The following is a 115,343-nucleotide window of genomic DNA, read 5'->3' as shown; positions in this document are numbered from 1 at the left end:
GGAGCGTAGTCCTCCCAGATCATGGACCGATCCACGGCGCGGTCATGGCAGAGAATCCCGTCGAGGTGGTCGGCTTCGTGCTGGAAGATGCGGGCGGGCCACCCGGACCACACCTCGTCGAGGTCACGGCGGGACCCGTCGGCCCCGATGACGGTTCCGCGCACCCGCACCTGCTGGTGGCGCGGAACGATGGAGCGCCAGCCGTCCACGCTCAGGCACCCCTCCCATGCGTACACCACGGTCTCGCCGACTCCCTCGTACCGGGGGTTGGCGATGCAGTGCAGGGGCAGATCACGGCGCTCGAGGGGGTCCTCGCCCTCCTCCTCGTCGAAGCCGACGGAATCCTCCATCACCACGAGCCGCAGCGGCAGGCCGATCTGGGGCGCCGCCACACCGACGCCGGGCGCCTCGTGCATGGTGATGACCATGGCCCGCAGCAGGGCGGAGAGCTCGTCGGCATCGAGCTGATCGGTGAAGGCGGCGCTGGATGCCCGCAGAGCAGGGTGCCCGGCCTGGACGATCCGCAGCGGGTCGGCGGAGTCGTCGCGGCGGGAGAGGATCTTGGCGGTGAGGTCGCGCAGCTTCATGCCCCTGTTCTACCAGGCGAACATCTCCGCAGCCCGGCTGTGGAATGTCCCACATCCGGCGGAGAACCTGCGATACGATCACTGGACCTGCGACAACGAGGTTCGCAGGCTTCGCTTCACAACGGATCGTCCGGCACGTACCTGCCGGTGAAGGAGAACAGCCCCATGGCAACCGTGACCTATGACAGTGCCACCCGCATCTACCCGGGCAACGACAAGCCCTCGGTGGACAGCCTCAACATCGACATCGAGGACGGCGAGTTCCTCGTCCTCGTCGGCCCGTCGGGCTCGGGCAAGTCGACCGCTCTGCGCATGCTCGCCGGCCTCGAAGAGGTCAATGCCGGCCGCATCCTCATCGGCGACCGCGACGTCACCGACGTCCCGCCGAAGGACCGCGACATCGCCATGGTGTTCCAGAACTACGCGCTGTACCCCCACATGTCCGTGGCGGACAATATGGGCTTCGCACTGAAGATCCAGGGCAAGCCGAAGGCCGAGATCCGTGAGCGCGTCCGCGAGGCCGCCGAGATCCTCGACCTCACCGAGTACCTGGACCGCAAGCCGAAGGCCCTCTCCGGCGGTCAGCGCCAGCGTGTGGCCATGGGCCGCGCCATCGTCCGCAGCCCCCAGGTGTTCCTCATGGACGAGCCGCTGTCGAACCTCGATGCGAAGCTGCGCGTCTCCACCCGTACTCAGATCGCGTCCCTGCAGCGCCGCCTCGGCGTCACCACCGTGTACGTGACGCACGACCAGACCGAGGCCATGACCATGGGTGACCGCGTGGCCGTCCTGGACCACGGCATCCTGCAGCAGGTCGACACCCCGCGCACCATGTACGACCGCCCGGCGAACGTGTTCGTGGCCGGCTTCATCGGCTCCCCCGCCATGAACCTCATCGAGCAGCCGCTCTCCGAGGGCGGTGTGCAGTTCGGCGGCGCCCTCGTGCCGGTGGACCGCTCCACGCTCTCCCAGTCCTCGGACAACTCCGTCACCGTCGGTGTCCGCCCCGAGGATCTGGAGATCTCCCCGGAGGGCGAGGGCCTGCCGGTCGAGATCGACGTAGTCGAGGAGCTCGGCGCCGACGCCTACGTGTACGGCCGCCTCGCTGGTGAGAAGAACCCAACCGCGAAGCCGATCATCGCGCGCGTGGACGGCCGCACTCCCCCGCAGAAGGGTGAGACGGTCCACTTCCGCCCGAAGCAGAACCACGTGCACCTGTTCGATCTCAGCAGCGGCCTGCGCCTGGGCGACTGACCCGGCCCGACCGAAGGGCGAGGGGCGTGCATCCATCCGGGTGCGCGCCCCTCGTCATCACCGGACCCCGTGATGGGAGACAATGGACCCATGGCCGCCCTGGAGATCTCCGCTGCACGTCCCGATCCCGCCCTGCTGGATCTGCCGTGGCACCTCCCCTTGGCGGACTGGCCGGACGACCTTCTCGCCTCCCTCCCCCGCGGCATCTCCCGCCACGTGGTGCGGTTCGCCCGTGTCTCCGGGCGTGTGCTCGCCCTCAAGGAGATCACCGAGGACCTCGCCCGCAGCGAGTTCCGACTGCTGCGGCTGCTGGCGAAGATGAACATTCCAGCGGTGGAGTCCTTCGCCGTGGTGTCCGGCAGGGAGACGGTCGATGGCAGGCCCTTGGACGCGATCCTCATCACCCGCCACCTCCAGTACTCCCTGCCGTACCGTGCGCTGTTCTCTCAGGTGAATCAGCCGCAGACCGCGAGCCGTCTGCTCGATGCCCTTGCCGTGCTGCTGGTGCGCCTCCACCTCGCCGGCTTCTACTGGGGCGATGTGTCCCTGTCCAACACGCTGTTCCGCCGCGATGCCGGCTCCTTCGCCGCCTACCTCGTCGACGTCGAGACCGGGCAGCTGCACGAGACCCTCTCGCGCGGTCAGCGCGAATACGACCTCGACCTCGCCCGTACCAACATCATCGGAGAGATGTTCGACCTGCAGGCCGGGGAGAAGCTCGCCGATGACGTCGATGCGATCGAGATCGGTGACCAGCTGGTGCAGCGCTACCAGGTACTGTGGGCGACCCTCACCGAACGGGAGACGTTCAGCTCCGATGAGCGCTGGCGGGTCTCCGCCCGCATCGAGAAGCTCAACGAGCTCGGCTTCGACGTGGACGAACTCGACATCACCACCGACCTCGACGGCACCTCGGTCAGCATCCAGCCGAAGGTGGTGGACGCCGGTCACCATGCACGGCGTCTGCTGCGCCTGACCGGCATCGACGCGCAGGAGAACCAGGCTCGGCGCCTGCTGAACGACCTCGACCAGTACGCGGCCGAAACGGACCAGCAGGGCGAGGACGAGGACTTCGTGGCTCACGAATGGCTGCAGGAGTGCTACGAGCCGGTGGTGAGGGCGATTCCCCGGGCGATGCGCCGCAAACTGCAGGCGCCGGAGTTCTACCACGAACTGCTGGAGCATCGGTGGCACCTGTCGCAGCGCCTCGGACACGACGCGACGATGGACCAGACCGTTCAGGACTACATCCTCACCGTCCTGATCCACCGTCAGGATGAGCGGGCGCTGATCACCTCGGAGACGTCAGCGATCCCGATCTTCGAGGGCTGACGCCCCGCCGCCCGAGCGGCTCAGCGCAGGCCGGCGCGGGCGCGGTGGCCCGCCACCTCGTACAGCACGATCGACGCCGCCACCGACGCGTTCAGCGACTCCGTGGTCGCCGCCATCGGAATGGATGTGATCGCATCGCACTTCTCCCGCGTGAGACGGGAGATGCCCTTGTCCTCCGCACCGATGACCAGCACCAGCGGGTCCGGGGCGAACGTCAGCTCGCGGGGGTTCTGGTCCCCGTCGGCGTCGAGGCCGACGGCGAACACACCGCGCTTCTTGAGGTCGTCGATCGCACGGTTCAGGTTCGTCACCTGCGCCACCCGCACGCGTCCGGCGGCACCGGCGGCCACTTTGTACACGCTGGCGGTCATCTGCGCGGAGCGGCGCTCCGGCACGATCACGCCATGCACACCGAACGCACCGGCGCTGCGGAGGATGGCGCCGAGGTTGCGCGGGTCGGTGATGCCGTCGAGCGCCACGAACAGCGGCGCCTCGAAGCGCTGAGCGGCGATGTCCATCAGTTCGTCGATGTCGGCGTACTCGTACGGCGGGATGGTCAGCACCACGCCCTGGTGGACGGCGCCGTCGGTCATGGTGTCCAGTTCGTTGCGGCTGGCTTCTCGCAGCGGAATGTTCTCCGCCTGCGCGATCCGCATGATCTCGCGCACGCGGTCGTCCACATCCATGCGGATCTGCAGGGTGAGGCCCAGGGACGGCACCTCGTCCCGCATCGCCTCGAGCACGGAGTTGCGGCCTGCGATGTGGGTGGGGCGGTTCGCGATGTCCTTCTGAGCCTTCGGCTTCGGTCGGCGCCTGCCCGTTTTCGCACCGGCGCGGCCGACGGTGTCCTGCGTGCGCTTGTACGCCTTGTGGTACGGGCGGTCCTCCGCCTTGGGGGTGGGGCCGCGGCCGCGCAGACCGCGTCGGCGCTGGCCTCCTGAGCCCTTGGGTGCTGAGCGTGCCATGATTCCTCCGAATCGGATTCGGCGCCGCATCGGCGCGCGCGTGGTGTCGGTGTCGTGTGGTCAGTGGTCGGTCAGCGACCAGCGGGCGCCGTCCGCACCGTCCTCGATGGTGATGCCGGCGGCACCGAGTCGCTCGCGGATGGCGTCGGCCGCCGCCCAGTCCTTCGCGGCGCGCGCCTGGGCCCGCTCCTCGAGCTGCGCGGTCACCAGCGCATCCAACGCATCCTCTGCGGCCGTTCCCGAGGTCCGGGTGCTCTGGGCGCGCCACTGCACTGGGTCCAGGCCCAGCACATCCAGCATGCCGCGCAGGGACGAGACCGTGCGGGCGATCGCCGTCAGGTCCTGCTGTTTCGCGCCGAGGAGGGTGTTGAGGTCCGCGTGGGTGCGGTGGATGACGGCGAGGGCATCGGCCACGGAGAGGTCGTCGTCCATCGCGGCGACGAACGCCTCCGGCAGATCCGCCTCCGCGGGGTCGATCAGCTCCGCCGATGCTGAGGATCCATCGACCGCCTCCACGGCGCGGAGCACGGACGCATCCAGTCGCGCGATGACCGTCTCGGCGTCGCCGAGGATGCGGCTGTTGAACTCCATGTCGGACCGGTAGTGACTGGAGACCATCGCCAGACGGATCGCCTGCGGGGAGGACTGCGTCAGCGCCTCTTCGGCGGTGATGAAGTTGCCGAGGCTCTTGCCCATCTTCATGCCGTCCACGGTGAGCATGCCGGCGTGCATCCAGCGCTGTGCGAACCCGTAGCCGGCGCCGAACGACTGCGCCTGCTCGTTCTCGTGGTGGGGGAAGCGGAGGTCGAGGCCGCCGCCGTGGATGTCGAACGACTCCCCCAGGTACTTCCGGCTCATGGCGGAGCATTCGAGGTGCCAGCCGGGCCGGCCGCGACCGAACGGGGTGTTCCACGCGGCGGACTCCGGCTCGTCGGCCTTCGCCTGCTTCCACAGCGCGAAGTCCCGACGGTCGCGCTTACCGCGCTCGGGGGCTTCGACGTCGTCGATCATGTCATCGAGGGACTGGTTCGTCAGGGAGCCGTACTCCGGCAGGGAGCGGACGTCGAAGTAGACGTTGCCCTCACCGTCGGCGTAGGCGTTGCCGCGGTCGATCAGCAGCTGCATGAAGTCGACCTGTTCGGGCACATGCCCGGTGGCGCGCGGTTCGTAGTCGGGGCGCACAGCACCGAAGCGGTCCATGATCTCGCCGAAGAGGCGCTCGTGCTGGATGGACCAAGCCCACCAGGGGCGGCCCTCCTGCTCGGCGCGGGCGAGGATCTTGTCATCGATGTCGGTGACGTTGCGGACATAGGTGACGTCGTATCCGCTGCGGCGCAGCCAGCGCACGAGGACGTCAAATGCGAGGAAGGTGCGGACGTGCCCGATGTGCGGCCCGTCCTGCACGGTGGGACCGCAGACGTACAGGCCCACCTTCCCCTCCGTCAGCGGAATGAAGTCCGAGAGCGTGCGGGTGGCGGAGTCATGCAGTCGAAGAGTCACCAGGCCAGCATATTCTGCGCGTCTGGGGAACGGAAAAGCGGACCGCCCGCAGGGCGATCCGCTTCTCGATGATGAGGGAGGCGACTCAGGCGCGGGCCTTCGTCTTCTCCACGGAGCGAGCAGCGACCTGCTTGCCGTAGAGCTCCTCGTAGGCGTCGTCGTAGTCAGCGGCGTTCACGGGGCGCTTGCCCTGCACTGCTCCGACGGCGCTGGTGGCGGTTTCGACGGTGGTGGTCGGGCCCTTGATCCTCTTCGCGACCAGGAACGCCGCGAGGCCCAGGATCAGGCCGAGCACGATGAGCGCAGCGGCGACGATGAGGAAGGACAGCCACGGGCTGAGACCCAGGGCCACCAGACCCCATGCGGCGGTGAACAGGAGCATCACCCAGGCGCTGAGCAGGAAGAACACCAGGACGGCGGCAAGGGCGGCGGTGATGCCGGCCTTGACCACGATGTCCGTGATCTCCTTCTTGGCGATGGCGATCTCTCGCTGCACAACGCCGGTGACCTCGGCTTTGATGGACGTGATGAGCTCGCTGATGGATCGCTGGCTCGTCCGCGACGCGCGGTCATTCGAAGAGTTGATCATGAAGAAACCCTATCAGGACTGTGATCTGGTCGTTATGTCAGTCGAGGGTGATCCGGCGGCGCCGCTGCTTCTCCGGGCGGGGGCCCGCCGAGGAGCTGCGGCGCACTTCCAGCCGCGGGGTCACCGCGACGTCGCGGGCCGGACCGTCGTACCCACCGGCGCGCTCCACGATGAACTGCGCCGCCATCGCACCCAGGCGCCGCGAATTCGGATCGATGCTGGTGAGCTGCGCCGTTCCGGAGGCGGCGAGCGAGGTGTTGCCGTAGCCGACGACCGACAGGTCCGCCGGAACGCTGTAGCCCGCCTCGACCGCTGCGGTGAGGACTCCCGTCGCAGTGACGTCGTTCGAGCAGGTGATCGCGGTCGGAACCGAGGAGCCGTTCAGCAGCATCGACCCGGCGGTGCGCCCCACCTGTTCGGAGAAGTCGGCGGGCTCCACACGTGCGCGGTCCTCCAGACCGTGGCGTGCCATGGCCGCGGTGAACGCCTCGGCGCGCTCCTGCGCCACCGTATACCCCACACCGCCCACGTGGGCGATGTCCTTGTGCCCCATCGCCACCAGGTGGTCCACGACGAGGCCGAGGCCGGCCTCGTCGTCGATGCGGACCGTGTCCATGGTGCCGATGTGCTGCTTGGATGCGCCGATCGCGACGATCGGGCGGGAGCCGATGGCGCGGCGCACCACGTCCATATCGGGGAGGTCGGAAGCCATGATGAAGCCGTCCACGCCGAGCGCGGTCAGCGAGGAGATGGTGGACTCGTCCACCGTCACCGGGTACTCCGGGACGCGCTGACGGGTCGGCACCACCACGACCGTGCGCCCGGTGGCCGACAGCTCAATGCGGATGGCCCGCACAAGGTCGGAGATCCACGTGTTGCGCATCGTGTTCACCAGGACGGCGATGACTCCGTTGCGCGCGTCCTCCTCCGAGATGTCCTCGAGGGGGAAGTTGAGGCGCTCAGCGGCTTCGCGGGTGCGCTGCGCGAGGTCCGGTTTGATGTCCGGGGCGCCGCGCAGGGCGCGCACTGCGATCGCACTGGTGATGCCGACGGATTCGGCGACGTCGTTGAGCGATGCCCGCGTCTTCGTCGGGTCGCTCTGGAACGGTTCGGTCTTCTTCTCAGCCATGGCCATCATTGTTCCATCACTTGCTCACTTGCCGGCGAGGCCGCGCTGGATGAGGTCCATCACGGAGGAATCGGCGAGGGTCTGGGTGTCCCCCACCTCGCGGTTCTCGGCGACATCGCGCAGCAGGCGGCGCATGATCTTGCCGGATCGGGTCTTGGGCAGCTCGGTGACGAGCAGGACCTTCTTCGGCTTGGCGATCGGGCCGATCTCCTGGCCTACATGCGCGCGCAGCACCTGCACCGCGTTCTCCTCGCCGCCCTCAGCCTCGACGTCGCCGAGCGCATCCGAGCGGAGGATGACGAATGCGACGACGGACTGTCCGGTGGTCTCGTCGGCTGCGCCGACGACGGCGGCTTCGGCGACCCATGGGTGGGAGACGAGGGCGGATTCGATCTCGGAGGTGGACAGGCGGTGGCCGGAGACGTTCATGACGTCGTCCACGCGACCGGTCACCCAGATGTCCCCGTCGGCGTCCTTCTTGGCGCCGTCACCGGCGAAGTACCGGTTCTCGAAGCGGGACCAGTAGGTGTCGATGAAGCGCTGGTCATCGCCCCAGATGCCGCGCAGCATGGCCGGCCACGGATCGGTGAGCACGAGGAAGCCTGGCTCGTCGGGCTGGACGGCCTCACCGTTGTCGTCGAGAACGTCGGCGCTGATCCCCGGCAGGGGCACCTGCGCACTGCCGGGCTTCAGGGGCGTGACGCCGGGCAGCGGGGAGATCATGATCGCACCGGTCTCGGTCTGCCACCAGGTGTCGACGATCGGGCAGCGGTCACCGCCGATGACGCGGCGGTACCAGCGCCATGCCTCCGGGTTGATGGACTCGCCGACCGTTCCGAGCAGGCGCAGGCTGGAGAGGTCGAACTTCGCGGGGATGTCCTCGCCCCACTTCATGGCGGTGCGGATCGCCGTGGGCGAGGAGTAGAAGGTGGTGACGCCGTACTTCTGGATGACCTCCCACCAGCGGCCCTGGTGCGGGGTGTCGGGGGTGCCCTCGTAGATGACCTGCGTGGTGCGGTTCACCATCGGTCCGTACACCACGTAGGTGTGGCCGGTGATCCAGCCGATGTCGGCGGTGCACCAGTAGACGTCGGAGGACGGCTTGAGGTCGAAGACGTTGCGGTGCGTGTAGGCGGCCTGGGTGAGGTACCCGCCGGTGGTGTGGACGATGCCCTTCGGCTTCCCGGTGGTGCCGGAGGTGTAGAGGATGAACAGCGGGTGCTCGGCGTCGACCGCGACGGGCTCGTGCTCGGTGGATGCGTCCTCGCGCAGTTCGTGCCACCAGTGGTCGCGGCCGTCGGTCCAGGCGACGTCGCCTCCGGTGCGCTTGACCACGAGCACGTTCTTCACGGTGCCCTGCGAGCCCTCGAGGGCGTCGTCCACAGCGGGCTTGAGGGGGAGCGCCTTGCCGCGGCGGAACTGGCCGTCGGCGGTGATGACGGCCACGGCGCCGGCGTCGTCGATGCGCGAGCGGAGGGCGTCGGCGGAGAAGCCGCCGAACACGACTGAGTGGGGTGCGCCGATGCGGGCGCAGGCGAGCATGGCGAACACCGCTTCGGGGATCATCGGCAGGTAGATGGCGACGCGGTCCCCCGTGGTGACGCCGAGGTCCTGCAGGGCGTTGGCCATGCGGGAGACCTCGTCCTTCACCTGGGCGTAGGTGTAGGAGGCGTCGGCGCCGTCCTCGTATTCGGCGAAGAGGGCGACCTGGTCGCCGTGGCCGGATTCGATGTGGCGGTCCACGGCGTTGTAGCAGGCGTTGAGGCGACCGTCGGCGAACCAGCGGGCGAACGGGGCGTTGGAGTAGTCGAGGACCTCGGTGAACGGCTTCGACCAGTTGAGCAGGCGGGCGCGCAGCTCCCAGAACTTCAGGCGATCAGCAGCGGCTTCCTCGTAGAGACTGGGACGCGCGACCGCGTTGGTGGAGAATTCGGAGCTCGGCGGGTAGACGTCCTGGGTCTGCTCAGCGGGTTCCGACGGGTTCTGGGTGGTCATCCTGGCTCTCCTCCACGGGTCCGGGTGCGGCGGTGCTGGTCAGAAGCGCAGGAGCCGACGGGCGTGGTTCCTTCCGCTGTCCGCCGGCTCCTGCGGCGTGACCCTCACAACGCTATCGCATGTGGGCTGAAGCACAGAATCGGGTCAGCACTCGGGCAGCGACACCGGCACCGTGATCGCGAGACCGCCCATTGCGGTCTCCTTGTAGCGCTCGTTCATGTCCTTGCCGGTGCGGCGCATCGTCTCGATGACGGTGTCCAGGGAGACCAGGTGCTCACCGTTGCCGCGCAGGGCGAACCGCACCGCCGTGATCGCCTTGATGGACCCCATCGCGTTGCGTTCGATGCAGGGGATCTGCACGAGGCCGCCCACGGGGTCGCACGTGAGGCCCAGGTTGTGCTCCATCGCGATCTCCGCGGCGTTCTCCACCTGCGGGGGCTTGGCGCCCATCACCTCGGCGAGGCCGGCCGCGGCCATGGATGACGCGGAGCCGACCTCACCCTGACAGCCGACCTCGGCGCCCGAGATCGAGGCGTTCTCCTTGTACAGGGAGCCGACGGCGGCCGCGGCGAGCAGGAAGCGCACCACCGCGTCGTCCTTCTCCTCCTGAGAGTCGAAGTCCAGGAAGTTGAGGGCGTAGAACAGGACGGCGGGGATGATGCCGGCTGCGCCGTTGGTGGGGGCGGTGACGACCCGGCCGCCCGCCGCGTTCTCCTCGTTGACGGCGAGAGCGGCGAGGCTGACCCAGTCGAACTGGCTGTCGCGGCTCTTGTCCGGATCCTCCGCCTGGAGGGACTCGTACCAGCCGGCAGCGCGGCGCTTGACGTTCAGCCCGCCCGGCAGAACACCGGGAGTGTGCATCCCGGCGGTGATGCAGGCGTCCATCGCGGCCCAGATCTCCAGTGCGCCGGCACGGACCTCCTCTTCGGTGCGCCACTGGCGCTCGCGCCACATCATGGCCTGCGAGATGGAGATGCCGTGCTCCTCGCACACGCGCAGCAGCTCAGCGCCGGTGGTGAAGATCGGGTTGACGTCCTCGGCTTCGTCGGCCGCGTCCGCACCTCGCGCGTTGATCTCCTCCTTGGTGAGCACGAAGCCGCCGCCGACTGAGAAGGACGTGCGTGTGGCGATGACTTCGCCGTCGGCGTCCAGGGCGTTGAAGGTCATGCCGTTGGAGTGCTCGGGCAGGAAGGTGAGGGGGTGCACCACGATCGTGGAGGGGCGCAGGGTGACGGGCACCTGCCCGCCGAGCAGCAGCCCGCCCTCCTTCTCGATCTCCTGGGCGCGCTCCCAGCCCTTGACGGGGTCGATCTCACGGGGGTCATTGCCCTCCAGGCCGAGGATGACGGCATCGAGGGTGCCGTGGCCGATGCCGGTGGCGGCGAGGGAGCCGTACAGGTGGACATCGAGGTCATCGAGTCGGGAACGGATGCCCTCATCGGCGAGGATCTCCTGCGCCCACTCGTTCGCGGCGCGCATGGGACCGACGGTGTGCGAGGACGACGGCCCGATGCCGATCTTGAACAGGTCGAACAAGCTGATTGCCATATCTGATCCTTACTGGTCCTTATTTCCCCCGACTGCGTGCACCGCCGGAGCGCTTCGGGCCACCCTGCCCTCGGCCGCGTCCGCCGCCTCGCCCGGCGCCGGAACGGCCGCCCCGCGGGCTCCTGCGCTCGGACGCGCCCTCGCCCTGGCCCCGCCAGGTGCTCGTGGTCGTCCGCCGCTGGTGCCGTCGGCGGGCGCCGCCCCGGCTCCCGGATGCGGCCCCTGCGGCGCCCTCGCCGTCCTGGTCGTAGACGGAGCGCCGCGCCTCGTTCTCGCGGCGCACCTCGGCGCGCCGCTGGTCGGCTCCCCTGCCGCCTCGGATGTCGAGGCGCCGCGGGGCACCCTTGTGCTTGATCATCGCGGGATCCTCCGCGGGTTCGCCCGACGGGGCCCTGCCGCCCACGAAGCGGAGCACCTCATCGTTCTCAGAGGTCACATCATGCCATTGGACGGGGGCTTCCGCTGCATCCAGGAGCCGCGACACGCCGTCCTTCTGGTGCGGGAGGACAAGGGTGACCACGATGCCGTGCGCGCCGGCGCGGGCGGTGCGACCCGACCGGTGCACGTAGTCCTTCGCCGTCTCCGGCGGGTCCACGTGCAGGACGAGGGAGACGTCGTCGATGTGGATGCCGCGCGCCGCAACGTCCGTGGCGACGAGGACGTCGTAGGCGCCGTTGCGGAAGCCGGCGAGGACGTTGGTGCGCATGCCCTGCTGCTTGGAGCCGTGCAGCGCGGCGGCGGGCACCCCGACCTCCACGAGCTCCTGGGCGACTCGCTCCGCGCCCAGCTGCGTGCGGGTGAAGATGAGGGTGCGGCCGTCGCGGGCCGCGATCTGGGCGGTGATCTCGCGCTTGCGCTTGGGGTTGATGGCGTATGCCTCGTGCCGCATCGTCTTCACAGCTGCCGCCACCGGCGTGGTCTCGTGGGTGACGGGGTCCACGAGGAAGTCGTCGACGATCCGCTCCACCTGGTCGTCGAGGGTCGCGGAGAACAGCATCTTCTGCGTGCCCATGGGGATGTTCGCGAGGATCTCCCCGATCTGCGGCAGGAAGCCGAGGTCGGCCATGTGGTCCGCCTCGTCGATCACGGTGGTCTCGATGCAGTCGAGCCCGAGGTCGCCGCGGATCGCGAGGTCCTTCACCCGGCCGGGGGTGGCGACGATGATCGCGACTCCGCGCCTCAGCGCCTCGGCCTGCTTCTCGATGTTCATCCCGCCGGCGACCAGCTGCGCGCGGATGCCGACTGCGCGGGCGAATGGGTGGATGGTGTCGACGACCTGCACCGCCAGCTCGCGCGTGGGCACCAGCACGATGCCGAGCGGGCGCCGCTTGTGCACCCGTCGGCCGCGGAAGCGCGCCGTCATCGCGAGGGTGAACGCGAGGGTCTTGCCGCTGCCGGTCTCAGCGCGGGCGAGGACGTCGCGGCCCGCGAGCGCGTCGGGGAGGATCGCCTCCTGGATCTCGAAGGCGCGGGTGAAGCCGTGGTAGTCGAGTTCGTTGATCAGCTCGGTGGGCAGGGCCATGTCCTCGAAGGGCGTCCCCTTGGAGCGGCGGTTCTTCGCTTTCGGCATCGGTTCCTCCTCTGCGGGCCGGCGCGGCGCGGGTCTGCTGTTCCTCATGCGGGCCGACGGGGCCCTGCCGGCAGGCGCCGGTGAACTCCCCCAGTATCGCAGGAACGGGGCCGGTGGGCCCTGAGCGTGACAGGCCCGTCGCCCCTGCGCGGATGCGGCGAACGCCTCACTGACCGCGGGCGCTTCCGGTGGGACAATGGGGGCATCATGATGCGAACACTGATGACCTCGAAGATCCACCGCGCCACCGTCACCCAGGCGGACCTGCACTATGTCGGCTCCGTGACGGTGGACGCCGACCTGCTGGACGCCGCCGGACTCATGGAGAACGAGAAGGTCGCGATCGTCGACATCACCAATGGTGCCCGTCTCGAGACCTATGTCATCCGCGGGGAGCACGGCACCGGCGAGATCAAGGTGAACGGCGCGGCCGCCCACCTGGTGCATCCCGGTGACCTCGTCATCCTCATCGCCTACGGGCTGATGGATGACGCGGAGGCCGCGGTGCATGAGCCGCGCGTGGTGCACGTGGACGAGAACAACCGCATCGTGGGCATCGGGACCGATCCCGCGCAGCCCGTCCCGGGGATGCCGGGCCAGATCGCGTCGCGGTGAGCCGGCGATCCTGAATGCTCGGAGTTCTCAGCGGCTTCTTCATCATTTCGGTCCTGATCGCGGTCGGCATCGCCGCTGGCCTGACCGGGATCCTCGGCCCGCAGGGGCGGTTCGTGCTGAACCGCATCACCTATTTCGTGGGGACGCCCGCGCTGGTGTTCACCTCACTGATGGATTCGGACCTCTCGATGGTGCTGTCCCCGCATTTCGCTATCGCAGCGATTGCGGCGTTCATGACCGTGGCGCTGACGGGGGCGGCTGCGCAGTTGCTGCTGCGTCGGCGCCCCGAGCACACCCTGGTGACGGCGGTCAGCGCCTCGATGGTGAACTCCGCGAACATGGGCTTCCCGCTGGCGGCGTACGTGCTGGGCGATGTGGCGTTCGCACTGCCGATCGTGCTGTTCCAGATGGCGCTCTTCACCCCGATGTTCCAGTTCGTCCTGCATGCGGTGAAGAGCGGGCAGCGGCCGTCGCTGAAGGCGTTCGCGGCGAACGTTGCGGCGAACCCGACGATCATCGCGGCGGCGATCGGCATCGCTCTGCTGGCGGCGGGGTGGAGCCTGCCCGCGTTCGCCATGGAGCCGATCGAGATCCTGGGCGGGCTGTCGATCCCCGGTCTGCTGATCAGCTTCGGCATGTCGCTGGTGGCCTCGAAGCCGCTCGCGAAGACCGATGGGGTGCGCGCTGATGTGTTTCTGGCGAGCGCGTTCAAGCTGATCGTGATGCCGCTGGTGGCGTTCGGTGCGGCGGCGGTGCTGTTCGGGCTGTCCGGTCATGCGCTGTTCGCGGCGGTCGTGATGGCGGCTCTGCCGACGGCGCAGAACGTGTACGTGACGGCGGCGCACTATGAGACGGCGGAGGAGGTCTCGCGCGATACGGCGCTGGTGACCTCGATCGGCACGATGCTGGTGCTGCTGGCGGTCAGCCCCTTCTTCACCTGAGGGCCGCGCCTCTCCCCGCTCTCCCGCGCGGGGCTCTCAGCGCAGCGCCTTGAACAGGTCGAGGGCGAGGACGGTGCGGTCACGGGCACCGGTTTTGCGCAGCAGAGCGGAGATGTGGTTGCGGACCGTCCCCTCGGCGAGGAACAGCTGCGCGGCGATCTCCTGGTTGGAGCACCCGTCGGCCACCTTTTCGGCAACGCGCCGCTCGGTCGGGGTGAGGACGGTCAGGATGCCCTCCTCCCCCTCTCCGGACGGTGGCGGGGAGTACGCGGCGCGGGCGACGCGCGGGTCGATCACCATGCCGCCGCCGACGGCTGCGCGCAGCGCGTCGGCGAGGGTGGTGGTCGAGGAGTCCTTCAGGAGGAAGCCGGCAGCTCCGGCGGCGATGGCGCCCTGCACGAGGTCGGGTTCGTCGAAGGTGGTGAGCACCAGCACCGGCAGGCCGGGGTGGCGGTCGGCAACGGCCCGGACGAGGTCGATTCCGTCCATGTGGGGCATCTTCGCGTCGGTGAGGACGGCGTCGACGTCGGTGGTGGCGAGAACGGCGAGGGCTTCGTGCCCGTCGGCGGCCTGGGCCGCCACGTCGATGCCGTCCTCGGTGCTGAGCAGGAGGGTGAGGCCGCGGCGCAGCAGCTGCTGGTCGTCGACCACGAGGACACGCAGGGGCGGACGGTCGGTGGAGGTCATGCTGGGGCTCCTTCGGTGGTGGCGAGGGCCTCGCCCGCGGGGACGGTGACGGTGAGGCGGAAGACCCGCCCGGCTCCCTCACCTGCCGGGCGGGCGTCGGCGGTGAGGGTGCCGCCGAGGATGCGGGCGGCGCGGGTGAGGCCGGTGAGTCCGATGCCGCGGTGCTCGGCGGGCAGGAGGCCGACGGGTGCGTCCGCAGCGGGGTTCTGGACAGTGACGGTGACGGTGCCCTCAGCGCGGTCGTGGTGGATGTCGATGGTGACATGGTCGGCGCGGGCATGCCGCAGGGCGTTGGTGAGGCCCTCCTGGACGGTGCGCAGCGACAGGCGCTCCATCGGTTCGGTGAGGGCTGCGCCGGCGAGGTCCTCGGTGAGGGTGACGGTCAGGCCGGTGCGTTCGAAGGAGGCGACGGCGTCCTCAACAGCGGCGATGCCGTGGGACCCGTCGCGGCGGATGGGGCTGAGGGCCCGCACCCAGGTGCGCATCTCCCCCATGGCATCGGAGGCGGTGGTCCGGGCGGTGGCGATCTCCTGCCAGGCCGCCTCGGGTGCGCGGTCGCGCATCCGCTGCGCGAATTCGAGGCTCATGCCGATGAGGGTGAGGCGGTGGCCGAGCCCGTCGTGGAGTTCGGCGGCGGCTCGTGCCCGTTCTTCGGCGAGCATGAGATCGCGTTCGGCGACGCTGCGGCGCGCCAGTTCCTGCAGGGCGCGGTCGCGCTGCGCGACGGCGCGGCGCTCCTCCTCCACGAGGGTCGCGTAGCGGGCGAGGATGACGCCGAGGATGGTGCCGAGGGCGTACACCATCGCCACGGGCAGCACGTTCAGAACAGCGTGGAGGACGGGCGTGCCGAACAGGAGCGGCCCGGCGGCGATGCTGACGGCGGCGTCGATGGCAACGGCAGCAAGGGAGATCCGCCAGGAGGCGTCGAGCACGAGGAGCAGAGTGGAGAGGATCAGCGCTGGTGCGTACAGGCCCAGGTGGCCGAGGAGGGCGCCGGCGGCGAGCAGCGCGAAGACGAGGATCGCCAGCGCGGACCGGATGCGCCTGCTGGTGAGGCTGCGCCGCAGGACCCACAGCAGACCGACGCTGGCTGTGATCGCCGCGATGCCGGTGGCGATCGGTGCGGAAGCGGCGGTGAAGACGGGGGCCGACGGGTCCTCGAGCGCATCGGGGTTCGCGAACTGCAGCACCCCCAGCAGGTAGCAGAACAGGGCTCCGGCCTGCAGGAGCGGCAGGGCGCGGGTGGGGTCGGCGGTGCTCTCTGGTCGGGTCACGGCATGAGCCTATGCGCGGCGGCCGTGCACTGACCCATGACACGGGTCATGGGTGTCGGTGACGAGCGGCACTGAAGCCCCAGGGGCACCGATTCCTAGCGTGGAGGACATGACATCTCAGCCTCCCTCCCCCACCGTTCAGCCCCGCCTTCCGATGTGGGTGCGCATCCTGCTGACCCTTGCCGTGTTCGCTGCGGCCCCTGCCGCGCCGATGCTGGTGCTCGCGCTCCTGCCCGATGCCCATGCCGACTTCGTCGGCGCCGACGACGCCGCGCATATGCGCATCGCACTTCTGGTGTGGCCGCTGGCGCTGGTGGTGTTCGTCGGCGGCTCCATGGCGCTGGTGCGCTGGGCTGACCGTCGCCCGGTCGGCGACCTGGGGCTGCGACCGGGGCCGCGTGCTCTCATCGCCCTGGTCGTCGGCACCGCCGTCTCCGTGGCGATCGCCGCTGCCGCCACCGCGGGCTGGCTGCTGGTGGAGCCGGTGCTGGCGTCCCCGGCGGGGCCCGCCACGGCGGAGGAGGCCGCGCTCGGCGCCCCCGCCGCTCTGGCGCAGATCCCCGCCTGGCTGCTGCTCGCCTACATCCTGGTTCGGTCCTTCGTTCTGCAGGGCATCGGCGAGGAGGTGCTGATGCGCGGCTATCTGCTTCAGTCGCTGCGGTCACGGCCCCGTCGGGCAGTGTTCATCGCCGCGGTGGTGTTCACCCTGCCGCACCTGGGGAGCTCGGGCGGCCAGCAGGGACTGATCGGGCACCTGTCGTATCTGACGATCCCGTTCGGGTTCTCCCTCACCGCCGCCGCCCTCGGGATCCTGCTGCGCAGCGTCTGGGCCGCGGCCGGCATCCACGGCGGCTTCCATCTCGGCATGGCGGTGCTCGGCGTGGGCGGGGCTCCGCTCACCTCCCCCTGGATGTTCCTCATCCTGGGAGCGGCGCACGTCCTGGTGGGCCTCGTCCTGCTCACCCGCGTCAGCCCGGCGCGCTGGGCTGAGGTCGCCGTGCACGGCCCGTACGCCCATCCGGTGCACGGCTCGATCTGAGAGCATGACGGTTCACCGTGACTGCTGTGTGGAGGAGATCGGATCGTGCACCTGTACTTCGTCTGTTGGGGGAACATCTGCCGCAGCCCGATGGCTGAGCGCATCGCGCAGGAGTGCGCCCGCGAGCATCTGACCGCCTCCGAGCTGGAGGAGCTGAGCATCGAATCCTTCGGCGTGTCCAGCGAGGAGCTCGGCAATCCCATCGACCACCGCGCCCGGGTGGAGCTGCGCCGCCACGGCATCGATGCGGACAACCACCGGGCCCGCCAGATCACCGAGCACGATGTGCGGGAGGCGGACCTCATCATCGCGGCGGAGGACTTCCACCTGGAGCGTCTGCGCGCCCTCGGCGCCCGCGAGGACCAGATCGCTCTGGTCACCGACTTCGTCCCCGGTGCGGATGCGGGCGACCCGCTGCCGGACCCGTGGTACGGCGGGGCGGAGAACTTCACCTCCACCATGAACGTGCTGAACGAGGCGATGCCGCGCATCTTCGCGGCCGTGAAGGAGCGCCTGCAGGCGTGAGGTGATCCGCGCTGGACCGATCCGATGTCCAGCGGGCGGCTTCGGTAGTCTGGGAGCACCGCCAACGCCGGCTGCTCCCCCACCCCACCGGGATGCTCACCCATCCAGCTGGGCCCCTGTGCGCGGGAGCATCCGTCGGCCGACCCGCTCAGACGCACAAGGATTGGGATGACTGACGCACCGCATCGCTACAACGCCGATCTCGCCGGCTCCATTGAGGAGCGCTGGCAGGCCTTCTGGAAGGACAACGGCAGCTTCCACGCCGTGGACCCCGAGGGCGAGTTCGCCGGCGACGGCTCCCCGCTCCCGGAGAAGTCCTTCATCATGGACATGTTCCCCTACCCCTCCGGCAAGGGTCTGCACGTGGGGCACCCCCTGGGCTACATCGCCACCGACGTGCTGGCCCGCTACGAGCGGATGAAGGGCAAGAACGTCCTGTACACGATGGGCTACGACGCGTTCGGCCTGCCCGCTGAGCAGTACGCCATCGAGACCGGCACCCACCCGCGCACCACCACTGACGAGAACGTGGCGAACATGTCCCGCCAGCTGTTCCGCCTCGGCCTCTCGCATGACCTGCGCCGCGCCCTGCGCACCACCGACGCCGACTTCGTGAAGTGGACGCAGTGGATCTTCCTGCAGCTGTTCGAGTCCTGGTACGACCCGACGGCCGAGAACGTCGACGGCGTCACCGGCCGCGCCCGCCCCATCAGCGAACTGAAGGGCGCGATCCAGAACCGCGAGGTGGATCCGTGGGCGATGGCGGAGAGGCTCGGCATCGAGCTGCCGCAGCACTGGATCGAGCGCAAGCCCTCCCCGAAGCACTGGATCGAGGGCGACTCCACCCCGTTCGACTTCCTGGTGCAGTACACCCCCGAGCAGATGCAGGAGCTGGTGGACTCCTTCCGCCTCGCCTACATCTCCGACACCCCGGTCAACTGGTGCCCGGGACTCGGCACCGTGCTGGCGAACGAGGAGGTCACCGCCGACGGGCGCTCCGAGCGCGGCAACTACCCGGTCTTCAAGCGCCGCCTGCGTCAGTGGAACATGCGCATCACCGCCTACGCGGACCGCCTCGTGGACGATCTGGACCGCGTGGACTGGCCGGAGTCGATCAAGCTGATGCAGCGCAACTGGATCGGCCGCAGCCACGGCGCCCAGGTGCGCTTCCGCTTCGCCGACGCCCCGTCCGCCCTCGCCGGCGGCGAGTTCGAGGTGTTCACCACCCGCGCCGACACCCTCTTCGGCGCCACCTTCTGTGCGCTCTCCCCCGAACACGCTCTGATGGCGGACCCGTCGGCCCTGCCCGACTCCTGGCCGGACGGCACGAAGGACGCCTGGACCGGCGGCGCCGCCACACCCGCCGAGGCGGTCCGCGCCTACCAGCAGCGCGCCGCCTCCCTCACCGACGACGACCGCACCGACGAGGACCGCCCCAAGACCGGCGTGTTCACCGGCCTGTTCGCCGTCAACCCGATGGACGGGCGGAAGATCCCCGTGTTCGTCGCCGACTACGTGCTCATCGGCTACGGCACCGGCGCCGTCATGGCGGTGCCGGCCGAGGACGAGCGCGACTACGCGTTCGCTTCGGCGTACGACCTCGACATCATCCGCACCGTCCAGGTCCCGGACGACTTCGAGGAGGGCCGGGCCTACACCGGTGACGGCGAGAAGATCAACTCCCGCAGCGACGAGCTGGACCTCAACGGCCTCGGCATCGACGACGCGAAGCAGAAGGCCCTCGAGTACGCGATCGAGAAGGGCTTCGGCCGCGCCCGCACCACGTATCGTCTGCGCGACTGGCTGTTCTCCCGCCAGCGCTACTGGGGTGAGCCGTTCCCCATCGTGTACGCCAAGGACGACCCCACCACCCCGATCCCGCTGCCGATGGAGCACCTGCCCGTGCCGCTGCCGGAGCTGGACGACTTCTCCCCCACCGCGCTGGATCCGAACGACACCGACACGGAGCCGCAGACCCCGCTGAGCCGCAACCAGGACTGGGTGAACGTGCGTCTGGACCTCGGCGACGGCGAGAAGGACTACATCCGCGAAACGAACACGATGCCGAACTGGGCCGGCTCCTCCTGGTACGAGCTGCGCTACACCGACCCCACGAACGAGGATGAGCTCACCTCCCGCGCGAACGAGGAGTACTGGATGGGGCCGCGCAGTGTGGGCTCCGTGGGCGGTGTGGACCTGTACGTGGGCGGTGTGGAGCACGCCGTGCTGCACCTGCTGTACGCCCGCTTCTGGCACAAGGTCCTGTTCGACCTCGGCCACCTGTCCAGCCAGGAGCCGTTCCATCGCCTGTTCAACCAGGGCTACGTGCAGGCCTACGCCTACACCGACGCCCGCGGCGTGTACGTCCCCGCTGAGGAGGTCGTAGAGGAGGCCGACGGCACCTTCACCTACAACGGCGAGAGGGTCTCCCAGGAGTACGGCAAGATGGGCAAGTCGCTGAAGAACTCGGTGACCCCGGACGACATGTACGCCCAGTTCGGCGCGGACACCTTCCGCGTGTACGAGATGTCGATGGGCCCTCTTGACCAGTCCCGTCCGTGGGAGACCCGCGCCGTGGTCGGCGCTCAGCGCTTCCTGCAGCGCCTGTGGCGCCTCGTCATCGACGAGGAGACCGGTGAGGTCATCGCCGGTGACGGCGAGGCCGACGCCGCCACCCTCAAGGCCCTGCACACCACGATCGATGCGGTCACCGTGGAGATGGACAACATGCGGTTCAACACCGCGATCTCCAAGATGATTGAACTGGTCAACCAGCTCACGAAGCTGATGACCGCCGGCACCGCGGTTCCGCGCAGCGTGGTGGAGCCGCTGATCCTGATGGCGGCGCCGCTGGCGCCGCACATCGCGGAGGAGATGTGGCACCGCCTGGGCCACGAGGAGTCCCTGGTGCGGGCGCCGTACCCGTCGGCCGATGAGGCCTACCTCGGCGCGGACGAGATCACCGCGGTGGTCCAGGTGAAGGGCAAGGTCCGCCACCGCCTGCAGGTGCCGGCGGACATCACCGCGGAGGACCTCGAGGCCCGCGTGATGGCCGAGGACCGTGTGAAGGAGCTGCTGGAGGGCCAGGAGCTGCGCAAGGTGATCGTGCGCGCCCCGAAGCTCGTCAACCTGGTGATCTGAGGCGGCGCCGGGGCCGTGCGACACCGACATCACCCCCTGCCTCAATAATTCAGCCCCAAATCTCCCGACAACCAGACTGACGAGAATATAGGCCGGGCCATCGCTCACGTGATGGCCCGGCCTACTCGTACAGAGGGGAGTCAGAGGCGTCGTCCGCTCCCAACACCCCGAATCACGGGAACAGTGAAGACCCCGGCCACGACTGCGGCGACACCCCAAATGACAATATTATTCGGTAGCAATGCACCGCCGGTCGCGAAGGAGAATATCGCTGCCAAGAGGAGCGTAGTCGTCGCGAACATTCCGATGCCGATCAGCCACGCTGTCGTGCGCATACTCCATCCTTTCCGCGAGCAACGTTCAAGATCCAGCACAGACGATTGCGCTACCTGCAAGGGCCGCTGCGATCGCCGCTGGACCACCGACAGCTCTCAAAACGCCCTTGAGCGCGGCGGGCCCCAATCCTCGGACGATGGTTTTCGCTGCGAGCCCCCAGCGATACATCTTTATAGCATCAGCGATGGCAGTCCATGTGCCCGCACTCAATGCGCCTGCTGGGATTCCGAGCGCGCTTAGGACGACGCACTGGGCGTACGACTTTGCACTGGATGCTGACGCCGTTCGATCGCCCGCGATGGCAACCCGACCGTCGGCCATTGCATTGAGCTCGCTTGCCATTTTCTCAAATTTCGGCAATGCGTCACCGTATCCATCGGCAATCACAGCAGAGTCGTGGACTACAAATTTTCCACTCTTGACCGGCATATACCTGGTAAAGAAGTCTTCGAGGCCCTTGGAAATAACCTCGGCGTCCTCTTGCTGATCTCGAGAAAGAGTCAGGCCCTTTTCAGCTGCGGCAGGATCGACACCTGCCCCTTCTGCCCGCGGGGTCACCCCAAGCGCAACACTCAAACCCCCCACTAAGGCGGATGTGGCAAATGCTCGGCGGTCAACTGTCATCCTTGAAGTAGTCACAAAAGATCCTCCTTCGGTGAGAGTGTCCGCCATGCAACGTCGCAGCATTCTCAACTCCGACCCCTCCAGCTAAACACGATCAGGCATTTGGGTCAAGAGATCACCAAGACTGAACAAACAAGGGGTACATCGGGGGTAAACGAGCTTCTGCCCTGCTCTCAGGGGTGACGGCTCCGAGGCGTGTCATGCGCCAGGTCCTTGCCCTTGGTCTCCGGCATGAACGCCATCACTGCGCAGGAGATGACCAGCAGCGCCACCACGTAGACGCCGAACTGGATCTGGTCGCCCACCCACGTGTTGAGGTACGGGGCGGTGCCGCCGAACAGGGCGATCGCGATCGCGTACGGGATGCCGAAGCCGCTGGCGCGGTTGCCGGTGGAGAACATCTCCGCATACATCGCGGGAGCGTGGGACAGCATGCCGGCCAGCAGCACGAGCTGCACGACGATCGCCACGACCAGCTGCCAGAACTCACCCTGGATCAGCAGAATCAGCGGAATGTACAGCACGGCGGTGCCCAGCAGGCCGCCGATGGCGCAGGGCCTGCGGCCGATGCGATCGGAGAGCGCGCCCCACACCGGCAGGGCGAGGATGAGCGCAATGTTGCCGATCATGGAGGCGAGGAACGCCTCCTGGTCGGTGTAGCCGAGGTTCTGCTTCGCCAGCGCAGCGATGGACACCGACCAGATGTAGTAGGCGACGGTCAGGCCCGCCGTCATGAAGATGACGCGCAGGGCGCGCGAACGGTCCTGCCAGAGGGCCACGAGGACGTTGACCTTCGCCTCCTCCTGCTGCTGGCGCTGCTGCTCCTCTTCGAACACGTCGGACTCCTCCATCGAGGAGCGGATCCACAGCGCCATGAGGCCGAGGACCGCGCCGATCGCGAACGGGATGCGCCAGCCCCAGGCGTTCATCTGCGACTCGGTCAGGATGCTGGAGAGGATGAGGCCGAGCAGCAGGCCGGCGAGCAGGCCGATGGTGCCGGTGACGTAGATGGAGGACGCCCACAGGCCGCGGTGCTCCCGCGGCGAATGCTCCGCGAGGTAGGTCTGGGCGCTGGGAAGCTCGCCGCCGTGGGCGAGGCCCTGCACAAGGCGCGCCACCAGGAGGATCACGGAGGACCACACGCCGACCTGGTCGTAGGTGGGCAGAGCGGCGATCAGCAGGGAGCCGAAGGAGGCGGCGAGGACTGCGACGGTCAGGGCGTGCTTGCGGCCGACGCGGTCACCGATCCAGCCGAAGACGAAGCCGCCGAAGGGGCGGGCCACGAACCCGACGGCGAAGATCGCCATGGTCTGCAGGAACGCCGAGGTCGGGTCGTCGTCGTTGAACGCCTGGGCGGAGAAGTAGACGGCGAAGCTGGCATAGATGTTCCAGTCGAACCATTCGAGGCCGTTGCCGACCCCGGTGCCGAGGATGGTCTTCATCGAGGACTGCTTGGCGGCCGGCTCGGCGGCGCCGACGGATGCTGCTGTATGGGAGCCGTTCGGGGGTGTGCTCTGTTCTCGCATACGCACACTGTAGGTGCCCGGCATCTCATCCGCGTGCTCATCCTTCAGCGTGGACACACGCCCGACACACGAAGCGGCGCCGCACAGATCAGGTCCGTGCGGCGCCGCTGTGTCAGTCGCGAGCGGGATCAGTCCGCTTCCTGCTCCCCGGTGACGGTCAGCGCCAGCGCGTCGTTCGCGGCGTCGACGGCCACGGTGATCGTGTCGCCGTCGCGCACCGCGCCCTGCAGGATCAGGCGGGCGAGCTGGTCGCCGATCTCCTTCTGCACCAGACGCTTCAGCGGACGAGCACCGTAGGCGGGGTCGTAGCCCTTCTCGGCGAGCCAGCGCTCCGCCTGCTCGTCGACGTCCAGGCTGATGCGGCGGTCCTCCAGTCGCTGCGCGACCGAGGCGATCTGCAGGCCCACGATGTGGGTGAGTTCGTCGCGGCCGAGCGGATCGAACATGACGATGTCGTCCAGGCGGTTGAGGAACTCCGGTTTGAAGGCGGCGCGCACGGTCGCCATCACGGCGTCCTCGCGGGCCGACGGCTCCATCTCCTGATTCTGCAGGAACTGCGAACCCAGGTTCGAGGTGAGGATCAGGATGGTGCTGCGGAAGTCCACCGTGCGCCCCTGGCCGTCGGTCAGACGGCCGTCGTCCAGGACCTGCAGCAGGATGTCGAAGATGTCCGCGTGGGCCTTCTCCACCTCGTCCAGCAGGACCACCGAGTAGGGGCGGCGGCGCACCGCCTCGGTCAGCTGACCGCCCTCGTCATAGCCCACATACCCCGGAGGGGCGCCGACGAGACGGGACACCGAGTGCTTCTCGGCGTACTCCGACATGTCGATGCGGATCATGGCGTGCTCGTCGTCGAAGAGGAACTCGGCGAGGGACTTCGCCAGCTCCGTCTTGCCCACACCCGTGGGACCGAGGAACAGGAAGGACCCCGTCGGCCGGTTCGGGTCGGCGATGCCGGCGCGGGAGCGCCTCACCGCATCCGCCACCTCGGCGACGGCGCGCTTCTGCCCGATGAGGCGCTGCCCGATGATGGACTCCATGTCCAGCAGCTTCTGCGTTTCGCTCTTCAGCAGGCGGCCGGCGGGGATGCCGGTCCAGGCGGAGACGACGTCGGCGATGTCGTCCGGTCCAACCTTGTCCGCCACCAGCGGTGCGCGGTCGTCGACGGTCTCGGCCTGACCGGACTCCTCGGCCTCCTCGGCCTCGGCGAGCTCCTGCTTGAGAGCGGGGATGTCGCCGTAGAGGATCTTGGAGGCGCTCGTCAGGTCGCCGTCGCGCTGGGCGCGGTCGGCCTGCATGCGCAGGTCCTCCAGCTTCGCCTTCAGCTCACCGACCCTGTTCAGGCCGGCCTTCTCGCTCTCCCACCGGGCGGAGAGGGCGTTCATCTCCTCGGTCTTCTCCGCGAGCTGCGACTGGACGTGCTCGAGCTGGGCGCGGGACCCGTCGTCGTCGGAGCCCTGCAGGGCCATCTCCTCCATCTTCAGGCGGTCCACCTGGCGGCGCAGGATGTCCAGCTCCACCGGGGAGGAGTCCAGTTCCATGCGCAGGCGGCTGGCGGCCTCGTCGACCAGGTCGATGGCCTTGTCCGGCAGCTGGCGGGAGGCGATGTAGCGGTCGCTCATCGCGGCTGCCGCGACCAGGGCGGAGTCGGCGATGGTGACCTTGTGGTGCGCCTCGTACTTGTCCTTGAGTCCGCGCAGGATCGTGACGGTGTCCTCCACGGACGGCTCGCCGACGAACACCTGCTGGAAGCGGCGCTCCAGCGCCGGGTCCTTCTCGATGTTCTCGCGGTACTCATCCAGGGTGGTGGCGCCGACCATGCGCAGTTCGCCGCGGGCGAGCATCGGCTTGAGCATGTTGCCGGCGTCCATGGATGAGTCGCCGGTGGAGCCGGCGCCGACCACGGTGTGCAGCTCGTCGATGAAGGTGACGATCTGGCCGTTGGACTGGCGGATCTCGTCGAGGACGGCCTTCATCCGCTCCTCGAACTCGCCGCGGTACTTCGACCCGGCGACCATCGAGGACAGGTCCAGGGCGATGAGGGTCTTGCCCTGCAGGGACTGCGGGACGTCACCGGCGACCATGCGCTGGGCGAGGCCCTCGGCGACAGCGGTTTTGCCGACTCCCGGTTCGCCGATGAGCACGGGGTTGTTCTTGGTGCGGCGGGACAGGACCTGGACCACGCGGCGGATCTCGGCGTCGCGGCCGATCACCGGATCGAGCTTGCCCTCGCGGGCTCGGGCGGTGAGGTCGAGTCCGTACTTCTCGAGGCTCTTGAAGGTGCCTTCGGGGTTGGAGCTGTTCACGGGGGTGCCTCCGGTAAGGGTGGTGATGGCGGCGCGCAGGGCCTCTGCGGTGGCGCCGGAGTCGGTCAGGATGTCGCGGGCGGGGCTGGTGGCGGTGGCGATGCCCAGCAGCAGGTGCTCGGTGGAGATGTAGGGCCGCTCGTCCTCGCCGCGGGCGGCGGCGTCGGTGCGCGCGAGTCCGGCTGCTTCACCGGCTGCTTCGAGGGCGTCGTAGCCGTCGCCCTGCACGGTGGGCTTGACCACGGAAGTGCCGCTGACGCGTGGCAGGCCCTCGAGCTCGCGCTCCACGCCCCTGGTGAGGGACGGGATGTCGACGCCGACCTCCCGGAGGGCGGCGGTCGCGATGGAGTCCTCCTGGCCGAGCAGGGCCTTGAGGATGTGCGCCGCAGTGACGGCGGGGTTGCGGCGGGAGGAGGCGGAGTGCGCTGCCTGCTGCACAGCCTCTTCTGAACGGGTGGTGAAGCGGAAGTCCATTCCACGCACTCCTTTCGCTGGTGTCGTTGACAGTGGATCACAGGCCGGTGGGAGTTCCCACGACCATCACTGAGAACAACGACAGCGAAGTTGAGTCTATTCCGCTCAACCCTGCTGACGGGGCGTTTGCGGCCCAGGTCACAGGCTGAACGGGCCGCTCCCGCGCCGCTGGGTGTTGCTCGCGCGGCCGCGCAGTCGATCCAGCGCCCTGCGCTCCTTCTTCGTGGGCCGGCCGCTCCCCCGTTCCCGTCTCGGCGGCGCCGCGAACAGCTGCGGGGGCGGCGGCGGGGACACGTCCTCGTACGCGCTCTGCGCGATCGGAGCGCCCACCCTCTTCGCCAGGAGGCGCCGCACCACGAAGATCCGCTCATGCCCGGGCCGACGGATCCTCACCTCATCGCCCACCGCCACCTTCGCCGACGCCTTCGGCACCTCGGAGTTCAGCCGCACATGACCGGCGGTGATCAGGCTCTTCGCCGCCGAACGGGTCTTCGCCAGCCGCACCGCATGCAGCCACACGTCCAGGCGTGCGGAGCTCGGATCGGAGGCGGCGGCGGGGCGGTTCATGCGGCCCACCTTACCGAGCAGGTGAGCGTCCACGGCGCCGTTCGCGCGTGCCGGGCGGACCCCCGGCACTGTTCAGGAAGCATCCCTAGACTCACGGGGACGGAACCCACAGAAGGAGCGGATGCGAGCGTGCCCCAGAGATTCGCGAAGTACTACGCTCCCGGCACAGCGCGCACGGTCACCCCGGAGTTCACCAACGTCCCCGCCGCCATCACCGCGGCCGCCGAGCGGTTCGCGTCGTCGGTCGCCCTCGACTTCCAGGGCCGGACCCTCACCTATCGGCAGCTCGGACAGCAGATCGACATCGCCGCGCAGGGGCTGCTGGACCGCGGCATCCGCAAGGGCGACCGCGTCAGCCTCCTGCTGCCGATGAGCCTGGACGCCGTCATCGCCTTCCATGCCGTTCTGCGGATCGGCGCCGTGGTCGTGCAGCACTCCCCGCACACCCCCGCCGCTCAGCTGTCCCGCTACTTCGACGACTACGAACCGGTGTGCGCCATCGTCTCCGAGGAGCGCCTCGGTGTGCTGACGCGGATCCCGTCGGCCGCGCTGCCGCTGTCCGTGATCGCGGTGCCGCGCCCGCCCTCTCAGCTCGACGTCACGAAGATCTCCCTGACCGGCACCATCTCCACGCTGAAGAGGACCGCCGCCGTCTCCACCGGGAAGCTCGCGCGGCCCTTCATGAAGCGGGAGAAGCCGGCCGAGAAGGGCGGGGCCGACGGGTTCTACGTCGGCAAGTGGCGGAGCGTGCTCACCTCCGCCCGGATCGACGCCGACCACCCCATGCCCAGCGGCGACGACATCGCCCTGATCATGTACGGAGATGAGGGCGGCCGGCACCCCCTCGGGTCGATCATCACCCATGGGAACCTCTGCGCCATGGCCGCCCAGTCGCTGTCGTGGCTGGCGGACACCCAGCCCGGGCAGGAGGCGAGCCTGGCGATGTGGCCGCTGCACTCCGTGGTGGGCGTGGCCGATGCGCTCACCACGAGCCTGTTCCACGGTCGCCGCGTCATCCTCATCCCCGCCTTCGACCGTGCCGCGGTCGCCAAAGCGGTGAAGAAGCATCGGCCGGTGGTCCTCGCCGCCGATACCGAAGTGGTCGACCACCTCGCCGCCCTCGCCCACGACGGCAAGCTCGACATCGCCAGCATCCGCGTGGCCTTCACACCGACGTCGCGCATCACCGAGGAGACCGCCACGAGCTGGCTGGAGGCCACCCACCAGATGCCGACGATCATCGGCTACGGCCTGGAGGAGTCGTGCGTGGTCGCGGCGATCCCCGGCATCAGCCCCCACCCGGAGGCGATCCGCGCCCTCGCCGCGTTCAGCGACTCGCCCGGCATCGTCGGCATCCCCTTCCCCGCCACCCAGATGCGGGTGGTGGATCCCAGCCACCGCGGCCGCGTCCTGCCCACCGGCGACGCCGGCGAACTGATGGTGAAGGGTCCACAGGTGTTCCACGGCTACTGGGGCCGCCCCGACAAGACCTCTGAGGTGCTCACCGGGGACGGCTGGGTCCTCACCGGCGACATGGCCGTGATGGACGCCGACGGGTTCGTGGAGATCCTCGGCCGGGTCAGCTCCGGCAGGAAGCGCGACTGCCCCACCGGCCAGTAGGCGCGGCGCGCTAGGCTGGGCGCATGTCGACACACATCGGAGCCGAACCCGGCCAGATCGCACCCCATGTCCTGATGCCCGGCGACCCCTACCGGGCCCGCTGGATCGCCGAGGACTTCCTCGAGGACGCCGAGCTCGTCACGGAGGTCCGCGGCATGCTCGGCTACACCGGCACCCACAACGGCCGCCGCGTTACTGCCATGGGCTCCGGCATGGGACAGCCGTCCATCGGCATCTACGCGCAGGAGCTGTTCGCCGAGTACGGCGTCGAGGCCATCATCCGCGTCGGCAGCTGCGGCGGCCTGTCCGAGAAGGTCGCTGTGCGCGACGTCGTCATCGGCTCCGCCGCCTCCACGGACTCCGCGATGAACCGCGCCCGCTTCGGCGACGTCACCTTCGCGCCCACCGCGGACTTCGACCTGATGCGCGCCGCGGTCGACTCCGCGAATGAGCGCGGCCTGCCCGCGGTGGTGGGCGGCCTGTTCTCCTCCGACCAGTTCTACAACCCGCGCACCGACATCACCGCGACCCTCGCCGGCTACGGCGTGCTCGGCGTCGAGATGGAGGCATCGGCCCTGTACACCCTCGCCGCGCAGTTCGACCGCCGCGCCCTCTCCATCTGCACCGTGTCCGATCACCTCATCACCGGTGAGGAGACCAGTGCGCAGGAGCGGCAGGAGACCTTCTCCGACATGGTCGTCATGGCGCTGGATGCGCTGCACACCCTGGACGTCAGCACCCACTGAGCCGGTCGGGCACACGAAAGGGGCGGAGCCTCTTGGCTCCGCCCCTTCCGTCATCGAGGACTCAGCGCGGCGGCTGAGACAGCGCGCGACGCGTGGTCAGTCGAGCAGTTCCTCGGAATCGTTCTTGTGGCGCGGGATCACCGCGAAGGTGATGTACAGCGCGACCAGGCACATGGCCAGGCCGATGATGAAGTACCAGTTCCACACGGTGTAGAGGCTCAGCACCCACAGGCCGGCGGTGAACAGCAGGAACAGCGGGATGAACATCGCGAGCGACGAACCGAGGCTGTTGCCCTCACCGGTCTGGTTGGCTTCGCGCCTCTCGTCCACGGTGTGCGAGCCCTCGGCTCCCCGAACGTCCGAAGCGGCGTATGCGTTCATCGATCCTCCAAAATCACGGCTGTACCGTTACCATCTTAGGCGATGGAGCCACCGCGCGCGAACCTGACGTGATGCCCACGAAGCGGGCGAACAGTTCGGCGGCGTCCGCGCGCGTCTCCGGATGGAACTGGACGGCGAGGACCGGCGCACCGGAGGTCGACTGCACCGCATGCACAACCCCCGAGGCGTGGCGCGCCACCACGCGCAGCCCCCGCCCCAGGGCGTCGATCGCCTGGTGGTGGAACGCGCTGACGGTCGGTGCGGTGCCGAGCGCCAGCGCCACGTCGCTGTCCGCGTCGACCTCGATCGGCACCTCGGTGAGCTGCTGGTCACTGCGCGGGTACGCGAGATCCTCATCCGCGAGGTGCTGGATGAGGGTGCCGCCGCGCGCCACGTTGATGATCTGCAGGCCGCGGCAGATGCCGAGCACGGGGATGCCGTTCTCCTCGGCGGCCTGAGCGAGCTCGATCTCGAACGCGTCGCGCGCCTCGTCGGCGGCGAAGTCCGTCGGCAGAGCACCCGCGCCGTAGCGCGCGGGGTCGATGTCAGTGCCGCCGGTGATGACGATGCCGTCGAGGTCGGCGAGCTCGTCGGCGCTCCACACCTCACCGGGCGTCAGGATCACGGGCCGTCCGCCGGCTTCGCGGATGGCGGTGGTGTAGTTGGTGGTCACGGCGGTGGCCTCGTACCCGGCCCAGGCGCCGTCGGTGAGCGTGCGCGTGCCGGCGGTGATGCCGATGAGGGGCCGACGGGTGCGGCCGGTGGCGGTGTCCGCGCTGGGGGCGGCGGTGCTGCCGATGAAGGCGGACATGCGGATGGCGTCCTTGTGAGAAGCAGTGTCATGTGCAGCGATGTTGCTCATTGCGCCATCCTTTCCGTGTCATTCGGCGGTGCTCGGCGGCCCCGCAGTGGTGCTGTGCTCCCCCGCTGCCGCGAGGGTTCCCCCAGTTCACTGCACGGGAAGGCCCCATCACAATCTGCATGGCCGAATGTGAACACGCCGCGATCCGAGCCCGGGCGCGCCGTCAGCCGCACCCGGGCCGGGCTCGGTCTGCTCAGCCGCGGGAGGCGATCGCTGCGCCCTCGGTCAGTGACTCGAGCTTCGCCCAGGCGATGTCCGGGTGGATGCGGCCGCCGAACCCGCAGTCGGAGGATCCGATGACGCGCTCCGGTCCCACGATGTCGGCGAAGCGGCGCAGGCGCTGCGCCACGAGTTCCGGATGCTCCACCACGTTGGTGGCGTGCGAGACCACGCCGGGCATGATAACGCGGTCCGCGGGCAGCTCGATGTCCTTCCACACCACCCATTCGTGCTCATGGCGCACATTGCCGGCCTCGAAGCTGAAGTACTTCGCGTTGATCTGCAGCATCAGCTCCGCGATGTGGCGGAACTCGATGTCGGTGGTGTGGGGGCCGTGCCAGGAGCCCCAGCAGAGGTGGAAGCGCACCTGCTCCTGCGGGATCCCCTCCAGTGCCCGGTTGATCGCATCGACCCGCTTCTGGGTGAACGCGAGGTAGTCCTCGATGGTGGGTTCGGGGTTGATCTGGTCCCAGTTCTCCGCGATCGACGGATCGTCGATCTGCAGCAGAAGTCCGGAGTCCGCGATCGCGCGGTACTCCTCGCGCATGACCTGCACCCACGCCTCGATGAACGCGTCCTCATCGCCGTAGTGGTCATCGGCGATGCGGGCACCGGAGCCCGGTGAGAGGGAGGAGAGGAAGCCCTGGTCGTACCCTGCGGCGTCGAGCGCGGAGCGGAAGTTGCGGGTGTCCGTCGCGGCGAACTCCCGGCCGAGGTCGGTGTAGCCGATGGCGGAGGTGGCGGCCGGGAACACCTTCTGTCCACCGACCGTGATGCCGGACTCCGGGTCGTTGTAGGCGTCGGCGAAGCGGACCCAGTCGCGGCGATCGGGGAACGAGGTGAGGCGGATGCGGCCCGGTTCGGAGCGCTTGGGCTCACTGTGGCGGTGGTCCTCGCCCGTGATCTCCAGGCCGGCGGTGCGGCCGAAGATGTACGACCACCAGGAGCCGTAGTTGACGCCGGTGGACATGTCCTTGCCGTATTCGCCGTCTCCGGGAATGGAGATGCCGATGTCCTTCTGGCGCTGCACCACCGAGGCGACGGCGTCGCGCAGCGTCTCGGCGAACTCGTCCGTGGTGACGGGGGTGATCCCGTCGGCCTCGAGGGGCCGTTCAGCGTTGGCGGTGATCAGCTCGGGAGTGCGGGGAAGGGAGCCCGCATGCGTTGTCTCAATGGTCATGTCGCCACAGTAGCGGGACGGCATGACGCCCCGTGAACCGGAGTTCACGGGGCGTCATGATCAGTCACATCTCAGCGGCTGAGCCGCGGCGATCACTCGCCGTCGACGATGCCGGAGAAGTCACCCCAGGTGGGGACGAGGTTGCGGTCGCCGAAGGCCTGCTCGATGCGGCGCACAACCGGCCAGTACTTGGCCTGGATGCGCATGGCGCGGTTCGAGTGGTAGCCCTTGACGTCCTCGCTGTTGTCCACGCCCGGGTAGACGGCGACCTCGCGGGAGTACGGGTGCTCCCACTCGGATGCCGATGCGCACTCAGCGGTGTGCGGAGCGTTGACCAGCGGGTTGTCGTCCTTCGGCCACTCGCCGGAGAGGACCTTCTCAGCCTCGTCGTACATGGCGAGCATAGCGTCGGCGAAGCGATCGAGCTCCTGCAGGTCCTCGGACTCCGTCGGCTCCACCATGAACGTGCCCGCAACCGGGAAGCTCATGGTCGGAGCGTGGAAGCCGTAGTCGATGAGGCGCTTGGCCATATCGTCCACGGTGATGCCCGTGCGGGCGGTGAACGGACGCAGGTCCACGATGCACTCGTGGGCCACGAGGCCGTTCTCACCCGTGTACAGGATCTCGAACTTCTCGCTGAGGCGCTTCGCCAGGTAGTTCGCGCCGAGCACGGCGGAGCTGGTGGCGTGGCGGATGCCCTCGGCGCCCATCATGCGGATGTACGCCCAGGAGATCGGCAGGATCGACGCGGAGCCGTACGGTGCCTGCGACACCGGAGCGCCGCCGTGCACCTGCTCGCCTTCGCCCACCACCGGATGCTCCGGCTTCTGGATCTGCGGGTGACCCGGCAGGAACGGAGCGAGGTGCGCCTTGGCTGCGACCGGACCGACGCCCGGGCCGCCGCCGCCGTGCGGGATGCAGAAGGTCTTGTGCAGGTTCAGGTGCGAGACGTCGCCGCCGAACTCGCCCGGGCGGGCGACCTGCAGCAGCGCGGTTGCGTTCGCACCGTCGACGTACACCTGACCGCCGGCATCGTGCACCAGCTGGCAGATGGTGCGGACCTCGGACTCGTACACGCCGTGCGTGGACGGGTAGGTGATCATGATCGCGGCGAGCTCATCGCCGTGGTCCTTGATCTTCTGCTTGAGGTCGTCGACGTCGATGTTGCCGTTGGCGTCCGAGGCGACGACCACCACGCGCATGCCGACGATCGCAGCCGAAGCGGCGTTCGTGCCGTGCGCGGAGGACGGCACGACGCAGACGTCGCGCTGCGATTCGCCGCGCGAGTTGTGGTACGCCTTGATCGCCAGCAGACCGGCGACCTCACCCTGGGAGCCGGCGTTCGGCTGCAGGGAGACGGTGTCGTAGCCGGTGAGGTCGGCGAGCCACTCCTCCAGCTGAGTGATCATCTCGAGGTAGCCCTCCACGTCCTCGACGGGCGCGAACGGGTGGACGGAGTTGAACTCCGGCCAGGTGATCGCAGCCATCTCGGTGGCGGAGTTGAGCTTCATCGTGCAGGAGCCCAGCGGGATCATGCCGCGGTCCAGGCCGTAGTCGCGGTCCGAGAGACGACGCAGGTAGCGCATCATCGCGGTCTCGGAGTGGAACGACTGGAAGACCGGGTGCTGCAGGAAGGAGGTCTCGCGCACGAGGCCGCCCCATGCGTCGCCGCTCTTCACGGCGCCGTCCTCGATCTCGCCCTTGGCGGAGCCGAACTCGCCGAACACGCCGGCGATGGCCTTCAGGTCCTCGGCGGTGACGGTCTCGTCCAGCGACAGCTGCACGGTGTCATCGTCGACGACGTGGATGAGCATCTCGGCCTTCTTGAAGGCCTCGTAGATGTCCTTGGCCCTGCCCGGTGCCTCGATGCGCAGGGTGTCGAAGAACGCTTCGTGCTTCAGGGTGAAGCCGGCGTCCTTCAGCCATGCGGCGAGGGTCGCGGTGCGGTCGGCGGTCTGACGCGCCAGGGCGGTCAGGCCGTCCGGGCCGTGGTAGACGGCGTACATCGATGCCATCACCGCGAGGAGCACCTGCGCGGTGGTGATGTTCGAGGTCGCCTTCTCACGACGGATGTGCTGCTCGCGGGTCTGCAGGGACAGACGGTACGCGGGGTTGCCGTCGGCGTCCTTGGAGATGCCCACCAGGCGGCCCGGCAGCTGGCGCTTGAGGTCGTCGTTGACGGCCACGAACGCGGCGTGCGGACCACCGAAGCCGAGCGGAACACCGAAGCGCTGGGAGGTGCCCATGACGACATCGGCGCCCATCTCGCCCGGGGACTTCAGCAGCGTCAGAGCGAGCAGGTCCGCTGCCACGATGACAACGGCCTTCGACTTCTTGAGCTCGGCGATGACCTCGGTGGCGTCCCAGACCCGGCCGGAAGCGCCCGGGTACTGGATCAGGGCACCGAAGAAGTCGCCCTCGGGTGCACCGTCGTTCGCGAAGTCCACGTACTTGAGCTCGAAGCCGAGGATGTCGGCACGGCCCTCGAGGACGTAGCGGGTGGTCGGCAGGACGTCCGCGTCCACGAGGAACACGTTGGACTTCTGGCGACGGTTCTGACGACGGGCGAGCATCATGCTCTCAGCGGCCGCGGAGGCCTCGTCGAGCATCGATGCGTTGGACAGATCCATGCCGGTGAGGTCGGCGATCATCGTCTGGAAGTTCATCAGCGACTCCAGACGACCCTGGGAGATCTCCGGCTGGTACGGCGTGTAGGCCGTGTACCAGCCCGGGTTCTCCAGGATGTTGCGCTGGATGACCGACGGCGTGTGTGTGCCGTAGTAGCCCAGGCCGATCAGCGAGCGCTTCGCGTTGTTCTTCTTCGCGAAGCCGCGCAGCTCCTCGAGGGTCGCGGACTCGGTCGCTGCCTCCGGCAGGATCGAGTCGGGCTCCTCACCGAGGTAGATCGTGCTGGGCACGGCCTTCTCCATGAGCTCCGAGAGCGACGAGACGCCGAGCGCCTTGAGCATGTGCTCCTGGTCGTTCGCGGTGGTGCCCACGTGGCGGCGGACAAACGAATGCTGGCCGTAGATGGCCTCGTTCATATCAGACATCAGTTGAGAGTGGCCCCTATCAGGACTGGGTGAGCTTGTCGTACTCGTCCTTGGACATGAGGTCATCGGGAAGGGATTCGACCTTCACCTTGATGAGCCATGCCGCACCGAACGGATCTTCGTTGACCTTCTCGGGTTCGTCGACGACGTCCTCGTTGATCTCGATGACCTCACCGGTGACCGGGGAGAAAAGGTCGGAGACGCTCTTGGTGGACTCGATCTCGCCCATCTCGGTGTGCGCCTCGACGCTGTCGCCCACCTCGGGCAGGTCAACGTAGACGACGTCGCCCAGCTGGTCAGCGGCGAAATCGGTCACGCCGACGACGACGGTGTCGCCCTCTTCGCGAACCCATTCGTGGTCCTTGGAAAACTTGAGATCAGACATGGTCATTTCCTTTCAATTGTGGAAAAGAGTGGAAAGCTCTGGAGGGATTACTTCTCGCGGGAGTAGAACGGGAGGTTGACCACCGTGGCGGGCAGGGTCTTGCCGCGGACGTCGATCTCCAGCTTGGTGCCCGGCTCGGCGAACTTCGGATCCACGTAGCCCAGGGCGATCGGGTAGCCGAGGGTCGGCGAGAGTGCGCCGGAGCTCACGTGGCCGATCTCGGTGCCGGACTCGTCCTTGATGCTGTAGCCGGCGCGCGCTGCGCGACGGCCCTCAGCGGTCATGCCCACGAGGACGGGCATGTCGCTGAAGTCCTTGCCTTCGAGGGCCTCGCGGCCGACGAAGTCGTCCTTCGACTTGAACGCAACCACGCGACCGAGACCGGCCTGCGCGGGGAAGAGGTCCTCGGACAGCTCGTTGCCGTACAGCGGCATACCGGCCTCGAGGCGGAGGGAGTCGCGGCAGGCGAGACCGCACGGGAGGATGCCCTCGCCGCCGATGGTCTCCATGGCCTTCCACAGGTCCACGGCGCTCTCGTTCGGGACGTACAGCTCGAAGCCGTCCTCACCGGTGTAGCCGGTGCGGGCGATCAGCAGGCGCTTGCCCTGGTAGGTGCCCTCGAGGATGCGGTAGTACTTGAGCTCGGCGAGCTCGTCGAGGTCGACCTCGACCTCGTCGGACTTCGCAAACTCCTCGACGATGTCGGCGGACTTCGGGCCCTGCACGGCGACCAGTGCGGTCTGCTCGGACTGGTCCTCGACCTTGACGTCGAAGCCTTCTGCGCGCTTGACGAGCTGCTCGGCGTCCACAAGGCGGTTGCCGGCGTTGGGGACGGTCATGAACTCGTCCTCGCTGAGGCGGTAGACGATGAGGTCGTCGATGATGCCGCCCTGGTCATTGAGCAGCAGGGTGTACTTCGCGCGGCCGATCTGCATGCTGGAGAGCTTGCCGGCGAGGGCGTAGTCGAGGGCCTCCCCGGCCTGCGGGCCGGTGAAGAACACTTCGCCCATGTGGGAGAGGTCGAACTGACCGGCCGAGTCGCGGACCGCAGCGTGCTCCGCCTTGTCGGAGGTGTAGCGCACGGGCATGTTCCAGCCGGCGAAGTCGGTGAACGACGCTCCCAGCTCCTGGTGGACTTCCTGGAGGGGTGTGCGGAGAAGCTCATCAGCGGACATTAAGACTCCTAGATCTGCGCAATGCGCGTACAACACATTGTTCCATCGATCCCGGTCCCGAGAATTCGCACAACCTGCGACCTGCGCTGGACCGGGCTGCTGGCGCCACTCTACTAGGGATTCCTGGGCCGGCCGTCCTGCCGCCTGGCCTAGGCTGACGGCGTGAACACTGAGGGTACGAACGTATGGCCCGTCCGCTTGACAACGGACCGGCTGTCGATCAGGGAGCCGTCGGAGCGCGACCGCCCCGCCCTCATCGAGCTGATCACCGCTGATCGCGCCCGCGACTACCTCGGCGGCGCCGTCGGCTTCGCCTCCCGGCAGGCCCTGGAGCTCTCGCCTCTCGGCCTGACCTGGGGCCGATGGGTGATCGCGGCAACATCTGCCGACGGAGTCGAGGATCACACTGACGATGCACCGGCGGACCGCATGCTGGGCATCGTCACCCTCAGCTACGACCGCGAAGAGCTGGAGCTGACGTACGCGCTGCTGCCGAACTGCGTCGGGTTCGGATACGCCGCGGAGGCGTGCCGCGCTGTTCTCGACTGGGCGGCGGAGAACCTGCCGGATGAGCATGTGATCGCGGTGACCGCCTCGCGCAACAAACGCAGCGTGGCGCTGCTGAAGCGCCTCGGCTTCACGACCCGGAAGGGCCTGACGGAGTTCGGCGAGCAGTGCCTGCTGATGGAGCGGCCCCTGGCGCTGGACTGACCGGAATCAGAACGGCTCGAGGAAGGGGTTGCGCCGCTCCTTGTCGCGCAGCTGCGCCCAGCGCGGCAGCACCGTGTGGGCGTCCTCGGCGATGACGTGATCGAACACGGCGCTGACGCTGGAGGTCGTGGCGTGCGGGTCGATGCACACGGTGACGGCGCCGCAGGAGCGGGCCAGCGGAGCCAGCAGCGCGGCCGGCGCGACCGTGTTGGAGGTGCCGACGGCGAGGAACACATCGCAGCTGCGGGCGGCGCGCTCGGCCGCCTCGATGACGGCGACGTCCAGCATTTCGCCGAACAGCACCACGTCCGGCCGGGTGCGCGCACCGCACAGGGGGCAGGCCGACGGGGCCCCGTACCGCTCGGGCAGATCCCGCGGGACGGCGCCCGCTTGCCCGGCGACGAGGTCGGCGCGCCACGGGCAGTCGTCGTTCAGGCAGCGGGCATGGGCGGCGCTGCCGTGGAGTTCGGCGACATCGCGGCTGCCGGCGACCTGATGGAGGCCGTCCACGTTCTGGGTGAGGACCTGCGCGCCGATCCGGGCGAGCGCCCGGTGGCCGGGCGTGGGGCCGATGACCGCGGCGGTCTCGAACACGCCGCCCCACACTTGCCACAGATGATCGAGGCTGTCCGGCAGGGCGGCGACGTCCATGGACGCCTCCAGCAGCGGGTCCTCCTCCCAGAGGCCGCCCGGGCCGCGGAATGTGCGCAGGCCGGCCGCCGCGCTGAGGCCCGCCCCGGTGAGGGCGACCACGCGGCGGTGATGGGGGCGGAGTTCGAAGGCACGCGTCTGCACGCCTCCCATGCTAGCGCCCGCTCAGATGAGGATCGCGGGATCGGTTCCGGCGGACTCCTCGCGGTGAACGGTCGGATCCAGCGGTCGTGAGCGGGCTGGGATTCCGACAGCGGAGGACTCCGTCGGCACGTCGCTGACCACCACGGCGTTCGCGCCGATCCGTGACCGCGCGCCGATCTCAACGGGACCGAGGATGCGCGCACCGGCGCCGACGATCACGCCGTCCCCCACGGTGGGGTGGCGCTTGGTCTGCTCGAGGGAGCGCCCGCCGAGCGTGACCTGGTGGTAGAGCATGACGTCGTCGCCGACCTCGGCGGTCTCGCCGATGACGACCCCCATGCCGTGGTCGATGAAGAAGCGCCGCCCGATCCGCGCACCCGGGTGGATCTCCACACCGGTGGCGGCGCGGCTCACCTGCGACAGGGCGCGGGCGGCGAAGCGCAGGCGGGGCCGCTGCCAGAGCCGGTGGGAGATGCGGTGGGTCCAGACCGCGTGCAGCCCGGGGTACAGCAGGGCGATCTCGAGGTCGCTGCGTGCGGCGGGGTCGCGCTCGCGCGCGCCCTGCAGGTCCTCGCGGAGCTGCTCGCGCACGGCGGTCAGGGAGCGGGCGGCGCGGCGGATCATCAGTCGAGGTACTCCGAGAACAGCGGGGTGGACAGGTACCGCTCGCCGAAGCTGGGGATCATCACGACGATGAGCTTGCCGGCCATGTCATCGCGGGAGCCGAGCTCGATGGCCGCTTCAACGGCGGCGCCGGAGGAGATGCCGACGAGCAGGCCTTCGGAGCGGGCGACGCTGCGGGCGCGCTCCATGGCCTTCTCGCCTTCGACGGCGATGACCTCGTCGTACACCTCGGTGTCGAGCACCTCGGGCACGAAGTTCGCGCCGAGACCCTGGATCTTGTGGGGGCCGGCGCTGCCGCCGGACAGCAGCGGCGACTCGGCGGGCTCCACAGCGACGATGCGGACGTCCGGCTTGCGCTCCTTGAGCACCTGGCCGACGCCGGTGATGGTGCCGCCGGTGCCGACGCCGGCGACGACGGCGTCCACGGTTCCGTCAGTGTCGCGCCAGATCTCCTCCGCCGTCGTGGCGCGATGGATCTCGCGGTTGGCCTGGTTGGCGAACTGGCGCACGAGGACGCCGCCGGTCTCCTCGGCGAGCTCTTCGGCCCTCTGAACGGCGCCCTTCATGCCGCCGGCGGGCTCGGTGAGTTCGATCTGGGCGCCGAAGGCGCGCAGCAGCGCCCGGCGCTCCTTGGACATCGAGGCGGGCATGGTGAGGATGACGCGGTAGCCGCGGGAGGAGCCGATCATGGCCAGGGCGATGCCGGTGTTGCCGGAGGTGGCTTCGATGATGGTGCCGCCGGGCGTGAGCTGCCCGGACTCCTCCGCAGCGTTGATCATCGCCGCGCCGATGCGGTCCTTGACGGATGCGCCGGGGTTGGAGAACTCGATCTTGGCGACCACGGTGGCCCGGACGGCATCGGGCAGGTGGTTGAGGCGGACGAGCGGGGTGTTGCCGACGAGATCGGAGACGCTGGAATGGATGCGCACGCGGATCAGCTCCTGTTCTGGGCGGGTGGGTGGATGAGTGCCGACGGATGCACCGCCTTCACTTTTGGTCACCCTAAGTTGCTCTTATGGCTCCATCCTATGCCGCCGTCCCTGAGCGACCAGCGCTGCACCCTCGGAAACGACGGCGGGGCGCCGCAGCGTCGATGCTGCAGCGCCCCACCACGGAGTTCGTCCTGGCTCGGTCAGTAGGCCATGCCCATGAAGTCCCGCACCCGATCCAGCGTGCGAACCGCCTGCTCACGCGCCTTTTCATTACCGGCGCGCAGCACCTCGAGGAGGTAGTCGGGGCTCCGCTCGAGCTCTGCGCGGCGTGCCCGCAGCGGCGCCAGATGCTCGTTGAGAGCTTCGGCACACATGACCTTCAGAGTGCCCGCGCCCTTGTCGCCGATCTCGTCAGCGATCTCCTGGGGACTGCGCCCGGTGCACTCGCTGGTGATGGTCAGCAGGTTCGCCACCTCGGGGCGGGCGTCGGGGTCGTAGGTGATGGTGCGGTCCGAATCGGTCTTGGCGCGCTTGATCTGCTTCTCGGTCTCCTTGGCGGTCATCGAGAGCATGACGGTGTTGCCGCGGGACTTCGACATCTTGTCGCCGTCGAGGCCGAGGATGATCGGCGCCTTGGAGAGCAGCGCGTCCGGTTCGGTGAAGAACTTCTCGCCGCCGGCGAAGCGCTCGTTGAAGCGACGGGCGATGACCCGGGTCTGTTCGATGTGGGGCAGCTGATCCTTGCCCACGGGCACGAGGTTGCCGTGGCAGAAGAGGATGTCGGCGGCCTGATGGACCGGATAGGTGAGCAGCAGTCCGCCCATATGGCTCTTGCCGGCAGCGGCGAGCTCGGACTTCACGGTGGGGTTGCGCTCGAGCTCCGGCTGGGTGACCAGGGCGAGGAACGGCAGCACGAGCTGGTTGAGCTCGGGGATCGCGGAGTGGGCGAAGATCGTGGACTTCTCGGGGTCGATGCCGGCTGCGAGGTAGTCGGTCAGCAGCTGGGTGACGCTGCCGCGGATGTCGCCGACGAGGTCGCGATCGGTGATGACCTGCAGGTCCGCCACCAGGATCCAGGACTCCACACCGGCGTTCTGGAGCCGGACGCGGTTGCGCAGCGTGCCGAAGTAGTGCCCGATGTGCAGAGCACCGGTGGGGCGGTCACCGGTCAGCATGCGGAAGACTGACGGATCCTTCTCCAGCTGCTGCTCGATCTGCTCATTGCGGCGCAGCGCGGCGGCGTAGGTGCCGGTGGGGATATCGGCGATGGTCGGGGACGCGGAAGCGGGGTTGGTGTTCACTCCTCTACCGTACCGAATCCGCGGCCCGGCCCGCCCCTCGGCACATGCCTCGACCCTGCTGGCGCCGCACCTGGCGGCGCGGGTCTCAGCGGGGTGCGGCCGTGGAGGAGCGGACCACGAGTTCGGGGCGGGCCGCGAAGGCGGAGCTGCGGGCCCGACGGGTGCGCCCGTCATGGGTGAGCACGTGCCGCAGCGCAGTGCGGGCCATCAGCGCGACCGGCTGGCGGATCGTCGTGATCGCCGGCGAGTGGGTGCGGGCGGTGGGGATGTCGTCGTAGCCGACCACGGACAGGTCCCGTGGAACGCTGAGCCCGCGGTCGACGGCGGCAGCGATGGCGCCGACCGCCATGACGTCCGATCCGCAGATGATGGCGGTGCAGTCCTGTTCGAGCAGTTCACTGGCGGACTGATACCCGCCGGCGTAGGAGAAGTCGGTGTAGGAGATGGGGCAGCGGTCGGGCCCGTCCTTCGTGAGGGCACTGAAGGCGGCGGTCTTGCGCCGCACCGGCCAGGTGTGCTCATCGCCCACGGCGAGTCCGATTCGCTGATGCCCGAGCTCGCGCAGGTGGGTGAGCGCGAGGCTGATCGCGAATTCGTCATCCGCGGTGATGAAGGCGGCTCGCAGATCCGGCAGCTCGCCGTTGACGAGGCTGAAGACGACCCCGCGCTCCATCGCTGCGCGGTAGTGGTCGTGGCTCTGCGCCGAGTCGGCATGCAGACCCGAGACCACGATGATGCCGCGGGAACCGGCGCGCACCAACCGCTCGAAGATCCGCTGCTCATCCTCGGGGCTGCGAGCGCCGGCACCGATGAGGACGTCGGCATCGGCGCGGACGGCCTCCTGTTCGACCGCATCGGCGAACATCGGGAAGATCGGATTGTCCAGCACCGGCAGCACCACACCGATCAGCGGGCGGGAGTCCTGCAGGGCCGGGTCGCTGTAGCGGCCGAGCTCGCGGGCGATCTGCAGCACCTTGTCGCGCGTGGTTTGATTGACCCCGGGCTTGCCTGCAAGAACTCGGGACACGGTTGCTTCGCTGACGTGCGCTTGCGCTGCGATGTCGATCAGTCGCGCTTTCATTGCTGCTGCTTTCTTCGGCATCCGCAGGCGGTTCCGCCGCGGAGGGGCGGGTGCGGATAACGACCCAGAGGGGTGGACGAACGTCCCTGTTCGCGAGTCGGCGAGTCCGCACGCAATGCAACTTTCTTGCATCTTGCAGTCCCATTCTTGCACACTTGGAGTCCGTCGGCCTACCGTGAAGCAACGGGAGGGCCCCCGCCACCCCGCGACCGATGCCCGCCACCACGGTTCCCCATCGGACCGCACAGCGAGCAGCCACCATTCGAAGGAGAACACGGTGCTGATCCGTCGTCATACATTCCTGGCCATGGGCGCCGCCACCCTCGGCGCCGCCACCCTCGCCGCCTGCGGCTCTGGCTCCACCGAGAAGAAGGGCGCCGACTCCGGCGCGTCCGATGCCGGCGGTGCCGAGGGCGCAGCCCCGGCCGTCCCCAAGGACGCCGACCTCGTCATCTGGGCCGATGAGAAGAAGGCCGCCTCTCTGCAGGAGCCCGCGAAGGCCTGGGGCGAGTCTCAGGGCCTGAAGGTCGCCGTGCAGACCGTCGCCGACGAGCTGCAGAGCTCGTTCATCACCGCCAACCAGGCGGGCAACGGCCCGGACATCCTGCTCGGCGCCCACGACTGGATCGGCAACCTCGTGCAGAACGGCGCTGTCTCCCCCGTCCAGCTGCCGGCCGACGCCAAGAAGGCCCTGGCACCCGTCGGCCTCGAGGCCGTCACCTACGACGGCCAGACCTACGGCATGCCGTACGCCGTGGAGTGCATCGCGCTGTTCGCGAACAAGAAGCTCACCGACAAGCCGGCCCCGGCCACGATCGAGGAGCTCGTCGAGGCCGGCAAGGCCGGTGGCGCCGAGACCCCGCTCTCCCTGCCCGTCGGCGAAGAGGGCGACCCCTACGCCATGCACCCGCTGTACACCTCCGCGGGCGGCTACCTGTTCGGCGAGAAGTCCGATGGCGGCCTCAACCCCGAGGACGTCGGGGTCGGCAAAGACGGGTCCGTCTCCGCCGGTGAGAAGATGCAGCAGCTCGGCAAGGAGGGCGTGCTGAAGACCTCCATCACCAACGACAACGCCATCTCCCTGTTCACCGACGGCAAGGCCGCCTACCTGATCTCCGGCCCGTGGGCGCTTGCGGACATCAAGAAGGCGAAGATCGACTTCGAGCTCTCCCCCATCCCCGGCTTCGAGGGCATGGAGGACGCGCGTCCGTTCGCCGGTGTGAACGCGTTCTACGTCGCATCCAAGGGCAAGAACGCCGCGTTCGCCAGCCAGTTCGTCAACGCCGTCGCCGCCTCCCCGGACCTGGTGGAGCAGATGTTCGCGAAGAACGAGCTGCCGCCGGTGAACCTGGAGCTGCAGAAGAAGCTCGCCGAGAAGCACCCGGAGGTCGTGAAGTTCGCGCAGTTCTCCGAGAAGGCTGAGCCGATGCCGTCGATCCCGCAGATGGCGGCCGTGTGGAAGCCGCTCGGCATCGCTGAGGCCAACATCATCGGCGGCGCCGACCCGAAGTCCTCCATGGAGGGCGCCGGCAAGGCCATCACCGATTCGATCAAGGGCTGATCCCTGACCGGCGGCTGATGGTCCCGTCCGCATCCGCGCGCGGGACCATCAGCCGTCCGACCGCCATCCGTCGTCCGAAGCATCAAGGAAGATCCGCGAGATGACCGACACCTCCGCCCCCGCCCACCGGCAGCGCACCACCTCCACCGCCGCCCTGGTGGTGAAGATCCTGTTCCTGGGCTCCGTCGCCGCCGCTGCCGTGTGGCTGATCCCCCTGCTGATCGGTCTGAAGGCCTGGCTGTGGCTGACCTTCACCGTGCTGACGGTGGCGGCGATCTTCGCGCTCTACACCACCAAGCGCTTCATCCCCGGCAAGTACATCTTCCCCGGCACCTTCTTCCTGGTGGTCTTCCTCATCACGCCGATCATCCTGACGGTCGGCTACTCGTTCACGAACTACGGCGACGGGTCCCGCGGCACCAAGCAGGAGGCCATCAACTCGATCACCGGCAACTCCGTGCAGCAGGTCGACGGCGCATCCCGCTACACCCTCACCGTCGGCACGAAGGGCGCCGCGGAGGGGCCGTACACGTTCTTCCTCGTGGACCAGAGCACCGGTGAGGCCTTCACCGGCAGCGCCGAGCAGCCGCTGGAGCCGGTCACGGACGGCGCCGTCACCGTCAGCTCCGGCAGGGTCACGGAGGCCGACGGCTTCACCCTGCTGAAGCCGCGCGAGGTCAACGACCACTTCCGCGAGATCAGTGAGGTCGCCGTCACCGTTGACGACACCACCGCGGTGCGCATCCTCGACGCCGGCACTGCGTTCCAGGGCACGAAGGTGCTCCAGTACGACGAAGCGAAGGACCAGATCGTCAACACCGCCACCGGTGAGGTCTTCACCGTCGGGGAGGTGGGCGGCGAGCAGGTGTTCGTGGATGCCGACGGCAAGCGCGCCTTCTCCCAGTCCTGGCTGCAGGGCGTCGGGTTCGACAACTACACCCGCCTGTTCACCAACGGCAGCGTGGGCGCCCAGTTCCTCAAGGCGTTCGCATGGACCCTCGTGTTCGCCGCCGGCTCGGTCATCACCACGTTCGCGCTCGGCCTGGCCCTCGCACTCGCCCTCAACGACGAACGGATCCGGGGTCGCCGCCTGTACCGGTCGTTCCTGCTGCTGCCGTACGCGGTGCCCGGCTTCATCGCTCTGCTGATCTGGTCGAACTTCTACAACCAGGACTACGGGCTGATCAACCAGCTCACCGGCCTGCACATCAACTGGCTGGGCGACCCCACCTGGGCGAAGGTCGCGATCCTGCTGACCAACCTGTGGATGGGCTTCCCGTACATGTTCATCGTCTGCACCGGCGCGCTGCAGTCGATCCCGTCGGACGTGAAGGAGGCCGCCCGCATTGACGGCGCCTCCTCGCTGCAGACCACCGTCAAGGTGATCACCCCGCTGCTGCTGGTGTCGATCGCGCCGCTGCTGGTGGCCTCGTTCGCCTTCAACTTCAACAACTTCAACGCCATTGAGCTGCTCACCGGCGGCGGCCCGTTCCCCGACAACGAGTTCACTCGAGGCGGCACCGACATCCTGATCTCCATGGTGTACCGCATCGCCTTCGGCGGTTCCGGAGCGGACTTCGGCTTCGCCTCCGCCGTGTCCGTGGTCCTCTTCGCGATCACCGGTCTGCTGGCGGCGTTCCAGTTCCGGTTCACGAAGTTCCTCGAAGACGTCAACTGACCGGCCGCAGCAGAAGGACTGACACCGATGAGCACCTCCATCACCACCTCCACCGCCGAACCGGCTCCGCGCAACCGCATGAGCGCGGGCCGCTGGTTCCGCGAGATCGGCTGGCGCCACCTGGTCGGCATCGCCGCCCTGGTCTTCGCAGCGATCCCGATCCTGTACGTCATCTCCGCATCCCTGAATCCGCTGGGCACCGTGTCCTCCACGAACCTGATTCCGCGGGCGTTCAGCCTCGACCACTTCCGCGAGCTGCTGTCCGGTTCCCGCGGCCCGTTCCTGCGCTGGTACCTCAACACCGCAATCGTGTGCGGCGTGGTGGCCCTCACCCAGGTGAGCCTGTCGGTGCTGGCGAGCTATGCCTTCTCCCGCCTGCGCTTCGCGGGCCGGCGCGGCGGCATGCTGGCGCTGCTGCTGATCATGATGTTCCCGGCGATCCTGTCGATGATCGCGATCTACACGATGATCTCCGACCTCGGCGAGGCGATCCCGTTCCTCAGCCTGGACTCCCTGCCCGGCTACATCGTGGTGCTGCTGGGCGGCTCCCTCGGGCAGGTGTGGCTGATCAAGGGCTTCTTCGACACCATTCCCCGGGAACTGGATGAGGCGGCGATCATCGACGGCGCCACCCATTGGCAGACCTTCACCCGCATCCTGCTGCCCACGCTGACCCCGATCCTGGCGACCACGTTCCTGCTGTCCCTGGTCGGTGTGATGAGCGACTTCCTCCTCGGGTCGATCTTCCTCACCAGTGACGAGAACAAGACCCTCGCCGTGGGCCTCTACGGCATGCTCGCCGGTGACCGCTCCAACAACCTGGGCGTGTTCGCCGCCGGCGCGGTGCTGACGATGATCCCGGTGATCGTCCTCTACCAGTTCCTGCAGAAGTACATCGTGGGCGGCTCCACCTCCGGCGCCGTCAAGGGCTGAGCACGCATTGACCGCACCGTTCACCCCCACGGCGCCCGGCCTCGACCTGTTCGCCGCTGAGCCGTTCCACGACTCCGGTCCGCTGTGCACCTCCGCGTCCGCCCCGGCGCTCGGCGACACCGTCGAGGTTCGTCTGTGGGTGCCGGACCTGTGGCATGCGAGCGCGGTCGCCCTGCGGCAGGTCCGCGACGGCGAACCCGTCGCCACCGCGCTCGAGCAGGGCCCCGCTGACGGCGCCGGGCACTGGTTCACCGGCGAGGTGCTCGTCCACAACCCGGTCACCCGCTACCGGTTCTGCGTGGTCGGCTCCCAGGACCCGTCGGCCCCCTCCCCGCTGCCGTACGCGTGGGTGACCGCCGCCGGGATCCGCGACCACGACGTCACCGACGCCGACGACTTCACCCTCATCGCCCACACCCCCGCTCCCGACTGGGTGGGGGACGCGATCGTCTACCAGATCTTCCCGGACCGCTTCGCCCGCGCCGCCCACTCCCCCACCACAGCCGACGGCCTCCCCGATCTCGACCTGCCCGATTGGGCGGAGCCGATGCGCTGGTCCGATCCCGCCTCGGAGGACGGCCACCGCAACGGCGTCCAGCTGTTCGGCGGTGACCTCGACGGCATCATCGAGCACCTCGACCACATCCAGGGCCTCGGCGCGGACACGGTCTACCTGACGCCGATCTTCCCCGCCGGCTCCGTGCACCGCTACGACGCCTCCGCGTTCGAGCGCGTCGACCCGCTGCTCGGCGGCGACGACGCCCTCGCACGGCTCAGCGCCGCCCTGCACGAGCGCGGCATGCGCCTCATCCTCGACCTCACCACGAACCACACGGGCGATCGGCACGCCTGGTTCCAGGCGGCGCTCGCCGACCCCACCGCCCCGGAGCGGGACTTCTATCTGTTCTCCGGCGACGGCGACGACTACGTCGGCTGGCTCGGCGTCCCCAGCCTGCCGAAGCTCGACCACCGCGCACCCGCGATGCGCCGCGCACTCTATGAGGGCGCCGACTCCGTCACCGCGCACTGGCTCGCCGAGCCGTTCAGCGCCGACGGGTGGCGCATCGACGTGGCGAACATGACCGGCCGCCACGGCGCCCAGGACCTCGCGCACGAGGTGGCCCGCACCATGCGCCGCACCCTCGGCCGGCAGCACTGGCTGATCGCCGAGCACGGCCACGACGCCACGCGCGACCTCGACGGCGACGGCTGGCACGGAACCATGAACTACGCCGGCTTCACCCGCCCCCTCTGGGCGTGGCTCGCCGACCCCGACTCGGACCTCAACTGGCTCGGTCTGCCGATGAGCATCCCCCGCCTGCCAGGCGGCGCAGCCACCCGCACGCTGCGCGGTGTGAACGCCCAGATGCCGTATCCGTCACGGCTGCATTCGCAGAACCTGCTGTCCAGCCACGACACGCCCCGCATCCGCACGGTCACCGGTGACGCCGGCCGCACCCGGGTGGCGCTCGGACTGCTCGCCTGCCTGCCCGGCGTCCCCACCCTGTTCGCCGGCGACGAGCTGGGCCTGCACGGGCTGAACGGCGAGCACTCCCGCACTCCGATGCCGTGGGACCTGATCGACGGCTCCGGGCCCGCGAGCGCCGTCACCGCGATCGACCACGACGCCCTCACCACCGTCCAGCGCTCCTTTGCGGCCCGCGCCGCCTCGCCCGCCCTGCGCCGCGGCGGCATCCGCTGGATCGCGGCCACCGCCGACGCGCTCGTGTTCATCCGCACTCACCCGGAGGGCAGCGTGCTGATCCATGCGGCCCGCACCGCCCATGACGCGATCGAGGTCCCCACCGATCTGCTGCTGGGGACGGTGCGCGCCCAGAATCCGTCGGCCGCCCTCCTGCACGTGGGCGGAGCCGCCTGTGCCGACGGGGCCGGTGTCCTCCGCCTGAGCGCCGAGGGGCCCGGGCTGAGCGCGCTCCCCCTCACCGACCTGACCTGAACCGACGACCATCCACCCCCCCCAGAGAAGGAGGACTGCAATGTCGAACGAATGGTGGCGCAGCGCCGTGGTGTACCAGGTGTACCCGCGGTCGTTCGCCGACGGCAACGGCGACGGCATGGGCGACCTGCCCGGCATCACCGCGCGTCTGGAGCACATCCGGGACCTGGGCGCGGACGCGATCTGGCTGTCCCCGTTCTACACCTCGCCGCAGCACGACGCCGGCTATGACGTCGCGGACTTCACCGACGTCGACCCCCGCTTCGGTACCCTCGAGGACGCCGATGCCCTGATCGCCCGGGCCCATGAGCTCGGCATCCGGGTGATCGTGGACATCGTCCCCAACCACTCGTCCTCCGAGCACCCCCTGTTCAGGGCCGCGCTGGACGCGGAGCCCGGCTCCCCGGAGCGCGAGATGTACATCTTCCGCGACGGCAGGGGCGAGCATGGCGAGGAGCCGCCGAACAACTGGCAGTCGATCTTCCACGGCAGCGCCTGGACCCGCGAGGAGAAGCACGGCCAGTGGTACCTGCACCTGTTCGACACCTCCCAGCCGGACTTCAACTGGACCAACCGCGCCGTGCGCGACATGTTCGAAGGCGTTCTGCGGTTCTGGCTCGACCGGGGCGTCGACGGCTTCCGCGTGGACGTCGCCCACGGCATGATCAAGCCGGACGGCCTGCCGGACGAGTCCGAGGAGCACCGTCAGCTCATGGCCGGCGACCCCGACGTGGTCCCCGTCTACTTCGACCAGGACGGGGTCCACGAGATCTACCGCGAGTGGCGCCGTGTGCTCGACGAGTACGAGGGCGACCGCATGATGGTGGCGGAGGCATGGGTGCCGAAGAACCGTCAGCACCTGTACATCCGGCCCGACGAGATGCACCAGATCTTCAACTTCGGCTTCCTCGGCGCTGGCTGGAGCGTGGACACCATCACCGAGGCCATCATGACGCCGCTGACCTTCGCGAAGGAGGTCGGCTCCCCCAGCACCTGGGTGCTGTCCAACCATGACGTGATCCGTCACGCGACCCGCTACGGCTTCGAGCACGGCTACCGCTTCGGTGAGGGTCTGTCCCGCGAGGAGAAGCCGGACCTGGAGCTGGGTCTGCGTCGCGCCCGCGGCGCCACCGCCCTCATGCTGGCTCTGCCCGGCTCCGCCTACCTGTACCAGGGCGAGGAGATGGGGCTGCCGGAGGTCGCGGAGATCCCCGACGAGCTGCGCGAGGACCCAGCGCACAAGCGGGCCGGTGTGCCGGGCCGCGACGGCTGCCGTGTGCCGCTGGCGTGGGAGAAGGACTCCCCCGCCTACGGCTTCTCCTCGACGGGGAAGGCGTGGCTGCCGCAGCCGGACGTCTACGGTGAGCGCGCCGCGGACCAGCAGGACGGGGTGGAGGGCTCCACACTGGAGTTCTACCGCACTGCGATCGCGCAGCGCCGCGCCCTGGGCCTGGCGACCGGTGACCTGGTGATGAACGAGAGCCCGCATGAGGGCGTGCTGTCGCTCACCAACGCTGGTGTCACGGTGCTGGTGAACACCACGGATCAGGACCATGACCTGCCGGAGGGTGCTGAGGTACTGCTGGCCTCCCACCCGGATGCGCAGACCCGGCTGGCGGCCAACAGCACCGTGTGGCTGCGTTGAGCGGCTGTTGGTAGTCTCCCGTTCATGCGCTCTCACACACCGGCGGAGCCGCGTGATGACTTCGATGTGGTCATCCTCGGCGCGGGCCTGAACTCCCTGAACCTTGCGATCGCCTTCCACGCCCAGTACGGGATGCGCTCCACCTTCGTGATGCGCTCCTCGGTGGCGATGAACGAGAAGACGGTCACAGCGGATGCGGTGGCGCTGCCGTTGGGGACATCGGATGAGGAGTTCGCTGAGGCGCTCGTCGAGCTGGCCCGCAGGCGTCCTGCGGGCCGGCCGGCCCTGCTGCTGACCAACGATGACACGCTGATCGCGTTCATCGACCGTTTCCGGGACCAGCTGGAGCCGCACTACCTGCTCACGCAGATCCCGCGGAGCCTGCTCGATCAGCTGGCGGACAAGGCGGAGTTCGCGGAGATCTGCGCGGGGCTGGACATCCCCACCCCGCCGACTGTGACCGTGGACTTCTCCCGCGCCGGTCAGGAGGGGTGGAACGGGCACGAGGAGCTGCCGTGGCAGTTCCCCGTGGTGGCGAAGCCCGCCCGCACCAGCGACTACGCCCACGTCGACTTCCCCGGGAAGCGCAAGGTGTTCATGCTGGAGTCCGAGCAGGAGCGCCGCGATCTCGTGGAGTCGCTGACGAACGCCGGATTCCGCGGCCGGTTCCTGTTCCAGGAGCTGATCGAGGGCGACGACACGACGCTGCGGTCGATCACGGCCTACCGGTCCACACGCGGCCGCGTCACGCTGCTGTGCGCGGCGCAGGTGCTGCTGGGAGAGCACACACCGGAGGCGCTGGGCCGTCCCGCGGCGATGATCACCGGGTCGTTCCCGGAGCTGACGGCGCAGGCGGAGCGGTTCCTGGACCATGTGGACTACGTCGGGTTCGCGAACTTCGATCTGAAGGTGGATCCGCGCACCGGCGAGGCGTACTTCCTGGAGATCAACCCGCGCATCGGCCGCAACAACTACTACGTGACGGGCGCGGGCGAGCCGGTGTCGCGCCACATCGTGGCGGACCGCATCGACGGGGTCGACCTCGATCAGGTCGTCGTTGACCGCGAGGTGCTCTACTCGATCGTGCCGCGCCTGTGGGTGCGGCGCTACATCCGTGACCGCCACCTGCGGCGCCGCTTCGACCGCATTGCGCGGCGCGCTCTGCGCAACCCGTTCCGCTACGGCCCGGAGCGTCTGTGGATCAAGGCGTACTCAGTGGTGTCCGGGGCGAACTTCGTGCGCAAGTACCTGCGCGTGTATCCGCGGCCGACGGATTCCGGTTTCTGATCCCGCGCCGCCCTGTGCCACGCTTCTTCTCTCCGATCGAAAGCTTCGTCTGCCATGACCCGTTCCTACGCCCTTCCGGCTTCGCCTTCGCCGGCTGACCACTCCGACACCGAGCATGTGCAGCTGGTGCTGCTGGGCGGTGACATCGGCGTCTACGCGATCGCGCGCGCGTTCCACGAAGCCTTCGGCACTCACGCCACGGTGATCACACGCAGCGTGGCGGGACCGGTCGCGGACTCCTCGATCCTGCAGGCCCGCGGTCTGGGTGCCGAGGCCGGAGAGGCGGAGCTGCTCGAAGCCGCTCTGGAGACCGGGCGCCTGGCCACCGCGCAGCGGGCGCGGACGGGAGGTCCGAAGCCGTTCCTGCTGGCGAACGCGGACTGGCTGATTGCGCTGATCGTCCGCAACCGGGAAGCGCTGAGTGAGCACTATCTGCTGCCGGTGCTGCCGGAGGACCTGCTGGAGCAGGTGGCGGACAAGGCTGAGTTCGCGAGGCTGTGCGCCGAGGTGGAGATGACCACTCCGACTACGGTGATCGTGGACTTCACCGACGGTGCCCTGCCGGCGGTGCCGGAAGTGGAGCATCTGGGCTGGCCGCTGGTGGCCAAGCCGTCCCGCTCCTCGGCGTACGCGCATGTGAAGTTCCCCGGGAAGCGGAAGGTGTTCGAGATCGCTGCCCGCGCGCAGCTGGAGGATCTGGTCCGTCGCCTGCATGAGGCGGGGTTCCGGGACCGCTTCGTGCTGCAGGAGATGATCCCGGGCGATGACACGGCGATGCGGTCGGTGACGGCGTATGTGGATCAGCGCGGGGCGGTCACGCTGATGGGCGGAGCGCATGTGCTGCTGGAGGAGCACACGCCGGGCGCCCTGGGGAATCCGGCGGCGATGATCACGCAGGACATGCCCGAGCTGTTCGCTCAGGCGGAGCGGTTCCTGACGCATGTGGGCTACCGCGGGTACGCGAACTTCGATGTGAAGGTGGATCCGCGCGATGGGCAGCCGAAGTTCTTCGAGGTGAACCCGCGGGTGGGCCGCAACAACGTCTACATGACGGCGGCGGGCGCCAATATTGCGCTGCCGGCTGTGGCGGACCATCTGCAGCAGCGCAGCATCGAGCAGATCCGCCCCACCCGGGAGATCCTCTACTCGATCATCCCGAGAACCCTGCTGTGGCGCTACGTCACGGACCCGTCTCTGCGGTCACGCGCGAAGGCGATCGCGAAGCGTGCCACGGTCCACCCGCTGCTGTACCGTCCCGAGGGCCTGAAGCGCCGCGCCTACGTCGCGGCGGCGATGGCGAACCAGGTGAAGAAGTTCGCCCAGCACTACCGGTCGCCGTCGGCCGACGGCTTCTGACCCCGTCCGGGCCACTCCGGGGAATCTCCGGGGCGTCGCACCGGCGCGCCGCCGACTGCTGCCCGTAGCCTGGCAGGGATGGAACCGAGCCGTGCTGCCGCCGTCCTCAAGTCGGATCAGCTCGCGACTTTCCGACGATGGTCGCGGCCGCGCGGATCAGTGACGATGGGGGCATGAGGATGGAACGACCGCTGAAGGTGCTGATCACCACCGACTGGTACGAGCCCGTGGTGAACGGAGTGGTGGCCAGTGTGCTCACCCTGAAGAAGCAGCTGGAGCTGCTGGGCTGCGATGTCCGCGTCCTCACGCTGTCCGGGTCCGTCCGCTCCACCATCGAGAACGGGGTGTACCGTCTCGGGTCCGTGTCCGCGTCCCTGTTCTACGACCATGCACGCCTGGCGGTCCGCTCGAACCGCAGGATTCGCCGCGAGCTCGAGCAGTGGCGTCCCGATGTCATCCATTCCCAGTGCGAGTTCTCCACGCACCTGTGGGCGAAGCGCCTGGCGAAGAGCCTCCGCATCCCCGTGGTGCACACCTACCACACGATCTACGAGGACTACACGCACTACTATTCGCCCTCGCGCACCATGGGCAAGAAGATGGTGTCCTCCTTCAGCCGCAAGGTGTGCACGGCGATGGACGCCGTCATCGTCCCGACCGGCAAGGTCGCCGATCTGCTGCAGGGCTACGGCATCACCACCCCGATCTCCGTGATCCCCACGGGCCTGGACCTCACGCACTTCCGTCCCGCCGCCACGATTGCGGAGCGGGAGCAGAGCGTGCGCCTGCGCGCTGAGCTCGGCATCCCCGCCCACCACCGCGTCCTCATCTCCGTGTGCCGCCTGGCGAAGGAGAAGAACGTGGACGAGGTCATCGCGTCCTTCGCCGCGTCCGGTGCAGAGAACACCACTCTCGTGCTCGTGGGCGATGGCCCGTACCGGCCGGAGCTCGAACGCCTTGTGGAGCGCCTGGATGTGCAGGAGTCGGTGCGATTCGCCGGCTTCGTGGCCCCGTCGGCCGTCCCCGAGTACTACCGGATGGCGGACGTCTTCGTCTCCGCCTCCCTCAGTGAGACGCAGGGGCTCACCTACATCGAGGCGCAGGCGTGCGGGCTGCCGCTGCTGTGCCGCGAGGATCCATCCCTGGAGCAGGTCGTCGTCCCCGGCCGGACAGGGTGGACGTTCACCTCGGCCGACGGGTTCCGCCGCGGGCTCGATGCCATCACCTCCAGCTCCGCCGTCATGCGGGCGATGGGTGATGAGGGCGCGTCCCATGCGGCTGCCGTGTTCAGTGCCCGGGCGTTCGGCCTCGCCGTGCTCGGCGTGTACCGCCGGGTGCTGGGCCTGCCGTCGGTGGAGCAGATCGCCGAGGAGATGCTTCTCACCGATCTCATGACCGGGCGCGAGCTCGAGCTGCAGCCCGCCTGACGTGTCGCACGCAGCCGAGACCGCAGCCGGTGGTCCCGCTGAACTGACGCGCGCTCAGCAGAGCGTGAAGGAGCACTCCGCTGCGATCCGGTGGGCCTCGCGCATCCTTCCGCTCATCGGCCTGGCGGTCTGCGCCGGCTTCGTCATCGCCGGGCTGAAGAGCGGGGTGCTGTCCTCGCAGGACGACCTGCGCGCCTTCATCGACTCCCTCGGATTCTGGGGCCCGCTGGTGTTCGGCTTCGCGTCCTTCGCCTCCGTGGTGTTCCCCATCGTGCCCGGCGGCCTCCTCGTGCTCGCAGCCCCCGTGCTGTTCGGGCCGGTCACGGGCACCATCATCAACTGGGTCGCGGTGTGCGCCGGGTCGCTGCTGAACTTCATCATCGCCCGTCACATCGGCCTGGCCCTGATCGAGACGCTGTTCAGCGAGAAGCTGGTGGAGAAGTACCTCGGGTGGACCCGGCACCGGAACTTCGCTCGGGCCTTCGCGATCGCCATCGTGCTCCCCGTCGCCCCCGACGACCTGCTGTGCTATCTCGCCGGCACCACGAAGATGCGGTTCTCCGCGTACGCGATCATCATCCTGTTGGGCAAGATCCCCACCCTGCTCGCCTACGGCCTCGGCATCAGCGCGCTGCTCGCCACGGTCGTCCCCTGGTGACCCGCCCCTGACCGAAGGACCCTCAGTGAAGCCCACAATCCACGCCTTCTCCAAAGCCGATTCCGTTGCCGGCCAGGGAGTGGGCTCCGCCTACCTGGAGCAGGTGCAGCTGATCGAGCGGGAGCTGTCCGACCAGTTCGACATCCTCGGCCGGGCCCGGCTGCGCGGCGGCTTCGGCGACATCAACCACTTCCACTCCATCAACCCGGAGTACTTCGCGGCGATGATCCCGGCGGCGCGGCGCGGCGCAACGGTCGCGCACGTCCACTTCATCCCGGAGACCGTGAACGATTCGATCCGGATGCCGCGGCCTGCCCGCGCCGTGTTCGACCGGTACATGCTCGCGTTCTACCGGCGCGCCCAGCACCTGGTGACCGTGAACCCCTGGTTCATCACGAAGCTCGCCGACGACTACGGCATGGACCCGCAGCGGATCACGTTCATCCCGAACTTCGTCTCCGCGGATGACTTCCACCCCCTCGCGGCGGACGATCCCCGCATTGCCGCGATGCGCACGCGCTTCGGGGTGCCGACGGGCCGGCCCGTGGTGCTGTGCGCGGGCCAGCTGCAGGTCCGCAAGGGCTTCTTCGACTTCCTCGCCGTGGCGCGCGCCCTGCCGCACGTGCAGTTCCTGTGGGCCGGTGATTTCTCCTTCGGCCGCATCACCGCCGGGCACTCGGAGATCACCCGGGCGATGCGCGAGCTGCCAGCGAACGTGAACCTGGTGGGGCTGGTGCCGCGGGGCGAGATGAACGTCCTGTTCAACCTGGCCGACGCCTTCTTCCTGCCGTCCTTCGAGGAACTGTTCCCGATGACGATCCTGGAGGCGATGGCGGCGCACACGCCCGTGGTGGTGCGCGACCTCGTCTACTACGACGGCGTCCTGCACGACTATGCGGCGCGGATCGACGCCGCGCCCGGTGAGATCGACCGGTTCGTTCAGCAGCTGCAGCGCATCCTCGAACCAGGCGCGGTTCGCGATGCCGCCGTGGCGGATGCGCGCCGCGGCGCCGAGTTCTACAACCGCGACTCCGTGGCCCGCCAGTGGCGGGACTTCTACACGGCGCTGCTGCCCGCCTGAGGCGCGGTCCCCGTCGGCCCCGGTGTCATACCCGCGGGCCGCGCTGGCCGCGGTAGAGCACGAGCGCTCCCCCGCGTCGACGCTCCGGCGGACGCTCACCACGGCGGATCGGCGTCACCTCACCGTCGGCGGAGCCGGTGAACACGCGCGACTTCTGCCCCTGCAGGCGCATGATCGCCTCCGCGGCGCGCTCCAACTGGCCCTGCAGCTCCTCCACCTGGCTCTCCAGCTCCATGATCCGCTTGATGCCGGCGAGGTTGATGCCCTCCTCCTGGCTGAGCCGCTGCACTTCGCGCAGCTGGGCGATGTTCCAGGCGGAGTAGCGGCGGCCCCGGCCCCGCGTCCGCTGCGGGGACACGATGCCGAGGCGATCGTAGGTCCGCAGCGTCTGCGGGTGCATGCCGGACAGTTCAGCGGCCACGGAGATGACGAACACTCCCTTGTGCTGATCCAGTCCCTGCGGCATGGTCCGTCACCTCATTCCGCGGCGGCGTCGAACAGGCCGGCGCGGGGGTTCTGCTCCTCCGTCGCCTTCCCGAACAGACGCAGCGCCTTCTCGGCGTCGTCGCTGAGCTCGGTGGGCACGGCGATGCTGAGGGTGACGAGCAGGTCGCCGGTGCCGGACTTCGTGGTGATGCCCTTGCCCTTGGCGCGCAGCACGCGTCCGCTCGGGGTGTTCTGCGGGACGCGCAGCTTCACCGAGCCGCCCTCGAGCAGCGGCACCTCGATGGTGGTGCCGAACACCGCCTCCGGCAGCGTCACCGGCACGGTGACGCGCAGGTTCGAGCCGTCCATCGTGAACAGAGGATGGGCGGCGACGTCCGCGATGATGATGAGGTCACCGCTCTCACCGCCGTAGGGGCTGGGGTGGCCCTTGCCGCGCAGGCGGATCTTCTGGCCGTCCCGCACCCCCGCGGGGATGCGGGTCTTCACGGTGCGGCCGCCGACGGGGATCGAGATCTGCGTGCCGAGCGCGGCATCGCGGAACGACAGGCGCGCCCGCGCCTGCTGGTCCTCGCCCTTCGGCGCCTGCTGACCGTGGCCTCCACCGAATCCGCCGCTGAAGCCTCCGCCGCCGAAGGGGCTGAAGCCTCCCTGCCCGCCGGCCTGGGCGCCACCGAACGCACCGAGGATGTCCTCGATGTTGATGCCGCCGGCCTGCCCACCGCCGGGTCGGCCGCCGCCGGCGAAGGCGGAGAAGATGTCTTCGAAGCCGCCCGCTCCGCCGGCGCCGCCGGGCCCGGATGCGAAGCGGGCTCCGCCGGCTCCCATGGCGCGGATGGCGTCGTACTGCTTGCGCTGTTCAGGATCGTTGAGGATCGAATAGGCCTCGCCGATCTCCTTGAACTTCGCCTCGGTCTGCTTGTCGCCCGGGTTGCGGTCCGGGTGGTACTTCTTGGCGAGCTTGCGGTAGGCCTTCTTGATGTCGGACGCACTGGCGTCCTGCGACACACCGAGGACCTTGTAGAAGTCCTTGCTCAGCCAGTCCTGCTGGGACACTGTGCCTCCTGAAGAGTGGAAAGTCGTGGAATGGGAAGCGGGCGGCGGGAATCCGGTGGGACTCCCGCCGCCCGCTCCTGTGGGGACTCGGGGCTCAGCCCTGAGTTCCGACGCGTGCGGGTCGCAGCACGCGCTCGTTCATCCGGTAGCCCGGCTGCATGACGACCTTCAGCGTGGTGCTCTCAGCACCCTCCTGATCCTCATGCATGAGTGCCTCGTGCATCTGCGGGTCGAACTCCTCGCCCTCCTTGCCGAACCGCTGCAGACCGTGCTGGGCCAGTGCGGACTCGAGCTTGGCGGCGATGGAGGCGAACGGCGTGCCCTCCGGGAGATCACCGTGCTGGCGGGCCAGCTCGATGTCGTCCATGACGCCGAGGACGGAGTTCAGCACGTTCGCCACGGCGTTCTGCTTGGACACCTCGGCGTTCTGCTGGATGCGGCGGCGCGAGTTGAGGTACTCGGCCTGTTCGCGCTTCAGCTCCTCCTCCAGTTCGGCGACGCGTTCGCGCAGCTGGTCCGCTTCTGCGACGGACGACTCGTAGAGCCGCCCCGCCTCGGCGGAGAGGTCGTCGACCTCGCCGTCGCCGGCAGCGCCCTGCTCGTCGGCGGCGTCCGGCTGGGCGATGGGGGCCTCGGCGGCACCGTCCTGCGGGGCAGTGGAGGTGCCGTCCGAGGTCACCTTGCGCTTGTCAGTGAAGCTGAAGGGCGCGTTCTGGCGCTCGGGCTCGTCGCCTGCGCGCTGGTCGTCCTGCTGGCTCACTTGTTCTCCTCGTCCTCATCGTCGACGATCTCGGCGTCCACGACGTCCTCATCGGAGGACTCGCCTGCGGCATCGGCACCGGCAGCGCCCTCGGCGCCGTCGGCCGCCTGGGCCTGGCTGTAGATCGCGGTGCCCACGGCCTGCAGAGCCTCGTTCAGCTTCGTCTGCGCGGCCTCGAGCTCGTCAGCCTTGGCGTCCTCCTTGGCGAGGACCTCCTTGGCCTCCTTGATCGCGTCCTCAGCGGCGGTCTTGTCCGCATCGGAGACCTTGTCGCCGTTGTCCTTGAGCAGCTTCTCGCCCTGGTAAGCGGTCTGCTCGAGGCCGTTGCGGGCGTCGGCGGTCTTGCGGCGCTCGGCGTCCTCCGCGGCGTGTGCCTCGGCGTCCTTCACCATGCGGTCGATCTCCTCATCGGAGAGGCCGGAGCCGCCGGTGATCTGGATGGACTGCTCGTTGCCCGTGCCGCGGTCCTTGGCGGTCACGTGGACGATGCCGTTGGAGTCGATGTCGAAGGTGACTTCGATCTGCGGCATGCCGCGCGGCGCCGGTGCGATGCCGGTCAGCTCGAAGGTGCCGAGCAGCTTGTTGTCGCGGGTGAACTGGCGCTCGCCCTGGAACACCTGGATGGCCACGGACGGCTGGTTGTCCTCAGCGGTGGAGAACACCTCGGAGGTCTTCGTCGGGATCGCGGAGTTGCGCTCGATGAGCTTGGTCATCACACCGCCCTTGGTCTCGATGCCGAGGGACAGCGGGGTGACGTCCATGAGCAGGACGTCCTTGCGGTCGCCCTTGATGACGCCGGCCTGCAGGGCTGCGCCCATCGCCACGACCTCATCAGGGTTGACGCCCTTGTTCGGCTCCTTGCCGCCGGTGAGCTCCTTGACGACCTCGGTCACGGCCGGCATGCGGGTGGAGCCGCCGACCAGGACCACGTGGTCGATATCGGAGACGGACACGCCGGCGTCCTTGATGACCTGGTGGAACGGTGCCTTGGTGCGGTCGAGCAGGTCCGAGGTCATGTCCTCGAACTGTGCGCGGGAGAGGGTCTCGTCCAGGTGGACGGGGCCGTTCTCACTCATCGACACGTACTGCAGGGAGATGTTGGTCGAGGAGGAGGAGCTCAGCTCCTTCTTCGCCTGCTCCGCTGCTTCCTTCAGGCGCTGCAGGGCGATGCGGTCCTTGGAGAGGTCCACACCCTCCTTGTTCTTCACCTGCTGGGTCAGCCAGTCGACGATCTTCTGGTCCCAGTCGTCGCCGCCGAGGCGGTTGTCACCGGCGGTGGCGACCACCTGGATGGCGGAGCCGTCCTCGTCCTTGGAGATCTCGAGGAGGGAGACGTCGAAGGTGCCGCCGCCGAGGTCGAACACGAGGATGCGCTCGTCGTCCTTGCCCTTCTCGAGGCCGTAGGTGAGGGCCGCGGCCGTGGGCTCGTTGATGATGCGCAGAACGTTCAGGCCGGCGATCTGACCGGCGTCCTTCGTGGCCTGGCGCTCGGAGTCGTTGAAGTACGCGGGGACGGTGATGACCGCGTCGGTCACCTGGTCACCGAGGTAGGACTCGGCGTCACGCTTGAGCTTGCCGAGGATGCGCGCGGAGATCTCCTGCGCGGTGTACTTCTTGTCGTCGACCTCCGTGCTCCAGTCGGTGCCCATGTGGCGCTTCACAGAGGCGATGGTGCGGTCCACGTTGGTGACCGCCTGGCGCTTGGCCAGCTCGCCGACGAGGACTTCGCCCTGCTTGGAGAACGCGACCACCGACGGGGTGGTGCGGGCGCCTTCGGCGTTCGCGATGACCTGGGGCTCGCCGCCCTCGAGGACTGCGACGCAGGAGTTCGTGGTTCCGAGGTCGATACCAACAACACGTGACATAAGTTCTGATCCTTCTTCCTGCCGGACCTGCCGGCCATTGAGTCACTGCGGCTCAAGAACAGTCCCAGTCAAACGACCCGCTTCTCGGGTTGTCAATCAGCGTGGCACTGAAGTTGAGTTCACTAGGCTCAACCTTCGCCGATCGGCTTTCATTCCCGGCCCGATCCGACTGTGTCAGCGATCACAGGGCCGGCGCTTCCGAGCGCCGATCGCGAACACGACCACCCCGACCGCGATCAGCAGCAGCGCCGCGATGATCGAGGTCAGCGGCAGGAACACGACCAGCAGAACGCACCCCACCAGCCCGATCGCCGGAATCGCCTTCGTGCCCGCCGCCTCCCGCTTCGTCAGCGTCAGCGCTGACGCATTCGCCACCGCGTAGTACAGCAGCACTCCGAATGAGGAGAACCCGATCGCGTGGCGCAGATCCGCCACCAGCAGCGCTGCGCACACCACGACGCCCACCGCGATCTCCGCGCGGTGGGGCACCCCGAAGCGCGGATGCACCGCCGCCAGCGCGCCCGGCAGGCGGCCGTCGCGGGCCATGGCGAATCCGGTGCGGGAGATCCCGAGGATCAGGCCCAGCAGGGAGCCGACGGATCCCACCACCATCGCCGCCGCCATCACCCACACCAGCCAGGTGCCTCCGAGTGCCCGCGCCGCATCGACCAGCGGCGCCGGCGACTGCGCGAGGGGCTCCGCCCCCAGCGCCCGCAGCACCGTCACCGCAACCAGGGCGTACACGAGAAGTGCGATCCCCAGCGCCGTGATGATGGCCCGCGGGATCGTCGACTCCGGTTCGCGGACCTCCTCGCCGAGCGTCGCAATGCGCGCGTACCCGGCGAACGCGAAGAACAGCAGACCGGCCGCACCGAGGATCCCGACGACGCCGCCTGCGCCCTCAGGAGCATCGGAGCCGAGGGACAGCAGGGCCCCGTCGGCCCCGCCCCCGCCGAGCGCCGCCAGCAGCCCGGCGGCGACCAGCGCCGCAAGCGCCGCCAGCACGCCGGCCACGATGGCACGGGTCAGCAGGGCGGACTTCTGCACGCCCCGCGTGTTCAGAAGCGTCAGCGCGATGACCGCCGCGGCCGCGATGGGCCGGGCGGCATCGGGAGCGATGGCCGAGCCGATGGTGAGGGCCATCGCGGCGGCCGAGGCGCTCTTGCCGATGAGGAAGCACCAGCCGGCGAGGAAGCCGGGCAGTGCTCCGAGCCGCTCAGTGCCGTACACGTAGGCGCCGCCCGCACGCGGGTGGAGCGCGGCGAGGCGCGCTGTTGAGGTGGCATTGGCGTAGGCGATGACGGCCGCGATCGCCAGCGCGATCAGAAGGCCGCTCCCGGCGCTGGCGGCGGCCGGAGCGAGCGCGGCGAAGATCCCCGCACCGATCATGGAGCCGAGGCCGATGGTGACGGCGTCGACCATGCCGAGGCGCCGCCGAAGATCAGAGGATTCCACGGCCGCCATCACGGCACCGCCGGGTGGGCGCTCGGCTTCTCCAGGATCAGCTGCTGCTCTCCTTCCGCCGCGGTCCTCCTGCCCGTGTCCACGTATCCGCAGCGCTGGTACAGCGCGGCGGCGCTCAGGTTGTCCGCGGCGACCTGCAGGCGGATCGCACCGGCGGCGGCGAGCTCGGCCTCCGCAGCGATCGCGGCCTCCGCAGCGGCGAGCAGCTGCGTGCCGATGCCGCGGCCCTGGTGCGCCGCCAGCACCTCCAGGTGGCGGAGGAGCGGCACCGCCCCCGCGGTCACGATCTCCACCATGCCGACGGGTCCCGGGTCGTGCGCCACGAGGACGCGGGAGCGCCCGGCGTCCTGCAGCAGAATCCAGTACGGGGCCGCCTCGGCCCAGTCGGGGTGCGCGGCGACGAACGGGAGGAGGGTGTCGATGCTCAGCGGAGCGATGGTGACGGGGCTGATCAGCACAGTGTGATCCTACGTGGACGGGGATGGCTGAGTCGCACGGTTCCGTGGGAGCGTGGCGGGATGTTCACCCCCTCGCCGTCTCTGGCCCGCCTGGGCATCTCTGCTCAGTTCCTCACCAACGGGGCGCTGCTCGCCTCGCTGATGCCGCGCCTGCCGGAGGTGAAGGACCGCTTCGCGCTGGATGACCACGCGTTCGGGTTCGTCGTCATCGCCACCGCGATCGGTGCGCTGATCGCCGCGCCGGCGGCTGGAGCGGTGATCCGCCGGGCCGGCGCGCTGCCCACGATGGTCGCCGGCTCGATCCTGGTGGGCGGCCTGGTCACTGCTGCGGCGGGCGCGCCGACGGCCGCGCTGTTCGTCCTCGCCATGATGGCCGCTGGCGCCGCCGACGCCGTCGTCGACACGGCGCAGAACCTGCAGGGCCTCGCCGTGCAGCGCTGGAAGGGGTCCACCATTCTCGGCTCCCTGCACGCCGCCTGGTCCATCGGCGCCGCTGCGGGCGGCGCGATCGGCACCTGGGCGGCCGCCGCCTCCGTCCCCCTGCTGGTGCACATGGGCATCAACTCGTGCATCTGGGTGCTCGTGGTGGTGGCGGCCGCGGCCGCAGCCCGCACACCTGAGCGCTTCGTGCGCGACGCCGACGCCGAGGACGCGCCGGCCGGTGCCGCATCGACGCGCCGTCCTGCGGGGCCCGCGGTGATCACCCTGCTGGCCCTGTCGCTGCTGGCGATCGCCGGGACGATGGTGGAGGACGTCGCGAACAACTGGTCCGCACTGTTCACCGGCCGCGAACTCGGCGCCTCCCCCGGGGTCGCCGGACTCGCCTTCACCCTGACGCTCACCGCGCAGGTGGTGGGGCGCTTCGCGACCGATCCGATCAGCAGCCGATTCGGCATGCATGCGGCTGCCGTCGGTGGCGGCGTGCTGATCGCCGCGGGCGGTGCGACCGCTGCGCTCGCCTCGGCCCCGGTCGTCGGCATCGCCGGATTCATGCTGATGGGGCTGGGATGCGGCCCGCTCGTGCCGGCTGCGCTCGCCGGCGCCGACGCGATCCCCGGCCTCCGGCACGGCACCGGTGTCGCGGTGCTGTCGTGGTCGATGCGGATCGGGATGCTCGCGACGTCGCCGATCATCGGCCTGGTGTCGGTGTCGGCGGGTCTGAGGATCGGTCTGCTGGTCACCGTCGTGGGCGGCCTCGTGGGTGCGGCGGTCGCGTTCCACCAGGGCCGACGGGTGCGCCTCAGCTGAGCGGCTCCTCCTCCCGGCGGGCGGCCGGTCCGGCGAGCGCGGCGGCCGCCACCAGCAGTCCGGCCGCGCCGAGCACGACGGCCGGCGCCACCAGTGGCCCCAGAGCGCGGTCGAGCAGCGGCATGTACAGCATCGTCAGGGACGGCAGCACGATCGAAGCGGAGTAGGCCGTGCCGTAGCCGCGGGAGCGGACCGCTGCGGAGAACGATTCGGAGATGTAGGCGCCCATCGGGCCGTACACCGGGACCGTCACCATCTGCAGCAGGACCACCGGCGCCAGCGCCGCGCCCAGCGTGCCCGTGCCCATTGCCCACATCCACACGGCCGGTGCCAGCACCGCCGAACCGACGCCCCACAGCGTCAGGAAGCGGCGGCGCCCCAGCAGCGTGGAGGCGTGCCCCGCGAACGCCATCGCCACGGCCTGGCCGAGGGAGGCGGCGAGCATGATCAGGGCGATGTCATCCGCCTCGAGGCCCGGCCCGCCCTCGGCCGAGAGGCGGCCCACGATCACGATCACGGTCATCTGGGTCATCAGCCACAGGCCGCTCATGAGGACGAACAGCTGCCAGAACGGCTTCGCCCACCGGCCGGCCACCACGTCCCAGAGCCGCAGGCGCGCCGCCGCCGTCGACGACGCGGCGCCCGTCGCATCGACCACGAACCTGCGGTAGAACAGCAGCATGCCGACGCTGAGGGCGGAGGCGAGCAGGAAGATGATGCGCCAGCCCCACTGCGCGTAGGCGGCCGGGCCGAGGCCCTGCAGCGCGAGCGCCGTGAACGCCGCGATCGACGCCTGCGCCAGCGGCGCCATCGCCATGATCAGCCCGGAGTTCAGGCCGCGGCGGCGCGGCGCCGACCATTCCATGGCGAGGGGGATCGCGGCGCTGTACTCCCCGGCGATGGCGATGCCGAGCAGGAACCGCAGCGCGATGATCGCGACCAGCGTTCCCGCGCCGAGCGTGGTGTGCGCGGGCACGAGGGCGATCAGCAGGGAGAACAGGGCGGTGCCGCCGATCGCGATCTGGGTGGTGGCGGTGCGGGAGACGCGGTCGGCGATGCTGCCGAACACGGCGGCGCCGACGGGGCGGCCGATCAGTGTGGCGGCCATGACGAGCGCGGCGGCGAGCTCGATGCGGTCCGACCCAATCAGGGTGGGCAGCGCCGGGGCGAGCGCCACCACCGGCACGAAGATGTGCAGCTGGTCGATGAGGTTGCCGACGATGCCGCCGGCGACGGCCCGCCGTGCGCGCTCGGCCGCCGTCCCGGCGGGCCGCGTGGGGGTCTCGGTCACTGGGCGAAAGCGGTGCGGACCAGCTCGGCGATGCGTGCGCGCACGTCCTCGGTGACCTCGCTGATCGCGTAGACGGTGGGCCACATCGCGCCCTCGTCGAGCTGCGCGCCGTCGTTGAAGCCGAGCGTGCAGTAGCGGGTGCCGAACTTCGAGGCGGGCTGCACGAACGCGATCACGGGCCCGTCGAGGTGGTAGGCGGGGAACCCGTACCAGGTCTTGGCGCGCACGTCCTCGACCTCGGCGAACACGATCTCGTGGACGGCTTCGGCGATGGCGCGGTCGCTCTCCGGCAGGGCGGCGATCGCGTCGGTGCAGGCGGTCAGCTCCGCGGCGCGCTTCGCCGCGGCCCTCTCCGCGCGGGTCCCGCCCTTCTTCGCGGCGGCCGCGGAAGCCTTCCGCTCGGCGTCTGCTTGCGTCATGGCTGCGCGCTCGGCGGCGCTGAACGTTTCGTCCGCCATGCTCCCAGCGTATCTGACAGCTACAACCATCGGATGACCGGGCATCGTCGGGTCGCTCCCAGCGATTGATGCCGCAGGGAACCGCCGCGGCGGATGATCGTGGTGAACCGATTCCCCGAGCGAAGGAAACGCCATGTCCTCGACTGCACCAGTGAACGCGCCGGACCCGTCGGCCGATGCCTCCCCCACCGCTCAGGTGACCGCCACCGGACTGCGGAAGTCCTACGGCGAGGGCGATGCCGAGGTCCGCGCCCTCGACGACGTCACCCTCCGGATCGAGCGGGGGTGCTTCACCGCCATCATGGGCGCGTCCGGCTCCGGCAAGTCGACCCTGCTGCACATGCTCGCCGGACTCGACCGCCTCGACACCGGCAGCGTCGTCATCGACGGCATCGACATCACCGGCCTCAGCGACTCGCAGCTCACGAAGCTGCGCCGCGAGCGCGTCGGCTTCGTGTTCCAGTCGTTCAACCTGCTGCCGATGCTGACCTGTGAGCAGAACATCCTGCTGCCGCTGGAGCTGGCGGGGCAGAAGCCGGACCGCGCCTGGATGGACACCGTGGTGGACCGGTTCGGTCTGCGCGAGCGCCTCACCCACCTGCCGAGCCAGATGTCCGGCGGTCAGGTGCAGCGCACCGCGATCGCCCGCGCACTGGTGACCCGCCCGTCGGTGCTGTTCGCCGATGAGCCCACCGGCAACCTCGACTCCGCCACCACCGATGAGGTGCTGGACTTCCTGCGCACCAGCGTGGAGGAGTTCGGCCAGACCGTCGTCATGGTCACGCATGAGCGCGACGCCGCTGAGCGCGCCGACCGCATCATCACCCTGGCCGACGGCCGCATCATCGCCGACGAGGCCGTGCCGCACGCATCGGCCGCGACGAAGTGAGAGGAGCCGCCGTCATGAAGCGCAGTCGTCTGCGTCTGCAGCCCGCGCACCGGCAGGCCGCAGCAGTCGTCACCGTCACCCTCGCCACCGCGTTCGTGTCCCTTGTGATCCTCGCGATCACGTTCGTGTCCGGCATCATCACCGCTCAGGTGGAGGGCCAGTACGCCGGCACCGACGTGATCGTCCAGCCCACGGTCGACGACGAGACCGGCGTGGCCGGCCAGATCGCGCCCGCCGATGTCGAGAAGACCGATGGGGTCAGGGCCGCCTGGCCGGTGCCGGAGAACCTGCTGGGCAAGCTCGTCGCCGATGAGTCGAAGATCGACGATCAGAACCCGTTCGCCACTCCCGGGGCGTTCGTCGATGTGCAGGTCGCGCCTCCCGGCGCCGACAGCGACACGCGCCTGAACTCCGGGTCGATGCCGTCCTCGCCGTCCGAGGTCCTCATCGACACCGCCATCGCCGAGGACAACGACCTCGCGGTGGGCGATGAGCTGGTGCTGCAGAAGGTGACCGACGGCAAGCCGGTCCGCCTCACGGTCGCCGGTATCCAGGACACCCCCAAGAGCGCCCTGCTCGGCGCCTCCCCGCTGGTGATGACCAGCGAGGGCGCAGCGACCCTCGCCGGGGACCCCGTGGAGTTCGGCGGCCCCGCGATCTACGCCCAGGTCGAGGACGGCACCGACCCGGCCCAGGTGGTGAAGCAGCTGCAGGCCGACGGGTTCGACGCCACCACCACCGAGCAGGTCATCAAGGACATGAACTCCGCCGTGCTCGTCATGGTCGCGTCCCTGACCGTGGCGCTCGGCTCGTTCGTCGCGATCGCCGTGGTGACCGCCGCTCTGGTGGTGGCGAATACGTTCGCCGTGACCGTTGCGCAGCGCCGCCGTTCCTTCGCGCTGCTGCGCGCACTCGGCGCCACCCGCGGCCAGGTGGTGCGGCTCGTGCTGAAGGACTCCGCCCTCGTCGGCCTGGTCGGTGCCGTCATCGGCGTGGTGCTCGCGTACCTGGCCGGCACCGGTGTGCTGAACCTGCTGCGCATCACCTCCTCCACCGCGTTCCCGCCGCTGCCGCCCCTGTCCATCCTCGCGATCATCGTCCCGATCGTGCTGGGCGTTCTGCTGACGGTGGCCGCGGGGCTCGTTCCGGCGATCTCCGCCACGAAGGTGCGCCCCGTGGAGGCGCTGCGCCCGATCGAAGCGGCGGCCGGCAAGGGCGCGGGGGTGATCCGCACGTTCGTCGCCGTGCTGCTCGTCGCAGCGGGCGCGGCTCTGCTCGCCGCAGGCTGGTTCCTGGCCCTGCGCAACGATTCGCCCGATGCGGCTGTCACCGCGGTGCCGATGCTCGTGGCGATCCTCGGCACCATCGTCATGATGATCGGCGTCATCGCCGGTGTGCTGGTCGTGGTGCCCGCCATCATGCGCCTGTTCCGCGCAGCGCTCGGTCGCATCGGCGGCGTTCCCGGGCGGTTCGCCGCTCTGAACGCCGGCAGGCACCCGCGCCGCAGCGCCGCCACCATCACCGCTCTGGTCATCGGCACCACGCTGATGGCGACGATGAGCGTGGGCGCGAACACCGCGGAGCGCACCCTGATCACCGAGCTGAACTCCTCCTCCCCGTTCGACGTGATCGCCTCCTCGGCCGCCTTCACGGACTCCAGTGCGAAGCGGACGCAGGCGGTCGACGGAGTCGAGACCGCGGTGCAGGGCGTCAGCGTCGATGTGAAGGCGCCGAACGGCGAGATGATGACCATCCTCGGCTTCGACCGGGATGAGATCGAGCGCGTCAGCGTCCTCGACGGCCTCGCCGACGACGTCCGCGACAACGAGGTCCTCGTCGGCAAGGACCGCGCGGAGAGCTTCGGCCTGAAGGACGGCGACACCCTCACCGCACCCGACGGCACGAAGGTCAGGGTGCGCGTGAACGAGTCGCTCAGCCTCACGCTCACCACCGAGGAGACCGTCCAGCACTTCTCGACCTCGCCCGAAACGGCGGTGGCTGCGCGGCTCGCGGAGCGCTCGGATCCGCAGCGGAAGCAGACGGATGCGCCCACCATACTGACGGAGGTCGGCTCCGTCCTCGGCCCGCAGGCCCAGGGCGGTGACGACGGCGCCGATGAGGAGAACCCCGCGGGTCTGGGACTGGACATGCCGGGTATTGAGCGCGACATGTTCACCACCGCCGTCAACGGTCTGCTGATGTTCGCCACCGGCATGCTGGCTGTTGCGGTCCTCGTGGCTCTGGTCGGGGTGATGAACACGCTCTCGCTCAGCGTGGTGGAGCGACGCGGCGAGAATGCCCTGCTGCGCGCTCTCGGCACGTCGAAGGGGCAGATCCGGGCGATGCTCGCCTGGGAGGGCGTCATCATGGCCCTGGTCGGTGCCGCGATCGGTCTCCTGCTCGGAACCGTGTTCGGTGTGGTCGGCGCCCGCACCGTGGTGCCGGCGAGCGTCCCGTTCGTCGTCGGTATCCCGTGGGTGACCCTGCTGGCCGTTGTCGTGCTGGCGATCCTCGCGGGTCTGCTCGCCTCGGTGATCCCGGCGCGGTCCGCCGCGAAGGTCTCCCCCGCTGAGGCCCTCGCCGCCGCGGACTGACCTGCCGCCGGATCGGCCCCGCACGCAGAAGGCCCCCCGCATCAGCGGGGGCCTTCTGGTGTCAGGTCGTGGTCTGCAGGGCGAGGATGTGGTCCATCAGCTCCTCGAGGTCCCGCGCCGTGTACTCGGGCCAGCCGTGCACGCGCCGCAGCCACATCGGGTCGACCGCCCGTGAGCCGAGCACTGCTCCCACGAGGGAACCGGCGATGCAGGCGACGGTGTCGGTGTCGAAGCCGGCGCGGATCGCGTTGTCGAGCACGGTCGAGACGTAGGCGCGCTGCTCGTACTTGTCCTCCGGCACGTCCCCGGCGGCGAAGATCGCGGAGCACGCGGCCTGCAGCGCATGCACCACCCAGCCGTTGCGGTTGAAGAAGGTGCTGGGGGCGCTCGCGGCGTCGTCGATCCGCTTCAGCCACAGAGTGCGCCGCTCCTCGGGGATCTGGTCGATCCCCGCGTGCAGGTTGAGCTCCCCGGTGAGGATGCCGTGGCGGATGGCGTGCGCCCAGATGACGCCCGCGTCGTCGGTCTCCGGGTCCACGTGGGTCAGCGAGCTCACGGCCAGAACGGAGCGCGTCAGGTGCTCCTTCGGGGCGAACAGGCAGGTGGTGACCACGGCGTAGGTGCGCATGAGGGCGCCGTTGCCGGCTCCCTGCCCGTCGGTGTCGTAGATCGACTGGGCGGAGCAGCGGAAGTCGTGGGCGCTCGGGACGGCGCGGCCGTCGGAGGAGGCGTTCTCCACAGCGCGGGTGATGACCTTCGACGTGAGCACCCCGATGTCGGGGGTGTTCAGCGACCAGCGGTACCAGCCGGCGGCGATCTGGTCGAGGGCCTCCGTGCTGGTGAGGTCCGGGCCGATCTTCGGATCGGCAGCCACTCCGAGGATCACCACGCTCATGGAGGTGTCGTCGGTCCATTCCCCCGGTTCCCAGTTCAGCATGCCGCCGCCGATCATGTCGACGTCCTCGGAGGAGGAGATGGGCGGCTGGAACTCGTAGGGAGCTCCGAGAGCGTCGCCGGTGGCGGCGGTCAGGATGGAGCCGAGGGCGCGTTCCCGCAGCTCCTCGGTGAGCTCACTGGGCGTCACGGCGCTCCTTCCCTGGTGTCGACCTGCGAGGGCATCAGCGGCGAGACGGCCGCGGCTCCGTCGCCGTCGGCACCCCTGCTGATCAGGGCAATCGTCCCACACAAGGCTCCGCGGCCGCAGGGAATTCGATCCGAAAAGACATGGAGTTCACGTCGACCGCTGACGAAAGCCTCACAGCCCCGTCGGCACCCCTCGAGAGCCGCCGCATCCCGACGGTATCCTGAACGCCGACCTGCAAGAAGGAGAATCCGTGTCAGCCAACACCGCCGCCGACCACACCGTGGACCCCGCGACGAACGCCTGCTCCTGCGGCAGCGACCACGACCACGGGCCGACCGGTTCGGACGTGGTGCAGGGCCTCGGCAAGGGCTTCGCGGTCCTCTCCCTCGCAGTGCCCGCCCTCGCGATCGTCCTGATCGCCGGCTCCCTCATCCTCACCCCGTCCAGCCCGCTCGTGCTCCTGCTCGGCATCGGCATGGGCCTGGGCCACCTCGCCTCTCTCATCGCGCTCAGCGCCGTGGCGAGCCGAGTCGCGGGCGACCTCGCGAACTCCCCCGTGCTGCTGGTGGCGCGCGTCGGCTTCGAGGAGGCGCTGCGCCTCGCGGTGGTCCTGCTCGGCCTCGTCCTGTTCGTCGGCGAGGGCCCCGGCCCGCTCGGCCTGTGGATCGGCGTGGGCGCGATGACCGTGTGGGCGGTACTGACCACCGCCCAGCTGGTGATGAGCCGCCGACGGATCCTCCGCCCCGGCGACTGGTCGAAGAACACGGTGCTGTCCGTCCTCAACGACAAGCTGTCGGTGCGCCGCGCCATGACCATGCGCTTCGTGGACATCGCCGCCGTGCTGATCTTCCAGCTCGCCGCCACCGTCCTCGTGGCCGCCGCCCCGATCATGGCCGGCGCGGCGTTCATCCTGTCGGTCGCCTCCGGGTTCTCCACCCTGGTGGTGCAGCGCTACAGCGCTGAGAGGCGCGCCCGCTCACCGTGGCTGTACGCCCCGATCGTCATCTCCGTGCTCACCCTCCTGCTGGCGATCGCACTCGTGCTCGTGCCCGCGACGATCGGCGTGTGATCTCGGCCTCTCACCGCTGGTAGCGTGGGTCACTGCATCCCACCCCACGAAGGAGAGAGTGCATGAGCACGCCCACGTCCGGTCTCGACCTGTCCCAGCGGGACCCCTCCATCCGCATCCAGGATGACCTGTTCGGCCACGTCAACGGCGCCTGGCTCGCCGCCCACGAGATCGCAGAGGACAAGTCCGGCGACAGCGAATTCACCCGCCTCCGGGACCTCTCCGAGGAGCGCGTCCACGCCCTCGCCCAGCGGCTCGCCGCCGACCAGGCCGACCGCGGAACCATCGAGTCCGATGCCGACAAGGTGGGCGCCCTGTTCACCCAGTTCATGGATGAGGACGCGGCCAACCGCGCCGGCGCCGAGCCGCTGGAGGAGTTCGTCGGCCGCATCCTCGCTGCTGACTCCCGCTCGGCCCTCACCGAGGTCGCCGCCCGCCCCGAGTCCGCCACCGCCGTCATCGCGGTCGGAGTGTGGCACGACGCCGACGACTCCTCCCGCAACCAGGCGCAGGTGTTCCAGTCCGGCCTCGGCCTGCCCGACGAGTCCTTCTACCGCCAGGAGCAGTACGCCCCGATCGTCGAGGCGTACACCGATGTCCTCGCCCGCTTCGCCGACCTCTCATCCCTGCCGGGCCGCGCCGGCCTGCCCGACGGTGACGCCCGTGCCCTCGCCGAGACCGTGGTCGACCTGGAGAAGCGGATCGCCGCTCACCACGTCGACGTGGTGCGCCTGCGGGACCGCGAGAAGTCCACGAACCGGATGGACGCCGATCAGCGCGCCGCCGCATTCCCCGCCTTCGACTGGGATGCCCACTTCAGCGGTCTCGGCGTCGACCTCGCCGAGCTGTCCGACGTCAACGTCGGCCAGCCGGAGTACCTGCAGGGCGTCAGCACACTGTGGGCGGACGAACCGCTGGAGAACCTGCGCGCGTGGCTGGCGCTGCACTTCGTCGTCGCATCCGCGCCGTATCTGTCGGATGAGTTCGTCGCCGCGCACCACGAGTTCTTCGGCACCACCCTGACCGGTGTCCCGCAGCTGAAGGAGCGGTGGAAGCGCGGCGTCGCATTCGTGGAGGACGCTCTCGGTGAGGCGATCGGTGAGATGTACGTGGCCGAGCACTTCCCGCCGGAGGCGAAGCAGCGGATGGAGGAACTGGTGGACGCCCTCATCGACGCCTACCGCCGCTCCATCACCGATCTGGAGTGGATGACCCCCGCAACCCGCGAGAAGGCCCTGGAGAAGCTCACGCAGTTCACGCCGAAGATCGGCTACCCGGCGACGTGGCGCCGCTACGACGAGCTGGAGATCGACGACCGTTCCCTGCTGCATCAGCGCCTTGCCGTCGCCCGCCATGAGCACGCCCACCAGATGGCGAAGCTCGCCCAGCCGGTGGACCCGGACGAGTGGCACATGACCCCGCAGACGGTCAACGCCTACTACAACCCGGGTGCGAACGAGATCGTGTTCCCCGCCGCCATCCTCCAGGCCCCGTACTTCGACATGGACGCCGACGACGCCGTCAACTTCGGCGGAATCGGTGCCGTCATCGGCCACGAGATCGGCCACGGATTCGACGACCAGGGATCCAAGTACGACGGACGAGGCAACCTCCGCTCCTGGTGGACGGAGGAGGACCGCACGGAGTTCGAGAACCGCACCCGCGCCCTCATCGACGACTACTCCGCGATGTCCCCGCGCGACCTCGACGACGAGCACACCGTCAACGGCGCCTTCACCATCGGTGAGAACATCGGCGACCTCGGCGGACTCTCGATCGCCCTGGACGCCTACCGCCACCTCGCCGGCGACACCGCCGACGAGACGGGGGCCGACGGATTCACAGGCATCCAGCGGGTCTTCCTCGCCTGGGCGGTCATCTGGCGCGCCAAGTACCGCGAAGCCGAGGCGATCCGTCGTCTCGCGATCGACCCGCACTCGCCCGCCGAGTTCCGCACCAACGGCGTGGTGCGGCACATGGACGAGTTCCATGACGCGTTCGGCGTCACGGAGTCCGATTCCTTGTTCCTCGCTCCTGAGAAGCGCGTGTCGATCTGGTGAGCAAGAACCTGTTCCACAAGGGCCGGATCACCCCCGGCCCCGTCGGCTGGACCCGCATCGCAGCACCGCTGGTGATCGCCCTGGTCGCGGTCCCCCTGGTGCTGTGGATGCGGGGCGCCGAGGCGCTCCTCGTCGCGGCCGCGTTCATCGTGCTGTTCACGGCGCTGGCGGTGCGGGAATGGATGAACCAGTCCCTCACCTTCATCGTGGACCCCGAGGGGATCACCGTGTCGCGCGGCGGCTTCTGGCCCGCCCGCACCTGGCCCGCCGAGGAGTTCCGCACCGTACAGATCCGCCGCATCCCCGGCGACCAGGTCGGCACCCAGGTGGGCGGCTTCGGTCTGCGGCGCGGCCGCGTGCTGCGCGCCCAGATGTCCGCCATCGAGGAGGTCGACGGCCTGCGCCGTTTGACAGCGGTCGACGAGCGGCAGGACGCCGAATGCGCCGTCACCAAGGGCGGGCGGATCGTCGAAGTGGCCGGGCATCGGGGCCGCAGCTTCCTGCTGTCCCCCGTCGACCCGGACGCGGCGGCGCACACGCTCGCGCAGGTGATCCGGGCGAAGCGCTGAACCCGTCGGCCCCGCCGATTGGCCCCCTCCCGCCGGGAGCGCCTACACTCGTGGCCGTCATTGTCAGACAGGGGAGCACCGAGCGGTGCTGAGAGTGCGCAGGCGCGCAGACCCTCGAACCTGATCCGGTTAGCACCGGCGAAGGAAGTCGGGACGATCTCCCGGTGGCGGCGAACAGCGCACCCACCGGCCCTTTCCGCTGGGAAAGGAGACCACGATGACCACCACCCCCACCGCCCCCGAGCGCGGCTGGCGCACCATCGACATCCTCGTCACGGTGCTGATCGGCGTCGCCTTCGGTGTGGCCTTCATGGGATATTCCCTGTTCTACACCGCGATCGGTCCGGTCACGGCGCTGTTCCGCCCCGCCGAAGGCATCCTGACGGGCATCTGGTGCCTGCCGGCGATCCTCGCGCTGCTGATCGTCCGCAAACCGGGCGCCGCGCTCGGCGCGGAGATGATCGCCGCGATCCTGGCGGCCCTGCTCGGCTCCCACTTCGGCATCGGCGCCGTCATCTCCGGCGCTGCTCAGGGCCTCGGCATGGAGATCGGGTTCGCCGTGTTCGGCTACCGCCGCTTCGGCTGGGCACCCGCCGCCCTCGGCGCATGCCTGTCGGTGTTCTTCGAATGGATCTACGAGATCATCGCGTACTTCCCCGAGTGGGACGTGTTCTTCAAGGGCATGTACCTGGTGTTCTTCCTGATCTCCGGGCTGGTCCTGACCGCTGGGCTGGGCCTTCTGCTGACCCGTCTGCTGGCATCCACCGGTGCGATCAACCGCTTCGCTCCCGGACGGGAGCACGCCGAGCGCACCGCGGTCTGACATGCCCGCCGCCGTGACCCCGACCGATTCCGCCCTCGCACTGCGCGGCCTCACCTTCACCCCGGTGGGCCGCCGCTCCCCCACGCTCACCGATGTCACGCTCAGCATCCCCGCTGGGCAGCGCGTGCTGCTGGCGGGCGCGTCGGGGTCCGGCAAATCGACCCTGCTGCGGGCCCTCGCGGGCCTCCTGGCCGACGGGGACACCACCGGTGAGGTGCCGCCCGAGCCAGCGGACGCGTCCCGCCGCGCCCTCATGGTGCAGAACCCGGCGCACGCGATCGTCGCCGCGAACGCCGGGCTCGACATCGCCTTCGCACCGGAGAACGAACAGGTGCCGCCCGCGGACATGCCGGAGACGGTGGAGCGGGCGCGCGCCCTCGCGCAGTTCGATGCGCCGTTGCACACCGACCCGTTCGCCCTGTCCGGCGGCCAGCAGCAGCGCCTGTCACTCGCGGGTACTCTCGCGGTGACCAGTGCGGTGATGCTGATGGATGAGCCGCTGTCGATGGTGGATGAGGCGACGGCCCGCGAAATCCGCGCCTCCATCCTCTCCGCCGCCGACGCCACCGGGCGCACCCTCGTCATCGCGGATCACCGCCTGGACGCCTGGTGGGATGAGATGGACCGCGTGATCGTCCTCGGTCCGGGCGGCCGCATCCTCGCGGACGACGCACCGGAGCGGATCGACCTGCACCAGCCGGAGCTGCTGTGCGAGCTCGGTCTCGCGATCGAGCCGTGCAGTGCTCCTCCCGCCCCAGCCTCGCCTGCCGCTCCTCCGGCGGCATCTGCTCTTCACGACCGGCCCCCCGCGCACTCATCGGCCCCTGTCCTGGACGTCAACGGCGCCCTCGCTGAATCCGATCTTCTCGCTGAGACCGTCCACGTCACTGCTCATCCCGGCGACCTGGTGGTGCTGACCGGCCCGAGCGGCGTTGGGAAGTCCACCCTGCTGCGCCGCCTCATCGACGAGGGGCCGTGCTCCTTCCTACCGCAGAATCCGGAGATCTCGTTCTGCGCGTCGACAGTCCTCGGCGAGGCGATGGCGACGCCCGGCGTCACCGAGGCGGCGGCACGTGCTGCCCTGGAGCAGGTGCGGATCGGCCACCTGGCGCAGGCGAATCCGTTCACCCTGTCGGGCGGGGAGCAGCGACGCCTCGCGTTCGCCGCCGCCACGGCATCGGACCGACCCGTTCTCCTGCTCGATGAGCCGACGGTGGGGCTCGACCCCCTCGCCCGCCGTGACGTGCTGGACATGATCCGCGCCCAGCGCGACGCCGGGGTCGCCGTCATCGCGGCCACGCACGATCCGGGTCTGGTCGCGGAGGCGGAGCGGGAGGTGCCGCTGGTCCCGTCGGCCTCCCGCTCCGATATGCATCGCCGGCCGGCCGACGGGGCTGCCTCCGCGCCGATTCCGCGGGTGCGCCGCTCGCCGGTGGTGCCCGCCGACGGCATGAATCCCCTGGTCATCATCGCCGTGGCGCTGGCTGCGGCGATCGGGTCGTTCGCTGTGGATTCACTGCTGGTGGGTGCGGTGGCGGCATCGTTAACGCTGCTGGTGGTGCCGCTCGCGGCGCGGACGCCGAAACGGCTGGGGCTGCGCCTGCTGCCGGTGTCGTTGGCGGCGCTGTCCCTCGCCTGGTCGACGTTGCTTCTGTCCGGCCGGCCCTGGGGTGAGGCGGCGACGTGGGCGCTCGCCGCCTCGGAGGCGCTGCGCCTGTTCGCGTTCGTGGCCCCGGGTGCTGTGCTGGCGGAGGCTGTGGATCCGACGCGGCTCGGGCAGGCGCTCGCCCAGCATCTGCGGATGCCTGCGCGGGCGATGGCGGCGATGACCGCGGGGCTGGTCCGGGTGGGGCACATCCGGGCCCAATGGTCGGAGATCCTGCTGATCCGACGGGTGCGCGGCATTCACCGGCGCAACCCGGTGAAGCTGTATGCGGGGGCGACCCTCACCCTGCTGGTGTGGACACTGCGGGGTGCGGAGACTCAGGCTGTGGCGATGGATGCACGTGGCTTCGCGGAGGCGAAGGACCGCACCTGGGCACACCGCTCGCGGTTCCATCGGATCGACGCGGTGGGGCTGGTGCTGGTGCTGGTCTTCGCTTTCGTTCCGCTCGCTGCGCGCCTCTTGCTCGGCTGATCTGGAGGAGCCGCCGCCGGCTCATCCGCGCCGGGCACCGCGTTCGCGGATTCGGTCGAGGCGCTTCTTCTCATAGCGGTCGTTCATGGCCTCGGTCAGGTCGCGATGCTCAGCCGCTGGGTCCTGTCGGCCGAGGTTCTCAGCGGTGCGCGGCGGCACCTCGATCGGCTTCGCCTCGTAGTTCTCACCCGTGAGCCGGGCCCGCAGCGACTTCGAATAGAACCAGCCAGGGTCGGAATCGAGCGTGACCGTGCCGTCGATCGGGATCTCCTCACCGCCGTCGATGGAATAGCTGCCGGAGTAGGTGGTGCGGATCGTGACCTGGTACCAGCCCTGGAACCGGTAGTAATGGAAGATCGCGCCCGGCCCCTTCTTCGTCGGCGCCCCACCCGGGAACGTGGTGGTGAGGGTGTTGCCGTCGCCGAGGTCCCATTCGTAGGACTCAGCGCGCGCAGTGATCGTCACTTCGTGGCCGAGGATGGTCTGGGTGTGCGTCTGCACTTCGTCGCCCTTGGCCCAGTACGTGATCGGGATCCGCACCGGAACGTAGTCGAAACCGGGCGCCCGCATGCCTGTGGGCGGCGTGATGACCAGTTCACCGAACCCGGTGGCGTTCGCCTGCACCGTCGGCATTGCCTCGGCTTCCTGTGCAGCGGGTTTCGCCGGCTCAGCCGGTTTCGCGGTGCAAGGCCGCATCCCTTCGGGTACTGGTGATCCGCGCCGGCGGTAGGCGACGGACTGTGCACCAGTCGCCGAATCCTCGAGACAGGTCAGTTCCCCAACACCGCACGACGCGACTGCGCCGGGGATGCACCCTTCACCTTCGATCGAGCTCTGCAACGAGATGAACCGCGGAGGCTTTCGGCGTGGTGCTTTCGCGTTTCGTGTGCGCTGCGATCGTTGGGGAAGCACTGTGGCCTTTTTATCCTTCGAACGGAACCCATGGTCCATCTCGACACGCCCCGGGGAGTCACCCACACGACTTGCCTTCTTCTTCGCCACCGTCAAGGCTCCTGCCTCGTCGTCCGAATCGGCTTCCCATCCGTAAGCGCTCCGTACCTGCATAGCAGTCGATGCATCGGGCGACCCACACACGATTCCTACAAGCAAAGCACCACTCAGCGCCGATTTGAAGGACACGCGATAACCAAGGAGTCCACATCTCACGACTGGTCCTCCGATGCAATGCTGAGAAGCTTCCAGTTCTTCCCGTCCCACTCCATGAGGGCCGCGAAGGCGAAGTGCTTACCAGCAATCTCCTCCATCACACCGTCGGACGTGACTACACGGCCCGGTGGCGTTTCTACGTCGAGATACGGGCCCTCCTTGTCGCCCGCTCGGACGTAATCTTTTTCGAGCACTACGACGCGACGCTCAGATGCATATTTGCCAGCCTTGATCCGCTCGTTGATCTTTGCTCTCGCGGACATACAAGCCGAACACTCAGAGTCATTCACGACGAGCCGCACCGGGGCGTCATCACCAGTTGCTTCGAAGTAATACATCGCGTCCAGATAGAAATGGAGCGCGGCGATCTGCCCGTCCTGGCTCTCCTCGTAGAACCCGGGGTAGTCCTTGGGGTCGGGGGCCTTGAGGTCGCGGTTCTCCGGCGGGAGCTGGCTCTTGTCGATGGCGGCATCCGTCGGCTTCGCAGCGGCGCCACCGCCGCCATCGGATGCGACTGAGCCATCACCGCCTGCGTCGGATGCCGGCGCACCTGCACTGGGCTCCGGCTTCGGTGTGATCACCGGCGGCTCGTCCTTCGACGCGCACCCGGCGGCGCTGACTGTGAGCATGAGCGCCGCAGCGGCGGTACTGAAGGAACGGCGCAGGACGCGAGGGGACATCGGTGTCTCCTTCGGGAAGGGGAATAGTCGTACCCACGACCCAACCAGCTCACCAGCACCCGCGGGCGTGAATCACAGAAATTGTGGACAGACCGTGACCTCTCGCAGTCCTCGTCGACCTCACGCCGTTACTGGGTACGACCACTTCTCCACAGCGAAAACCCGGCAGAAACCAGCCCTGACCAGCAGGAACAGAACCCCCGACTTTAAATGTCGCACCCCTCTCCTACGCTGACGGCACGACCGGAACCCCACGGAACAGACGTCCACACAGCACAGACCGGCGGTTCCCTCGCCGGGGGACCACTCGACTATCAGCGAAAGGAGGCGACTCAGCGATGGCGATTGATCTCGGTCCCCTGCATGAGCTCCCGCGCTCAACCAACCCCACACTGGACCGCATACATTCCGCTGCGCTCGCTCTCGCTGAGGAGATCTCCACTCTGCACGACGAGCTCATGGCCGAGCCGCTGACCCACGCCGAAGAATACGGACCCGCCACCACCGTGGTCGCTACTGCGCGTGATCAGATCACCCTTCTCATGGGTTCTCTGGCTGCTCAGGCCACAGCGGCCACCGTCGCAGAGAACCCGCCCCACCCCAGCGACTCCGCCGCGGCTGCCCTGGCGAAACGCCAGATCGCGACTCGGGCCGCCGCCCATGAGATCGGCACATGGATGCGCCAGTCCCACCACAGGGCCCGCCGTCTCATCGCCGCTCACGCTCTGATGAACTCCTCCATGCCGAAGCTGCGTGACGCCGTTGCCGCCGGCAGGATCGACCACGAATCCGCCCTCGCCATCACGGGCGAAGCCGCGCTCGCGCCCACCCTTGAACACCAACAGCACCTGGACGATGTCCTTGCAGAAGACACAGCACGACTCTCTGCGGCGGGGACCCGCGCATGGCGCAATCAGGCGCGGCGCCGCATAGCCGAACTGGATCCGCAGGTCCTCCGCGACCGGACCCGACGCGCCCACCACAATCGGCGCGTCACCATCCACGACGCCGACGACGGCACCAGCATCATCCGCGCCGTCCTCCCCCGCCTGAACGCCCACCGTGCCTTCACCGCACTCGAAGCCGCCGCGAACACGCTCATCTGCGAACGGAACAATGAGCCGTGCCCTGACGTCGGGGGCATCGGGGGCGCCGACGGGGACCCGATCAGCAGAACCAGCGCATCACAGCAGGCTGCGGGCACGACAGGAATGAAACGTTTCCAATTGACACGTCATCAGGCGATGGCGGATGCCTTCGCCCAGATCATCACCGGGGACCGGCCCGCATCGCCTTCCAGTCTCACCCTCAACATCGTTATGACGGACCGGCAGCTGCTCGAGCCGGACAAGGGCGGGCCCGCACTGATCGACGGCTACACCCCCGTCCCGCTCGAGGAACTCGTCAGCGCGATCCGAAGGAACCCGGACACCGCCTGGATCCGCCGGCTGTTCACCCACCCCACAAGCGGGCAGCTCATCCACATGGAACAGAAGAAGCGCCGATTCACCGGCGCCATGGCCGAATTCATCCGCATGCGCGCCGGGGGGGATCTGCGAAGCGCCCTATTGCAACGGCACCGCCACCCACACTGACCACATTCACCCCGCCACCCGCGGAGGACCGACCAGCATCCGCAACGGCGCCGCGCTCGACGCCTCCGACAACCTCACCAAGGCGGACCACATCCACAAGGCCCGTCCCACACCGAGGGGTGACGGTCTGACGTGGGCGAGCACCGTCGGCATCATCACCACCCACTACCCGAGCTACAGCCCAGCAGCACCAATCCACCGAAGTCCGGCCGGAGCCACCAGCACTCCGGCGACGGAACACGAGCGGACCCGCAGCACCCCGCTGCGCCGAAGACTCATGACGGCGTGCGACTATCTCCCACCGCCGCGCACCATGCGGATGATCCAGTGACCCTTCGCAGTGGATTCACCGCGTCCCCGCGTGCAGACAGCGGGGACACTCGGGATTACGCGGGCGCCCATGAATGGGCCCCGATAGGCTGGGATGCGTGAACACCGACTTCTCTGAGAACTCCATGCCAGATGCCGACGCCATCGAACTCGCCAACGCCATCATGGACGCTGCCCGCGCCGGCGAATTGGAACTGCTGCGCCCCGCGCTCGACGCCGGCGCTCCCCTCGATATGCAGAACGCCAACGGCGACACCATGATCATGCTCGCCGCCTACCACGGCCACACCGACCTCGTGCGCGAACTCATCGAACGCGGGGCCGACGTGGACCGCCAGAACGATCGCGGTCAGACCCCCATCGCCGGCGCCGTGTTCAAGAACGACATCGACACCGTGAGAGCACTCAAAGACGGCGGCGCCGACCTCGACGCCGGGAACCCGTCGGCCCGCGCCACCGCCGAATTCTTCCAGCGCACCGACATGACGGAGCTGTTCAACTCCTGACCCCCGCGGCGGCGACGCGGCCTCAGCGGTGCCGGAACTCCATCGGCACGTGGTCGATGCCGGCTTCCATGAAGTGATCGCCCGTGGTCACGTACCCCATGCCGAGGTACCACTGCTCCAGGTAGGACTGCGCGTCGATCTTCACCACACGGTCTGCGTCGATCTGCTCCGTCAGATCGAGGCCCGCCCGCATCACGCGGCCGCCCAGGCCCAGCCTCCGCGCGTCCTTGCTGACCGCGAGACGCCCGATGCGAAGATTCGCGCCATCATCCAGGACACGAAGATGCGCCAGCGGAATACCGTCGCGCTCGCACCACACGAGGCGGGTGCCGTCCTCAGTCTCGCGACCATCCAGATCCGCGTCCGTGGCGCCCTGCTCCATCGTGAACACGTCCTGCCTCAGCTTCGCCAGCAGGTACACCATGACCGGGTCGATGTCCCGGATGTGAGCGGCATGCATCGTGATGCCCTCCGGAAGGTCAGCATCCAGGGTGATCAGGGTCGACATCAAACAGCTCCTTCGGGGTCGGCCCACGGGCCGGCGGGATGGTCAAGGATCCAACGGGCGGCGTTGACGCGCCGGCGCTGGCAGCGGGGACACCAGAACACGGTGCGGCCCTGCATCATCGCGGTGCGGATCGTCGCATCGCAGATGCGGCACGGCAGGTTCTGCCGGTGGTACACGTAGAACGACTCCTCCCGCGGAACCGCATCCGGGTGGTCGTCATCGTTCTGGTAGGTCGGCACGGACCGCTCCTGGATCGCGGCGTGGATCGCCCGATGCTCCGGCTGCGTGGTGACGATGCGGCCGGTGCGCCGCCCGTAGCGGATCAGCGGCACCAGGTCGTCCCAGATCGCGCGAATCGCGGGTCGCGACAGGTCCCGGCCGGGCACATAGGGGTCCAGGCGAGCCCTGAACAGCAGCTCGGCGCGGTAGATGTTGCCGATGCCGGCGACGACCTGCTGGTTCATCAGCAGCGCACCGATCGTGGTCCGCGAGCGCTTCACCACGTCCACGAACACGTCGGGATCGGCATCAGCGCGCAGCGGGTCCGGGCCGAGCCGGGCCGTGACCTCAGCGCGGCCGGCGGAGTCGATGATGCGGCACTGGTTCGGGCCGGTGAGATCGGCGAGGCCGTGGTGGCCGGTGATGCGCAGGCGCACGTTCTGTCCCGGCTGGATCAGCCGCCAGTCCGTGCCCTCCTCATGGATGCGGTTGCGGGGCGCACCGATCGCGTGCGCGATCGCGAAATCGGCGTCGCCGGCGAACGTCCACGACCCGTACAGTCCCAGGTGGATGTGGACGAACAGGGTGGGGTCGGTGTCGGCGTCGGGCGAGAACGGCAGGAAGAGGTGCTTGCCGAACGCGTCGGCCGGGTGGAGGTGCCAGCCGTCCAGCTGGGCCGCCTCCTCGGCGAACCGGCCCTGCGGTGACGACAGCCGCACCCGGGTGTCCCCGAATGCGGCTGTGATCGCGCGGGCCAGTCGATGGATCGAATGGCCTTCGGGCATCTCAGTAGGCGCCGGTGGTTTCGAACGTCGCGATCTTCTCGATGCGGCGCACGTGACGCTCATCGCCGCTGAACGGCTCGGCGAGGAAGAGGTCGATCAGGTGCTCCAGTTCGTCCTCCGTGTGCTGGCGGGCACCGACGGAGATCACGTTGGCGTCGTTGTGCTGGCGGGCGAGCTTGGCGGTGTCCTCGTTCCAGACGAGGGCGGCGCGCACGCCCTTCACCTTGTTCGCGGCGATCTGCTCACCATTGCCGGAGCCGCCGATGACGATGCCGAAGCTGCCGGGCGCGGCGACCACGGCTTCGCCGACTGCGGTGCAGAACGGCGGGTAGTCGTCGAGGGCGTCGTAGGTGTGGGCGCCGTGGTCGGTGACCTCGTGGCCCTTCGCCTTCAGTGCCTCGACCAGGCGGTTCTTGAGTTCGAAGCCGGCGTGGTCGGTGCCGATGTGGACCTGCATGGACGGTGCTCCTTGGGTGTGGTGGGGGTGGGGGCCGACGGGGTCAGGAGAAGTCGAGGGGGTCGCGCTTGCGCTTGAGCTCCGCGAAGCCGTTGATCTCCGCCATCGTGGCCATGGCGTCGAGCAGCCGGCCGGCTTCTTCGCCGCGCGGGGCGCGGGAGAGGACGGGACCGAAGTAGGCGGTACCGGAGCCGAAGGAGATGACGGGGGTGCCGACGTCATCGCCCACGAGGTCCTGTGCCCGCTTCTGTGCGGCGCGCAGCGCGTCGTCGTTCGTGTCGGTGTCCATCGCATCGGCGAGGTCCGTCGGCAGGCCGGCCTCCTCGAGCGCCTCGACGGCGACGCGGCGGTAGTCGTCCTTCTGGTCCTGGACGTGGAAGCGTGTGCCCCAGGCGGTGTACCAGGTGGAGAAGGCGTCCTGGCCGTGCTGCTCGTCGATGGCGAGCTGCAGGCGGGCAGGGCCCCACGCCTTCCGCATCGCCTCCATGTAGTCGGGGTCGAGGTCGCGTCCTTCGTTGAGGACGGACAGGCTCATCGGCTGGAAGCGGATCCGGACGTCCCGCACCTCAGCGGCGTTGAGCGCCCAGCGGCTGGTCAGCCAGGCGAACGGGCAGGTCGGGTCAACGAAGACGTCGACGATCTGGGCCATGGACTGGTTCCTCCTCGAATCGTGCAGTCAGCCCCTCCATTGTGTCAGAGCCCGGCCGCTGGGAAATCCACTTGCCACCAGGCGACCGGGGCGGTTGGATCGAGGTCATGACTTCTCCGACTGCGGCGCACGTGCGCACTCTGCGCACCATCATCGCTCGACACCCCGCGAAGGTGACCGCCGCAGTCGCCGCCTCCATCGTCACGGAAACCCTCGAGATGAGCGTTCCGATCATCTTCGGCTTCGCCGTGGACCGCGGCATCCTCGGCGGCGACCTCACCCTCCTGCTGCAGCTCGCGGCGCTGGCGGTGCTGGTGCGCCTCGTGGCGATGGCGGCATGGTCGTTCAGCTTCCACTGGGCGATGCAGCTGCGGATGGCGGAGCAGCACAACCTGCGGGTCGCGCTGACCGCCGCGGCGCTGCACCCCGGTTCGCGGCCGGTGGACCGGCCCGCCGGTGAGGTGCTGTCGATCGCGACAAGCGACGCCGACAATGCGCCCGACTTCTTCGACATGATCGGGTGGGCGCTGCCCGCCGCGATCGCCGTGCTCGGCGCCGGCGCGTGGATGGCGTTCGTGTCACCGTGGCTGGGGCTGGCGGTGCTGATCGGGATCCTGCTGGAGATCGTCGGCCTGAGGGTGGTGACGCCGGTGCTGTCCCGCAAGTACGACGACCAGCAGTCCCGCGCCGCCGACGCCGCCTCCACCGCAACCGACCTCGTGCACGGCCTGCGGGTGCTGCAGGGCCTCGGTGTGCAGCACCGGGCCCGGCTCAACTACCGGGCGTCGTCCCGGGTCGCGCTGCGGGCGGCGCTGACGAACGCTCGGTTCTCCGGTGTCGCCAACGGGATGATGATCCTGGTGTCCACGCTGATGATCGCGTCGGTGGTGGTGCTCGCGGCGTCTCTGACGCTCAGCGGCGCTATCACCGTCGGTGCCCTGATCGCGGTGGTGTCGCTGATCCGCACCATGTCGGGAATGATGCACGGCCTGTCCGGTGTGCCCGTGTGGTGGGCGTCGATCTCCACATCCGCGAAGCGCATCGACCGCCTGATGGCGGACTTCGGCCGCACCCACGAGGACCCCGTGATCCGCGAGGCGATCGCCGCGTCGCCGGCCGTTGGCGAAGCGGCGCCGGTGACGCGCGGCAACGGGCCGCGTCGGGACGGCGTCGGCCCCCTCGCCCTGGAGCTGCCGGACGGCCGCATCGAGGTGACCGACGGGGAGGTCGTCGGTGTTGTTGCACCGACTGCGCGGGACGCCCACACCGTCCTGACGGCGCTCGCCGGAACGGCTGGGGACGCGTCGGCGTCGCTCGGTGGGGAGGCGATCACGCCGGGCACGCTGCAGGAGCGTCGACGGGACCTGCTGATCGAACCGCACACCGTGGACCTCTTCGACGGCACGCTGCGCGAACAGCTCGCGACCCGCGCCCCCGAGAAGAGCGTCGACCACCTCGACGACGGGGACGCGTGGGCGCGCAGCGCACTGGAGGCGGCGGGGGCCCTCGATCTGCTGGGGATCCTGTCCGACGGGTTCGACACCCGCATCCAGGACCGCGGCTCGAACCTGTCGGGCGGGCAGCGGCAGCGCCTTGCGCTCGCCCGCGCCGTCGCCGCTGATCCGCCGGCGCTGGTGCTGCACGACCCCACGACCGCGGTCGACGCGGTGACCGAGCAGAACATCGGGGAAGCGCTCGCCGCCGCGCGGCGCGTCCCGGACCGGCTGACCCTGATCCTCACGCGCGCCCCGTCCCTGCTGGTGCAGGCGGACAGGGTGGTGTTCCTCGCGCCGACGGGTGCGGTCAGCGGCACGCACTTCGACCTGATGGAACGGGACGACTATGCGGAGGTGGTGAAGCGATGACCATGCCGACCAACGAGGCCAGCGAACGGGAGCTCGACCTCATCACCTCGATGCGGGAGGAGGACGATGTCGCCCGGCAGCTGTCCCGCCATGCCGAACTGCTGCCGATCGCGACCGGCCGGCAGACCCTTCGCTTCCTGCTGACGCGCCTGGGTTCGATGCGCCTCGCGTTCGTGCTGATGGTGCTGACGGTGCTCGCCGCCGCGATCGCCGGGGCTGCGGTGCCTCGCCTCATCGGCACCGTCGTCGATGTGGTGACCGCGCCCGAGGGCGGCCGCATGGAGGGCGTGTGGGTGCTCGCCGCGGTGATGGTCGGCGTCGGGGTGCTGCAGGCGGTGTGCTCTGCACTCGGGCAGGCGCAGGTGTCCGCGCTCGGGCAGCGTCTCCTGGCGGGGATGCGCGAGGACGTCATCGACCGCGCCCTCGACCTGCCGGCGCAGACGATGGAGCGGGCCGGGATCGGCGATGCCCTCTCCCGTGTCGCCGACGACGTCGCCGTCACCGCGAAGGCCGTCACGAACATCGTCCCGTGGATCATCACCGTCACCTTCCAGATCACGATCACGCTGGTGGCGCTGGCGATGCTGTCGCCGTACCTGCTGCTGGTCGTAATGGCGATCCTGCCGTTCTACATCGCGGCGCTGCGCTGGTTCCTTCCGCGCACGAACCGCATCTACCGGGTGGAGCGGATCGCGCTGGGGGCGCGAGCGCAGGGCCTGCTGTCCGCCATCAACGGTGTGCCGACGGTCCACGCCTACGAGATCGAGCAGCGCGAGACGCGGCATGTCGCGGCGCTGTCGCGCTCCGCCTATTCGCTGAAGATGCGGATCATGAACCTGGTGATCTCGGTGGCCTGGATCATGACAGTGCCGGAGCTGCTGGCGATCACCCTGGTGCTGGTCCTGGGCTTCTTCCTGGTGAACTCCGTCGGGGTGCCGGTCGGGGTGGTGGCGTCGGCCGGGATCTACATTCTGACCCTGCTGTGGCCGCTGCAGTCGCTGATCTTCTCCCTGGATGATGCGCAGTCGGCGGCGGCGTCGCTGATGCGGATGGTGGGCGTGATCGTCTCCATCGACCCCGCGGTCTCCCCCGGGCCGGAAGAGCCGGCCGACGGGTCCGTGGAGCTGACGGGGATCGCGCACTCCTACGGGCAGCGCCGCGTTCTGGAGCCGATCGACCTCACGATCGAGGAGGGCGAGACGATCGCACTGGTGGGCGCCTCCGGTGCGGGGAAGTCCACCCTCGCGTCGATCATCGCGGGCACGCTGCGGCCCAGTGAGGGGACGGTGCGCCATGGCGGCGCCGATCTCTCGCGGGCGCAGCTGGACGCAGTGCGGGCGCATGCAGTGATCGTCAGCCAGGACGTGCACGTCTTCCACGGCACCCTCGCCGACGACCTGCGCCTCGCAGCGCCCGACGCGAGCGAGGAGGACCTGTGGGCGGCGCTGGGAACCGTCGGCGCGGACTCCTGGGCGGAGCTCCTCCCCCACCGGCTCGACACCGCGGTCGGGGAGAAGGGCGAGCGGCTGAGCGCGGAGCAGGCGCAGCAGCTGGCGCTCGCGCGCGTCGCGCTGAAGGACCCGGCGATCCTCGTGATGGACGAGGCGACCGCCGACGAGGGGTCCTCGGGTGCCCGGGTGCTGGAGCGCGCAGCGCTCGCTGTGGCCGAGGGCCGCACCACCGTCATCGTGGCGCACCGCCTCTCCCAGGCGATGCACGCCGATCGGATCCTCGTGATGGCGGACGGGCACGTGATCGAGTCCGGGTCGCATGCGGATCTGCTCGCGGCGGATGGTCAGTACGCGCGGCTGTGGGCGGCCTGGAGCCGGTGAGCGTTCAGGCGCTCCCGCGTGTGATCCGCTAGGCTCGACCCATACTCGATTCCCCCTCACGAGCGGAATCCACACCCGCGCCTCGGCCGGTCGCGCGTGTGCTCGTGGGGCTGACCAGGCCAGGAAAACGTGATGTCCCAGAAGCGATGGTCCCCCGGGGACCACGTGACCTGGACGTACTACACGCACGCGCACGACACCATCACCGTTCGGCCCGGCACGGTCGTCCTGGATGATGATCGCGGCATCGTGGTGTGGATCGCTCCGGGCACCGAAGTCCTCCTCCCCGTCCTGGAGTCCGGCGCGCCGCTGCGCCGAGCCGGCGACGAGGGCATGTTCACCGAGCAGCGCCACCAGTCCAAGCAGCTGTGGACCGGCAACGGCATCCTCATGATCGGCCTGCCCGACAAGCCGTACTCCGTGTGGCTGTTCTACCGAGACGACGGCACCCTCGGGTGCTACTACGTCAACCTCGAATCCCCCCTGGAGCGCACCGACGAAGGCGTCCGCTCCCGCGACATGGTCCTCGACCTCGTGGTGCTGCCGCGCCGCGACTACCACTACAAGGACGAGGACGAACTCGAAGGGGCGGAGCGCGTCGGCTACTTCTCCCCCCAGGAGGCGGACCAGATCCGCGCGTGGGGCCGCGAAGCCGAACGCGACATCCGCGCCTGGTGCTACCCCTTCAACGCCGGGTACGAGTACTTCTTCCCCAACCCCAGCTGGGGGACGCCTCCGCTGCCCGACCACTACACGTGGGAGAAGGACCTGACGGACCGGGAGACGCACCGCAAACGCTGATGCCTCCCCTCGGTGAGATCGGTGACACAATGGCACGGATCCACCCGCACCGACCGAAAGGGATGCCCGCGTGAGCGCCACCGAGAACCTGAAGCGCAGCGAAGCCCAGGAACGCGCCTCGTTCCTGTCCACCTCGACCTATGACGTCACCCTGGATCTGACGCAGGGGCCCACCACCTTCCTCACCGAGTCGACCATCCGCGTCACCTCCACCGAGGAGCGGGAGACGTTCGTGGACCTCATCGCCCCCGAGGTGCTGGAGATCGAGCTCAACGGCGAGCTGCTGGAGGACCCAGCGTCCCGCTTCGACGGCGCCCGCGTGCAGCTGCCCGCGCTGCAGAAGGGTGAGAACACCATCCGCATCCGGGCGAATGCCGCCTACATGAACACCGGTGAGGGCCTGCATCGCTTCGTCGACCCTGTAGACGACGAGGTGTACCTCTACTCCCAGTTCGAAGTGTCGGACGCGCGCCGCATGTTCGCCTGCTTCGAACAGCCCGACCTCAAGGCCGAGTTCACGTTCACGGTGACCGCACCCGCGCACTGGCGCGTCATCTCCATCGCCCCCACCCCGGAGCCGACGGATGCCGGCACCGACCAGAACGGGCAGCGGATCGCCACCTGGGCGTTCGAAGCGACCGAGCGGATCTCCACCTACCTGACGGCGCTGATCGCCGGCAAGTACGAGGGCGTGGAGGGCACGATCCGGTCGCGCGACGGCCGCGAGCTGAAGGCCGGCGTGTACGCCCGCGCCTCCCTCGCCGAGCACCTCGACGGGCAGAACATCATCGACGTCACCCAGCAGGGATTCGACTTCTACGAGGAGAAGTTCGACTGCCCCTACCCGTTCCGCAAGTACGACCAGGTGTTCGTGCCCGAGTACAACATGGGTGCGATGGAGCACCCCGGTGCCGTCACCTACGTGGAGGCGTACGTGTTCCGCTCCGACGTCTCCGACGCCATCCGCGAGCGCCGCGACCTCACCATCCTCCACGAGCTCGCCCACATGTGGTTCGGCGACCTCGTCACCATGAAGTGGTGGGACGACCTCTGGCTGAACGAATCCTTCGCCGAATACGCCTCCACCCTCGCCTCCGCCGAAGCGACGAAGTGGACCACCGCATGGACCACCTTTGCCGGCTCCGAGAAGGCATGGGCGTACAACCAGGACCAGCTGCCGTCCACGCACCCGATCGTGGCGGACATGGTGGACTTCGACGCGGTCGAGACCAACTTCGACGGCATCACCTACGCGAAGGGCGCCTCTGTGCTGCGCCAGCTCGTCGCCTATGTGGGCGAGGACGCCTTCTTCGAAGGCCTGCGCGCCTACTTCCGCAAGCACGCCTGGGGGAACACGCAGCTGAAGGACCTGCTGGTGGAGCTGGAGGCGACCAGCGGACGCGACCTCACCTCCTGGTCAGCACTGTGGCTGGAGAAGGCGGGAGTGACGCTGCTGCGCCCGCAGATCGAGCGGGACCAGGACGGCGCCGTGGTGTCGTTCGCGGTTCTGCAGGAGGCCCCGTCGGACTACCCGACGCTGCGGCCGCACCGCCTGCGCATCGCCGGCTTCACCGAGCAGGACGGCGCGCTGGTGCGCACCGAGACAGTGGAGGTCGATGTCGACGGTGAGCGCACCGAGATCCCCGAGCTGACGGGCAAGCAGGCCGACCTGTGGCTCGTCAACGACGGCGACCTCGCCTACGCGAAGCTCCGCCTGGACGATGAGTCCCTCGCCACCGCGATGCAGAAGCTGTCCACCCTGGAGGACTCACTGGCCCGCACCCTCATCTGGTCGGCCGCCTGGGACATGGTGCGCGATGCTGAACTGCCCAGCCGCCGCTACCAGGAGCTGCTGGTGAACAACATCGCCGGTGAGACGGAGTCCTCCGTGATCCGCACCCTGCTCACCCGCCTCGATGCGGTGGCCGGCCACTACGCTGCGCCGGAGCAGCGCGCCGAGCGCGAAGCCGCCGCCGGCGACGCGCTGTGGCGCCTGACCCAGCAGGCGGAGGCCGGCAGCGACGCGCAGCTGCAGTACCTGGAGGGCTTCCTCCGCAATGCTGTGACCGACGAGCAGGTGGAGCTCGCGCGCGCCCTGTTCGACGGCTCCCAGCAGCTGCCGGGCCGCGACATCGACACCGACCTGCGATGGAAGATCGTCATCGCCCTCGCCGCCGCCGGTGCCCTCGACGACGCCCAGATCGACGAGGTGCTCGCGTCCGACGACACGCAGAGCGGCCGCAAGTCCGCGCTCACCGCGCACGCCGCCCTACCGACGGAGGCTGCGAAGGCGAAGGCCTGGGAGGACACCGTGGAGAAGGACGAACTCGCCAACGAGTCCGTCACCTCCGTGGTGATCGGCTTCAACCAGGGGTCCAAGGAACTGCTCGACCCGTACACGGAGCGGTTCTTCGGCATGCTGAACACGGCGTGGGCGACCCGCTCCAGTGAGATCGCGAACCGCCTCGTGCAGGGGTACTTCCCGGCGAAGTTCCCCAGCCAGAAGGTCGTGGACCTGTCCACGCAGTGGCTGGAGGAGAACGCCGACAAGCCGATGGGTCAGCGGCGCCCCATCCTCGAGGGTCGGGACACGGTGCAGCGCGCCCTGCGGGTGCAGCGCGCCGACGCGCACTGATCCAGGTCAGAGCCGCACAGTCAGCGGAGCGGAGGCTCCGCTGACTGTGCTCCCATCCGCGGGGGCTAGCCTGTTGCCCTATGCTGATCTCTGCTCCCACTTCAGACGACGCCCTCAGTTGGCTGGACCACGCCGGCGCCTGGCTGCTCGATCACGGCGTGAAGATCCTGCTGATCATCATTCTCGCCTTGGCCGCGCGGTACGTCGCCGCGATACTGATCCGGCGGGTGGTGCGCACTATGCTGGACTCCGGCACCCGCATCTCCGCGATGACGAACGCCGCAATCCGCCGCACCGAGCACGCGGGTGAGCAGGAACGCGCCCAGCAGCGCCGGCAGCAGCGCGCCCAGACCCTCTCCCAGGTCGCCGGGAACGTAGCCGCGCTGATCATCGGCGCGCTCGCCAGCGTGATGGTGCTGTCCGAACTCGGCATCGACATCGCCCCCGTCATCGCCGGTCTCGGCGTGGTGGGCCTCGCCGCCGGCATCGGTGCGCAGACCATCATCAAGGACATCGTGGCAGGTGTGGTGATGCTGTTCGAGGACATCGTCGCCGTCGGCGACTTCGTGGACCTCGAGTACGCCACCGGCACGGTGGAGAGCATCAATCTGCGCGCCACGCAGCTGCGCTCCATCGACGGCGTGCTGTGGACCGTCCGCAATGGCGAGATCATCCGCATCGGCAACATGTCCCGCGGCTTCGCCACCGCTCTGGTGAAGCTCGACCTCGACCTGTCCAACGACGACGTCCACGTCACCGAGGTGCTGCAGCGCGTCACCGACGCCCTGTGGCGCGACACCACGTGGGAGAAGGTGCTGCTGGACAAGCCGCAGATCAGCGGCATCCTGTCCATCGACGGCGCCCGCTACCAGCGCCGCGTCACCCTGAAGTCGGCGCCCGGCCGCCAGTGGGAGGTGGAGCAGGAGCTGCGCCGCCGCATCCGTCGGGCGTTCCAGGATGAGAAGATCAGCTTCGCACTCCCCCGATTCCAGGAAGCAGGTCAGTGACCGTGACCATCCCCCTCCAGCCGACCCGCGGCCGCGACGACGACCAGCAGAGCGTGTACGACGCCGTCGGCGGGATGCCCACCTTCACCGCCATCGTCGACCGCTTCTACGAGGGTGTCGCCGAGGATCCGCTGCTGCGCCCCATGTACCCCGAGGACGAGCTCGACGGCGCGAAGGACCGCCTGCGGATGTTCCTCGTCCAGTACTGGGGCGGGCCGAAGGACTACGGGGCGCAGCGCGGCCACCCGCGCCTGCGGATGCGCCACGCAGTCTTCCCCGTCTCCCCCGACGCCGCCGACGCCTGGCTGCGCCACATGACCACGGCCGTGACCGAGCAGCAGCTGCCGCCGCTGTACGAAGGCCTCATGCTCGACTACATGGACCGGGCGGCCCGCTCCCTGATCAACACCGTCAACGGCGGTGAAGCGCCGATGGCGGGCCGCACGATGCCCGACCACATGCAGTGACCGCGCAGGCCCGCTGAGGTCATTCGCGGAAGGTGAGCGGCTCCCCCATCCACGGGGCGAGCCGCTCACGCATATCGTCGTCGATGCGCGTCGGGCGGCCCGAGGAGTCCACCAGCACCACCACGGTGCGCGCCCGGATCAGCGCCTCATCCATCCGCCCCGGCGTGTGGAGCGTGTAGTCCACCGTCAGGGACGCGCCGCCGAGGCGGGAGATCCAGAGGCGGACCACGGCGCCGTCGCGTCGGTACTCCACCGGCTTCAGGTACTCGATCCGGTTCGAGGCGACGAAGGTCAGCAGGTCGCGGCCGTCAGCAGAGACCGGCAGCACGATCGGCGACTGCTTGGTGCCGCCGCCGAGCTGTTCCTGCGGCACCTCCCAGAACGCGTGGATGCGTGCCTCCTCCAGCAGGGTGAGGAGGGCTGCGTTGTTGACGTGGCCGTACGCGTCGAGGTCGGACCAGCGCAGCGGAACGGGAATGTCGATATGGGCCATGGGGGGTCGGGGATCCTTTCGAAGGGTCAGGGCTGGGCATGCCAGTGCCCGCGGTTCAGCCGCAGTGCGAACGCATAGATCGCGAGGGCGGCCACCGTCAGGCCGATGGCGAGGGGCCAGGCGAATCCGGCGATCACCAGGGCCGGCAGGAACGCCATCAGCACGATATCGCCCAGGTTGATCGGAATGTACGCCAGACCGTAGTAGTCGAGGGTCTTGGAGCGCATCTGCGGGTCCACGATCCGCAGCAGAGCGATGCCCATCGGGACGGTGCCGGTCTGCCAGCCGAAGCTGAACACGGACTGCTCGACCTTGTGGTCCCGGAACGACGGCTTCCACACGAACACGTAGGAGAAGAGCAGCAGGATCAGGCCGCCGACCAGCAGCAGCGCGAGCGGCTGCCAGTAGCGCGCCACCACCGCCGGGCTGATCGCCGCGATGCCGAAGGCGACGAGCAGGTCGGTGGCGGACCCGGAGACGCGGTTCATCGTCTCCGAATCGAGGACGCGGTCGGCGCCGGTGGTGCGCATCGCCAACAGGACGAGGCCGCCCACGATGAACGCGACGGCGAACGCAGGGAAGGAGAGGCCGCCGGTGACCTCGCTGAACCATTCGGAGATCAGGTACGCGGCGCCGGCGATCGCCGCGAGGATCGACGCATGCAGCATCAGCGGGTCGATGCTCATCGTGGAGACGGTGGCCCGGCCGATCGGGGCGCGGCTCTTCTGCTCCAGCACCCCGGTGCGCAGTTCGCGCGGCAGGTCCGCGAAGTCCTGCAGGTAGGCGGTGCCGCCCCGGCGCGATTCCAGTTTGATGATGGTGATGCCTCCGATGATCGCAACGAAGATGCCGATGGTGGCGGAGGTGAAGCCGAGCGAGGCTGCATCGGGCCACCGATCACCGAAGCCCTCCGCGACCGCTGCCGCGGTGCCGTGCCCGCCCATAAAGCCGGCGGCGAGCATGAGGCCGAATCCGTCGGGCAGGCCGCCGAAGATCAGTGACAGAAGCATCAGCGACATCAGCAGGCCGAAGCCCCACTGCATGAGGGTAGAGCCCTGCGTGACGGCCCACATGCTCCCCACGGAGCGGATCACGGACTTCACCGACACGATGCGCATCGTGAACGGCAGCGCCCCGAACACCACCGCGATCAGCAGGCCGGAGTACTGGCTGATCAGCTCGGAGAACGGGATCACTCCGAACACAGCTGGCCCGAGGATCAGTCCGAGGACACCGGCGATCAGAGAGGCGGGCAGGAACAGGGCCTGCACCGGTGGAACGGTGGCGCGGATCAGCGCCCCGACGGCCAGCAGCAGGCCCATCCATGCGAGGTCGAGGAAGACGTCCCAGGCGCTCACTGGGCGTCAGTCGACCTTCAGCTCACCCATGCGGTCCCAGCCCTCACCGTCGACGGTGCGGGAGATGATCTGCGGCGTGGCGGTGAGGAACGGCTTCATCGCCTCCAGGCCGGCGGCGAAATGGTCGGAGCTGACGTGCGCTTCGCCGGCGTCGTCCTTGAACGCCTCAACGAGCAGCACCTCGTTCTCGTTCTCGGTGGAGCGGTACCAGTCGAACCAGAGGTTGCCCTCTTCAGCGCGGGTGGCGGCGGTGAACTCGCCGACGGCCTCCAGGAACTCCTCGGCCTGGCCGTCCTTGACGGTGTACTTGACGTTGATGAGGATCATGGTCTCGCTCCTTCTCGACAGGGGTCAGATGCGTTGACTGTCCCACACCGCCCTGGGAGGCGACGGACGGCACGGGCACCGTCCGTCGCGCCCGGGTGCGTCCCCGCCTACGATGAGTCCATGAGCTTTCCTGATGACCGCGCCGTCACCGACGGCCTGCTGACCGTCCTGGACCTCCGCTCCGTCCCGTCCGGGGTCGACGACAGTCCCGTCCCCCACTCCCCCGCCGCCGACGCGTTCCGCTGCTTCGAAGGCGACTCCCACCCGCACCCGGGCGGTCACGTGTTCGGCGGCCAGGTGATGGGCCAGGCGGTGATGGCGGTGGGTCGGACCGTGCCGGAAGGGCGGCACATCCATTCGATGTTCTCGTACTTCCTGCGGCCCGGGGACCCGTCGGTCCCGATCCGGTTCGAAGTGGACTCCCTGCGGGACGGCCGCTCGTTCTCGGTGCGGCGCGTGCTGGCGATCCAGCATGAGAAGACGATCCTGGCGATGACGGCGTCCTTCCAGGAGGAGCAGGACGGCCTGGAGCACGCCGAGCCGATGCCGGAGGCGCCGGACCCGGAGACGCTGCCGACCACAGCGGACCACCTGCGCGACATCGACCACCCGGTGGCTCAGTACTGGGCGACGCAGCGGCCGATCGACATCCGCCACGTGGAACGGCCGATCTACCTAGCGCCGGACGAGTCAGGGCGCTCCCAGCAGATGGTGTGGATGAAGGTGCTGGCGCCGGTGGAGGCGGACCAGCTGACCCACGACGCGATCCTGTCGTTCGCATCCGACTACACGCCGTTCGAACCGATCCTGCGGCGCCAGGGCCTCGCGTGGACCACCCCCGGGATCCGCGCCGCCACCATCAACCACGCGATCTGGTGGCACTCGCGGCCCGATGTCAACGAGTGGATGCTGTTCGTGCAGCGGTCCCCGTCGGCCGCCGGTGGCCGCGGCCTCACCGAGGGCCTGCTGTACCGCCGCAGCGGTGAGCTGATCGCGACCGTCACCCAGGAGGGGATGATCCGCATCAAGGAGTGACGGCCGCGACCCGACAGGAGGTCACGCCATCGCGGCGTTGCCCTCCTTGACGGCCTGCGGCACGCCCTCCTCCGCCGGAACCTCACCGGCGAAGATCTGCTGGAACACCGGCATCACAGCCTCAAGGCCGGCGAGCGCCTTCGCGCCCGTGTCCGCCATCGCGGGGTCCTTCGCCGCCTCGATGAACTGCTGGACGTCATGGCCCTTGCCCTTCCAGAACTCCACGAACGCGGACTGCACATCCGTGTGGCCGGGGAAGCCGACGCCCTTGGCGCCGATCGGCTTCTGCCCCTCGGCGGAGCCCAGCCACTCCAGCAGCTTCTTCACCCCGTCCTGGTTCTCGTTCTTCGCGTTGCCGGCGGCGACCACGCCGTGCACCAGCGACTTCTGCCCCTTCGGGCCGCCCACCATCGGCGCGATCCCCCACTCGAAGGAGTCGCCCACGCCCTCCAGAATGTTCATCAGGTGGTAGGGACCGGACTGGAACAGGCCGAGCTTGCCCTGGATGAACTGGTCGCGCGCGAAGTCGCCGTTGGGGTTGGTGTCCGCGGCCGACGGGGCCACCTGCCAGGTGTTGACGAGGTCGGCCATGTACTTGAACGCGGCGACGCCCTCAGGCGTGTCGAACGCGTACGTGTCGTCCTTCTGCCACTCGGCGCCGTTGGAGGCGAGGAACGGGCCGATGATGGCCTGGCGGTCCGCCGCGGAGTTGAAGCCGAACTGCTGACGCGCGTTCGGGTCGAAGCCGGACTCGCCGGGCTTCTTTCCCGCCTTGTCCTTCGTGAGCTTCAGCGCGGCATCGCGCAGCGGATCGCTCTTCGCGGCGGGGTCGAAGCTCAGCTTCGTCGGGTCGACCTTCGCCTCGTCCGTCAGCTTCTTGTTGAAGAACAGGGCGATGGAGTCCCACAGCTGCGGCACGCCCCACAGGGAGCCGTCGCGGGTGTACAGCTCCACCACGGCCTTCTCCCAGGACGCGGCGGCGTCCTCCCCCAGGGTCTCGGTAATGTCCACGAGGTTGCCCGCCTGCTGGTACTGGGTGAAGGACGCGCTGTTCAGCCAGAACACGTCGGCGGCGTCACCGGAGGCGATGTCCAGCGGCAGGGTCTTCCAGTAGTCCGCCCACGGCACCACCTCGACCGCCGCCTCGATGCCGGTCTTCTCCGTGAACGCGTTCAGCGACTCCTCATAGGCGGGTTTGGCGACATCGTCCCAGATGCGCAGAGTCAGCTTCTTCGAGTCGGAGCCCGAGGACTTCGAGGACCCGTCGGAGGAGCTCTTCGACGGGGAGCAGGCGGCGAGCGCTCCAGCGGCGCCGGCGATGCCGGCGGAAGTGACGAAGGTGCGGCGAGTGACCATGGTGATTCCTTTCTAGGGTCGGCGCGGCTGCGTCAGCGCAGTTCGGTGCCGGAGATCGAGTTCGCGACCTGTTTCTGGAACGCGAAGTACAGCAGGATCAGGGGGATGAGGGCGAGCGTGGTCGCCGCCATCACGAGCGTCCAGTTGGCGTTGTACTGGGTGGACAGAGCGGAGGTCGCAACCGTGAGGGTGCGCCAGTCGGGTCCCTTGGTGATGATCAGCGGCCACAGGAACGAGTTCCAGTGCGTCACCACGGTGATGATGACGAGGGTGACGATGATCGGGCGGTTCAGCGGCACCACCAGGTTCCACAGGATCCGCAGGTGCCCGGCGCCGTCCACACGCATCGCATCGATCAGCTCTTGGGGAACGGACCGGAAGTTCTGCCGCAGCAGGAACACCGCATACGGTGAGCCGAACACGAACGGGATGACCAGAGCGAAGAACGTGTTGCGCAGCCCCAGCTCCGACAGGGCCAGGAACAGCGGGATGATCACCACGACCTGCGGCACCATCAGTGTGGAGATGAACAGCCAGAACAGGGCGTCGCGGCCCCGGAAGCGCAGGAACGCGAACGCGTACGCCGCCATGACGGAGAACACGATCTGCCCGGCGAGGATCACCGCCACCATCTGCGCCGTCACAGCGAACGGCGTGATGAACGAATCCTCGCGGGTGAACAGCTGGGTGACGTTCTCCAGCGTGGGCGGGTCCGGCAGGTGCAGAGGCCCCTGGGAGAGGAAGTCGGTGGGGGCGCGCAGCGCGGTCATGATGCTCAGCGCGATCGGAGCGAGGGTGAGCAGAGCGGCCGCAGTCATGACCACGTAGGCGAACAGGGCACCAGCAGCGCCGGGCCGGTTGCGGTGGGAGGGTCTCACAGTCATCGCCTCAGCTCATATCGTAGGTGATGCGGGAGGAGAAGTAGCGCTGCTGGACGATCGCCACGAGCGCGAGGATCACGAACAGGATCACCGCGATCGCGCTGGCCCGCCCCATGCGGTACGAGGTGAACGCCTCGGAGTAGATGAGGGAGGCGATCACTTCGGTGCGGCGCCCCGGTCCGCCGCCGGTGAGGGCGTACACGGTGTCGAACACCTGGAAGCTCGCCACGATCTGCGTGAGCGCCACGAAGAACGTGGTGGGGCGCAGCAGCGGCAGGGTGATCGACCACAGGCGGCGCAGCGGGCCGGCCCCGTCGAGTTCAGCGGCCTCATAAATGGAGGAGGGGATCTTCTGCAGACCCGCCTGGTAGAAGAGCGCGATGTATCCGACCGCCTGCCAGATCGCCACGAACGCCACCGACGGCAGCGCGAGGGACGGGTCTGTCAGCCATTCGACACGGCGGCCGAGGATGGCGTTCAGGGCGCCGTAGCTCGGCTGGTAGATCCAGGAGAACACCACGCCGATCGCCAGCGGTGCGCACACCCACGGGATCACCACGATGACGCGGAAGACGCCGGCGCCGGGCAGGGCACGGTTGAGCTGCATCGCCAGCAGCAGACCGAGCGCCATCGCCACCGGGACGCTCATGAGGGTGAACAGGGCGGTGACGACCAGGGAGTTGAGGAGGGCGCCGCCGGTCAGCAGCGCCCGGTAGTTCTCCAGGCCGACGAATCCGCCGCCGCCGACGAGCTGCCAGTTCGTCAGCGACAGACCGAACGCCACGAGGACGGGCAGCAGGATGAAGGCGACCACGCCGATGGTGGCGGGTGCCACCAGGAGCCACGCCGTCCAGGGGCTGCGGCTTCGCATCATGGAGTCACCTCTGGGGGCTCGTCGGGCAGTGCTGTCAGTTCAACGGCGATGACCTCCTCAGTATTCCAGGGCGGTGAGCCGGAGTGACGGTCAGCGCCGCGGCGAGTCGGGAATGATGACCGTCGGCTGCTGATGACCGGTCAGTCATTACGATTCTGCATCAAGGGACTTCTGAGCATCTGGGGGTGCGCTGGTCGAACGTAGACTCGGGACAGGCCGCCATCAGTTCAATATTCAATCAGGAGACCGCATGGAGACACTCGTGCTCGCTGGTCTTGCGCTGGGCGGAATCCTCATCGCCTGTCTGATCGTCCTCGTCATCGCGCTGGCCGTGCACCTGCTGCTGGTCCGGCAGCGCGGTGCCGCCGACGAGTCCCTGAAGGCGCCCGGGGGCGCGCTGGGCACAGCTGTGAGCACCGGTCAGCAGACCACCGGCGGTGAGTAGAGAGGCGCAGGAGTCACGGTTGAACGAGGAAGGGCCGGTTCCCCCGAGGGGAACCGGCCCTTCCTCTGCAGTGATGATCAGTCGCGGGTGAGGCGACGGTGCGTGACGCGGTGCGGACGCGCCGCCTCCTCGCCGAGTCGCTCGACCTTGTTGCGCTCGTACGCTTCGAAGTTGCCCTCGAACCAGTGCCAGTTCGACGGATTCTCCTCGGTGCCCTCGTAGGCGATGATGTGGGTCGCGATGCGGTCCAGGAACCAGCGGTCGTGGGTGACGACCACGGCGCAGCCTGGGAAGTTCAGCAGTGCGTTCTCCAGGGAGCCGAGCGTCTGGACGTCGAGGTCGTTCGTCGGCTCATCGAGCAGGAGCAGGTTGCCGCCCTGCTTGAGGGTCAGCGCCAGGTTCAGGCGGTTGCGCTCACCACCGGAGAGCACACCGGCCTTCTTCTGCTGGTCCGGGCCCTTGAAGCCGAACTGGGAGACGTAGGCGCGCGAGGGGATCTCCACCTTGCCCACCTGGATGAAGTCGTTGCCCTCGGACACGACCTCCCACAGAGTCTTCTCCGGATCGATGTTCGACCGGTTCTGGTCGACGTAGCTGATCTTCACGGTCTCGCCGATCTTCAGCTCACCACCGTCCAGCGGCTCCAGACCCACGATGGTCTTGAACAGCGTGGTCTTGCCGACACCGTTGGGGCCGATGACGCCGACGATGCCGTTCGGCGGCAGCGAGAAGGAGAGGCCGTCGATGAGGACGCGGTCTCCGAAGCCCTTCTTGAGGTCCTTGGCGTCGATGACCACATTGCCCAGCCGCGGGCCGGGCGGGATGACGATCTCGTCGAAGTCGAGCTTGCGGGTGCGCTCGGCCTCCGCCGCCATCTCCTCGTAACGGGCGAGTCGGGCCTTCGACTTGGTCTGGCGGCCCTTCGCGTTGGAGCGCACCCACTCGAGCTCCTCCTTGAGGCGCTTGGCGAGCTTCGCATCCTTCTTGCCCTGCACCTGCAGGCGCGCCTCCTTCTTCTCCAGGTAGGTGGAGTAGTTGCCCTCGTACGGGTAGAGGTGGCCGCGGTCGACTTCGGCGATCCACTCGGCGACGTGGTCGAGGAAGTAGCGGTCGTGGGTGATGGCGATGACAGCGCCCTCGTACGCCTGGAGATGCTTCTCCAGCCAGAGGACCGACTCGGCATCGAGGTGGTTGGTGGGCTCGTCCAGCAGCAGCAGGTCCGGCTTCTCCAGCAGGAGCTTGCACAGTGCCACGCGGCGGCGCTCACCACCGGAGAGGTGGGTGACCTTCTCATCGCCCGGCGGGAGACGGAGGGCGTCCATCGCCTGGTTGAGCTGGGAGTCGAGGTCCCAGCCGTTGGCGGCGTCGATGTCGGTCTGGAGCTTGCCCATCTCCTCCATGAGGGCGTCGAAGTCAGCGTCCGGCTGCGCCATCTCCTCGCCGATCTCGTTGAAGCGCTGGACCTTCGCGTAGAGGTCGCCCATGCCCTCCTGGACGTTCTCGAGGACGGTCTTCTCCTCGTTCAGCGGCGGCTCCTGCAGCAGGATGCCCACGGTGTAGCCGGGGCTGAGGCGCGCCTCGCCGTTGCTGGGCTCATCGAGCCCCGCCATGATCTTGAGGATCGTGGACTTGCCGGCGCCATTGGGACCGACCATGCCGATCTTCGCGCCCGGGTAGAAGCTCATGGTCACGTCGTCGAGGATGAGCTTGTCGCCCACCGACTTCCGTGCCTTGTACATCGTGTAAATGAATTCAGCCAAGCGATTTCCCCTGGTCAGGACACTGTCGGAGTGTCGCCGTGCAGCATGTGTGCAAAAAGAAGACTGATGGACCGCTCGTCGGCTCAGGCGGCCGGGAGCGCACTGGGCCAGCCTACCAATGGCTCCCGGTCGCTCAGTCCAGCGGGATGCCGCGCCCGGCGAGGTGTGCGCGGGCGATCTCCCAGCCGTTGTCGGCGGCGCCGTCGCCGTTGCGCGGCCACCGGTGGGCGTCGATGCCGAGGCGGCGGGCCGCCTCCACGTTCTCCTCGACGTCGTCGAAGAAGATCGTGGACCCGGGGCGCTCCACTCCCCCGGTCTCGTGGGAGAGGGTCTCCAGCAGGACCTCGAAGATCCGCAGGTCCGGCTTCACCACGCCCTCCTCACCGGAGATGATGGCGAAGCTGAACGCCTCGAACCATTCGGCGCGGCGCACGGCCTCACCGAACGCGACCGATGCATTGGACAGCAGCACCAGACGGACGCCGTTGCGGGCGAGGTCGTGGATAAGGCTGCGGGACTCCGGGTGGATCTCCAGCCAGTAGCGGTTGTCGACGTCCTGCAGGTGGGCGAGCTCATCGGCGGAGGGGTCCTCGACGCCCGCCGCCGCGCAGACGCGGCCCCAGTACTCCTCGAGGGTGAGGTCGCCGGTGTCGTAGGCGAGGCGTTCGCCCCAGAACGCGGCGCGGACCTCCTCGATGTCGCCGCCGGTCTCGGCGTGGATCGCGGGGACGGGGTCGTGGGCGGCGGATATGACGCCGCCGAAGTCGAACACGACGGTCTTCTGGGACAGGGCGTCGGTGGAGCGGGGGCGGCGCTGGCGGGCCATGGATCAGGTCCTTTCGGAGGCGGTGCAGGTGGGCAGACCGGCGGTGCTGCCGGAGTCGGCGATGGTCTCGACAGCGTGCTTGGCGTCCTCGAACGTGGAGACCCGGACCACGCTCAGCCCGTCGGGCACGTGACCGACCACCTCGGCGCAGTTGTCGGCGGGAGCGAGGAAGAACTCGGCGCCGTCCTCCTTCGCGCCGACCAGCTTCTGCCGAATCCCGCCGATGGGGCCGACGGCGCCGCTCTGGTCGATGGTGCCGGTGCCGGCGATCCGCTTCCCACCGGTGAGGCTGCCGGGGGTCATCTCGTCGTAGATGCCGAGGGCGAAGATGAGGCCGGCGCTGGGCCCACCGATGCCGTCCAGGGCGATCCTGACGTCCACGGGGAAGTCGAACCCGGGGGTCAGCACGATGCCGACGACGCTGCGCCCGTCCTTCTGCTCCACCGGCACGGACACGGTCGTCCTCTTCCCGTCGCGCTCCACCACGAAGTCGGCGGTGCCGCCGGCGGGGGTGTCGGCGGTGGCCTTCTGCAGGGCGGGAACCTCGTCGGACTCGGTGCCGTTGACGGACACGACGCGGTCGCCCGGCTTCAGCAGCTGAGCGGCGGGACCGTCGGAGCGCACCCCGGAGATGCGGACCACCGGCGTGGACTCCATGCCCTGGGCGGCGAGGGCGACGGCGATCGCCTCCTGCTGGGAGGAGCTCATCTGCGCGGACGTCATGAGCTTGTTGCCCTCTTCGTCCTGCGTGTCGGGGTAGACCGCTTCGCGCGGCAGGATCGACTTCGTGGGGTCGAACCAGGCGGCGAACACCGCGGTGGTCGGGGCGGGCTGACCGGGTGCGCCGAGCACGGCGACAGTGGTCATGCGCAGCTGGCCGTCGGGCTTCTCCGGCTCGCTGCCCTTCACCTCGATCACCTGGGTGCCGTCGACCTCACCGAGGACGTCCACCGTCGGCCCCGCCGACTCGATGACGTACGGCGACGGGGTGAGCGTGGCGATGAGGGTGAGCACGCACAGAGCGATCAGGGCGATGCTGCCGATCAGGGAACGCCGCGCGGAGATGCGGCGCGACTGCTGGGACACTGGGGCGGGGGACGACACGGCCCCATTGTGGCACGGGGACGCTCCTGCGGAGTCTGCTCCAAGCGCAGGCGGATACTCTGAGCGCTATGACGTCTTCATCCGGATCTGACGAAGAGAACCTCCGCAAGTTCCTCGAAGAGGTGTTCGGCGGCCAGCTGCCACCCGGCGCGCTCGAGGGCATGGACCTGACGGAACTGGCGAAGGGAGCCGGTCTGCCGTCCGACCCCGCGATGCTGCAGGCCGCGGCCGCGCAGATGCAGTCGCTGTTCGCCTCCGGCGGTGATGAGCCCGTGAACTGGAAGCTCGCCCAGGACCTCGCCCGACAGGTCGCCTCCGGCTCCGTCACGATGGTGCCGGGGCACGCTCTGCCGCCCACCGGCGGCTCGCAGATCGGCACGGACGGGGACCCGTCGGTCACTCCCGAAGCGCAGCACGCCCTCGACGAAGCAGCCACCATCGCCCGGCTGTGGCTGCAGCAGGTGGTGGATGTGGACGTCCCCGCCGCGCCGCTGCAGGCATGGACCCGCGGCACCTGGGTGAACCGCACCATTCCCCGCTGGCAGAAGGTGGTGGAGCCGGTCGCCGAGTACATGGCCGGCGCCATCGGCGACGCCCTCGGCAAGCAGATGGAGCAGATGCAGTCCATGCCCGGCATGGAGGGCCTCGGCGCCATGGGCATGGGCGATCCGCGCGCCATGATGCGGATGATGGGCGGCACCATGTTCGGCATGCAGTTCGGGCACGCCATCGGCTCCCTCGCCCGCGAGCAGCTCGGCACCACCGACCTCTCGCTGCCGCTCTGGGACTCCTCCGCCCCGGTGCTCATCCCCGCCAACCTCGACGACCTCCTGGCGGACTCCGACCTCGACCCGAGCGCCGCCCGGATCTTCTTCGCGGCCCGCGAGATCGCCCACGTCACCCTGTTCCGCAGCGCACCGTGGCTGCCGGAGCACCTCTTCACCGCGATCGAGGGCTACGCCCGCGGCATCGAACTGGACCTCTCCTCCCTGGAGGAGAAGATGCGGGACGTGGACGTGTCCGACCCCAACGCGATGAGCGCGCTCAACCCGGAGGACATGTTCACCTTCACCCGGTCGGAGCGTCAGGAGCGCGCCCTCACCGAGCTCACCACCACGCTCGCGCTGATCGAGTCGTGGGTGGACCACGTGGTCACGCACGCGCTGGAGGGGAAGCTGCCGCGCCTGGATGCGATGCGGGAACTGGTGCGGCGCCGCCGCGCCACCGGCGGTCAGGCCGAGCAGATGCTCGCGAACCTGGTCGGCATCGAACTGCGCCCCCGCTCCATTTCGGAGGCGTACGACTGGTGGCAGTCCGTGCTCGACACCGAGGGCGCGGCCGGCCGCGAGAAGGTGTGGGCGCACCCGGACCTGCTGCCCTCCCCCGAGGTGCTGTCCGGGCAGCCGCAGGCGCCGAAGGCCGACGCCGCTGAGCAGCCCGCGGAGGCCGCCGCCGACTTCGATGCGGACTTCGATGAGGAGCTGCGTCGCCTGCTGGACGGCGAACTCCCAGAAGCGCCGAAGGAGGACGGCGATGGCGACGGGGACGGCGATGAGCCCGGCCCGGCACCGGCCGCATGAGCAGTCGATTCATCACTGAGCTGGAGCGCGCGACGGGCCCGGCCGCGCAGCGGGAGCAGTTCCTGCAGCTCGCGCGCTCGAGCACGCAGGCGCACCGCAAGTCGAGCGGGCCCCTTCACTTCACCGCCTCCGCGATCGTGATCGACGCCTCCGGTGAGCACATCGCTCTGCACCTGCACCGGAAGGTGGGGGCCTGGCTGCAGTTCGGCGGCCACATCGATGACGGCGAGACATCCTTCGAACAGGCCGCGCGGCGCGAAGCCGCCGAGGAGTCCGGACTGAGGGACCTGCAGGTGGTGGGCGACGGCCCGGCCATGCTGCACGCGCACGCTCTGAACCAGAACTTCGCGCACTGCCGCGAGCACTGGGATGTGCAGTACCTGCTGCGTGCCCCGTTCACCCCGGCCAGCGCCGAGGACGGACTCGCGATCAGCGAGCGGGAGAGCGCGGGGCTGGCCTGGTTCGGACTCGATGACCTGCCGGCGGGTCTGGTTCAGGACCTGCACGCCACGCTCGCCGCGCTGGGACTGGATCGTCCTCAGAAGTCCGACGGGGGCAGCGACTGCGCGTAGGCCACGCCCTCGAGGAAGCCCTTCGCCTTCTCGGCGTGCTCGAACGAATCGGCGATCGCCCAGAACGCGGGTGAATGGTTCGCCTCCACCAGATGCGCGAGCTCATGGACGAGGACCGCGTCCTGCACGAAACGGGGCATCCCCTGCAGCTGGTCGGACAGGCGGATGGTGCGCTCCAGCGTGCTGCACGAGCCCCAGCGGCTGCCCTGGTTGCTGACCCAGCGGACGCTGACGGGCCCGTCGGTCCCCGGTGGGAGATAGCGGCGAGTGAGCTCGCGGGCGCGAGCGAGCAGATCGTCATCGCTGCTGGGCGCGGCCCGGTGGCGGGACTGCTCGGCGCGCTCGAGCATGTGCAGCGCCCACCGATGCTCCTCGGCGGCGGAGAGCCTCCAAGGGACCTGCAGCTCCATCCGGCCGTCGACTCTCCGGGCGCTGATGGTGCGGCGCCGGCGCTTCGAGCGGGTGACGAGGATCGGCTCGTCGATGTCCGCGAACTGCACCAGCTCGGTGCGGCGGGTCGCGGAGGACCTCACCAGGTCGCGGGAAAGGACTCGTCGGCTGCGCGGCATGGGGCGAGTCTAGCGACGATCCGCCCATCCCTGTGCAGGTCAGCGATGTCGGCGGGGAGTCTGTGGACAACTGTGCGGGGGCACCGCTGCGCAGCGGGAGTGTGAGGGGCGCCCGGCCCTGCCAGAAAGATTTTACCTGCGGTCCCCGGGTATGGCGTTTGCGCTGGTCAGAGTTGTGTGACGGTGCGTCGTCGGCGTGTCACACACACGATGTCCACACAGGTTCGCGTGGTTTCCACAGCTGGCCCTGACTTGTCCACAGTGGGCGCACAACGACGCGTTGACCGAGGCGGAGAAGGCCATTAGATTCGATCGGACAAGGGCTTCGGGATAACTAGCAGAACGCACACGGGGAAGGTGCGCGTGGTGCTGAGAGCCCCCGGAGTCCTCCGTCTGTGAAGGCGGCGAAACGGCGACCCGGAGCACTTCTCCTTCTGCGGTGGAACACCCGCTGATCATCCCGAAGCTCCAGGGTCGCCGTTCTCTTTGAAGAACAGCGGGTTACGCTGGTGCCAAATCCCCGCGGGCCGGTCACAGCCGATCCGTGCGCTGGGGTGACAGCGACGAGGACACCCTCGTCTCCATCCATGAGAAGGAGCACCAACATGGCTGACGAAACGTGGACCGGTGAGTTCTACTGCGTGAAGTGCCGCGAGAAGCGCGAAGCCACCGGCAACGTCGTGGAGCAGAACGGTCGCCGCTACGCCAAGGGCACCTGCCCGGAATGCAGCACCAAGCTCAACCGCATCCTCGGCAAGGCGTCCTGACGCCACCAGCAGACGGCGAGCGGGACTTCCCATGACGGGGAGTCCCGCTTCTGCGTTCCCAGCGTTCTCCGGGCCCCGTGACAGTGGATCTCCGGCATCCGACGCTGGGGTCGACCCATAACGACGATCGTTCTCCTCCGCCATGTCCTCGGCCTCACCGGCGGCGTTCGCCGCATCGCCGGCCCACTGCACGAGGGGCGCTGCTGGTCCACGCCTTCATCGACCCCTCATCCGTCGACGGGGGACTGCCGACGGGGCCCGATGTGCATGTGTTCGGTACGGAGGAGGACCCGTTCTTCGCCGGCGATGGGGACCTCGATGCCGTGCTCCGTCACCCCCCCCCCCTACGCCGCCTGCTCAGCAGCGGTCTCGGACTTGCGGGGCCGGCCGCGGCCGCGCTTGGCGGCGATGACGCGACCGTTGTCGAGGATCTCGCCGCCCCACACGCCCCAGGGTTCGGCGCGGCGCAGGGCGCCGTCCAGGCATTCCGTGCGCAGCGGGCAGTGGGCGCACAGCTGCTTCGCCTCGTTCAGCTCGGCGGGGGAGGCGGAGAAGAAGAGGTCGGCGGCATCACCCGCGCAGGGCAGGTCGCTCGGGATGGACGGTGAGCCGACGGGACCCGGCATCTGTCGGGTGGGGGCGGCGGTGGAGGACAGCAGGGCTGCAGAAGCGAACGTCATCGTGGTGCTTTCTGGACGCAGACGGAGAGGATCACAAAGGGTGCGGGGGCTCACTGCCGGACGCGGGCAAGCCCGTGGAGCGGACTGGCAGGGCGGTCACGCCCTGGATGTCAGGAGTCCACTCCCCCGATGCGCGGGCGCACGGGTGCCTGAGCGGTCAGCATGAGCTGTGTCCAGTTGTTGTTCATCAGGCACCTCCTTCGGTTCTCGCGCGAGCGATCCTCTCGCTCACGATGCGGTCAATCGTCGCGTCACAGCCTACAGCGCACCGCGCCGGAGGGCCAACGATTTTCTGACCTGGGATTTCACTGCTTCTCAGAGCCGAGGACACGGTTCACGATCGCCAGCACAGCCTCGCCGTACTGCTCCCGCTTCACCGGCCCCATGCCGGGGATCGCCAGCAGCTGCGCCTCGTCCCGCGGGGCGCGGTCCGCGATCGCCAGCAGCGTGTCATTGGTGAACACGGCGAACGCGGGTCGCTTCAGCTCCCGCGACACGTCCAGACGCCACTCGCGCAGAGCGTTGAACAGCTCAGCGGACTGCTCACCGCCGCAGTCGCGGTGCCGCCCGATCTTCTGCTCCGCCGCTGTTTCCAGCGCCCCCGAGCACTGCGAGCAGTGCAGGAAGATCGTGGCGCCGCGCCGGCCGGTGGAGCGGGACACAGCCGAGCGGTCCGTGCGGTCGCGGGACCGATCGAACGCGCCTTGGATGAACGGGGACGCCTTGCGGGAGGCGCGCGCCCCTTCGCTGCGAGCCGCGGACCAGGTGACGGTGAGGATGTCCCGGGCGCGGGTCAGCGCCACATAGAACAGGCGCCGCTCCTCCTCGATCGCCTCATCGGTCTTCGCCATCGAGATCGGGATCAGGCCGCGCGAGGCTCCCACGACGTACACCACCGGCCACTCCAGGCCCTTCGCGGTGTGGATGGAGGCAAGGGTGACGCCCTCCACCGTCGGCGCCGACTGCGCCTCCGCCCGCTCCTGGAGCTCCGCCACCACGTCCTGAATGGTGGAGCCCTCGCGCTCGCCGATGTTCTTCGCGACGTTCACGATGGCGTTCAGCGCATCCCAGCGCTCACGGATCGCACCGGTGCCCTCCGGCGGGGTGGTGGTCCATCCCTGCCCGGACAGCACATCCATCGCCACCTGCGCCGGGTCGTGACCGGGCGGGGCCGCCGCCACGGCGGCGCGCAGCGTCACCATCGCCGAGCGCACGTCCTGGCGTTCGAAGAACTTCTCCCCGCCCTTCACGAGGTAGGGAATGTTCTTCACGCCGAGCGCCTGCTCGAAGTTCTCCGACTGCGCGTTCGTGCGGAACAGGATCGCGATGTCGCTGGCGGGCGTGCCGGCGTTGATGAGCTGCCCGATGGAGTCGGCGACCCCGTCGGCCTCCTTCACATCGTCGTCGTAGCCGATGACGAGGGGCTGCGGGCCGGAGTCGCGCTGGGCGCGCAGGGTGAGGCGGGTGTCATCGCGGCGCGAAGCAGCGGCATCGAGCACCCCGTTGGCGGCCTTCACGATCTCGGGGGTGGAGCGGTAGTTGCGCTCCAGCTTCACCACGGACGCCCGGGGGAACTCCTTGGTGAACTCCGTCAGATAGGTCGACTGCGCGCCGGCGAAGGTGTAGATCGTCTGGGCGGCGTCGCCCACCACGCACACGTCCTGGGAGTGGCCGAGCCAGGCGCGCAGCAGTCGGTGCTGCAGCGCGGAGACGTCCTGGAACTCGTCCACCACGAAGTGGCGGTACTGGCCGCGCACCTCCCGCGCCATCTGCGGGTAGTCGTCCAGCAGGGACGCGGTCAGCAGCAGCACGTCATCGAAGTCGATGACGTTGTTGTCGCTCTTGACGTCCTCGTACCGGGCCATGATGCGGGCGATGGAGCGGGCATCGAACCCGGAGACCCCTTCGCGGCCGAGGCGTGCCGCCGCCACCGGGTACTGCTCCGGCAGGATCAGCGACACCTTCGCCCACTCCAGCTCACTGGTGATGTCCCGCAGCGCCGCGCGGTCCACCTTCATGTTCAGCTGGTGGCAGGCGCTGGCGACCATGCCGATCTTGTTCGGCACCAGTTCCGGCATGGGGCCGCCGATCGTGCGGGGCCAGAAGTACCGCAGCTGGCGCAGCGCCGCCGAGTGAAAGGTGCGGGCCTGCACCGCCGGGGTGCCGAGGTCCCGCAGCCGCGACCGCATCTCCGCCGCCGCCTTCGAGGTGAACGTCACCGCGAGCACATGGCGGGGGTTGTACTTGCCGGTGGCGACCGCGTATGCGATGCGGTGGGTGATGGCGCGGGTCTTGCCGGTGCCGGCACCGGCGAGGACGCAGAGCGGCCCGCCGATCGATTCGGCGACCTGCCGCTGCTCCGGGTCCAGCTGCTCGAGGATCTGCTCGGGCCTCACTCGCCGGCCTCCCAGAGGTCGATCAGAGCGCGGCCCAGGGAGCCGTGCTCGGGGATGCGGAGGGTCCCGTCGGCGAGGGCGGCGCGCATCTCCTCGCGGGTGAGGAAGCGCGCCTGCTCGATCTCCCCGTCCAGCAGGGCAATGTCCCCCTCGCCGAGGCCGGTGACGACCCGGGCGGTGAAGGCGATCATCAGCGACCGGGGGTACGGCCACGGCTGACTGAACCGGTACCGGACATCCGTCACCTCCAGTCCCACCTCTTCGTGCACTTCGCGGCGCACCGTGGTCTCGAGGTCCTCCCCCGGGTCCACGAACCCGGCGAGCACGCTGGAGGTGCCGGTCGTGGAGCGGTGGTTGCGGGCGATCAGAAGGCGGTCGTGCTCATCGGTGACGGCGACGATCATCGCCGGGTCGGTGCGGGGGAACATCAGGTGGTCCGCGTCGCAGCGCTTCATCCAGCCGTTCTTCGCCGGTCGCATCGTGCCGCCGCAGTCGGAGCAGAAGCGGACCGTGCGGTCCCACGTGCTCATCGCCACAGCCGTCAGTGCCAGGTTCGCCTCCCGCCGGTCCAGGTGGGGCCCCACCTGCCGCAGCGGGGCGTAGCGGGCGCCCGGCGGCAGGCCGACGGACTCCGGGGCGTCGGTGAGGTCGGCGGTGAGGGTGTCGAGCCCGTGATCGGTGCCCAGCAGGATGCCGCCGCGGACCCCGTCGGCCCCCAGATCGGCGGGGGTCAGCGGGTCGAGGGAGAGGCGGATCGAGCCGGGCTGCTCACCGGTGACGGCGACGCCGCTGCCGCGGACCCGGACTCGGTTGGCGGCGTCGGCGGCGGTGCCGACGGGTGCCAGCCGTGCATCCTCACCCGCCCGATAGGAGGATGTGAGGAAGCGTGTGGGAAAGTTCGCGGGATTCGGCATGCGTCCCACCCTAGCTGTCAGCTCTGAGCCCCTAGGGTGGTGCTGTGGAAAGAAATCCTTACGCTCTCGCTGCCCTCGCCTCCGCGGGCATCCCCGGGGTGATCCCGGTGCGCTGCCGCCGAACCGACAGCGCCCCGGACATCGACACCGCCGTGGTGCTCGACGACCAGGACCGCTTCTGGGTGGTCGCCGCCGGCACCGACCCCGCATCCGGTGCGCGGCTCGAGCAGGAGACCGTGGTGCTGGAGGCCCTCAGCGGCACCGAACTGGCGCCTCTGGTGCAGTCCCCGCAGGGGTTCGCCCGCCTGCCCGAAGGCGGCCGCGCCATGATCGCGCTCGCCCTCGACGGCGAGGCGCTCGACGTCGACCACCTCGCGAGCAACGAGCGGCTCATCGCCTCCCTCGGCACCGCCGTCGCCACCCTCCACAACACGCCCACGTACGCGATCGAAGCATCCGGCGCGGAGCAGTTCACCGTCACCGCGATCCGGGACCACCACCGGGCCGGGATCCGTCGGGCCCGTGAGCACCGCGAACTGCCGACCGCCGTGGTGCAGCGCTGGACCCGCCTGTTGGACGACGACTCCCTGTGGGACTTCACCCCGCGGTTCATCCACGGCTCCATGACGGAGGACAAGGTCCTCGCCGACTCCACCTCCGTCTCCGGCTTCCTCGACTTCTCGCAGGCGAGGGTCGCCGACCCCGCCTCGGACCTCGCGTGGATCCTGTCGGCACTGGATCCGCGAGCGTTCGACGAGTTCTTCACCGCCTACACCGCGAACCTCGACCGCCGCCCCGATGCGCGCCTGGTGGAGCGCACGCAGCTCGCCGGCGAGTTCGCCGTGCTCGACTGGATGCTGACCGGGCTGGACAGCGGCGACGACCAGATCGTCGACGACGGCCTCGCCATGCTGCAGGACATCGAAGAGGACCTCGCGCAGATGGCGCGGGAGGACGCTGAGCGCACCTACTCCGAGCTCGACGGCTCCCACGCCGCCGACTGACCGGCGATCATCGCCTCCAGGTCCCCCGGCCCAAGATGGTCGGTGACCTCCACCGTCTCCTCCGCCGCCACATAGTGGAACGCGGTGCGGATCCGCTCCAGCGGCAGGCCCGTCGCCTGATGCCAGGCGAGGCGGTAGATCGACAGCTGCACGGACTTCGCCCGCAGTTCGCGCCGCGAGGGGACGCGCCCCGTCTTCCAGTCCACGATCAGCACCCCCTCCCCGTCCGGGTTCGGGAACACGGCGTCGATGACGCCCGCGGCGAACGCGCTGCCCAGCACCGCTGAGACCGGCTGCTCCACCGCGATCGGGGTCATCGCCGCGAAGCGGGAGCGGTCGAACTTCTCCCGCAGCTCCGCGAGCGCGGCCGCGTCCGTGGCGGAGAGCGAGTCGTCATCGGCGTCGGTGAGGTCGTCGAGATCCACGAGGGCGGCGGCGCCGGCGGCGCGCTCCGCCCACGCATGGAACTGGGTGCCGAGCGACGCCTGCGGGGACGGGCGGCGCGGCAGCGGCCGCAGCAGGTCGAGGGTGCGCTGGTCGTCGCCGTCGGCGGAGGCGAGAGCGACGATGTCGGAGGCGCTGAGGCGCAGCGGCAGGTGGACGTCGCCGTACCGGGCGCGGTCCTCGTGGTCGGCGATGACGTGGTCCACGGCGAGGGACAGCTGATCCGTCGGCGCCTCGGCGGGCGGCTGGTCGTTCGTTTCGCGCAGCTGTTGGAGGCGAGTGAGCGCTGCCGTGACGGAGGCCTCGCGGGGGCTCGGCGGCTGCGGCCACGCCACCAGCGCCGGTGCGGACGCGAGGGGGTTCTCCTCCGGCAGGTCGGGGTCGGGCGCGGCATCGACCCCGTCCACGGTGAGCGTCTCGGTGAGGAACCGGGAGGCGGGCGCGGGAGCCTTGACGTCGGGCTTGTAGGCGGCGGAGGTGAGCAGCAGGGCGTGCTTGGCGCGGGTGAGCGCCACGTACATGAGGCGGCGCTCTTCGCGGAGGGACTCGGCGCCGGAGGCGAGGCGGAACTCCTCGATCGCGCCCTCCAGGTCCACCTGGGTGGCGGCCTCGCCCCAGGCGAGCTCCTCGAGCAGGTCGGCGTCGCCGCGCAGATCGTTGGGGATGCCGGCGTCCTTCAGTGCGCCGAGCCAGCCGGAGTCGCGCGGGGCGATCAGTCCGGTGGCGGGGTCCACGGCCTTCGCGCCGCGGGTGGTGAACGAGGGGAAGCCGCCGTCGGTGAGGCCGGCGATCGCGACCATGTCCCATTCCAGGCCCTTGGAGGCGTGCATGGTGGAGATGGTGACGGCGTCCTCGGGGATGACGGCGGCGTCGACGGGGGCGGCGAGTCCCGCCTCCTGGTCCTCGGAGACGTCGAGGAAGGCGAGGAAGCCGGCGAGGGTGGGGGCGGAGGCGGAGGTGGCGGCGGAGGCGTCGTACCCGGCGGCGTAGGCGCGGAACTGGCCGAGGTTCGCGAGGGCGGTGATGGGGTCTCGGTCCGGGTCGGCGAGGAGGGCGAGGTCGGTGCCGAGTTCGCGGATGGCGAGGGACACCTGGTCGGCGAGCGGGAGGCTGGAGTGGCGGCGCATGCGGCGCAGAACGTCCCGCAGGTCGCGCACGCGGCGCTGTGCGGTGCGGGAGAGCCGGCGGCCGGTCCGATCCTCCCAGTCGTACGGCGGGGGTGAGTCGATCGCGTCGATGAGGGTGAACGCGGTCGCGTCGTCGCCGGGCGCGGCGCGGCGGCTGGTGCGGCCGAGGCTGCGGCGCCATTCGATGAGGACCTGCAGGTCACGCGGGGCGAGCGCGAAGCGGGGCCCTTCGAGCAGGCGCAGGGCGGCGTCGGGCCGCTGAGCGGAGTCCGCGCACTCCAACAGGGCGCGCACATCCGCCACCTCGGGTTCGTGCAGCAGCCCTCCCCCGCCGACGACGTGGAACGGGATGCCGCGCCGCTGGAGGGCACGGCCGATCGCGGGGATGGCGCCGCGGCTGCGGACGAGGACGGCGGCGCTGGGCGGCACGGGGGCCGACGGGTCCTCGGCGGCCTCGGTCCGGGCCGCTCCGATCCAGTCGGCGATGCCGTCGGCCTCCTCCTCCACCGTGGCGAACCGCTGGGTGCGCACGGTGCCGGGACCCGCGATGGGGCTGGCGGCCAGGCGCGGCACCTGCACCGGGTCGCTGGCGCTGGTCAGGGGCGCGCTGACGGCGTTCGCGGCGTCGAGGATGAGGTGGTCGTTTCGCCAGGAGGTGGAGAGGCTGCGCTGGAGGACGGGGGCGTCCTCGCCGGCGAAGTCCTGGACGAAGGTGGTAAGGGAGGCGGCGGAGGCGCCGCGCCAGCCGTAGATCGCCTGGTTCGGGTCCCCCACCGCGGTGGTGGGGTGGCCGCCGCCGAACAGGGCGGCGAGCAGCCGCAGCTGCGCCACGGAGGTGTCCTGGAATTCGTCCAGCAGCACGGCGCGGTGCATGCGCCGCATCAGCTGCGGCACTTCGGGTGCGGTGTCGGCGATGCGGGCGGCGAGGGAGACCTGGTCGGAGAAGTCGATGGCGCCGCGTTCGCGTTTGATCTCCTCGAAGCGCCGCAGCAGCGGGATCAGTGCGAGGCGCTGGTCGATGCTGGACCACAGGTCGCGGACGGCGGCGGGGCTCGTGCGCCGCCGGCCTTCGTCCTGCAGCGGCAGGTTCTGCGTGGTGCGGATGATGTCGGTGAGGTAGCCGTCGAGGTCATCGGGGCCGGCGAGGTGGTCGGCGAGCGAACCGGACAGGGCCACCACGGCGGAGGCGATGGTCGCTGAGCTCTGCTCGAACGGGAGGCGGCTGGGCCAGGAGTCCACGATCTCGTACGCGATCTGCCACGCGGCCGCGGGCGTCAGCACGGTGAAGTCGGGGTCGATGCCGATGCGCAGGGCATGCTCGGTGACGAGGTCGAGGGAGAACCCGTTGTAGGTCTGCACCGTCGGCCGCTGCCCGATGAGGGAGTCGCGGGAGCGCTCGAGCGCGGGCGGCAGCTGCTCCCCCGCTGCCTGCAGGGCGCTGGTGAGGGCGGCGAGGCGCGCGCTGATGCGCTCCTCGAGTTCGAGTGCGGCTTTGCGGGTGAAGGTGAGGCCGAGGATGTGCCGCGGCTCCATCAGGCCGTTGGCGATGAGGAACAGGACGCGGCCGGACATCGTTTCGGTCTTGCCGCTGCCGGCGCCGGCGACCACCAGCAGGGGCTGCAGGGGCGCCTGGATCACGTCGGCCTGTTCGGCAGTGGGCGGGTGCTGGCCGAGCAGCTGGTTGAGGCGTTCGGCGGTGAAGCGGATGTCGGTGGTCATCGCAGCTGCTGCCCGTCGTCCTGGAGGGGGCAGGAGGAGCGCACGGCGCACAGTCGGCAGTGGTCGTTGCGGTGCAGCATCCGGGGCAGGGTCCGCACCGCTGCGTCGATGTCGGCGACGAGCGTGCGGAACCAGTCGGGGTCGCCGTGGTCGCGCAGCGGCGCCTGGTGGCGGATGGCGGCGGACTTCGTGGCGGTGCCGATGTGCACGAGGCTGGCGCCGGCGACGGGCACAGAGCCGGGCTGGTCGGCGAGGGCTGTCTGGTAGGCGGCGAGCTGCAGGTCCTGCATGGCGGCGTCCGCGGACTTCGCGGCGGTGCCGGTCTTGTAGTCCACCACGCGCAGCTGCCCGTCCTCCCGTTCGATCCGGTCGATCGTGCCGACGAGGTCCACCCGACCGAGGGCGATGTCGAACCGCTGCTCCAGGGCGTCCACGTCGGGGTGGGCGAGCTGGTACTGGCCGAGCTTGTCGGCCATCGTGACGGCCCGCTCGTAGTCGGCGTGCTCGCGCCACGGGGCGTCGGCCGCTGGGCTCGGCAGGTGGTCGGGGAGGCGGCGGACGAGCTCGTCGGGCCCGGCGGTGGGGTGGGCTTCGGCGAGGGCGTGCAGGGCTGTTCCGATGAGCTGGGCGGGGCCGGCGGTGCCGGGGTCGGCGGCGGCTTCGAGGAGGTGGGCGCGGATGCAGGCGGCGGCGGTCTCCAGGGCCGACGGGGACAGGCGCAGCCGGTCGTCGTCGTCGATGACGGGCCGACGGGTGCTGGGGGCCTGGTGGTACCAGGTGTGCGGGTCGGCGCCGGGGATTCCAGCGGTGATGAGGCGTTCCAGCTGGCGCAGCCGCAGGTCGCGCTCATCATCATCGTCGGCGGTGGCGATGCGGCGCTGCAGGGAGGCGATGAGGCGGCGCGGGTCCGGGTACGGGCCGGGGTCCTCTCCGGTGAGGATCGGTTGGGTCCAGGCAGCGCCGCCGTGCTGGGCTGTGACCTCCTGGGCGAGGCGCAGCAGCACCGACGGGGCGGAGGAGTCCGAGTCGACCGCGGTGAGCAGGAGCCTGCGACGGGCGCGGCTGGCGGCGGAGACCATCATCCGCAGTTCGTCCATCAGCACGCTCTCCCGCTGGATGGAGCGGATCAGGTCGAGGTCGGCGTGCTCGAGGTCGGGCCGGTCGGCGATGAGGGCGAGGTCGGCGGCGCCGAGGACGGAGGAGCGGATGCGGACGTTCGGCCAGGCACCCTCCTGCAGCCCGGCGATGATGACGGTGTCGGCGCTGTGGTCGGCGGCGCCGGCGGGGGTGGTGATGTGCAGGCGGCCCGGGAGGGCGCTGCGGGCGGACAGGGAGTCCTCGGGGACCTCCTGGTCGTCGATGTGTGCGAGGAACACGGCGATGTCGGCATCGGCCTGCCGCTCCTGATAGCGGTCCCCCGCGGTGAACAGGGCGGTCATCGCGTCGAGTCGGCGGTTCATCACCGCGGCGCGCATCCGCGCTCCTTCGTCGCCGTCCTCGAGGGCTGCGCGCTGCCAGACACCGGCGCGGCCGGATGCCTGCCAGGCGGCCCAGAGCACGTCGAGGATGCGCCGGGAGTCGAGGTCGCGGACGGCGTCGATCATGGTGCGCACCCGCAGCAGCGGCGCGAGGGCGCCCCGCGCCCAGGCTCGGCGCCGCTTCGGCTGGGCGGCGAGCACCTCGTCCCGCACAGCGAGGCCGGGTTCGGTGAGGGAGCGGACCAGCAGCTGGTCGGAGTGCGCGTCCTCGGTGTCGGCGGCGGCGAGCAGGAGGCGCCGGAGGGTGGTGAGCTGGAGGTCGTCGGCGTCGCCGAACGCGCCGCGCAGCAGGGCGGCCGCGGCGTCGGGGGTGAGGGCCGACGGGTTCAGGGCCGTCCGGATGACCGCGCTGAGGGACTGCACGGCGTGCTCGTCCCTCAGGGCGGTGGCGCGTCGGTCGGTGCGGACCGGGACGCCGTGACGGATGAGGGACGCGGCGAGGTCGTCGGCGGCGCCGCCGGATCGGCAGATCAGGAGCATGTCGTCGAGGCTGACGCCGTCCTCGCCGCGCAGAGCGCGGATGACGGTGGCGATGCGGCGGGCCTCGTCATCGGCGTCGGGGGCGGTGACGGCGGCGACGGCGCACGGCGGCAGCGGCTCGGTGGGCTCATCGGGTTCCGGGGCGGGGAG

At 69.2% G+C, this 115,343-nt stretch carries 97 protein-coding genes and 1 riboswitch (1 of these 98 running past the window's edge); of the genes, 42 read left to right on the top strand and 55 right to left on the bottom strand.

Annotated elements, in window-relative coordinates:
• Positions 1–587, bottom strand: partial view of a peptide deformylase gene (locus tag MHY20_RS01965; RefSeq protein ID WP_239374228.1) — the 5' portion only. It extends 109 nt beyond the left edge of the window; the window shows 587 of its 696 coding nt (coding positions 1–587); the start codon lies at positions 585–587; the stop codon falls past the left edge of the window.
• 165 nt (positions 588–752) lie between these two features.
• Between MHY20_RS01965 and ugpC the strand changes: the two genes are divergently transcribed.
• On the top strand, positions 753–1,841 hold the full coding sequence (ugpC, locus tag MHY20_RS01960) for a sn-glycerol-3-phosphate ABC transporter ATP-binding protein UgpC (protein WP_239374226.1): 1,089 nt from the start codon (positions 753–755) through the stop codon (positions 1,839–1,841).
• Positions 1,842–1,931: 90 nt separating this feature from the next.
• Entirely contained in the window at positions 1,932–3,173 is a 1,242-nt protein-coding gene (locus tag MHY20_RS01955) for a DUF4032 domain-containing protein (protein WP_239374224.1), read from the top strand.
• Between the two features lie 20 nt (positions 3,174–3,193).
• On the opposite strand, the gene rlmB is transcribed toward MHY20_RS01955, so the two are convergent.
• The 7 genes from rlmB to MHY20_RS01920 all read right to left on the bottom strand — a co-directional run bounded on the left by rlmB (position 3,194) and on the right by MHY20_RS01920 (position 12,469).
• Positions 3,194–4,138 carry a 23S rRNA (guanosine(2251)-2'-O)-methyltransferase RlmB gene (rlmB, locus tag MHY20_RS01950; protein ID WP_239374222.1) on the bottom strand — a complete coding sequence of 315 codons (945 nt, stop codon included), beginning with the start codon at positions 4,136–4,138 and terminating at the stop codon, positions 3,194–3,196.
• Between the two features lie 60 nt (positions 4,139–4,198).
• Positions 4,199–5,638, bottom strand: a complete 1,440-nt coding sequence (gene cysS / locus MHY20_RS01945; protein WP_239374220.1) for a cysteine--tRNA ligase — start codon at positions 5,636–5,638, stop codon at positions 4,199–4,201.
• Between the two features lie 85 nt (positions 5,639–5,723).
• Positions 5,724–6,227, bottom strand: coding sequence for a phage holin family protein (locus MHY20_RS01940; RefSeq protein WP_183374904.1), 504 nt, complete (start codon positions 6,225–6,227; stop codon positions 5,724–5,726).
• Positions 6,228–6,264: 37 nt separating this feature from the next.
• Positions 6,265–7,356, bottom strand: coding sequence for a LacI family DNA-binding transcriptional regulator (locus MHY20_RS01935; RefSeq protein ID WP_239374218.1), 1,092 nt, complete (start codon positions 7,354–7,356; stop codon positions 6,265–6,267).
• Positions 7,357–7,380: 24 nt separating this feature from the next.
• A complete protein-coding gene (gene acs / locus MHY20_RS01930; protein ID WP_239374216.1) occupies positions 7,381–9,351 on the bottom strand; it encodes an acetate--CoA ligase in 1,971 nt (656 codons plus the stop codon).
• A 144-nt stretch (positions 9,352–9,495) separates the two neighbouring features.
• Positions 9,496–10,899: an L-serine ammonia-lyase gene (locus MHY20_RS01925; RefSeq protein WP_239374214.1), complete on the bottom strand. Its 1,404-nt coding sequence runs from the start codon at positions 10,897–10,899 to the stop codon at positions 9,496–9,498.
• A gap of 19 nt (positions 10,900–10,918) precedes the next feature.
• Positions 10,919–12,469, bottom strand: a complete 1,551-nt coding sequence (locus MHY20_RS01920) for a DEAD/DEAH box helicase (RefSeq protein ID WP_239374212.1) — start codon at positions 12,467–12,469, stop codon at positions 10,919–10,921.
• Positions 12,470–12,676: 207 nt separating this feature from the next.
• Here MHY20_RS01920 and panD point away from each other — a divergent pair, with 207 nt between their 5' ends.
• Positions 12,677–13,084 (top strand): aspartate 1-decarboxylase, encoded by a 408-nt coding sequence (gene panD, locus MHY20_RS01915; RefSeq protein WP_183374914.1) that lies wholly within the window; start codon positions 12,677–12,679, stop codon positions 13,082–13,084.
• 14 nt (positions 13,085–13,098) lie between these two features.
• A complete protein-coding gene (locus tag MHY20_RS01910) occupies positions 13,099–14,025 on the top strand; it encodes an AEC family transporter (RefSeq protein ID WP_239374209.1) in 927 nt (308 codons plus the stop codon).
• 36 nt (positions 14,026–14,061) lie between these two features.
• On the opposite strand, the gene MHY20_RS01905 is transcribed toward MHY20_RS01910, so the two are convergent.
• Both MHY20_RS01905 and MHY20_RS11705 read right to left on the bottom strand, forming a co-directional pair.
• Positions 14,062–14,712 carry a response regulator transcription factor gene (locus MHY20_RS01905; RefSeq protein WP_239374206.1) on the bottom strand — a complete coding sequence of 217 codons (651 nt, stop codon included), beginning with the start codon at positions 14,710–14,712 and terminating at the stop codon, positions 14,062–14,064.
• Entirely contained in the window at positions 14,709–15,986 is a 1,278-nt protein-coding gene (locus tag MHY20_RS11705) for a histidine kinase (protein WP_239374203.1), read from the bottom strand. The genes MHY20_RS01905 and MHY20_RS11705 overlap by 4 nt, the downstream gene beginning before the upstream one ends.
• 109 nt (positions 15,987–16,095) lie before the next feature.
• Between MHY20_RS11705 and MHY20_RS01895 the strand changes: the two genes are divergently transcribed.
• From MHY20_RS01895 to leuS, 3 genes are all read left to right on the top strand, one after another.
• Positions 16,096–17,025 carry a CPBP family intramembrane glutamic endopeptidase gene (locus tag MHY20_RS01895; protein ID WP_239374200.1) on the top strand — a complete coding sequence of 310 codons (930 nt, stop codon included), beginning with the start codon at positions 16,096–16,098 and terminating at the stop codon, positions 17,023–17,025.
• Between the two features lie 45 nt (positions 17,026–17,070).
• Positions 17,071–17,550 (top strand): low molecular weight protein-tyrosine-phosphatase, encoded by a 480-nt coding sequence (locus MHY20_RS01890; protein ID WP_259923428.1) that lies wholly within the window; start codon positions 17,071–17,073, stop codon positions 17,548–17,550.
• A 168-nt stretch (positions 17,551–17,718) separates the two neighbouring features.
• Entirely contained in the window at positions 17,719–20,691 is a 2,973-nt protein-coding gene (gene leuS / locus MHY20_RS01885) for a leucine--tRNA ligase (protein ID WP_239374194.1), read from the top strand.
• A gap of 360 nt (positions 20,692–21,051) precedes the next feature.
• Here the strand turns inward: leuS and MHY20_RS01880 are convergent, their stop codons facing one another.
• The 4 genes from MHY20_RS01880 to MHY20_RS01865 form a co-directional block, all read right to left on the bottom strand.
• A complete protein-coding gene (locus MHY20_RS01880; RefSeq protein WP_239374191.1) occupies positions 21,052–21,699 on the bottom strand; it encodes a hypothetical protein in 648 nt (215 codons plus the stop codon).
• Between the two features lie 125 nt (positions 21,700–21,824).
• Positions 21,825–23,177, bottom strand: a complete 1,353-nt coding sequence (locus MHY20_RS01875) for an MFS transporter (RefSeq protein WP_239374188.1) — start codon at positions 23,175–23,177, stop codon at positions 21,825–21,827.
• A 128-nt stretch (positions 23,178–23,305) separates the two neighbouring features.
• Complete coding sequence (gene clpB / locus MHY20_RS01870) at positions 23,306–25,957, bottom strand: ATP-dependent chaperone ClpB (protein WP_239374185.1); 2,652 nt, start codon at positions 25,955–25,957, stop codon at positions 23,306–23,308.
• Between the two features lie 138 nt (positions 25,958–26,095).
• Positions 26,096–26,524 (bottom strand): S4 domain-containing protein, encoded by a 429-nt coding sequence (locus MHY20_RS01865; protein ID WP_183374934.1) that lies wholly within the window; start codon positions 26,522–26,524, stop codon positions 26,096–26,098.
• Between the two features lie 129 nt (positions 26,525–26,653).
• Here MHY20_RS01865 and MHY20_RS01860 point away from each other — a divergent pair, with 129 nt between their 5' ends.
• Both MHY20_RS01860 and deoD read left to right on the top strand, forming a co-directional pair.
• Complete coding sequence (locus MHY20_RS01860; RefSeq protein ID WP_183374936.1) at positions 26,654–28,144, top strand: AMP-binding protein; 1,491 nt, start codon at positions 26,654–26,656, stop codon at positions 28,142–28,144.
• Positions 28,145–28,167: 23 nt separating this feature from the next.
• On the top strand, positions 28,168–28,890 hold the full coding sequence (gene deoD / locus MHY20_RS01855) for a purine-nucleoside phosphorylase (protein WP_183374938.1): 723 nt from the start codon (positions 28,168–28,170) through the stop codon (positions 28,888–28,890).
• A gap of 96 nt (positions 28,891–28,986) precedes the next feature.
• Here deoD and MHY20_RS01850 read toward each other — a convergent pair whose 3' ends face one another.
• The 6 genes from MHY20_RS01850 to gcvT form a co-directional block, all read right to left on the bottom strand.
• The gene (locus tag MHY20_RS01850) at positions 28,987–29,271 is read right to left on the bottom strand and encodes a hypothetical protein (RefSeq protein WP_221187102.1); all 285 of its coding nucleotides are present in this window, start codon (positions 29,269–29,271) and stop codon (positions 28,987–28,989) included.
• Between the two features lie 13 nt (positions 29,272–29,284).
• Positions 29,285–30,133 carry a gamma-glutamyl-gamma-aminobutyrate hydrolase family protein gene (locus MHY20_RS01845; RefSeq protein ID WP_239374182.1) on the bottom strand — a complete coding sequence of 283 codons (849 nt, stop codon included), beginning with the start codon at positions 30,131–30,133 and terminating at the stop codon, positions 29,285–29,287.
• 193 nt (positions 30,134–30,326) lie between these two features.
• On the bottom strand, positions 30,327–31,532 hold the full coding sequence (locus MHY20_RS01840; RefSeq protein ID WP_183374942.1) for a cobalamin-independent methionine synthase II family protein: 1,206 nt from the start codon (positions 31,530–31,532) through the stop codon (positions 30,327–30,329).
• Between the two features lie 92 nt (positions 31,533–31,624).
• Complete coding sequence (gene gcvP / locus MHY20_RS01835; RefSeq protein WP_183374944.1) at positions 31,625–34,585, bottom strand: aminomethyl-transferring glycine dehydrogenase; 2,961 nt, start codon at positions 34,583–34,585, stop codon at positions 31,625–31,627.
• 19 nt (positions 34,586–34,604) lie between these two features.
• The gene (gcvH, locus tag MHY20_RS01830) at positions 34,605–34,970 is read right to left on the bottom strand and encodes a glycine cleavage system protein GcvH (RefSeq protein WP_221187103.1); all 366 of its coding nucleotides are present in this window, start codon (positions 34,968–34,970) and stop codon (positions 34,605–34,607) included.
• 47 nt (positions 34,971–35,017) lie between these two features.
• Positions 35,018–36,145 (bottom strand): glycine cleavage system aminomethyltransferase GcvT, encoded by a 1,128-nt coding sequence (gcvT, locus tag MHY20_RS01825; RefSeq protein ID WP_183374948.1) that lies wholly within the window; start codon positions 36,143–36,145, stop codon positions 35,018–35,020.
• A gap of 162 nt (positions 36,146–36,307) precedes the next feature.
• Here gcvT and MHY20_RS01820 point away from each other — a divergent pair, with 162 nt between their 5' ends.
• Positions 36,308–36,856 carry a GNAT family N-acetyltransferase gene (locus MHY20_RS01820; RefSeq protein WP_239374180.1) on the top strand — a complete coding sequence of 183 codons (549 nt, stop codon included), beginning with the start codon at positions 36,308–36,310 and terminating at the stop codon, positions 36,854–36,856.
• 6 nt (positions 36,857–36,862) lie between these two features.
• Here MHY20_RS01820 and MHY20_RS01815 read toward each other — a convergent pair whose 3' ends face one another.
• The 5 genes from MHY20_RS01815 to MHY20_RS01795 all read right to left on the bottom strand — a co-directional run bounded on the left by MHY20_RS01815 (position 36,863) and on the right by MHY20_RS01795 (position 41,589).
• On the bottom strand, positions 36,863–37,660 hold the full coding sequence (locus tag MHY20_RS01815; protein WP_239374177.1) for a Sir2 family NAD-dependent protein deacetylase: 798 nt from the start codon (positions 37,658–37,660) through the stop codon (positions 36,863–36,865).
• Between the two features lie 12 nt (positions 37,661–37,672).
• Positions 37,673–38,275, bottom strand: coding sequence for a serine O-acetyltransferase EpsC (epsC, locus tag MHY20_RS01810; RefSeq protein WP_183374954.1), 603 nt, complete (start codon positions 38,273–38,275; stop codon positions 37,673–37,675).
• Positions 38,275–39,204, bottom strand: coding sequence for a cysteine synthase A (cysK, locus tag MHY20_RS01805; RefSeq protein WP_239374174.1), 930 nt, complete (start codon positions 39,202–39,204; stop codon positions 38,275–38,277). Before cysK ends, epsC begins: the two co-directional genes overlap by 1 nt.
• Before the next feature lie 203 nt (positions 39,205–39,407).
• Positions 39,408–40,475 carry a tryptophan--tRNA ligase gene (gene trpS, locus MHY20_RS01800; protein WP_239374283.1) on the bottom strand — a complete coding sequence of 356 codons (1,068 nt, stop codon included), beginning with the start codon at positions 40,473–40,475 and terminating at the stop codon, positions 39,408–39,410.
• Between the two features lie 118 nt (positions 40,476–40,593).
• Positions 40,594–41,589 carry a LacI family DNA-binding transcriptional regulator gene (locus tag MHY20_RS01795; protein ID WP_239374171.1) on the bottom strand — a complete coding sequence of 332 codons (996 nt, stop codon included), beginning with the start codon at positions 41,587–41,589 and terminating at the stop codon, positions 40,594–40,596.
• A gap of 175 nt (positions 41,590–41,764) precedes the next feature.
• Here MHY20_RS01795 and MHY20_RS01790 point away from each other — a divergent pair, with 175 nt between their 5' ends.
• The 10 genes from MHY20_RS01790 (at position 41,765) to MHY20_RS01745 (ending at position 55,172) form a co-directional block, all read left to right on the top strand.
• Positions 41,765–43,150 (top strand): maltose ABC transporter substrate-binding protein, encoded by a 1,386-nt coding sequence (locus MHY20_RS01790; protein ID WP_239374167.1) that lies wholly within the window; start codon positions 41,765–41,767, stop codon positions 43,148–43,150.
• A 100-nt stretch (positions 43,151–43,250) separates the two neighbouring features.
• On the top strand, positions 43,251–44,828 hold the full coding sequence (locus MHY20_RS01785; protein ID WP_239374164.1) for an ABC transporter permease subunit: 1,578 nt from the start codon (positions 43,251–43,253) through the stop codon (positions 44,826–44,828).
• A gap of 27 nt (positions 44,829–44,855) precedes the next feature.
• Positions 44,856–45,761 (top strand): sugar ABC transporter permease, encoded by a 906-nt coding sequence (locus tag MHY20_RS01780; RefSeq protein WP_239374161.1) that lies wholly within the window; start codon positions 44,856–44,858, stop codon positions 45,759–45,761.
• A gap of 7 nt (positions 45,762–45,768) precedes the next feature.
• Positions 45,769–47,718: a glycoside hydrolase family 13 protein gene (locus tag MHY20_RS01775; protein ID WP_239374159.1), complete on the top strand. Its 1,950-nt coding sequence runs from the start codon at positions 45,769–45,771 to the stop codon at positions 47,716–47,718.
• Positions 47,719–47,758: 40 nt separating this feature from the next.
• The gene (locus tag MHY20_RS01770; RefSeq protein WP_239374157.1) at positions 47,759–49,363 is read left to right on the top strand and encodes a glycoside hydrolase family 13 protein; all 1,605 of its coding nucleotides are present in this window, start codon (positions 47,759–47,761) and stop codon (positions 49,361–49,363) included.
• Between the two features lie 24 nt (positions 49,364–49,387).
• Positions 49,388–50,650 (top strand): carboxylate--amine ligase, encoded by a 1,263-nt coding sequence (locus MHY20_RS01765; protein WP_239374155.1) that lies wholly within the window; start codon positions 49,388–49,390, stop codon positions 50,648–50,650.
• Positions 50,651–50,704: 54 nt separating this feature from the next.
• A complete protein-coding gene (locus tag MHY20_RS01760; RefSeq protein ID WP_239374153.1) occupies positions 50,705–52,006 on the top strand; it encodes a carboxylate--amine ligase in 1,302 nt (433 codons plus the stop codon).
• Between the two features lie 173 nt (positions 52,007–52,179).
• Positions 52,180–53,433: a glycosyltransferase family 4 protein gene (locus tag MHY20_RS01755; protein ID WP_239374151.1), complete on the top strand. Its 1,254-nt coding sequence runs from the start codon at positions 52,180–52,182 to the stop codon at positions 53,431–53,433.
• Position 53,434: 1 nt separating this feature from the next.
• A complete protein-coding gene (locus MHY20_RS01750; RefSeq protein ID WP_183374975.1) occupies positions 53,435–54,091 on the top strand; it encodes a TVP38/TMEM64 family protein in 657 nt (218 codons plus the stop codon).
• Between the two features lie 25 nt (positions 54,092–54,116).
• Complete coding sequence (locus MHY20_RS01745) at positions 54,117–55,172, top strand: glycosyltransferase family 4 protein (RefSeq protein ID WP_183374977.1); 1,056 nt, start codon at positions 54,117–54,119, stop codon at positions 55,170–55,172.
• Between the two features lie 25 nt (positions 55,173–55,197).
• Here MHY20_RS01745 and MHY20_RS01740 read toward each other — a convergent pair whose 3' ends face one another.
• The 6 genes from MHY20_RS01740 to MHY20_RS01715 all read right to left on the bottom strand — a co-directional run bounded on the left by MHY20_RS01740 (position 55,198) and on the right by MHY20_RS01715 (position 61,219).
• Entirely contained in the window at positions 55,198–55,638 is a 441-nt protein-coding gene (locus tag MHY20_RS01740) for a helix-turn-helix transcriptional regulator (protein WP_183374979.1), read from the bottom strand.
• Positions 55,639–55,649: 11 nt separating this feature from the next.
• Positions 55,650–56,672, bottom strand: coding sequence for a DnaJ C-terminal domain-containing protein (locus MHY20_RS01735; RefSeq protein WP_183374981.1), 1,023 nt, complete (start codon positions 56,670–56,672; stop codon positions 55,650–55,652).
• Between the two features lie 94 nt (positions 56,673–56,766).
• A complete protein-coding gene (gene grpE, locus MHY20_RS01730) occupies positions 56,767–57,432 on the bottom strand; it encodes a nucleotide exchange factor GrpE (RefSeq protein ID WP_239374149.1) in 666 nt (221 codons plus the stop codon).
• A complete protein-coding gene (gene dnaK / locus MHY20_RS01725; RefSeq protein ID WP_183374984.1) occupies positions 57,429–59,297 on the bottom strand; it encodes a molecular chaperone DnaK in 1,869 nt (622 codons plus the stop codon). Before dnaK ends, grpE begins: the two co-directional genes overlap by 4 nt.
• Positions 59,298–59,471: 174 nt before the next feature.
• Positions 59,472–60,761, bottom strand: a complete 1,290-nt coding sequence (locus MHY20_RS01720; RefSeq protein ID WP_239374147.1) for an amino acid permease — start codon at positions 60,759–60,761, stop codon at positions 59,472–59,474.
• Positions 60,761–61,219 (bottom strand): GNAT family N-acetyltransferase, encoded by a 459-nt coding sequence (locus MHY20_RS01715; RefSeq protein ID WP_239374145.1) that lies wholly within the window; start codon positions 61,217–61,219, stop codon positions 60,761–60,763. The genes MHY20_RS01720 and MHY20_RS01715 overlap by 1 nt, the downstream gene beginning before the upstream one ends.
• A gap of 60 nt (positions 61,220–61,279) precedes the next feature.
• Between MHY20_RS01715 and MHY20_RS01710 the strand changes: the two genes are divergently transcribed.
• Positions 61,280–62,467 carry an MFS transporter gene (locus MHY20_RS01710; protein WP_183374990.1) on the top strand — a complete coding sequence of 396 codons (1,188 nt, stop codon included), beginning with the start codon at positions 61,280–61,282 and terminating at the stop codon, positions 62,465–62,467.
• Here MHY20_RS01710 and MHY20_RS01705 read toward each other — a convergent pair.
• The gene (locus MHY20_RS01705; RefSeq protein WP_239374143.1) at positions 62,460–63,758 is read right to left on the bottom strand and encodes an MFS transporter; all 1,299 of its coding nucleotides are present in this window, start codon (positions 63,756–63,758) and stop codon (positions 62,460–62,462) included. The genes MHY20_RS01710 and MHY20_RS01705 overlap by 8 nt on opposite strands.
• A complete protein-coding gene (locus MHY20_RS01700; protein ID WP_239374141.1) occupies positions 63,755–64,216 on the bottom strand; it encodes a DUF1801 domain-containing protein in 462 nt (153 codons plus the stop codon). Before MHY20_RS01700 ends, MHY20_RS01705 begins: the two co-directional genes overlap by 4 nt.
• 133 nt (positions 64,217–64,349) lie before the next feature.
• Between MHY20_RS01700 and MHY20_RS01695 the strand changes: the two genes are divergently transcribed.
• Complete coding sequence (locus MHY20_RS01695) at positions 64,350–65,105, top strand: ABC transporter ATP-binding protein (RefSeq protein ID WP_183374996.1); 756 nt, start codon at positions 64,350–64,352, stop codon at positions 65,103–65,105.
• A 14-nt stretch (positions 65,106–65,119) separates the two neighbouring features.
• Positions 65,120–67,699, top strand: coding sequence for an FtsX-like permease family protein (locus MHY20_RS01690; RefSeq protein ID WP_239374139.1), 2,580 nt, complete (start codon positions 65,120–65,122; stop codon positions 67,697–67,699).
• A 61-nt stretch (positions 67,700–67,760) separates the two neighbouring features.
• Here the strand turns inward: MHY20_RS01690 and MHY20_RS01685 are convergent, their stop codons facing one another.
• Entirely contained in the window at positions 67,761–68,783 is a 1,023-nt protein-coding gene (locus tag MHY20_RS01685) for an ADP-ribosylglycohydrolase family protein (protein WP_239374137.1), read from the bottom strand.
• 250 nt (positions 68,784–69,033) lie between these two features.
• Here MHY20_RS01685 and MHY20_RS01680 point away from each other — a divergent pair, with 250 nt between their 5' ends.
• The 5 genes from MHY20_RS01680 (at position 69,034) to MHY20_RS01660 (ending at position 75,441) form a co-directional block, all read left to right on the top strand.
• Positions 69,034–69,852: a hypothetical protein gene (locus MHY20_RS01680; RefSeq protein WP_183375002.1), complete on the top strand. Its 819-nt coding sequence runs from the start codon at positions 69,034–69,036 to the stop codon at positions 69,850–69,852.
• A gap of 62 nt (positions 69,853–69,914) precedes the next feature.
• Complete coding sequence (locus MHY20_RS01675) at positions 69,915–71,912, top strand: M13-type metalloendopeptidase (RefSeq protein WP_183375004.1); 1,998 nt, start codon at positions 69,915–69,917, stop codon at positions 71,910–71,912.
• Positions 71,909–72,481, top strand: coding sequence for a hypothetical protein (locus MHY20_RS01670; RefSeq protein ID WP_239374134.1), 573 nt, complete (start codon positions 71,909–71,911; stop codon positions 72,479–72,481). The genes MHY20_RS01675 and MHY20_RS01670 overlap by 4 nt, the downstream gene beginning before the upstream one ends.
• Positions 72,482–72,540: 59 nt before the next feature.
• Positions 72,541–72,645, top strand: a riboswitch (TPP riboswitch).
• A gap of 53 nt (positions 72,646–72,698) precedes the next feature.
• Positions 72,699–73,304: an ECF transporter S component gene (locus MHY20_RS01665; RefSeq protein WP_239374132.1), complete on the top strand. Its 606-nt coding sequence runs from the start codon at positions 72,699–72,701 to the stop codon at positions 73,302–73,304.
• Positions 73,305–73,317: 13 nt separating this feature from the next.
• Positions 73,318–75,441: an ATP-binding cassette domain-containing protein gene (locus MHY20_RS01660; RefSeq protein ID WP_239374130.1), complete on the top strand. Its 2,124-nt coding sequence runs from the start codon at positions 73,318–73,320 to the stop codon at positions 75,439–75,441.
• A 21-nt stretch (positions 75,442–75,462) separates the two neighbouring features.
• On the opposite strand, the gene MHY20_RS01655 is transcribed toward MHY20_RS01660, so the two are convergent.
• Positions 75,463–76,074, bottom strand: a complete 612-nt coding sequence (locus tag MHY20_RS01655; protein WP_239374128.1) for a hypothetical protein — start codon at positions 76,072–76,074, stop codon at positions 75,463–75,465.
• Between the two features lie 530 nt (positions 76,075–76,604).
• The gene (locus MHY20_RS01650) at positions 76,605–77,288 is read right to left on the bottom strand and encodes a DUF6318 family protein (protein ID WP_239374126.1); all 684 of its coding nucleotides are present in this window, start codon (positions 77,286–77,288) and stop codon (positions 76,605–76,607) included.
• A 338-nt stretch (positions 77,289–77,626) separates the two neighbouring features.
• On the opposite strand from MHY20_RS01650, the gene MHY20_RS01645 reads away from it, so the two are divergent.
• Positions 77,627–78,883: a DUF222 domain-containing protein gene (locus MHY20_RS01645; protein ID WP_239374124.1), complete on the top strand. Its 1,257-nt coding sequence runs from the start codon at positions 77,627–77,629 to the stop codon at positions 78,881–78,883.
• A 428-nt stretch (positions 78,884–79,311) separates the two neighbouring features.
• A complete protein-coding gene (locus MHY20_RS01640) occupies positions 79,312–79,719 on the top strand; it encodes an ankyrin repeat domain-containing protein (protein ID WP_343064044.1) in 408 nt (135 codons plus the stop codon).
• A gap of 22 nt (positions 79,720–79,741) precedes the next feature.
• Here MHY20_RS01640 and MHY20_RS01635 read toward each other — a convergent pair whose 3' ends face one another.
• The 4 genes from MHY20_RS01635 to MHY20_RS01620 are packed head-to-tail and all read right to left on the bottom strand — an operon-like array spanning position 79,742 to position 82,337.
• Positions 79,742–80,227, bottom strand: a complete 486-nt coding sequence (locus MHY20_RS01635; protein ID WP_239374122.1) for a GNAT family N-acetyltransferase — start codon at positions 80,225–80,227, stop codon at positions 79,742–79,744.
• Positions 80,227–81,231: an Fpg/Nei family DNA glycosylase gene (locus MHY20_RS01630; protein ID WP_239374120.1), complete on the bottom strand. Its 1,005-nt coding sequence runs from the start codon at positions 81,229–81,231 to the stop codon at positions 80,227–80,229. The genes MHY20_RS01635 and MHY20_RS01630 overlap by 1 nt, the downstream gene beginning before the upstream one ends.
• Before the next feature lies 1 nt (position 81,232).
• Positions 81,233–81,688, bottom strand: coding sequence for a ribose-5-phosphate isomerase (locus MHY20_RS01625; RefSeq protein WP_183375022.1), 456 nt, complete (start codon positions 81,686–81,688; stop codon positions 81,233–81,235).
• 43 nt (positions 81,689–81,731) lie between these two features.
• Positions 81,732–82,337, bottom strand: a complete 606-nt coding sequence (locus tag MHY20_RS01620; protein ID WP_239374118.1) for a DsbA family protein — start codon at positions 82,335–82,337, stop codon at positions 81,732–81,734.
• Between the two features lie 107 nt (positions 82,338–82,444).
• On the opposite strand from MHY20_RS01620, the gene MHY20_RS01615 reads away from it, so the two are divergent.
• The 6 genes from MHY20_RS01615 to MHY20_RS01590 all read left to right on the top strand — a co-directional run bounded on the left by MHY20_RS01615 (position 82,445) and on the right by MHY20_RS01590 (position 90,944).
• Positions 82,445–84,202 carry an ABC transporter ATP-binding protein gene (locus MHY20_RS01615; protein WP_239374115.1) on the top strand — a complete coding sequence of 586 codons (1,758 nt, stop codon included), beginning with the start codon at positions 82,445–82,447 and terminating at the stop codon, positions 84,200–84,202.
• Positions 84,199–86,034 carry an ABC transporter ATP-binding protein gene (locus MHY20_RS01610; RefSeq protein WP_239374112.1) on the top strand — a complete coding sequence of 612 codons (1,836 nt, stop codon included), beginning with the start codon at positions 84,199–84,201 and terminating at the stop codon, positions 86,032–86,034. The genes MHY20_RS01615 and MHY20_RS01610 overlap by 4 nt, the downstream gene beginning before the upstream one ends.
• A 132-nt stretch (positions 86,035–86,166) precedes the next feature.
• Positions 86,167–86,835, top strand: coding sequence for a DUF402 domain-containing protein (locus tag MHY20_RS01605; RefSeq protein ID WP_239374109.1), 669 nt, complete (start codon positions 86,167–86,169; stop codon positions 86,833–86,835).
• A 70-nt stretch (positions 86,836–86,905) separates the two neighbouring features.
• Entirely contained in the window at positions 86,906–89,470 is a 2,565-nt protein-coding gene (pepN, locus tag MHY20_RS01600; protein ID WP_183375027.1) for an aminopeptidase N, read from the top strand.
• Between the two features lie 80 nt (positions 89,471–89,550).
• Entirely contained in the window at positions 89,551–90,477 is a 927-nt protein-coding gene (locus MHY20_RS01595) for a mechanosensitive ion channel family protein (RefSeq protein ID WP_183375028.1), read from the top strand.
• 2 nt (positions 90,478–90,479) lie between these two features.
• Complete coding sequence (locus MHY20_RS01590; RefSeq protein ID WP_285262422.1) at positions 90,480–90,944, top strand: globin; 465 nt, start codon at positions 90,480–90,482, stop codon at positions 90,942–90,944.
• A 19-nt stretch (positions 90,945–90,963) separates the two neighbouring features.
• On the opposite strand, the gene MHY20_RS01585 is transcribed toward MHY20_RS01590, so the two are convergent.
• Genes MHY20_RS01585 through MHY20_RS01575 form a run of 3 tightly spaced genes read right to left on the bottom strand, consistent with a single transcriptional unit; the run spans position 90,964 to position 93,122 of the window.
• Entirely contained in the window at positions 90,964–91,437 is a 474-nt protein-coding gene (locus tag MHY20_RS01585; RefSeq protein ID WP_239374105.1) for a thioesterase family protein, read from the bottom strand.
• A gap of 26 nt (positions 91,438–91,463) precedes the next feature.
• Positions 91,464–92,795, bottom strand: coding sequence for a sodium:glutamate symporter (locus MHY20_RS01580; protein WP_239374103.1), 1,332 nt, complete (start codon positions 92,793–92,795; stop codon positions 91,464–91,466).
• Positions 92,796–92,801: 6 nt separating this feature from the next.
• Positions 92,802–93,122 (bottom strand): putative quinol monooxygenase, encoded by a 321-nt coding sequence (locus MHY20_RS01575; RefSeq protein ID WP_183375031.1) that lies wholly within the window; start codon positions 93,120–93,122, stop codon positions 92,802–92,804.
• Between the two features lie 120 nt (positions 93,123–93,242).
• Here MHY20_RS01575 and MHY20_RS01570 point away from each other — a divergent pair, with 120 nt between their 5' ends.
• Entirely contained in the window at positions 93,243–94,157 is a 915-nt protein-coding gene (locus MHY20_RS01570) for an acyl-CoA thioesterase II (protein ID WP_183375033.1), read from the top strand.
• A gap of 21 nt (positions 94,158–94,178) precedes the next feature.
• On the opposite strand, the gene MHY20_RS01565 is transcribed toward MHY20_RS01570, so the two are convergent.
• From MHY20_RS01565 to MHY20_RS01555, 3 genes are read right to left on the bottom strand one after another with little or no spacing between them, the layout of a single operon-like run.
• On the bottom strand, positions 94,179–95,513 hold the full coding sequence (locus MHY20_RS01565) for a sugar ABC transporter substrate-binding protein (RefSeq protein ID WP_239374100.1): 1,335 nt from the start codon (positions 95,511–95,513) through the stop codon (positions 94,179–94,181).
• Positions 95,514–95,545: 32 nt separating this feature from the next.
• Entirely contained in the window at positions 95,546–96,397 is an 852-nt protein-coding gene (locus tag MHY20_RS01560) for a carbohydrate ABC transporter permease (RefSeq protein ID WP_239374097.1), read from the bottom strand.
• Positions 96,398–96,401: 4 nt separating this feature from the next.
• Positions 96,402–97,268, bottom strand: coding sequence for a sugar ABC transporter permease (locus MHY20_RS01555; RefSeq protein WP_317699892.1), 867 nt, complete (start codon positions 97,266–97,268; stop codon positions 96,402–96,404).
• A 250-nt stretch (positions 97,269–97,518) separates the two neighbouring features.
• On the opposite strand from MHY20_RS01555, the gene MHY20_RS01550 reads away from it, so the two are divergent.
• Entirely contained in the window at positions 97,519–97,713 is a 195-nt protein-coding gene (locus MHY20_RS01550) for a hypothetical protein (protein WP_239374095.1), read from the top strand.
• A gap of 77 nt (positions 97,714–97,790) precedes the next feature.
• Here MHY20_RS01550 and ettA read toward each other — a convergent pair whose 3' ends face one another.
• The 3 genes from ettA to MHY20_RS11700 all read right to left on the bottom strand — a co-directional run bounded on the left by ettA (position 97,791) and on the right by MHY20_RS11700 (position 101,403).
• Positions 97,791–99,473 carry an energy-dependent translational throttle protein EttA gene (ettA, locus tag MHY20_RS01545; RefSeq protein WP_183375043.1) on the bottom strand — a complete coding sequence of 561 codons (1,683 nt, stop codon included), beginning with the start codon at positions 99,471–99,473 and terminating at the stop codon, positions 97,791–97,793.
• 133 nt (positions 99,474–99,606) lie between these two features.
• Complete coding sequence (locus tag MHY20_RS01540; protein WP_239374093.1) at positions 99,607–100,299, bottom strand: HAD family phosphatase; 693 nt, start codon at positions 100,297–100,299, stop codon at positions 99,607–99,609.
• A gap of 3 nt (positions 100,300–100,302) precedes the next feature.
• Positions 100,303–101,403, bottom strand: a complete 1,101-nt coding sequence (locus tag MHY20_RS11700; protein WP_343217723.1) for a PDZ domain-containing protein — start codon at positions 101,401–101,403, stop codon at positions 100,303–100,305.
• A 68-nt stretch (positions 101,404–101,471) separates the two neighbouring features.
• On the opposite strand from MHY20_RS11700, the gene MHY20_RS01525 reads away from it, so the two are divergent.
• Both MHY20_RS01525 and MHY20_RS01520 read left to right on the top strand, forming a co-directional pair.
• On the top strand, positions 101,472–102,983 hold the full coding sequence (locus MHY20_RS01525; protein WP_239374091.1) for a zinc-dependent metalloprotease: 1,512 nt from the start codon (positions 101,472–101,474) through the stop codon (positions 102,981–102,983).
• Complete coding sequence (locus MHY20_RS01520) at positions 102,980–103,555, top strand: NUDIX domain-containing protein (RefSeq protein WP_239374089.1); 576 nt, start codon at positions 102,980–102,982, stop codon at positions 103,553–103,555. The genes MHY20_RS01525 and MHY20_RS01520 overlap by 4 nt, the downstream gene beginning before the upstream one ends.
• Here the strand turns inward: MHY20_RS01520 and MHY20_RS01515 are convergent.
• Positions 103,522–104,124 (bottom strand): M48 family metallopeptidase, encoded by a 603-nt coding sequence (locus tag MHY20_RS01515; protein ID WP_239374087.1) that lies wholly within the window; start codon positions 104,122–104,124, stop codon positions 103,522–103,524. The two genes, MHY20_RS01520 and MHY20_RS01515, sit on opposite strands and share 34 nt — an antisense overlap.
• A 605-nt stretch (positions 104,125–104,729) precedes the next feature.
• Here MHY20_RS01515 and MHY20_RS01510 point away from each other — a divergent pair.
• Complete coding sequence (locus MHY20_RS01510) at positions 104,730–104,891, top strand: DUF5679 domain-containing protein (RefSeq protein ID WP_183375054.1); 162 nt, start codon at positions 104,730–104,732, stop codon at positions 104,889–104,891.
• A gap of 344 nt (positions 104,892–105,235) precedes the next feature.
• Here MHY20_RS01510 and MHY20_RS01505 read toward each other — a convergent pair whose 3' ends face one another.
• From MHY20_RS01505 to nudC, 3 genes are all read right to left on the bottom strand, one after another.
• Entirely contained in the window at positions 105,236–105,571 is a 336-nt protein-coding gene (locus MHY20_RS01505; protein ID WP_275436375.1) for a WhiB family transcriptional regulator, read from the bottom strand.
• A 305-nt stretch (positions 105,572–105,876) separates the two neighbouring features.
• A complete protein-coding gene (locus MHY20_RS01500) occupies positions 105,877–107,967 on the bottom strand; it encodes an ATP-dependent DNA helicase UvrD2 (protein WP_239374085.1) in 2,091 nt (696 codons plus the stop codon).
• A complete protein-coding gene (gene nudC / locus MHY20_RS01495; protein WP_239374083.1) occupies positions 107,964–108,881 on the bottom strand; it encodes an NAD(+) diphosphatase in 918 nt (305 codons plus the stop codon). Before nudC ends, MHY20_RS01500 begins: the two co-directional genes overlap by 4 nt.
• Before the next feature lie 44 nt (positions 108,882–108,925).
• Here nudC and MHY20_RS01490 point away from each other — a divergent pair, with 44 nt between their 5' ends.
• Entirely contained in the window at positions 108,926–109,885 is a 960-nt protein-coding gene (locus MHY20_RS01490; protein WP_183375058.1) for a phosphotransferase, read from the top strand.
• On the opposite strand, the gene MHY20_RS01485 is transcribed toward MHY20_RS01490, so the two are convergent.
• Positions 109,849–113,175, bottom strand: a complete 3,327-nt coding sequence (locus tag MHY20_RS01485; RefSeq protein WP_239374080.1) for an ATP-dependent DNA helicase — start codon at positions 113,173–113,175, stop codon at positions 109,849–109,851. The two genes, MHY20_RS01490 and MHY20_RS01485, sit on opposite strands and share 37 nt — an antisense overlap.
• Positions 113,172–115,343: PD-(D/E)XK nuclease family protein (locus tag MHY20_RS11545; RefSeq protein ID WP_275436374.1), on the bottom strand; the 2,172-nt coding region annotated here is incomplete at its 5' end. The genes MHY20_RS11545 and MHY20_RS01485, both read right to left, overlap by 4 nt.

It is taken from the genome of Helcobacillus sp. ACRRO (assembly GCF_022347125.1).
Lineage (GTDB): Bacteria > Actinomycetota > Actinomycetes > Actinomycetales > Dermabacteraceae > Helcobacillus > Helcobacillus massiliensis.
Note: the sequence above shows the minus strand (reverse complement) of the source record. Positions and strands in the feature narration are given on the sequence as shown.

Coding starts and splice junctions, on each gene's coding strand:
- MHY20_RS01780 (WP_239374161.1), top strand. CDS start 44,856: ATGAGCACCTCCATCACCACCTCCACCGCCGAACCGGCTCCGCGCAAC.
- MHY20_RS01935 (WP_239374218.1), bottom strand. CDS start 7,356: ATGGCTGAGAAGAAGACCGAACCGTTCCAGAGCGACCCGACGAAGACG.
- MHY20_RS01585 (WP_239374105.1), bottom strand. CDS start 91,437: ATGGCCCATATCGACATTCCCGTTCCGCTGCGCTGGTCCGACCTCGAC.
- deoD (WP_183374938.1), top strand. CDS start 28,168: ATGTCGACACACATCGGAGCCGAACCCGGCCAGATCGCACCCCATGTC.
- MHY20_RS01955 (WP_239374224.1), top strand. CDS start 1,932: ATGGCCGCCCTGGAGATCTCCGCTGCACGTCCCGATCCCGCCCTGCTG.
- epsC (WP_183374954.1), bottom strand. CDS start 38,275: ATGATCCGCCGCGCCGCCCGCTCCCTGACCGCCGTGCGCGAGCAGCTC.
- MHY20_RS01510 (WP_183375054.1), top strand. CDS start 104,730: ATGGCTGACGAAACGTGGACCGGTGAGTTCTACTGCGTGAAGTGCCGC.
- MHY20_RS01485 (WP_239374080.1), bottom strand. CDS start 113,175: ATGACCACCGACATCCGCTTCACCGCCGAACGCCTCAACCAGCTGCTC.
- MHY20_RS01610 (WP_239374112.1), top strand. CDS start 84,199: ATGACCATGCCGACCAACGAGGCCAGCGAACGGGAGCTCGACCTCATC.
- MHY20_RS01505 (WP_275436375.1), bottom strand. CDS start 105,571: ATGACGTTCGCTTCTGCAGCCCTGCTGTCCTCCACCGCCGCCCCCACC.
- gcvP (WP_183374944.1), bottom strand. CDS start 34,585: ATGTCTGATATGAACGAGGCCATCTACGGCCAGCATTCGTTTGTCCGC.
- MHY20_RS01940 (WP_183374904.1), bottom strand. CDS start 6,227: ATGATCAACTCTTCGAATGACCGCGCGTCGCGGACGAGCCAGCGATCC.
- MHY20_RS01625 (WP_183375022.1), bottom strand. CDS start 81,688: ATGCAGGTCCACATCGGCACCGACCACGCCGGCTTCGAACTCAAGAAC.
- MHY20_RS01655 (WP_239374128.1), bottom strand. CDS start 76,074: ATGCCGACGGTGCAGGCGAACGCCACCGGGTTCGGTGAACTGGTCATC.
- MHY20_RS01515 (WP_239374087.1), bottom strand. CDS start 104,124: ATGCCGCGCAGCCGACGAGTCCTTTCCCGCGACCTGGTGAGGTCCTCC.
- MHY20_RS01550 (WP_239374095.1), top strand. CDS start 97,519: ATGGAGACACTCGTGCTCGCTGGTCTTGCGCTGGGCGGAATCCTCATC.
- MHY20_RS01695 (WP_183374996.1), top strand. CDS start 64,350: ATGTCCTCGACTGCACCAGTGAACGCGCCGGACCCGTCGGCCGATGCC.
- nudC (WP_239374083.1), bottom strand. CDS start 108,881: ATGCCGAATCCCGCGAACTTTCCCACACGCTTCCTCACATCCTCCTAT.
- MHY20_RS01630 (WP_239374120.1), bottom strand. CDS start 81,231: ATGCCCGAAGGCCATTCGATCCATCGACTGGCCCGCGCGATCACAGCC.
- dnaK (WP_183374984.1), bottom strand. CDS start 59,297: ATGTCACGTGTTGTTGGTATCGACCTCGGAACCACGAACTCCTGCGTC.
- MHY20_RS01875 (WP_239374188.1), bottom strand. CDS start 23,177: ATGCGAGAACAGAGCACACCCCCGAACGGCTCCCATACAGCAGCATCC.
- MHY20_RS01910 (WP_239374209.1), top strand. CDS start 13,099: ATGCTCGGAGTTCTCAGCGGCTTCTTCATCATTTCGGTCCTGATCGCG.
- MHY20_RS01920 (WP_239374212.1), bottom strand. CDS start 12,469: ATGCCGAAAGCGAAGAACCGCCGCTCCAAGGGGACGCCCTTCGAGGAC.
- MHY20_RS01540 (WP_239374093.1), bottom strand. CDS start 100,299: ATGGCCCGCCAGCGCCGCCCCCGCTCCACCGACGCCCTGTCCCAGAAG.
- MHY20_RS01905 (WP_239374206.1), bottom strand. CDS start 14,712: ATGACCTCCACCGACCGTCCGCCCCTGCGTGTCCTCGTGGTCGACGAC.
- gcvH (WP_221187103.1), bottom strand. CDS start 34,970: ATGTCTGATCTCAAGTTTTCCAAGGACCACGAATGGGTTCGCGAAGAG.
- MHY20_RS01925 (WP_239374214.1), bottom strand. CDS start 10,899: ATGGCAATCAGCTTGTTCGACCTGTTCAAGATCGGCATCGGGCCGTCG.
- rlmB (WP_239374222.1), bottom strand. CDS start 4,138: ATGGCACGCTCAGCACCCAAGGGCTCAGGAGGCCAGCGCCGACGCGGT.
- MHY20_RS01850 (WP_221187102.1), bottom strand. CDS start 29,271: ATGAACGCATACGCCGCTTCGGACGTTCGGGGAGCCGAGGGCTCGCAC.
- ugpC (WP_239374226.1), top strand. CDS start 753: ATGGCAACCGTGACCTATGACAGTGCCACCCGCATCTACCCGGGCAAC.
- MHY20_RS01665 (WP_239374132.1), top strand. CDS start 72,699: ATGACCACCACCCCCACCGCCCCCGAGCGCGGCTGGCGCACCATCGAC.
- MHY20_RS01645 (WP_239374124.1), top strand. CDS start 77,627: ATGGCGATTGATCTCGGTCCCCTGCATGAGCTCCCGCGCTCAACCAAC.
- MHY20_RS01865 (WP_183374934.1), bottom strand. CDS start 26,524: ATGAACCGCCCCGCCGCCGCCTCCGATCCGAGCTCCGCACGCCTGGAC.
- MHY20_RS01755 (WP_239374151.1), top strand. CDS start 52,180: ATGAGGATGGAACGACCGCTGAAGGTGCTGATCACCACCGACTGGTAC.
- MHY20_RS01895 (WP_239374200.1), top strand. CDS start 16,096: ATGACATCTCAGCCTCCCTCCCCCACCGTTCAGCCCCGCCTTCCGATG.
- MHY20_RS01575 (WP_183375031.1), bottom strand. CDS start 93,122: ATGATCCTCATCAACGTCAAGTACACCGTCAAGGACGGCCAGGCCGAG.
- MHY20_RS01650 (WP_239374126.1), bottom strand. CDS start 77,288: ATGTCCCCTCGCGTCCTGCGCCGTTCCTTCAGTACCGCCGCTGCGGCG.
- leuS (WP_239374194.1), top strand. CDS start 17,719: ATGACTGACGCACCGCATCGCTACAACGCCGATCTCGCCGGCTCCATT.
- panD (WP_183374914.1), top strand. CDS start 12,677: ATGATGCGAACACTGATGACCTCGAAGATCCACCGCGCCACCGTCACC.
- MHY20_RS01555 (WP_317699892.1), bottom strand. CDS start 97,268: ATGATGCGAAGCCGCAGCCCCTGGACGGCGTGGCTCCTGGTGGCACCC.
- MHY20_RS01520 (WP_239374089.1), top strand. CDS start 102,980: ATGAGCAGTCGATTCATCACTGAGCTGGAGCGCGCGACGGGCCCGGCC.
- gcvT (WP_183374948.1), bottom strand. CDS start 36,145: ATGTCCGCTGATGAGCTTCTCCGCACACCCCTCCAGGAAGTCCACCAG.
- MHY20_RS01795 (WP_239374171.1), bottom strand. CDS start 41,589: ATGAAAGCGCGACTGATCGACATCGCAGCGCAAGCGCACGTCAGCGAA.
- MHY20_RS01840 (WP_183374942.1), bottom strand. CDS start 31,532: ATGACCATTGAGACAACGCATGCGGGCTCCCTTCCCCGCACTCCCGAG.
- MHY20_RS01560 (WP_239374097.1), bottom strand. CDS start 96,397: ATGACTGTGAGACCCTCCCACCGCAACCGGCCCGGCGCTGCTGGTGCC.
- MHY20_RS01815 (WP_239374177.1), bottom strand. CDS start 37,660: ATGGGAGGCGTGCAGACGCGTGCCTTCGAACTCCGCCCCCATCACCGC.
- MHY20_RS01760 (WP_239374153.1), top strand. CDS start 50,705: ATGACCCGTTCCTACGCCCTTCCGGCTTCGCCTTCGCCGGCTGACCAC.
- MHY20_RS01605 (WP_239374109.1), top strand. CDS start 86,167: ATGTCCCAGAAGCGATGGTCCCCCGGGGACCACGTGACCTGGACGTAC.
- clpB (WP_239374185.1), bottom strand. CDS start 25,957: ATGGACTTCCGCTTCACCACCCGTTCAGAAGAGGCTGTGCAGCAGGCA.
- MHY20_RS01675 (WP_183375004.1), top strand. CDS start 69,915: ATGAGCACGCCCACGTCCGGTCTCGACCTGTCCCAGCGGGACCCCTCC.
- MHY20_RS01570 (WP_183375033.1), top strand. CDS start 93,243: ATGAGCTTTCCTGATGACCGCGCCGTCACCGACGGCCTGCTGACCGTC.
- MHY20_RS01565 (WP_239374100.1), bottom strand. CDS start 95,513: ATGGTCACTCGCCGCACCTTCGTCACTTCCGCCGGCATCGCCGGCGCC.
- MHY20_RS01740 (WP_183374979.1), bottom strand. CDS start 55,638: ATGCCGCAGGGACTGGATCAGCACAAGGGAGTGTTCGTCATCTCCGTG.
- MHY20_RS01690 (WP_239374139.1), top strand. CDS start 65,120: ATGAAGCGCAGTCGTCTGCGTCTGCAGCCCGCGCACCGGCAGGCCGCA.
- MHY20_RS01880 (WP_239374191.1), bottom strand. CDS start 21,699: ATGGCGGACACTCTCACCGAAGGAGGATCTTTTGTGACTACTTCAAGG.
- MHY20_RS01635 (WP_239374122.1), bottom strand. CDS start 80,227: ATGTCGACCCTGATCACCCTGGATGCTGACCTTCCGGAGGGCATCACG.
- MHY20_RS01710 (WP_183374990.1), top strand. CDS start 61,280: ATGTTCACCCCCTCGCCGTCTCTGGCCCGCCTGGGCATCTCTGCTCAG.
- MHY20_RS01615 (WP_239374115.1), top strand. CDS start 82,445: ATGACTTCTCCGACTGCGGCGCACGTGCGCACTCTGCGCACCATCATC.
- MHY20_RS01845 (WP_239374182.1), bottom strand. CDS start 30,133: ATGAGCAACATCGCTGCACATGACACTGCTTCTCACAAGGACGCCATC.
- MHY20_RS01700 (WP_239374141.1), bottom strand. CDS start 64,216: ATGGCGGACGAAACGTTCAGCGCCGCCGAGCGCGCAGCCATGACGCAA.
- MHY20_RS01720 (WP_239374147.1), bottom strand. CDS start 60,761: ATGGCGGCCGTGGAATCCTCTGATCTTCGGCGGCGCCTCGGCATGGTC.
- MHY20_RS01765 (WP_239374155.1), top strand. CDS start 49,388: ATGCGCTCTCACACACCGGCGGAGCCGCGTGATGACTTCGATGTGGTC.
- MHY20_RS01595 (WP_183375028.1), top strand. CDS start 89,551: ATGCTGATCTCTGCTCCCACTTCAGACGACGCCCTCAGTTGGCTGGAC.
- MHY20_RS01770 (WP_239374157.1), top strand. CDS start 47,759: ATGTCGAACGAATGGTGGCGCAGCGCCGTGGTGTACCAGGTGTACCCG.
- MHY20_RS01785 (WP_239374164.1), top strand. CDS start 43,251: ATGACCGACACCTCCGCCCCCGCCCACCGGCAGCGCACCACCTCCACC.
- acs (WP_239374216.1), bottom strand. CDS start 9,351: ATGACCACCCAGAACCCGTCGGAACCCGCTGAGCAGACCCAGGACGTC.
- MHY20_RS01525 (WP_239374091.1), top strand. CDS start 101,472: ATGACGTCTTCATCCGGATCTGACGAAGAGAACCTCCGCAAGTTCCTC.
- MHY20_RS01620 (WP_239374118.1), bottom strand. CDS start 82,337: ATGGCCCAGATCGTCGACGTCTTCGTTGACCCGACCTGCCCGTTCGCC.